Genomic DNA, 114,522 nt, shown 5'->3' on the forward strand with positions numbered 1-114,522 from the left:
CGACCGACAGGTCGATCTCGCCGAGCAGCAGGACGAACACGATGCCGACGGCGATCATGCCCGTGCCGACCATGGCGACGGAGATGTCGGAGAGGTTGCCCGCGGTGAGGAAGTTGGAGTTCAGGCTCTGGAAGATGATCCAGATGACCGCCAGGCCGATGACGACCGGGATGGAACCCAGGTCGCCGGCCTTCATCTTGCGCTTGAACTCGGAGACGTAGCCCGCGAGGCCCTGCTCACGCACCAGCAGACGGGGGTCGACGACGGTCACGGCCGCGGCCGCCGCCTCGGGGTTCTCCACCGCGTGGTCCTCGGGCGGTGTGGAGGTCTTGTCGATGCTCACTTCTTGATCTCCCCAGTGGAGCGCGCCGCACGACGGGTCACGGCGTTGTCCGTGGCGCCGGTGATGGCGGAGATGATCTCTTCTTGCGAGGTCGACTTGACCTCGAAGACGCCGTTGTTGCGCCCGAGGCGCAGGACGGCGACCTTGTCGGCCACCGCCTTCACATCCGCCATGTTGTGGCTGATGAGGATGACGGCGTGCCCGCGCTCGCGCAGCCGCTCCACCAGGTCGAGGACCTGGGCGGTCTGCTCGACGCCGAGGGCGGCGGTGGGCTCGTCGAGGATGACCAGCTTGGGCTCGCCCAGCATGGAGCGGGCGATGGCGACCGTCTGGCGCTGACCGCCGGAGAGCGAGGCGATCGGGATGCGGACGCTGGGGATGCGGATCGACAGCGTGTCCAGCAGCTCGCGGGAGCGGCGCTCCATCTCCACCTCGTCCAGGATGCCGCGCTTGCGGACTTCCCGGCCCAGGTAGAGGTTGCCGACGACATCGATGTTGTCGCACAGCGCGAGGTCCTGGTAGACCGTCGCGATGCCCAGGTTCTGGGCGTCGTGCGGCTTGTTGATCGTTACGGGCTTGCCGTCCCACTCGATGACGCCGTCATCGATGGGGTGCACGCCGGCGATCGTCTTGACCAGCGTGGACTTTCCGGCGCCGTTGTCGCCGACCAGGGCGACCACCTCACCGGCGTGGACCTCAAGCTCTACGTCGGTGAGCGCCTGAACGGCACCGAATCGCTTGGAGACCCCGCGCAACGCCAGCACGGGCGTAGCGGACACGTGAACCATCTCCTTCGCCGCCTGACCCGGCGGGAGGTTGTGCAAAGAATGAGGGGGAATTCCGTCCGGCGCCCCGCGCCGAGCTTGCGGGGCTGTCGAGTGCGCGGGGCGCCGGAGGAGCCTGGGGCATCAAGTCCCGTACCGGAACTCAAGGGGTTGAGTTCCCGTACGTGTGAAGGGACTCGGTGCTGTTTACTCGAGGCCGATCTTCTCGCAGGCCGCCTTGTACTTGGCGGTGCAGATCTCGGCGACGGTGTAGACGCCGTCCTTGACGACGGTGTCCTTGATGTTCTCCTTGGTCAGCGAGGTGACGTCGACCAGGACGGACGGGATGCCCTTGTTGGTGGGGCTGTCGACCTTGTCCTTGGCGATCGAGTCGAGCGACTTGCCCTGGGCGAGCGCGACGGCCATCTCGGCGGCGGCGTCGGCCTCAGGGGCGTACGGCTTGTAGACGCTCATGTACTGCTCACCGGAGACGATGCGCTGCACACCCGCGAGCTCGGCGTCCTGACCGGTCACCGGGACGTCGATGCCGGCGGCCTTGAGGGCGGTGATGATGCCGCCGGCCATGCCGTCATTGGCGGAGTAGACGCCGATGATCTTGTCCTTGCCGATCGCCGAGATCGCGCCCTCCATGTTGGCGTTGGCGTTCTCCGGCTTCCACTCCTTGGTGTCGTACTCCTTGCCGACGTTCACCTTGCCGTCGAGGACGGAGTGCGCGCCCTCCTTGAACTGGGCGGCGTTCGGGTCCGTGGAGGAACCGTTCATCATGACGATCTGGCCGTCCTTGGCCTTGTCGCCAAGGGCCTCCAGGAGGGCCTCGCCCTGGGTCTTGCCGACCGTCACGTTGTCGAAGGACGTGTAGGCGTCGATCGGGCCCTGCGCCAGGCGGTCGTAGGCGACGACCGGGATGTTCGCGTCCTTGGCCTTCTGCACCGAGCTCTTGATGGCCGCGGCGTCGACCGCGTCCAGGATGATCACGTCCACCTTGTTGGTGATCATCGACTCGACCTGCTGGGCCTGCTGGCTCGCGTCCTGCTTGGCGTTGGCGTAGACGACCTCGCCCTTGCCGTTCGTCAGCTCGCCGATCTTCTTCTCGATGAGCGGGCGGTCGAACTTCTCGTAGCGGGCGGTCTGGTTCTCCGGAAGGAGGAGACCGACCTTGATGTCGTCGCCCTTCGCGGCGGCCGACTTGGTGGAGTCACTGTCGCCCGCTTCATCGGCGCTGCCACAAGCGGCCAGCGAGACGGCCATTGCACCAGCGGCAACGGCGACGGCGGCACGACGCATACGCGTGTTCACTCTAGAAACCTCCCTGACGAGGCCGCGTCGTTGCGGCCGAGGTGGCTGGAAGTCAACTCGGCCACGCGTGCGACGTCAAGAAGTAAATCCTTAACGGGTTGGCAACGGTGCCATCCGTTCTCTAAGTGAAGGCGGGTGCCGCTGCGTGCAGGGTGCCGTCCAAAAGGGTCGAATCACCCATTTCACTGAGGGCCAGGGCGAGCGCCCCGAGCACCTCCGCGCGGCCCCCAAGGGCCCCTGGGAGAACGGAGAGTTGACGTGCCGCGCTGGGGATCGCGTACCGGCTCACGGACTCCCTGATGGGCCCGAGAACCAGCTCGCCGGCCTCGGCGAGATCACCGCCCAGGACCACCCGGCTCGGGTTCAGGAGATTGCAGAGATTGGCCACTCCACTGCCGATGTGTCGGCCGACGTCGGCGATCACCCGACGGCAGCCCGGATCTCCGTCCCTGGCCAGCCGTACGACGCCCTCCATGGTGAGATCCGTGCCGTGACTGGACTGGAGGAGCGGCAGCACATAGCGGGCGGCCGCGAAGGTCTCCAGGCAGCCGCGGTTTCCACAGCGGCAGACCGGGCCGGACTCGTCAAGTGTAATATGTCCGATTTCTCCTGCTGTGCCGCCCGGACCGCGGTAGATCTTGCCGCTGATCACCAGGCCCGCGCCGACACCGCTCGCGACCTTGATGTACGCCAGGTCCCGGACCCCCCGGCCGCTGCCCCAGACCAGTTCGCCGAGGGCGCCGAGGTTGGCGTCGTTGTCCACGTGCACCGGCACGCCGAGCCGGCCGCGCAGCTCCTCGGCGGGCTTGGTGCCGGTCCAGCCCGGCAGGATGGCGGTCGACCCGAGGGTCCCCGACTCCACGTCGATCGGTCCGGGCACGCCGAGGCCCACCCCCGCGATCTTCGACCGGTCCACCCCGGTCGCCGCGATCAGGCGGTTGACCAGCTCTTCGGCCCGGTCGAAGCCCTGGGTCGAGGAGGCGTCCACGTCCAGCGGCTCGGACTCCTCGGCCAGCACCTGGTGGGCGAGGTTGCCGACCGCGACGCGCAGATGGGTGTGCCCGAAGTCGACCCCGATCACGATGCCGGCGTCCCCGCTCAGGGAGACGCTGCGGGCCCGGCGGCCGCCCGCCGATGTGGGCGTGACCTCGACGGTCCCGCCGTCCTTCAGCTCCCGGACGATATTGGATACCGTCGCCGCCGACAGACCCGTCGTCCTGGCGATCTCCGCCTGGGTGAGCGAACCCGCCAGCCGCACGGCCCGGACGACCCGCTCCAGGTTGGCTCGGTGCAGCGACGACTGCGACCCCGGAGTCTCCACGACGACCTCCTGCGCGCGGGACCGCTTCAGTGAGGCCCCGTCTATGTCCAACTAGTGAACTCTAAGCTGAGCCGTTCGGGTTGCCTCCCGTCAAGAGGTTGAACAACATCCGGGGTCCAGGACACACCGACACACGCCGCTCCCTGGGGCGGGAACGGCGTGCGCACGAGTGAGTGCCGAGGGTTACTTCAAGGTCGCGGAGGTCAGCCCCGCCTGCACCTGACGCTGGAAGGACAGGTACACGACCAGCATGGGGATCATCGCGATGGTCACGCCCGCGAAGAGCACCGGGAGGTCGGAGGCGTACCCCTGCTGCTGCTGGAGCTGGATGAGCCCCTGGGTGAGCACATAGCGCTCGGGATCGTCACCGCTCTGCGGCTGCATCAGCACCGTCGGCAGGATGAACTGGTTCCACTGGCCGAGGGTGTTGAAGATGCCGACGCTGAGCAGTCCCGGCTTCGCCATCGGCATCATGACCTGGAAGAAGGCCCGGGTGTGCGAGGCGCCGTCCAGGATCGCCGCCTCGAACACCGCGCCGGGCAGGGTCCGGAAGAAGGCGTGCATGAAGAAGACCGTGAACGGCATCGAGTAGGCGACGTACACCAGGATCAGGCCCTGGTAGGTGTTGAGCATGTCCAGCCGTTTGACCATGAAGAACAGCGGGACCAGCGCCAGGAACACCGGGAACATGGCGCCCGCGACGAAGAAGTAGTAGAGGAACCGGTTGCCCCAGAACTGGTAACGGGCCAGCACGTACGCGGCCATGGAGCCGAGCAGCATGGTCAGCGGCACCGAGAAGACCAGCACGATGACCGTGTTGATGAAGTAGTCCCCGATGCCCTTGTCCCAGGCCCGGGAGAAGACGTCCAGGGACCAGTTCTCGGGCCAGCCGAAGGCCGAGGAGCCGATCTGTACGTCGGACTTGAAGGAACTGAGCACCAGCCACAGCAGCGGCAGCACGATCAGCAGCGCCCACAGGGCGAGGAAGCCGTGCGAGAAGACGTTCAGTACGACGCCTTCGCCGCGTTCGTCGCCGGGGCGTACCGGGGTCTTGTCCACGGGCCGCCCGGCGGGGGGCGCGGATTCCTTGATGGGTGCGCTCATGGGTCGTCGTCTCTCCCGCTCAGAACTCGATGCGCTCGCGGCGGGTGGCGCGCAGCGTGACCACGGACACGATCAGGGTGAGCAGCAGCATGATCACGCCCATGGCACAGGCGTAGCCGCTCTTGCCGTACAGCAGGAAGTTCCGCATCATCACCGTCGCCATGACCTCGCTGTGGTGATCGGGGCCGCCGCCGTAGTCACCGGAGGTCATGGTGGTGACCAGGATGAACATGTCCATCGCGGCGATGCCGAGGTAGACCCAGGCGGTCTGCACGGAGTCCCACAGCAGCGGCAGGGTGATGCGGAAGAAGGTGTGGGCCCGGCCCGCGCCGTCGATCAGGGCGGCCTCGTAGATGTCCCGGGGGATGGACTGCATGGCGGCCGAGAACAGCACCAGGTAGAAGCCGACGCCGTGCCAGACGACGACCGCCATCAGCGCCCACAGCACCATGTTCGGCTCGTTGAGCCACTCCACGGGGGTGTTCTCGTCGACCAGGCCGAGCTTGATCAGGGCGCCGTTGAGCATGCCGCCGCCGTCGCTGCGGTACACCGCGCCGAACAGCACGGCGAGGATCGCCAGCGACAGGACCTGCGGGAAGAAGTACACGACCTTGTAGAACCAGGAGCCGGTCACTCCCGAGACACCGCCGGACCGCCCGCGCCCGCCCGCGTTCAGCATGAACGCGAAGAACAGGGCCAGCAGGATCGTGATCGCCGGGATGAAGATCAGGAACAGGATGTTGTGCCAGATCGCCCCCGTGAAGATGTCGTCCTTGAACAACGCGGTGTAGTTGTCCAGGCCGACGAAGTTGAACGTCTGCGACTGCCCCTTCCAGTCGGTCAGCGAATAACCGAACGTCTGGATGTACGGCCAGATCACGAAGATCAGATAGAGCGCCACGGGGAAGAACAAAAACCCCGCGACGAACCGGTGCTGCCCTTTACGCATACGCGTTTTCCTGCCCCTGAAGTCCCGTTCCGGGCCGGTGACGTCCGGCCCGGAACGTGGTCGGTCGAGCGGGATCAGTCCCGACGGTTGTTCTTGGAAGCCGGGTCCTTGGCCTGCTTGTCGACCGCGGCCTGCGCCCGCTTCAGCCACTCCTTGGGCTGAATCCGCTTCGCCATCAGCTCGTTGGAGGCGTTCTCGATCTCCGTGTTCATCTCGCTGTACCACTCCGTGTACAGGAACCGGAAGGTGTTGTCGCCGGCGGACTTGGAGGCCTCCACCGTCGACTGGGTGCCGGGTCGCAGCTGGACGCTGGAGTCGACGCCGTCCTTGAGGATCGTCAGCGAGTTCGCCTCCTTGGCGAACAGCGTCGACCACTCCTTGGAGAGCATCATCCGCATGAACTCCTTGGCCGCGGGCAGGTTCTTCGCCTTGGCCGGGATGATGAACGGCTCGCCGGAGCCGGCCCGGATCGCCTCGAACGGCAGCTTGCTGTCCGGCAGCAGCGGCATCGGCAGGAACTTCATGTCGAAGTCCTCGGGGGTCTGCTTCAGCTGCTCGTTCTCCAGCCAGGAACCGCTGGTGATGAAGACCGCCTTGTACTGGTTCCACCGGGTCTGCGACTCGGTGTGGGTCAGACCGTTCGTACCGGGCATCAAGTAGCCCTTTTCGACCAGCTCGTAGACCGCCTCGATGGCGGCCGTCGCGGCGTCCGAGCCGACGAAGGCGTTGGGCTCCAGGTTGTCGATCGCCTTCATGGCGTCCAGACCGCCGGTCTTGGCGATCAGGTCCATGATGGCGACGTTGATGTAGTACGGGTACTTGCCCTGGTGGGCGAGGCCCCCGATGCCCTGGGACTTGGCGTCCTTGCAGATGGCGAGGAAGTCGTCCCAGGTCTTGGGCACCTCCCAGCCCTTCTCCTGGAAGAGCTTGCCGGAGTACCACAGGCCCCACACCGTGTAGATGTAGTTGAGCGCGACGACCTTGCCGCTCTGCATGCCCGCGTCCAGCGTGCCCGGGATCAGGGTGTCGCGGACCTTCTTGCTCGGGTCGTCGACCGACGGGGCGTCCAGGACCGCGGCGAGGTCGAGGAGCTGGCCGTTCTTGTGCAGGACGTCGATCGGGATCTGCTGGGCGCCCGAGTCGTCCACGATGTCCGGCGGGTTGCCCGCGTTGAACCGCGGCTGGAGCTTGCCGGTGATCTCCTGGGTGCCGGTGTGGGTGGAGGTGACCCCCCACTTCTTCTCGAAGGACGCCTCCCACGCCTTGGCGTAGTCGTCGCCGTAGCCGCCCTTGAAGACGACGACGTCGAGCTTGCTGCCCTTCTTCACGCCGAAGGGGTTCGACTCGGAGGTCTTGCCCTCGGTGTCGGTGCCGGACTCGTCATCGCCGCCGCCGCTCGCGCAGGCGGACAGGAAACTCATCGTGGGGACGGTGATCAGACCGAGTGCGGCGGACCGCTTGATCAGATCGCGGCGGTTTGTGCCCCCGGTGGTGCTGTTCGGGTCGGAAGTGGATCCCATGCTCAAGTCCTCGCCTTCTCCAGGACTCAGGCGGTGTACCGGATCCTCCGGGCACCGCGGTCAGGTCAAGCAGGGTCGTGCCGGAAGTACCGGGAATTGCCGACAGGTATAGTCCACTTCCCGCCAGCGGAGCAAGATCGAATGCAAGGTTGGCTGTCGGTCTTTTCCGAGTTGAGACCTCTCGGAAATATGAGCGGGCTGTGCCCCGCCCGACGGAAAAATCCCCGCCATCCCCCTCGAATGCCACAGTCAACACCCTTGACACCACAGACGACTTGAGCCACTACTAATCCTTGCGCACCCATGTTGACAACGTTGTCCAGAGCGCAGGGAGAGTGCTTGCCGATGAGGCACAGACGTGGCACGGCGGTCGTGTGGACGACCGCCTTCGCTTTGGCGGTGGGCTCGCAGGGCGTGGCGGTCGCCCTGCCCGAGGCCCCCAGCGCCGACCGGGAGTTCAGCTCCTCGTTCGAGAGCGGCGACCCCGCTCCGGACTGGCTCAACACGGTCGATGAGACACCGGACGGATCGAAGCGGGCCGCAGGCGTGGACGGCGGGTACAGCTCCGGCATTCCGGGCAATGTGACCGACCATGTCACGGACGTGCGGGCCAGTGGCGAGAACACCGGCGGCGGGGAGGTCAAGGAGAACCTCGCCGACGGCGAGCCCAGCACCAAGTGGCTGGTCTTCCAGCCCACCGGATGGGCCGAGTTCGACCTGGACAAGCCGGTCAGAGTGGCGAAATACGCGCTCACTTCGGCCAATGACTTCGCCGAGCGCGACCCGCGGGACTGGACCCTCAAGGGCTCCACCGACGGCACGACCTGGGCGACCCTCGACACCCGCTCCGGGGAGAGCTTCGCCGAGCGGTTCCAGACCAGGACGTACGACATCGCCGAGCCGGCCGAGTACCGGCACTTCCGGCTGGAGGTCACCCGGAACAACGGCGCCTCCGGCATACTCCAGCTCGCCGACGTCCAGTTCTCCACGGGCGGCGGCGACGGGCCGGTGCCCCAGGACATGCTCTCGCTGGTCGACCGGGGCCCCAGCGGCTCACCCACGGCCAAGGCGGGCGCGGGCTTCACCGGCAAGCGGGCGCTGCGCTACGCGGGGCGGCACACGGCGGACGGGCGGGCGTACTCGTACAACAAGATCTTCGACGTGGACGTGAAGGTCGGCCGGGACACCCGGCTGTCGTACCGGATCTTCCCCTCGATGGCCGACGGCGATCTCGACTACGACGCCACCAACGTCTCCGTCGACCTCGCCTTCACCGACGGCACCTACCTCAGCGACCTGAACGCCACCGACCAGCACGGGTTCGCGCTCACCCCGCTGGGGCAGGGTGCCGCCAAGATCCTCTACGTCAACCAGTGGAACAACGTCGCCTCGCGGATCGGGTCCGTCGCGGCCGGCAAGACGGTGGACCGGATCCTGGTCGCCTACGACTCCCCCAAGGGCCCCGCGAAGTTCCGCGGCTGGCTGGACGACGTGGCGCTGGGGAGGGTGCCGCGGGAGCGGCCCAAGGCGCATCTGTCGGACTACGCGGTGACGACCCGGGGCACGAACTCCAGCGGCGGGTTCTCGCGCGGCAACAACTTCCCGGCGACGGCAGTGCCGCACGGCTTCAACTTCTGGACGCCGGTGACCAACGCGGGCTCGCTGAGCTGGCTGTACGACTACGCGCGCGGGAACAACGCGGACAATCTGCCCACCATCCAGGCGTTCAGCGCCAGCCATGAGCCGAGCCCCTGGATGGGCGACCGGCAGACCTTCCAGGTGATGCCGTCCGCCGCGTCCGGCACCCCGGAGACAGGGCGGGAGGCCCGGGAGCTGGCCTTCCGGCACGAGAACGAGACGGCGCGGCCGTACTACTACGGCGTGCGGTTCGAGAACGGCCTGAAGGCGGAGATGGCGCCGACCGACCACGCGGCCGTGCTGCGCTTCACCTACCCCGGCGACGACACGAGCGTCCTGTTCGACAACGTCACCGACCAGGCGGGCCTGACCCTCGACAAGGACAGCGGGACCTTCACCGGGTACTCCGACGTGAAGTCGGGCCTGTCGACCGGCGCGACGCGGCTGTTCGTGTACGGCGAGTTCGACCGGCCGGTGACCGAGGGCGACTCCAGCGGCGTCAAGGGCTATCTGCGGTTCGACGCGGGCGCGGACCGGACCGTCACCCTGCGCCTGGCCACCTCCCTGATCAGCGTCGACCAGGCCAAGGCCAATCTGCGCCAGGAGGTCCCGGACGGCACCTCCTTCGACGCCGTCAAGCACCGCGCCCAGCGCCAGTGGGACCGCATCCTCGGCAAGGTGGAGGTCGAGGGCGCGACCCCGGACCAGCTGACCACGCTGTACTCCAGCCTGTACCGGCTGTACCTGTACCCCAACTCCGGTTTCGAGAAAGTCGGTTCGAAGTACCAGTACGCCTCGCCCTTCTCACCGATGCCGAATCCGGACACCCCGACGCACACCGGCGCGAAGATCGTGGACGGCAAGGTGTACGTCAACAACGGCTTCTGGGACACCTACCGCACCACCTGGCCCGCGTACTCGCTGCTGACGCCCTCTCAGGCGGGCGAGATGGTCGACGGGTTCGTCCAGCAGTACAAGGACGGCGGCTGGACATCGCGCTGGTCCTCGCCGGGATACGCGGACCTGATGACCGGCACCTCCTCCGACGTGGCGTTCGCGGACGCCTACGTCAAGGGCGTCGGCTTCGACGCGAAGGCGGCGTACGACGCGGCCGTGAAGAACGCCACCGTCGTCCCGCCGTCCTCGGGCGTGGGCCGCAAGGGCATGGCGACCTCGCCGTTCCTCGGCTACACCAGCACCGACACCCACGAGGGCCTGTCCTGGGCACTGGAGGGCTACCTCAACGACTACGGCATCGCGCGGATGGGCCAGGAACTGTTCAAGAAGACCGGCGAGAAGCGCTACCGGGAGGAGTCGGAGTACTTCCTCGACCGGGCCCAGGACTATGTGAACCTGTTCGATGCCAAGGCCGGGTTCTTCCAGGGCCGGGACGCGAAGGGCGACTGGCGCGTCGAGTCCTCGAAGTACGACCCGCGCGTCTGGGGTCACGACTACACCGAGACCAACGGCTGGGGGTACGCCTTCACCGCCCCCCAGGACTCACGCGGTCTCGCCAACCTCTACGGCGGCCGGAACAAGCTCGCCGACAAGCTCGACGAGTACTTCTCCACCCCGGAGACCGCCTCCCCCGACTTCGTCGGCTCCTACGGCGGTGTCATCCACGAGATGACGGAGGCGCGGGACGTACGGATGGGCATGTACGGGCATTCCAACCAGGTCGCCCACCACGCCATCTACATGTACGACGCGGCCGGGCAGCCGTGGAAGGCGCAGCGCAACGTCCGCGAGGTGCTGTCCCGCCTCTACACCGGCAGCGAGATCGGCCAGGGCTACCACGGTGACGAGGACAACGGCGAGCAGTCGGCGTGGTTCCTCTTCTCCGCGCTCGGCTTCTACCCGCTGGTGATGGGCAGCGGCGAATACGCCGTCGGCTCCCCGCTGTTCACCAAGGCGACCGTGCATCTGGAGAACGGTGCGGATCTCGTCGTCAAGGCGCCGCGGAACAGCGCCCGCAATGTCTATGTGCAGGGGCTGAAGGTCAACGGCAAGGCGTGGAACTCGACTTCGCTGCCGCACGAGTTGCTCGCCAAGGGCGGGGTGCTGGAGTTCGACATGGGCCCGCGGCCGTCCTCCTGGGGTACGGGCGAGCACGCGGCGCCCGTGTCGATCACCCGGGACGACAAGGTGCCGACGCCTCGGGCGGACGTGCTGAAGGGTGACGGCGCCCTGTTCGACAACACCTCGGCCACGCAGGCGACGGTGACCTCCGTGGACCTGCCGACGCCTCGGGCGGCCGAGGCCGTCCAGTACACGCTGACCTCCTCGGACCGGACCAAGGCGCCGACCGGCTGGACCCTCCAGGGCTCCTCGGAAGGGACCGAGTGGACGACCCTGGACCGGCGTACCGGTGAGTCCTTCACCTGGGACCGGCAGACCCGGGCGTTCTCGGTGGGGTCACCGGGCACGTACGAGAAGTACCGCCTGGTGCTGGACGCGGAGGCGGCTGTGGCGGAGGTGGAACTCCTGGCCAGGTAGCGGTAGTTGGGGTGTGAGTCCGGGGGCGGTGTCGCGTGCGGCGCCGCCCCCGGGCCGTGATAGCTGCTGACAGATCGTGATCGCGGTGCTTATGATGCCGCCGATGAAGAACTTCTCCTCTGGTGGATTGGGGGAATCGTCCGCGTCCGGTGAGTGCTGATGGCATCTCACTTCACGCCCACGATTCCGACCCGCCTGTCGATGTGGCAGCGCGTACGCGAGTACGCCGTGCCACTGTCCATGATCGAGACCGCCACCGCGCGACGTGCCGCCGGTGACTGGGCCGGGGCCTGCGCCGCCGCCCGGGTCGACGTCGACCTCGATCTGCGCGCCGTGCGCGACCGCCACGGCACCGAATTCGTCACCCGTCTGCGGGCGGACCTGCGTCGGCTGGCGCCGGATCTGCTCCGCTGGCACATGCCCCGGATCGCCCCCGACGGACGGCTCCGGCCCGGCCTCACCCTGTCCCTGGCCCGCTATCCGGCTTACGGCGGGGCCCTGGCACATCTGGTGGTGCGGACGTCGCCGGCCTGGGCGGACGCCGGGCAGCGGATGTCGCTGGCACTGTGGGAGGAGTCCGGGCCCGGCAATCCCGAACACCATCCGCATCCGTACCCCGACCGACGCTTCCGCCTCGACCTGCACCGCCACCTCTGGGACGCAGAGCGCAGCGGCGAACTGACGGGGCGCTGTGGGGTGGGGGCGGGCTCCTCGCCGACCAGCGCGAGTCGGGATGCCGGGGCGGCGGGCGATTTTCCTGCGGGCGCGGGGAGTTGGGGAACCGGGTCAACGTGCGATTCCTCGTCGGGCGCGGGAAGTCCGGCCACTGGGGCAACGCCCGTCTCCCCATCGGCCACGCCGATCCGACCCGCCTGGGCCAGGCAAGACTCCCTCTCGACCACCGCGCATGGGGCCGGTGAGGCCGCAGCCGTCACCCGGTCGGGCCCGGCGATCTGGGCCGCCGGAGCGGTGCAAGACTCCCCTTCGGCCACCGCGAGTTGGGGTACCGGGGCAGGGACCGGACGCTCGTCGGCGGGGGAGCATTTTCCCTCGGCCATGGCGAGTTGGGCCGGTGGGGCCGCGACCGATGCCGCCTCGGCCACCGAAAGGTGGGTCGCGGCGGCCGTGCCCTACTCCCCCTGGGCCACCGCCCGTTGGGCTGCCGAGGCCGAGCTGTTGCTGCGGGACGAGGGGTGTACTCGCGGGGCGTTCACCGTGCGGCTCGGTACGCGCAGGTGGGCCGTGTTCGAGCTCGTCGCACCCGACGACAGTCATGTTCCGACGATCCGGCCGGTGCGTCAGGAGCTGCCGCCGCAGGGAATCGCGGCGCTTCCCGTGCTGCCGGAGGCGGCCGCACGGGTCCTGCCGGATCTGGAGCTGCTGCGGGCCGGGCTGATCACGGCCGACCGGCTGCATCCGCTCGTCGCCGCCGCGCTGGCGTCGACGGCCCCGGCACCGGCACCGCTGGCAGGCCCCGCCGGTGAACCCAGCGCACCCAGCGATCCGCATCGTGTGGAGTGCCGGGGCGCAGTGCACCGGATCGCCTTGCGGGACGGGGCCCTGACGGCGGTCGACCACGACCCGGACGAGCTGCGCCGGGAGGAGCTGCTGGTGGCGCTCGGCGGGCCCGCGTTGCCGTGTCTGCGGGCGATCGACGCGGTGCACCGCACCCCGGAGGCACTGCCCGCGGTCCGGGAGCGGCTCGCCCACGGTGATGTCGCCGGGGCGCTGGCCGTGGTCGAGGGGCTGCTCGGTCCCGGTGCGCTGCTGCGCGACGGGCCGCTCCGCGAGGAGTTGGAGTCCGCCGCGGCCCGCCGCATCGAGCACGGGCTGTTCCGTTCGGGGCTGGTCGCCGTACACCCCGCCGCCGCCACCGCCGCGGCGGAACCCCGGCCCCGTCTCGACCGGCGTACACCGTCCGTCTGGCGCTCCAAGCGCAACAGCCCCGGCCGGCCCCGTACCGCCCTGCCCTTGTGACCGGGCGACCTCACTCGTCCCCTTCACCCACAGCTTCAGCCCGCGCGGCTGTCCCTTCTCTTCACACACCCAGGTGATATCCATGACGTCCAGCACCCTTGCGTCCACCGACGGCCAACTCGCCCTCGCCGAGGATCTGTTGATGCTTCTGCGGACGACCACCACCGAGCCCCGCCCCGACGAGCAGCTCGAAGCGCTCACCCTGGCCGTGGCCGCCGACCTTCCGGTGCTGCTCTGGGGCGAACCGGGCATCGGCAAGACCGCGGCCCTGACCCAGCTCGCCGCCTCCCTCGACCTGCCGCTGACCACCGTGATCGCCAGTGTCCACGAGCCGACCGACTTCTCCGGGCTGCCCATCGTGGGCGACGACCCCGCGGTGCAGGGCGTGCCGATGGCACCGCCGCAGTGGGCCGTGGAGCTGGTGCGGGCCGGGCGCGGACTGCTCTTCCTGGACGAACTGTCCACCGCCACCCCGGCCGTCCAGGCCGCGCTGCTCCGGGTCGTGCTGGAGCGGCGGGTCGGTGCCCTGCAACTGCCGCCCGGCGTACGGATCGTGGCCGCGGCCAATCCGCGCGCCTCGGCGGCGGACGGGTGGGAGCTGAGCCCGCCCCTGGCCAACCGGTTCGTGCATCTGTACTGGGTGCACGACCGGGACGTGGTGGTACGCGGCCTCGGCGGGGTCTGGCCCCGGGCCGAACTGCCCCGGCTCGAACCGGAGCGGCTGCCGGAGGCGGTGGCCCTCGCCCGGCGCGCGGTGTGCGGGTTCCTCGCCGCGCGGCCGACGCTGATCCACCGGCTGCCCAGCTCCGAGACACGGCGCGGCGGAGCCTGGCCCTCGCCCCGGAGCTGGGAGACCGCGCTGACCCTGCTGGCCTTCGGCACGGCGGCCTCCGTCTCCCGGGAGGTGCTGGCGCTGCTGGTACGGGGCGCGGTGGGCGACGGACCCGGGCTGGAACTCCTCGCCCACCTGGACCGGATGGACCTGCCGGACCCGGAGCTGCTGCTGGCCGACCCGGCCCGCGCCGAGCTGCCCGAGCGCGGTGACCTCCGGCAGGCCGCGCTGGAGGCGGTGGTGGCCGCCGTCGGGGCACGGCCGGAGCGAAGGCGCTGGGAGGCGGGGTGGGCGGTCCTGGTCCGGGCCCTGGAGACCGGCGCCCCGGACCTGCTGGTCGCCCCGGCCAAGGCGCTGGCCGCGGTGCGGCGCGACGACTGGGAGGTGCCGGCGGCGGTGGAACGGCTCGCCGCGATCGTCGGTCTCGCCGCCGGTGCGGACCGGTCGGTGGAACGGGCCGAGGCCGCCCTGGCGCGGGGGGCGCGCCGATGACGGGGGCCGTGCCGCGCCCGCGCGTGCTGCCGCGGCCGATGGGTCCGCCTCCGCCTCCGCGGCCGGTGCGGGCGACCGTGCCGGGCCCGCCCGCCACGGCGGGCGGGCGCGCGGCGGACCGCGCACTCCCGCTGGACATGGAGAAGTTGCTCACCGCCCGGCTGCACGCCGTCAAGGTCCGCCCCTATCTGGCCGTCGCGCTCTTCGCGCTGCGGGTGGTGGAGGACCGGTCGGTGCCGACGATGGCGGTCGACGCGCACTGGCGCTGCTACGTCTCCCCCGGCTTCGTGGCCCGCACCCCGGTGGAGGAGCTGGCGGGCGTCTGGGTGCACGAGGTCTCCCATCTGCTGCGGGACCATCACGGGCGCGGCGAGCGCTATGCGCGGGAGCACGAGGAGTACGGGCCGGGTGAGCGGCTGCGGCGGAACATCGCCGCCGACTTCGAGATCAACGACGACATCTACGGCGACGGACTGCCCCGGCCCACCGGGGTGGTGCTCCCGTCGCTGCTGCGGCTGCCCGACGGGCTGCTGATGGAGGAATACCTGGACAGGGCGTCGCTGTCCGGGCTCGTCGCCGATCTGGCCTGGCTGGACTGCGGCGGCGGCGCCGACGGCGAGGAGCGGCCGTGGGAGCTGGGAGCCGACGGTTCCCATGGGCTGAGCAAGCAGCAGCGGGACGCGGTGCGGTTCCGGGTCGCCGAGGGGATCAAGGGCCGGCCGGGCGACGCTCCGGAGGGGTGGCGCCGCTGGGCGGACGAGGCCTTCCATCCGCCGCAGCCGTGGCGGCGGTTGCTGGGGGCGGCGGTGCGCTCCGCGGCCGTGGCGCCGGGGGTGGGCGAGAACCACAGCTACCGGCGTCCGTCCCGGCGGTCGGCCGCTGTCCCGGGGGTGCTTCTGCCGAGTCTGCGGCGGATCCCTCCCCGGGTCTGCGTGGTGATCGACACCTCCGGTTCGGTGAGCGACGCCGAGCTGGGCAGTGCGCTGGTGGAGGTGGCGGCGATCTCCCGGGCGGTGGGCGGACGACGGGACCTGGTCTCGGTGATCTCCTGTGACGCGGCGGCGGGGATCGCGGGCCCGATCTGCCGTGCCGAGGACATCGAGCTGATCGGCGGCGGGGGGACGGACCTGCGCTCCGGCTTCGCGCTGGCGCTGCGCTCGCGGCCCCGTCCGGACGTGATCGTCGCGCTGACGGACGGCCAGACCCCCTGGCCGTCCTCGCCGCCGCCCTGCCGTACCGTCGTCGGCCTCTTCCCGCGCCCGGGACGCCCCGCGGACGAGGACGACCCGCACTACGTTCCGGACACCCCGCCGCCCTGGGCACGGGTCGTCACCATCGGCTGAACGGACGGGCGCGCCGGGGGGAGGTGTGGGGTGGGGGCGCTCCTGGGGGCGGGTTCCGGTCCACCTTGCATGGGAGCGCTCCCACCCCACTGGGTCGGAACGTAGCGTTGCGGGGCGTGCTTGTAAACGCCTGGCACACGCACAGTTTCCCCCAAGTGCGCAGGGCCGCACCCCCGGTGCCAGGGGTGCGGCCCTCAACAGCCGTGCGGTTCCGCTTACTTGCGGATCAGGCTGCGCAGCACGTACTGCATGATGCCGCCGTTGCGGTAGTAGTCCGCCTCGCCGGGGGTGTCGATGCGGACGACCGCGTCGAACTCGACGCCGGTGTCGGTGGTGACCTTCACCGTGCGCGGGGTGGTGCCGTTGTTGAGCTCCTCGACGCCGGTGAAGGAGAAGGTCTCCTCGCCGGTCAGGCCGAGGGACGCGGCCGAGGCGCCCTCCGGGAACTGCAGCGGCAGCACGCCCATGCCGATGAGGTTCGAGCGGTGGATGCGCTCGTAGGACTCGGCGATGACGGCCTTGACGCCGAGCAGCGCGGTGCCCTTGGCGGCCCAGTCGCGGGACGAGCCGGAGCCGTACTCCTTGCCGGCCAGGACGACCAGCGGGATGCCCTGCTCGATGTAGTTGCGCGAGGCGTCGTAGATGAACGACACCGGACCGTCGGGCTGGGTGAAGTCGCGGGTGTAGCCGCCCTCGGTGCCCGGCGCGATCTGGTTGCGCAGGCGGATGTTGGCGAACGTGCCGCGGATCATGACCTCGTGGTTGCCGCGGCGCGAGCCGTAGCTGTTGAAGTCGCGGCGCTCGACGCCGTGCTCCGTGAGGTACTTGCCGGCCGGGGTGTCGGCCTTGATGGCACCGGCCGGTGAGATGTGGTCGGTGGTGACCGAGTCGCCCAGCTTGGCCAGGACGCGCGCGCCCGTGATGTCCGAGACGGGAGTGGTCTCCATCGTCATGCCCTCGAAGTACGGGGGCTTGCGGACGTAGGTGGACTGCGGGTCCCACTCGAAGGTGTTGCCGGTCGGGATGGGCAGCGCCTGCCACTGGGCGTCGCCCGCGAAGACGTCCTGGTAGGACTTGGAGAACATGTCCTCGCCGATGGCGTTGGCGACGACGTCGTTGACCTCGGCCTCGGAGGGCCAGATGTCCTTGAGGTAGACCGGGTTGCCGTCCTGGTCGGTGCCCAGGGCGTCCTTGGTGATGTCGACCTTCATGGAGCCGGCGAGGGCGTACGCGACGACCAGCGGCGGGGACGCCAGGTAGTTCATCTTGACGTCGGGGTTGATCCGGCCCTCGAAGTTGCGGTTGCCGGAGAGGACCGAAGTGACCGCGAGATCGTGGTCGTTGACGGCCTTGGAGACCTCCTCCGGCAGTGGGCCGGAGTTGCCGATGCAGGTGGTGCAGCCGTAACCGACCAGGTTGAAGCCGACCTTGTCCAGGTACGGGGTCAGACCGGCCTTGTCGAAGTAGTCCGTGACGACCTTCGAACCCGGGGCGAGGGTGGTCTTGACCCACGGCTTGCGGGTCAGGCCCTTCTCCACGGCCTTCTTCGCGACGAGGGCCGCGGCGACCATGACGTACGGGTTGGAGGTGTTGGTGCAGGACGTGATCGCGGCGACCGTCACGGCACCGTGGTCGATCTCGTACGTCGAGCCGTCGGGGGCGGTCACGGGGACCGGCTTCGACGGGGCGCCGTTGGGGGTGTTCGCCGGGGCGTCGGAGGCCGGGAAGGACTCCTTGCCCGCCTCGTCCACGTCGTCCACGTAGTTGCGCACGTCCTGCGCGAACTGCTGGGCGGCGTTCGCGAGGACGATGCGGTCCTGCGGGCGCTTCGGGCCGGCGATCGACGGGACGACCGTCGACAGGTCCAGCTCCAGCTTCTCGGAGAAGTCCGGCTCGGCGGCCGGGTCCAGCCAGAGGCCCTGCTCCTTGGCGTACGCCTCGACCAGCGCGAGCTGCTGCTCGGAACGCCCGGTCAGCTTCAGGTACTTGATGGTCTCGTCGTCGATCGGGAAGATCGCGGCGGTGGAGCCGAACTCCGGCGACATGTTGCCGATGGTGGCGCGGTTCGCGAGCGAGGTGGCGGAGACGCCCTCGCCGTAGAACTCGACGAACTTGCCGACCACGCCGTGCTTGCGCAGCATCTCGGTGATGGTCAGCACCAGGTCGGTGGCGGTGGTGCCGGGGGTGAGCTCACCGGTCAGCTTGAAGCCGACGACACGCGGGATGAGCATGGAGACCGGCTGGCCGAGCATCGCGGCCTCGGCCTCGATGCCGCCGACGCCCCAGCCGAGCACGCCGAGGCCGTTGACCATGGTGGTGTGCGAGTCGGTGCCGACCAGGGTGTCGGGGTAGGCCTGGCCGTTGCGGACCATGACCGTACGAGCGAGGTGCTCGATGTTGACCTGGTGGACGATGCCGGTGCCCGGCGGGACGACCTTGAAGTCGTCGAAGGCGGTCTGGCCCCAGCGCAGGAACTGGTAGCGCTCCTTGTTGCGGCCGTACTCCAGCTCGACGTTCTGCGCGAACGCTTCGTTCGTGCCGAACTTGTCGGCGATGACGGAGTGGTCGATGACCAGCTCGGCCGGGGAGAGCGGGTTGACCTTCGCCGGGTCGCCGCCGAGCTCCTTGACGGCCTCACGCATGGTGGCGAGGTCCACGACACAGGGCACGCCGGTGAAGTCCTGCATGATCACGCGGGCGGGCGTGAACTGGATCTCCTGCGACGGCTGGGCGCTCGAGTCCCACCCGCCGAGCGCGCGGATGTGGTCGGCGGTGATGTTCGCGCCGTCCTCCGTGCGGAGCAGGTTCTCCAGCAGGACCTTGAGGCTGTACGGAAGGCGGGCCGAGCCTTCCACCTTGTCCAGCCGGAAGATCTCGTACGACTCGTCGCCCACCTGCAGCGTGCTGCGGGCGTCGAAGCTGTTCGCCGACACGACAGTCTCCTTCTTTGATGTGCGCGTTCCCACCGCATCCTGCCGCCACGACGACCTGGCCGATCCGCTAAGGTAAGGCTAAGTTAGGCCACCCTTACTGCCCGACCGATGATCGCGTGCGGCTGCGGTACGCCTCGGCAGATATCTCGATGTCGAGATAACTCTAGTACATGGGGCCGGGATGGTCATGCCCGGCCTCCGTGTGATGTCCTCCTTCCACCATGAAGCGAGGCGATTTCCACCGGCATGCGGGCGGCTGGACGAAGTGGGTACCGCTGCCGACGACCGCATGGACGCGGCTGCGTCCCGGGCGCGCCCCGCTGCGCTGCCCCCTGCTGACCGACGACGACCTGGCGCGCGCCGCCTGGACGGCCACCCATCTGCCCGACCTCTTCACCGCGCTCCGGCACGCCGTCTGCGCCCACTACGAGGGCTTTCCCGAGGGACTCGACGTGCGCGCCGTCCACCTCCACCCGGTCGCCCGGGACGGCATCCCCTACGTCGGCGTCGAGTTCCGCGACCTCGGCGTCGCCGTGCACGGCACCCGCGTGGTGGACGTCGGCGGACCCGAGATCGCCACCGACCGCCGGATCGCGGAGGAGGACGCCGCGAACCCGCGCACCGGCCTGGACGAGGCGCTCATCGGCTACTGGAGCAGCATCCCGTTCGACTACGGCGTGATGGAGTGCTCGGAGTTCGAGTTGCGCGCCAACGGCCAGGGGTGGAGCAATCTGGCCAACGCCCTCGGCGAGTGCGTCACCCGGCTCACCTGGCGGTGCCCCGAGCCCGGCCTGCTGGAGCTGCGGACGGAGCAGGGGCGGGTGTCACGGCACGCGTACGTCGTCACCGGCGCGCCCATAGCCGCCGTCACCTTCGACGAACCCGTGGAATTCTGCCATCAGTTCGCCAAGCCGGGGTAGCCGAAAGGGGTCCGAACCACTTCGACGGGAGGCCTCCATGCCGCTCACCTTTCGCAAGAGCTTCCGCATCCTGCCCGGGGTCCGGCTGAACATCAACCGGCGTTCCTGGTCCATCACCACCGGTGGGGCGAACGGTCCCCGGCACACCCACAGCAGCACCGGACGTCGTACGACATCGATGGATTTGCCCGGACCTTTCGGGTGGCGCCGCACCCGTACCGCCAGGCGGCGTTGACGCCCCGTCACCCGTACGGGCCCCCCAGGAGGCGCCATCTCATATCTGAGATAACCTCAATCCCATGGCAGACGACTACCTCGTACGCATCGGCAAGCTCATCCGTGACGCCCGGCAACACCGTGGCTGGACACAGACGCAGCTGGCCGAGGCGCTCGGCACCAGTCAGAGCGCCGTCAACCGGATCGAGCGCGGCAATCAAAACATCAGCCTTGAGATGATCGCCCGTATCGGTGAAGCCCTGGACAGCGAAATCGTCTCTCTGGGCTACGCGGGCCCGATGCATCTGCGGGTGGTGGGCGGCCGGCGGCTGTCCGGCGCGATCGATGTGAAGACGAGCAAGAACGCGTGCGTGGCCCTGCTGTGCGCCTCCCTGCTCAACAAGGGGCGCACGGTGCTGCGCCGGGTGGCCCGCATCGAGGAGGTCTACCGGCTGCTGGAGGTGCTCCAGTCCATCGGTGTGCGGACGCGCTGGATCAACGGCGGGGTCGACCTGGAGCTGGTGCCCCCGGCCGAGCTGGACATGGGCGCCATCGACGCCGAGGCGGCCGTCCGCACCCGCTCCATCATCATGTTCCTGGGCCCGCTGCTGCACCGGATGGACGCCTTCAAGCTGCCCTACGCGGGCGGCTGCGACCTCGGTACGCGCACCATCGAGCCGCACATGATCGCGCTGCGCCGGTTCGGCCTGGACATCGCGGCCACCGAGGGCCTGTACCACGCCCGGGTGGACCGGTCGATCTCCCCCGACCGCCCGATCGTGCTGACCGAGCGCGGGGACACGGTCACCGAGAACGCGCTGCTGGCCGCCGCCCGCCACGACGGCGTGACCACGATCCGCAACGCCTCCTCCAACTACATGGTCCAGGACCTGTGCTTCTTCCTGGAGGCGCTCGGCGTCAAGGTCGAGGGCATCGGCACCACCACGCTCACCGTGCACGGCGTGCCGACCATCGACGTCGACGTCGACTACTCCCCCTCCGAGGACCCGGTCGAGGCGATGAGCCTGCTGGCCGCCGCGGTGGTGACCGAGTCGGAGCTGACGGTCCGCCGGGTGCCCATCGAGTTCCTGGAGATCGAGCTCGCGGTCCTGGAGGAGATGGGCCTCGACCACGACCGCACCCCCGAGTACGTCGCGGACAACGGCCGTACGCGCCTGGTGGACCTGACCGTGCGGCCCTCCAAGCTGGAGGCGCCGATCGACAAGATCCACCCGATGCCGTTCCCGGGCCTGAACATCGACAACGTCCCCTTCTTCGCGGCCATCGCGGCCGTCGCCTCGGGCAAGACCCTCATCCACGACTGGGTCTACGACAACCGCGCGATCTACCTCACCGACCTCAACCGCCTGGGCGGCCGCCTGCAGTTGCTGGACCCGCACCGCGTCCTGGTCGAGGGCCCCACCCGCTGGCGCGCCGCCGAGATGATGTGCCCGCCGGCCCTGCGCCCCGCGGTGGTCGTCCTGCTGGCGATGATGGCGGCGGAGGGCACGTCGGTGCTCCGCAACGTCTACGTCATCAACCGCGGTTACGAGGACCTCGCCGAGCGCCTCAACTCGATCGGTGCGCAGATCGAGACGTTCCGGGACATCTGAGCACGCAGGCTCGGACCGTGCGGGTTCCGGGATGCGGGCCTCCTCCCACGCGGCGCCCATGGACCGTCCGGTGGCGGAGGTGGCGGACGGGTCGTCCACGCACGACCCGTCGTGCCGATGGATCCGATGTCGCTGTGTGTCGTGGTGCTCTTCGGTGCCTTGGTGCTCGCCGCCTTGCCGAAGGCGGCGAGCACCCGTGCCCGGGACCGGGCGGCCCGGCTCCTCACCCAGGTCGCCGCCGTGGAGCGGCCCCGTCCCCCGCCGCGCGGCCCTGATCTCACGACTGCGATCAAGCGCGGCCTCGCCGCGGCGGGTCTCGTCGCCGGCGGCGCCCTGTTCCTCGCGGCCTGCGGGGGCGACGGCATGGAGCACGGCGGCTCGGCGTCGCAGCCCGCCGGGACCGCGGCCGGCCTTCAACGACTCGGAGGTCAAGGAACTCGCGGGGCGGATCGAGCGGGCCCAGGGCCCGGAGATCACGACGATGAAGGGCCGGCTGGAGTCCTGGAAGCAGCCGACCGCGGATCCGCGGACTTGGCGGTGCTGAAGGCCCTGAAGGGCACCGAGTTCGACCGGGCCTTCGCCGAGATGATGATCGAGCACCACGACGGCGCGATCGCCATGGCCGAGGACGAGCGGAAGAACGGCGAGAACCCCGACGCCCGGAAGATGGCGGCGGCGGTCGTCAAGAGCCAGTCCGCGGAGGTCGAGCAGCTCCAGGCCGTCGTCGACCGGCTCTCGTAACGCGGAGGCCGGACTCCGCGGCGGCCTTTCACCGACCGCGGAGCCCGGCCCGAGTCGTATCCGGTTGGCCTCTGGCCGCGGGGTCCGGCCCGAGTCGTCGCCCGTTGCCCGTCGGCCTCTGGCCGCGGGGTCAGTTCGCGACGAGGGTCACGTCCTCCTGGTGGGCCGCGTGGAAGACGGGCAGCGGCAGGCCGCCCTTGGTGTCCAGCTCCATAACGGTCGCCTCCACGTGGGCCGGGCCCGCTTCGAGCGAACTGCGGGACGGCTTGCCGGTGTTCTGCCAGCGGCGCTCCACGCCGTCGCAGACCGCGCGGGTGCCGCCGATGCCGTGGCGCAGACCCGACGAGGGCTTGCCCACGGAGGAGCTGACGAAGACCGGGCCCGTGCCGCCGGTGCAGCGGTAGGTGCCGGAGAGGGTGACCGTGCCGTCGGCGGCGATGGTGCCGGTCGGGTCGACGGTCACCGTCTCACCGGGGGCGGCGGGCGCGGCGGGGGCCGTGACCAGGAGCAGGGTGGCAGCGGCGGCGGTGCCGAGGGCGGCGCGTACGGGCATGGGAAGACCTTCCGGGTGAGCGGAGTTCGGGGGCCTCCACCAGTACCGGGCGCGCACGCCCACGCGCGTGATCGTCACCCCTTCGGTGGCGAGTCCGCGCCGGGGGTCCCCAGACCGTCCGGGAGTTGTCCCCGTGGTGTCACGCTTGCGGCCGGCCCGTGGCGATGAGGGCACGCCGGGAGGATGGTCTGTCCATAGGAAGTGTCCGACCCATGTGGAGGCGCACCATGAGTGCTCACCAGACGTCGTGTTCCGTGACCGGTTCGCATGCTCCGCTCGTCGTCGCCGCCCATCCCGAGCAGGGGTGGAGCCTGCTGTGCGACGGCACGATCGTCTTCGACGACTCCGGCGAGCTGCTGCCGGACGGGCGGGTCGTGTCGCCTCAGCGCGTGCCGGTGGGCCGGCTGGTGGCGGCCGCCTGAGCGGCTCGCTACGGGAGCACCGCGAAGCCGTCCAGTTCCACCAGCGCCTGCCGGTCCCACAGGCGTACGACCTCCACCACGGCCATCGCCGGGTAGTCCCGGCCCGCCAGCCGCCGCCAGGTCAGGCCCAGTTCACGGGCGTGCGCGCGGTAGGTCTCGATGTCCGTGGCGTACACCGTGACCCGCGCCAGGTCCGCCGGGGTGCCGCCCGCCGCGCGCAGGGCCGTCAGCAGGTTGCCCAGCGCCTTCTCGAACTGCTCCGGGAGCGTGTCGCCCTCGATCCTGCCGTCGGCGTCCAGGGCTGTCTGGCCCGCCAGGAACACCAGCCGGGAGCCCGTCGCCACCACCGCGTGGGTGAACCCGGTGGGCGGGGACAGCTCGGGCGGGTCGACTCGTCGCGCTGTCATGCTCGGGCCTCCAGGTCGGCGTACAACTCCCTGGCGATGATGCCGCGTTGCACCTCGCTGGCGCCCTCGTAGATCCGCGGGGCCCGGACTTCGCGGTACAGATGCTCCAGGAGATGGCCCCGGCGCAGGGCCCGGGCGCCGTGCAGCTGGACGGCCCGGTCGACCACGTACTGCGCCGTCTCGGTCGCCAGCAGCTTCGCCATCGCGGCGCGCCTCGGGACGTCCGGGGCGCCTTCGTCGTACGCCGTGGCCGCCGCGTACACCATCAGGCGGGCCGCCTCGGTGCGCAGGGCCAGCTCGGCGACCTGGTGGGCGACCGTCTGGAGGTCGCTCAACGTGCCGCCGAACGCGTCCCGCCGGGCGGTGTGGGCGAGCGTCGCGTCCAGGGCCGCCTGTGCCATGCCGACCGCGAAGGCGCCGACGCTGGGGCGGAAGAGGTTCAGGGTGCCCATCGCCACCCGGAAGCCCCGGTCGGGCTCGCCCAGGAGGTCGTCGGCCGTCACCGGGACCGCGTCGAAGGCCAGCGTCCCGATGGGGTGCGGGGAGAGCATGTCGAGGGGGGTGCCGGTCAGGCCCGGGCGGTCGGCCGGTACCAGGAACGCGGTCACGCCCCGGGATCCCGCGCCCGGGGTGGTGCGGGCGAACACCGTGTAGAAGTCGGCGTCGGGGGCGTTGGAGATCCAGCACTTCTCGCCGGTGAGGCGCCAGGCGGACGGGCCGTCGGGGTGGGCGGTGAGGGAGAGGGCCGCCGCGTCCGAGCCCGCGCCCGGCTCGCTGAGCGCGAACGCGGCCACCGCCGTGCCCGCGCCGACCCTCGGCAGCCAGTGCTCGCGCTGGGCCGGGGTGCCGTGGGCGTGGATGGGGTGGGCGCCCAGGCCCTGGAGGGCAAGCGCGGTCTCCGCCTCCGTGCAGGCGTAGGCCAGGGACTCGCGCATCAGGCACAGGTCCAGGGCGCCGGAGGTGAACAGGCGGGGCAGCAGGCCGAGGGCGCCCAGTTCGGCGACGAGCGGGCGGTTGACCTGGCCGGGTTCACCCTTCTCGGCGAGCGGGCGCAGGCGCTCCGCGGCCAGCAGACGCAGTTCGGCACACCAGGCGGCCTGTTCCGGTTCGAGTGAGAATGCGGACATCGCCGTCCTCTCCGCCCGCGGCCGGTCGACGGGACCGCGGGGCCACTCCCCCGACGGTATCGCGCGCAGTTGACTGCCGTCACCAACGCGATACGCTCCTCGAGCGAGCCCACCAGGCAACCAGGGAGCCCACCAGGCAAGGGGGCGCACCGCCATGAACGTCTCGGCGCATCTCGACACCTTCGCGCGCGACCATCTCCCGCCGGCCGACCAGTGGCCCGAGCTCACCTTCGATCTGCCCGAGCTGCGTTACCCCGAACGGCTGAACTGCGCCGCCGAGCTGCTGCACGGCCCCCCGGACGACCGTCCGGCGTTCCACACCGCCGACGGTCCCAGCTGGACCTACGGCGAGCTGCGGGCCCGGGTCGACCGCCTCGCGCACCTGCTGACCGGCGACCTCGGGGTCGTCCCGGGCAACCGGGTGCTGCTGCGCGGCCCCACCAGCCCCTGGCTCGCGGCCTGCTGGCTCGCGGTGCTGAAGGCGGGCGCGGTCGCCGTGACCGTCCTGGCCCAGCAGCGCCCGCAGGAGCTGCGCACGATGTGCGGGATGGCCGAGGTGAGCCACGCGCTGTGCGACATCCGGGCCGTCGACGACCTCGCCAAGGCGGAGATACCCGGGCTGCGGATCGCCACGTACGGCGGTGACGCCCCGGACGACCTGCTCGAGCGGCCGGCGCCGCACGCCCCGTACACGCCCGTGGACACCGCCTGCGACGACGTGGCGCTGATCGCCTTCACCTCCGGCACCACCGGCCGGCCCAAGGGCTGCATGCACTTCCACCGGGATGTGCTGGCGACGGCGGACACCTTCTCCCAGCATGTGCTCCAGCCCCGTACGGGCGATGTCTTCACCGGCAGTCCCCCGCTCGGCTTCACCTTCGGGCTCGGCGGGCTCGTGGTCTTCCCGCTGCGGGCCGGGGCGAGCGCGCTGCTGCTCGAACAGGCCGGTCCCCGGCAGCTGCTGTCCGCCGTCGCCGAGCACCGGGTGACGGTGCTGTTCACCGCACCGACCGCCTACCGCGTGATGCTGGATGAACTGGACGGGCACGACGTCTCCAGCCTGCGCCGCTGTGTATCGGCCGGCGAGAACCTGCCCGCGGCCACCTGGCGGGCCTGGCACGAGCGGACCGGGCTGCGCATCATCAACGGCATCGGCGCCACCGAACTGCTGCACATCTTCGTCTCCGCCGCCGACGAGGACATCAGGCCCGGCACCACCGGGCTGCCGGTGCCCGGCTGGCAGGCGCGCGTGGTGGACGCCGACGGCCGGGAGAAGCCCGACGGGGAGCCGGGACTGCTCGCGGTGCGCGGGCCGGTCGGCTGCCGCTATCTCGCCGACCCCCGCCAGCGCGAGTACGTACGGCACGGCTGGAACATCACCGGCGACACCTACGTCCGGGAGAGTGACGGCTACTTCCGTTACGTCGCCCGCGCGGACGACATGATCATCTCGGCCGGGTACAACATCGCGGGCCCGGAGGTCGAGGAGGCGCTGCTGCGCCACCCGGACGTACTGGAGACGGCGGTGGTGGGCCGGCCCGATGCCGCGCGCGGACAGGTCGTGATGGCGTTCGCGGTGCTCAGGCCGGGCGCGCCCCGGGACGCGGCGGCGCTGCGCGCCTTCGTCAAGGCGGAACTCGCGCCGTACAAGTGCCCGCGCGAGATCGTCTTCCTGGACGCCCTGCCGCGCACGGCGACCGGCAAGCTCCAGCGGTTCAGGCTGCGTCTCGCGGCCGACGCCGCGGGTGACCGGCAGTGATACCGACGACCTAAGATGATCAACGTGTCCGACCAGCATGCACCACGGTCCTTGATCGTCACGCTCTACGGCGCCTACGGCCGCTTCGTGCCCGGCCCGGTGCCCGTCGCCGAACTGATCCGGCTGCTGGCCGCGGTGGGCGTGGACGCTCCCTCGGTGCGCTCGTCGGTGTCCCGCCTCAAACGGCGCGGGCTGCTCGTCCCCGCCCGTACCGCCGAGGGCGCGGCCGGTTACGAACTCTCCCCGGACGCGCGCCAGTTGCTCGACGACGGCGACCGGCGCGTGTACGCCACCGCGCCGCCCGACGAGGAGGGCTGGGTCCTGGCGGTCTTCTCCGTACCGGAGTCGGAGCGCCAGAAGCGGCACGTGCTGCGCTCCCGGCTGGCGGGCCTCGGCTTCGGCAGCGCCGCCCCCGGTGTGTGGATCGCGCCCGCGCGGCTGTACGAGGAGACCCGGCACACCCTGGCGCGGCTGCGCCTGGAGGCGTACGTCGACTTCTTCCGCGGTGAGCACCTCGGCTTCGCGCCCACCGTCGAGGCGGTCACCCGCTGGTGGGACCTGGCGGCCGTCGCCAAGGAGCACGAGGCGTTCCTCGACCGCCACGCGCGCGTGCTGCACGCCTGGGAGCAGCGCTCCGACACCCCGCCCGAGGAGGCGTACCGCGACTATCTCCTCGCCCTGGACTCCTGGCGGCATCTGCCGTACGTCGATCCCGGGCTGCCCGCCCGGCTGCTGCCCGAGGACTGGCCCGGGGTGCGGTCGGCGGAGGTGTTCCGTGCGCTGCACGCGCGGCTGCGGGACGCGGGGGCCGTCTTCGCCGGGCTGTGACACCGGCCGTACCTTCGGTCACTCAGGGAACCCTTGCAACAAGGATGTACGCCCTCATGTCCCCAGCGTCAGGCGGGGCTTGGGGGCGTCCGTGCGGCCCGTCCGGGGGTGGCGGCTGCCCGCCCGGTACTGGTCCGGCCAGACGACGCCCGGTCCCTCGTACGACTGCTCCGCCGCCGCGTGCAGCGTCCAGTTGGGGTCGTAGAGGTGGGGGCGGGCCAGGGCGCACAGGTCGGCGCGGCCCGCCAGGAGCAGGGAGTTGACGTCGTCCCAGGAGGAGATCGCGCCCACCGCGATCACCGGGACGCCGGTGCTGTTGCGGATGCGGTCGGCGTACGGCGTCTGGTACGAGCGCCCGAACTCCGGTTGCTCCTCGGCCACCACCTGCCCGGTCGAGACGTCGATCGCGTCGGCGCCGTGCGCGGCGAAGGCGCGGGCGATCTCGACGGCGTCCTCGGCACCGGTGCCGCCCTCGGCCCAGTCCGTGGCGGAGATACGGACGGTCATGGGCCGTTCCTGCGGCCATACGCCCCGGACCGCGTCGAAGACCTCCAGCGGGAAACGCAGCCGCTTGTCCAGGGAGCCGCCGTAGGCGTCGGTACGGCGGTTGGTCAGCGGGGAGAGGAAGCCGGAGAGCAGATAGCCGTGCGCGCAGTGGAGTTCGAGGAGGTCGAAGCCCGCGCGGGCGGCACGCCAGGCCGCCGCCGTGAACTGCTCGCGCAGATCGGTGAGCTGGGCGCGGGAGAGCTCGCGCGGGGTCTGGCTCCCGGGCTTGTACGGGAGCGCGGAGGCGGCCACCAGCGGCCAGTTGCCGTCGGGCAGCGGCTCGTCCATGCCCTCCCACATCAGCCGGGTGGAGCCCTTGCGCCCGCTGTGGCCGAGCTGCACGCCGATCGCGCTGCCGGGCGCCCGGGTGTGCACGAAGTCGGTGATCCGGCGCCAGGCCTCGGCCTGCTTGCCGTGGTAGAGGCCGGTGCAGCCGGGGGTGATCCGGCCCTCGGGGCTGATGCACACCATCTCGGTCATCACCAGGCCGGCCCCGCCGAGGGCCCGGGCGCCCAGGTGGACGAGGTGGAAGTCGCCGGGGAGTCCGTCCACGGCCGAGTACATGTCCATCGGCGAGACGACGATCCGGTTGCGCAGGGTCAGCCCGCGCAGCCGGAACGGGGTGAACATCGGCGGCGTACCGGACGGGCAGCCGAAGGCGCGTTCCACCGATTCCGTGAAGCGGGCGTCGCGCAGGCGGAGGTTGTCGTGGGTGACCCGGCGGCTGCGGGTGAGCAGGTTGAAGGCGAACTGGCGCGGGGGCTGGCCGAGGTAGCGGGCGATGTCCTCGAACCACTCCAGGCTGGCGCGGGCGGCGCGCTGGGTGGAGGCGACGACGGGTTTGCGTTCCTCCTCGTACGCGCTGAGCGCGCTGGGGATGCCGGGCTGTTCCTGGAGGCACGCGGCGAGTGCGAGGGCGTCCTCCACCGCCAGCTTCGTGCCCGAGCCGATGGAGAAGTGGGCCGTGTGCGCGGCGTCGCCCAGCAGCACGATGTTCTCGTGCGACCAGCGTTCGTTGACGACCGTGCGGAAGGTCGTCCACGCGGACTTGTTGGAGTGCAGGGGGCGGCCGCGCATGGCTTCCGCGAAGATCTTGGCGCAGCTCTCGATGGATTCCTGCGGGTCGGGCCCGTCGAATCCGGCGGCGCGCCACACCTCTTCGCGCATCTCGATGATGACGGTGGAGGCGGCGCGGGCATAGGGGTAGCCGTGCAGTTGCATCACGCCGTGTTCGGTCTCGGCGATGTCGAAGCGGAAGGCGTCGAAGGCGAAGTCGGTGGCCAGCCAGATGTAACGGCAGTGGTGGGTGGCCACATGGGGGCGGAACACAGGGGCGTAGGCCGCACGGGTGGTGCTGTGCACACCGTCGGCGGCGATGACCAGGTCGTGGGTCTCCGCCAGCCGGGCGGGGTCGGGGGCCTCGGTGTGGAAGCGCAGGTCCACGCCGAGGGCGCGGCAGCGGTCGTGCAGGATCTCCAGGAGGCGTTTGCGGCCGAGGGCGGCGAAACCGTGTCCTCCGGAGGTGTGGCGGGAGTCGCCGTGGACGATGTCGATGTCGTCCCAGCGGATGAAGTCCTGTTGCAGGGCCGCGTAGACCTCGGGGTCGGCGTGTTCTATGCCGCCCAGGGTTTCGTCGGAGAGGACCACGCCGAAGCCGAAGGTGTCGTCGGGGGCGTTGCGTTCCCAGACGGTGATCTCGCGGGCGGGGTCGAGGCGTTTGAGGAGGGCGGCGGCGTAGAGGCCGCCGGGGCCGCCGCCGATGATCGCCACCTGGAGGGGGTGGCTGGTGGTGGTCGGCGGCTGCGGGTGGGTGGGGGCTGGTCGCGCGGTTCCCCGCGCCCCTGGGGTCGGAACAGTCACCGTCCCCTCCATTTGGGAGGTCGCTTCGCGGTGAAGGCCGCGTGGAACTCCGCGTAGTCCTCGCCCGTCATCAGCAGGGCCTGTGTCGAGGCGTCCAGTTCCACCGCTGCCGCCAGGGGCATGTCCAGTTCCGCCGTCAGGAGCGCCTTGGTCTGGGCGTACGCCAGAGCCGGGCCCTCGGACAGGCGGCGGGCCAGGGACCGTGCCGCCTCGTCCGCCCGGCCCTCCTCCGTCAGCTCGCTGATCAGGCCGATGCGCTCGGCCTCCGGCGCCCGTACCGGGTCGCCCAGCATCAGCAGGCGGGTGGCGTGGCCGAGGCCGACGACCCTGGGCAGCAGGTACGCCGCTCCCATGTCGCCGCCGGACAGGCCGACCCGGGTGAACAGGAACGCGAAGCGGGCCGAGGGGTCGGCGACGCGGAAGTCGCAGGCCAGGGCCAGCACCGCGCCTGCGCCCGCCGCCACGCCGTGGATCGCCGCGATCACCGGGAACGGGCACTCGCGGACCGCCCGCACCACCTGGCCGGTCATCCGGTTGAAGTCCAGCAGCTGGGCCGTGTCCATGGACAGCGTCTCGCCGATGATCTCGTCCACGTCCCCGCCGGAGCAGAAGCCGCGCCCCTCCCCGGCCAGCACCAGGGCTCGTACCGCCCGCTCCCGGGACAGCTCGGCGAGGAGGTCGCGCAGGTCGGCGTAGGCGCCGAAGGTGAGGGCGTTGAGCTTCTCGGGGCGGGCGAGGGTGACGGTGGCGACGCCGTCGGTGAGGTCCACCCGCAGATGGCGCCAGCGCTCGGTCCGGGCGGCGGAGCCGGTGAAGGGACTCATGGCGGGCGGCCTCCTCGGGCGGACTGCGGGCGGCGCTGTTCCACTGAGGTCTACCCGACGAAGTTATCACCCATCCGTGACTGTCGTCAGGACAGCGCGATACGTCACGGCGGCGACCCGGGTGTCACGGGTCGTCGACGCCCGGGTAACGACGGGAGCAACGGCGCGAGGCGCGCCGCTCACCTGGGTAGGCCGCTGGTCACCGGGGTGAAGGGCCCCGGGCGGTGCCCGCCGGACGCCTTCGGCGAGGGCCCCGTACCATTCCTCTGGTCGAGAGCAGGACTGCCTGCTTGATGAACGGATCCGCCGTGCACGATCGCCTCCCCGCCTCCGCCTCCTGGCGCATCGCGCTGCCGCACACCACCGCGGCGGTGCCGGTCGCGCGCGCCCTGATCCGTACCGCCCTGGCCGAGCTGGAGCATTGTGCCGACAGCGACACCGCGGAGCTGCTGACCGCGGAGCTGGTGGCCAACGCCGTGGAGCACACGGCGGGCGAGGGGCCGATAGAGCTGGTGGTCCGGCTGCTGCCGGGCGGCTGCCAGGTCGAGGTGCACGACCCGGACCCGGCGCCGCCGGGGAACCTCACCCGCCCCTGCGAGGGGGAGCCGGATCCCTGGCAGGAGCACGGCCGGGGGCTGCTGCTGATCCGCACGCTGAGCTCGTCGTGCGGTCACCGGCCGACGCCGTCGGGGAAGGCTGTGTGGTTCAGGTTGCCGGCGATACCGGCGCAGCGGCGGCCCGGGTAGGCGGTCTCAGGCCAGCGTGGCGACCAGGACCGCCTTGATCGTGTGCATGCGGTTCTCCGCCTCGTCGAAGACCACCGAGTGCGGCGACTCGAAGACCTCGTCGGTGACTTCCAGGGAGTCCAGGCCGTGGGCCTCGAAGATCTCCCGGCCGACCTTCGTGCCCAGGTCGTGGAAGGCCGGGAGGCAGTGCAGGAACTTCACGTCCGGGTTGCCGGTGGCCCGCAGCACGTCCATCGTGACCGCGTACGGGACCAGCGCCTTGATCCGCTCGTCCCAGACGTCCTTGGGCTCACCCATCGAGACCCAGACGTCCGTGGCGACGAAGTCGGCGCCCAGGACGCCCTCGGCCACGGACTCGGTGAGCAGGACGGCTGCCCCGCTGGTCTCGGCGAGCCGGCGCGCCTCGGCGACGATGTCCTCGTGCGGCCAGTACGCCTTGGGCGCGACGATCCGCACGTCCATGCCGAGCAGCGCGCCGGTGATCAGATAGCTGTTGCCCATGTTGAAGCGGGCGTCGCCGAGGTAGGCGAAGGCGATGGAGTCGTCCAGGGTCTTCGGGGTGTGCTCCAGCATGGTGAGGACGTCGGCGAGCATCTGGGTGGGGTGCCAGTCGTCGGTGAGGCCGTTGTAGACCGGCACCCCGGCGTGCGCGGCCAGCTCCTCGACCTTCTCCTGGCTGTCCCCGCGGTACTCGATGGCGTCGAACATCCGCCCGAGCACCCGCGCGGTGTCCTTGACCGACTCCTTGTGCCCGATCTGCGAGCCGGAGGGGTCCAGGTAGGTCGTCGAGGCGCCCTGGTCGGCGGCGGCGACCTCGAAGGCGCAGCGGGTGCGGGTGGACGTCTTCTCGAAGATCAGCGCGATGTTCCTGCCGCGCAGGTGCTGCGGCTCGGTCCCGGCCTTCTTGGCCGCCTTCAGCTCGGCGGCCAGCTCGATCAGCCCGCGGAACTCCTCCTCGGTGAAGTCGAGCTCCTTGAGGAAGTGGCGGCCGGCGAGGGCGGTCGGGACTGTCGCCATGGGGGCGCTCCAGAGATACGTGAACAATGACCCTGGAAGTCTATACGATGTTCCACATTTATATACAGGGCGGCTTGGGCTACACGGCCCCTCGCTCGACCGGGCAGCTCATGCAGCGCGGACCGCCCCTCCCCCGGCCCAGTTCGCTGCCCGGGATCTCGATGACCTCGATGCCCTGCTTGCGCAGATGCGTGTTGGTGGTGGAGTTCCGCTCGTAGGCCACGACGACGCCCGGCTCGACCGCGAGGACGTTGCAGCCGTCGTCCCACTGCTCCCGCTCGGCCGCGTGCACGTCCTGGGTCGCGGTCAGGACCCGGATCTCGCTCAGCCCGAGGGCGGCGGCGATGGCGCGGTGCATGTGCTCCGGCGGATGGTCGGTGACCTTCAGCTCCTTGCCGTCGACGCCCGGCTCGATGGTGTACGAGCGGAGCATGCCGAGCCCGGCGTACTGGGTGAAGGTGTCGCCGTCGACCATCGTCATCACGGTGTCGAGGTGCATGAAGGCACGCCGCTTGGGCATGTCCAGGGCCACGATCGACTGGGCGGAACCCGCGGCGAACAGCTTGTACGCCAGCATCTCCACGGCCTGCGGGGTGGTGCGCTCGCTCATGCCGATCAGCACGGCGCCGTTGCCGATCACCAGGACGTCGCCGCCCTCGATGGTGGACGGGTAGTCGGCCTGCCCCTCGGACCAGAAGGGGAACGTCTCCGCACGGAACAGCGGGTGGTGCCGGTAGATCGCCTCGAAGTGCACGGTCTCGCGCTGACGGGCCGGCCAGCGCATGGCGTTGACGGAGACGCCGTCGTAGATCCAGGCGGAGGTGTCGCGGGTGAAGAGGTGGTTAGGCAGGGGCGCGAGGAGGAAGTCGTCGAGCTCCATGGCGTGGAAGCGCACGGAGGTCGGCTCCGGGTGGGCGTCCAGGTACTCGCGCTTGGTCATGCCGCCGACGAGGGCCTCGGCCAGTTCGGGGGCGGGCAGGTTCTCGAAGGCGGCGCGCAGATGGTCGGTGGCGAGGACGCCGTATTCCTTCTCGTCGAAGACGCGGTCCAGTACGAGGGTGCGGGCCGCCGGGATCGCCAGGGCCTCGGTGAGCAGGTCGCCGAAGAGGTGGACGGTGACCCCGCGGTCGCGCAGGACGTCGGCGAAGCCGTCGTGCTCGGCGCGCGCCCGGCGCACCCAGAGCACGTCGTCGAAGAGCAGCGCGTCCTTATTGCTGGGGGTGAGCCTTTTGAGCTCGAGATCCGGCCGGTGCAGGATGACGCGGCTGAGCCGCCCGGCCTCGGAGTCGACATGGAATCCCATGACTCCATCCTGACCACCGGGGGCGCCCTTCACCCCCTTCTTGACCACTTCCGGTTCTCGTCCCCTTGACGATAAACGGGCTCCCCGCTTATCGTCGTCATGACGAAAACCAGTGAGGGGGGTCATTCCATGGCCGACATCACCCGGCGCCTCGGGTGGCGCCATCTGCGCGGGGCGCCGACGGCGCACATCCGGCACCACCGCTCGGGCCGCCTGGTGCACAACGAACCCGGGATCAGCTTCTGGTTCCGGCCGCTCAGCGCGGCGATCTCCGAAGTGCCGGTCGACGACCGGGAGCTGGCGATGACGTTCCACGCCCGTACGGCCGACTTCCAGGACGTGGCCGTGCAGGCGACGGTCACCTACCGCATCAGCGACCCGGCCCTCGCCTCGGCCCGGCTGGACTTCTCGGTCGACCCCGACACCGGGGCCTGGCGCGGCGCTCCCCTGGAACAGCTCGGCACCCTGCTCACCGAGACGGCCCAGCAGCACGCCCTCGCCGTCCTCGCCCGTACGCCGCTCGCGTCGGCCCTGGTGGACGGGGTGAGCGCGGTGCGCGAACGGGTCGCCGCCGGGCTCGCCGCCGAACCCCGGCTGCCCGCCACCGGCATCGAGATCGTCGCCGTGCGGGTGGTGGCGCTGCGCCCGGAGCCGGAGGTGGAGCGGGCGCTGCGGACCCCGGCGCGCGAGCTGATCCAGCAGGAGGCCGACCGGGCCACGTACGAGCGACGGGCGGTGGCCGTCGAGCGGGAACGCGCGATCGCCGAGAACGAGCTGGCCAGCCAGATCGAACTCGCCCGCCGCGAGGAGCAGTTGGTCGATCAGCGGGGCACCAACGCGCGCCGGGAGGCGGAGGAGGCCGCCGCGGCCGACGCGGTACGGGCCGAGGCGGAGGCGGCTCGCTCGGTGCGGCTGGCCGACGCCGAGGCGCGGCGCACCGAACGGCTCGCGGAGGCCGAGGCCGCGCGTTCCGTACGGCTCGCCCGCGCCGAGGCCGAGGGCACCCGGGAGGTCGGTGACGCGAAGGCCGCGGCCCAGGCCGCCTGGCTGCGGGTGCACGCCGAGGTGGACGTCGCCGTCCTGCACGCCCTCACCGGCACCCGGCTCGCCGAGAACCTGCCCCGCATCGACAGCGTCACCGTCTCGCCGGACGTGCTCACCGGACTGCTCGCCCGGCTCGGCGACGGGGAGCGGACGTGAGTCTCGCGCCCCGGGCCGTGCTGGTCCACCGCACCACGGAGTACGAGGAGTTGGTGGCCCGGCACGGCACCCACGGCCAGGCCGCCTACTTCCTGCGCTCCCGCGGCCGGGACATCGAGGAGATCGCGGCCCGGCACCGCCGCACCCGCCGGGCGCTCGCCGAGGTGGCCGCGGCGATCCCGCTGACCTGGCGGCAGGCCCGGGTCGAGCGGGCCGACGTGGACCGCTTCCTGTTCGCGCCGCAGGACGTGGTCGTGGTGGTCGGCCAGGACGGACTGGTGGCGAACGTCGCCAAGTACCTGTCGGGGCAACCGGTGATCGGCATCGACGCCGAACCCGGACGCAACCCCGGGGTCCTGGTACGGCACCGGCCCGGGGACGCGGCGAAGCTGCTGGCGTCGGCCGGCACCTCGGCCGTGGACGAGCTCACGATGGTCGAGGCCGTCGCCGACGACACCCAGCGGCTGGTCGCGCTGAACGAGATCTATCTGGGCGCCGCCGGACACCAGACGGCACGGTACCGCCTGGGCCTGGAGGACGACGGGGGTGTCGTCGAGGCCCAGGCCTCGTCCGGGGTGCTGATCGGCACCGGGACGGGGGCGACCGGATGGCTCCGGTCGGTGTGGCAGGACCGGGGAGGGCGGCTGCGGCTGCCCTCCCCGGCGGAGGAACGGCTGGTGTGGTTCGTCCGCGAGGCCTGGCCCTCACCGGCCACCGGGACCTCCCTGGTGGCCGGTGAGCTGGCCGGCCCGGCCCGGCTGACCCTCACCGTCGAGTCCGAACGCCTGGTCGCCTTCGGGGACGGCATGGAGACCGACGCCCTGGAACTGACCTGGGGCCAGTCGGTCCGGATCGGCGTGTGCCGGGAGCGGCTGCGGCTCGCGGGGTAGAGCCGCCGGTCACAGCCGCGGGTCGACCGGCTCCGACTCCAGCGCCAGCACCCCGAACACCGCCTCGTGCACCCGCCACAGCGGCTCGCCCCCGGCCAGCCGGTCCAGGGCCTCCAGACCGAGCGCGTACTCGCGGATCGCGAGCGAGCGCTTGTGGTTGAGGAAGCGCCGGCGCAGCCGGGTCAGGTTGTCCGGGCGCGTGTACTCGGGGCCGTAGATGATCCGCAGGTACTCGCGGCCACGGCACTTGATGCCCGGCTGCACCAGCCGGCCCTGCGGGCTGCGCACCAGGGCGCCGGCCGGTTTGACGACCATGCCCTCGCCGCCGCGGCCGGTCATCTCCAGCCACCAGTCGACGCCCGCCCGCACCGACTCCGGGTCGGTGGTGTCGACGTGCAGGCGACGCGTCGTCTGCAGCAGGCCCGTGCCGTCGTGCTCCACCAGCCGGTCCAGCAGCGCGAGCTGTTCGTCGTGCGGGAGCGCGGCGAGGCTGCGGCCCTGGACCGCCAGGATCTGGAACGGCGCCAGGCGGACGCCGTCCAGGCCCTCGGTGGGCCAGCAGTAGCGGCGGTAGGCCTCGGTGAACGCCGAGGCGTCCGCGGCCCGTTCGCGCTGGCGGACCAGCAGCCCCGACACGTCGACACCCCGCGCGGCGGTGCCCTCCAGCGCGGCGAGCGCACCCGGGAACACCGCCCCGGAGGCGGCGCCCACGGCCGCGTACTGCGAGCGCAGCAGCCCGGACGCCTTCAGCGACCAGGGCATCAGCTCGGCGTCCAGCAGCAGCCAGTCGGTGGCGAGTTCGTCCCACAGTCCGGCCGCGCCGACGGCCGCGCGCAGGTGACCGAGGATCGTCTCCGTCACCGACTCGTCGTCGAAGAAGGGACGCCCGGTCCGCGTGTACAGCGACCCGGTCGGCCCGTCGACCCCGAACCGCCCGCGCGCCGCGTCCGCGTCCCGGCACACCAGGACCACGGCGCGCGAGCCCATGTGCTTCTCCTCGCACACGACCCGCTCGACCCCGTCCTCCCGGTACTGCGCGAACGCCTCCTGCGGGTGCTCCAGGTACCCGTCCACCTGCGAGGTCGCCGTCGGCGCCATGGTCGGCGGGAGGTACGGAAGCAGCCGCGGGTCGATCGCGAAGCGGCTCATCACCTCCAGGGCCGCTGCCGCGTTCTCCTCCCGGACGGCGACCCGTCCCGCGTGCCGTGTCTCCACGGCCCGGCGCCCGTGCACGTCCGCCAGGTCCAGCGGCCGCCCGTCGTGCCCGCCGGGCGCCTCCGTGCGCAGCGGCCTGGCCGGTTCGTACCAGACCTGCTCGGCGGGTACGTCGACCAGTTCCCGCTCCGGCCAGCGCAGCGCGGTCAGCTTGCCGCCGAAGACGGCACCGGTGTCCAGGCAGATGGTGTTGTTGAGCCAGGTGGCCTCCGGGACGGGGGTGTGGCCGTACACCACGGCCGCCCGGCCCCGGTAGTCCTCGGCCCACGGGTAGCGCACCGGCAGCCCGAACTCGTCGGTCTCGCCGGTGGTGTCGCCGTACAGGGCGTGCGAGCGGACCCGGCCCGAGGTGCGGCCGTGGTACTTCTCGGGCAGACCGGCGTGGCAGACGACCAGTTTGCCGCCGTCGAGAACGTAGTGGCTGACCAGGCCGTCGATGAACTCCCGTACCTCGCGCACGAACTCCTCGCTCTGCCCCGCCATCTGCTCGATGGTCTCGGCGAGTCCGTGCGTGTGCTGGACCGCGCGGCCCTTGAGGTGGCGGCCGAATTTGTTCTCGTGGTTGCCCGGCACGCACAGCGCGTGACCCGACTTCACCATCGACATCACCCGGCGCAGCACACCCGGGCTGTCCGGGCCGCGGTCGACGAGGTCGCCGACGAAGACGGCGGTCCGGCCGTCCGGGTGGACGCCGCCGGCGTAACCGAGCTTGCCGAGCAGCGACTCCAGTTCGGCGGAGCAGCCGTGGATGTCGCCGATGATGTCGAAGGGGCCGGTGAGGTGGGTCAGGTCGTTGTAGCGCTTCTCGGTGACGACGGTGGCCTGCTCCACCTCCTGGACTCCGCGCAGGACGTGCACCTTGCGGAAGCCCTCGCGCTCCAACTGCCGGACTGAGCGGCGCAGTTCGCGGATGTGCCGCTGGATCACCCGGCGGGGCATGTCGGCGCGGTCGGTGCGGGCCGCGTTGCGCTCGGCGCACACCTCCTCCGGCACGTCCAGCACGATGGCTATCGGCAGCACGTCATAGCGCTTGGCCAATTCGATGAGCTGGCGCCGGGAATCCTGCTGGACGCTGGTGGCGTCGACGACCGTACGGCGGCCGGCCGCGAGCCGCTTGCCCGCGATGTAGTGCAGGACGTCGAAGGCGTCCTTGCTGACGCTCTGGTCGTTCTCGTCGTCGGCGACCAGGCCCCGGCAGAAGTCCGAGGAGATCACCTCGGTGGGCTTGAAGTGCTGGCGCGCGAAGGTGGACTTGCCGGAGCCGGAGGCGCCGACGAGCACCACGAGGGAGAGGTCGGTGACGGGCAGGGTACGCCCCTGGTTCTCGGTCATGCGGCCTTCGCCTCCTTGTCGGTCAGCCGGAAGACGGCCATCTGGGTGGGCGGACCCACCTCGGGGTCCTCGGGTCCCACGGGGGTGAACTCCCAGGCGTAGCCGTGCCGTTCGGCGACCTTCCGCGCCCAGGCGCGGAACTCCTCGCGGGTCCACTCGAAGCGGTGGTCGCCGTGCCGGACGTGTCCGGCCGGGAGGGACTCCCAGCGGACGTTGTACTCGACGTTCGGGGTGGTCACCAGGACCGTCCGCGGGCGGGCGGCGCCGAAGACCGCGTACTCCAGGGCGGGCAGCCGCGGCAGGTCGAGGTGCTCGATGACCTCGCTGAGCACGGCGGCGTCGTAGCCCTTGAGCCGGTTGTCGGTGTAGGCGAGCGAGCCCTGGAAGAGCTTCACCCGGGACGCCTGCCGCTCGCCCATGCGGTCCAGCTTGAGCCGGCGGGCGGCGATGGTCAGCGCCCGCATCGAGACATCGGTGCCGACGATCTCGGTGAAGCGGACGTCCTTGAGCAGCGCCTGCACCAACTGGCCCTGGCCGCAGCCGAGGTCGAGGACGCGTGCGGCACCGGACTCCCGCAGCGCGGCGAGGATCGCGTCCCGGCGCTGCACGGCGAGCGGGGTGGGGCGCTCCTCTTCCTCCGCGTCGGCCTCCACGGCGTTGTCGATGTCCTCGACCTCGCTGTCATCGGCCTCGGCGAGCCGCACCAGCTCAAGACGCTCCATGGCCTGGCGCGTCAGCGACCAGCGGCGGGAGAGATAGCGGCTGGTGATCAGCTTCTGCTCGGGATGCTCCGGCAGCCAGCCCTCACCGGCGCGCAGCAGCTTGTCGACCTCGTCCGGCGCGACCCAGTAGTGCTTGGCGTCGTCCAGGACGGGCAGCAGGACGTACAGGTGGCGCAACGCCTCGGCGAGGGTGAGCGCATCCGACTCCAGGACGAGCCGGACGTAGCGCGAATCGCCCCACTGCGGGAACCGCTCGTCGAGGGCCACCGGTTCGGCGGTGACCGTCCAGCCGAGCGGCTCGAACAGTCGCCGCACCAGGTCCGGGCCGCCGCGGGCGGGCAGCGCGGGCACCTCGACGCGCAGCGGGCGGGCCTGTCCCGGGAGGTCCGGCCTGGCCGCGCAGACGCCCTTCATCGCGCTGGAGAACACCCCGCTCAGGGCCACCGCGAGCAACGAGGAGGCGGCGTAGGGGCGGTCGTTGACGTACTGCGCGAGCGCCGCGTCGGGGGCGCCGCCGCGGCCCTTGCCCTTGCCGCGCCGGACCAGCGCCACCGCGTCGACCTCCAGCAGCAGCGCCGCCGTGCAGCGTTCGGCGTCCGCCTCGGGGTAGAGGACATGGGCCGTGCCGTAGGACGTGGAGAACGCCTGCGCCTTCTCGGGATGCTTGTGCAGCAGGTAGCCGAGGTCGGTGGCGGGGCGCTGTGGGGTGCCGGTGGTACTGATCGTCAGGAACATGGGCAGGGCCTTTGAGGCTCGGTGGACGGATGCGCCGCCGTACGACGAAGGCCCCCAGGAGGGTGATCCTGGGGGCCTTCAGGACGACGGTCACACCTTCGCACACCGGGCCCGACCGGCGCCTTTGTTTATTCCTGCGGCCTTACGAGAGCTGCGACTGCACCTGGGAGGAGATGAGGTCCAGGTGGTCGAGGTCGGAGAGGTCCAAGAGCTGGAGGTAGATCCGGCTGGAGCCGGTCTCGGCGTAGCGGCCGATCTTGTCGACGACCTCGGCCGGGGAGCCGGTCAGGCCGTTGGCCTTCAGTTCGTCCACCTCACGGCCGATGGCGGCGGCCCGGCGGGCTACCTCCGCGTCGTCCTTGCCGACGCAGACCACCAGGGTGTTGGAGTAGGTGAGCGCGTCGGCGGGGCGGCCGGCCGCCTCGGCGGCGGCCCGGACCCGGCCGAACTGCCGGACGGTGTCCTCGATGCTGCCGAAGGGCATGTTGAACTCGTCCGCGTACCGGCCCGCCAGACGCGGGGTGCGGCTGGCGCCGTGGCCGCCGATCAGCACCGGGATCCTCGCCTGGGCGGGCTTGGGCAGCGCGGGCGAGCCGGTGAGGTCGTAGTAGGTGCCGTGGAAGTCGAAGGTCTTGCCGGTCTCGGTGGCCCACAGACCGGTGACGATCGCCAGCTGCTCCTCCAGGCGCCCGAACTTCTCCTTCGGGAAGGGGATGCCGTACGCCTTGTGCTCCTCCTCGAACCAGCCCGCGCCGAGGCCGAGTTCGATCCGGCCGCCCGACATCTGGTCGACCTGCGCGACCTGGATGGCGAGCACGCCGGGCAGCCGGAAGGTGCCCGCGGTCATGAGGGTGCCGAGGCGGACGCGCTTGGTCTCGCGGGCGAGACCGGCGAGGGTGATCCAGGCGTCGGTGGGGCCGGGCAGGCCGTCCCCGGAGCCCATGCTCAGATAGTGGTCGGACCGGAAGAAGGCATCGAATCCAAGGTCCTCGGTGGCCTTCGCCACGGTGAGCAAGGTGTCGTAGGTGGCCCCCTGCTGGGGCTCGGTGAAGATGCGCAGATCCATGCCTCCATCCTGCATGGTGGGGCGGTGGTCAACCCCGGCGGTCCCACCGGCCGCGCTCCCCCACGGTCGGGTGAAAAACGTCGACGGCGTGGGCCGGGGCGGGGCCGGGCCAGTGACCCGGTTCGGTGATGATCGTTGGCTCGGGCGGAGCCGGACCGCCCGGCTCCCGCACCGGCCTGTTCGCCGCCGGGCGACACCCGCATCGGTCTCCGCAACCCGGGGCCGGGGGCCGAGGAGGCCGTCATGTCCGAAGAATCCGTGCCGCAGCAGGGCGGGGCCGGAGGCGCCGGGAGCGCCGCCGGTCAGCCGAAGGGGCTGTTGCAGCAGATGGAGGAGCTGATGGCGGCGCTGAACGCGGATCTGTCCGCGCTGGACGCGGAGTTCCAGTCGGCCGGAGGGCCGGGGCGGGGTGCGGCGGCGGGGGTCGTGGAGGACGGCGACTAGGAAGGTTCTCGCCGGGGGGCTTTCCTCGTGGGGGCTGAGGTCGGTGGGCCGGTCAGCCGGCTTCTCTCTGCGCCTCCTGCAACAGCAGTTCCCTGTCCCGGTCGGCCAGTCTGCGGAGCATCTCCAGGACGCGGTCGCGGGACTCGTCGGCCGCGTCGATGGCCTCCATGCACTGCCAGTACGTGGCCTCGTCGTCCGCCGCGCTCGCCAGACCGACGAGGGCGATGCCGACCTCACCGAGCAGCCCGCCCAGGTACATCAGCGCCTGGCGGGCGTCGCCCAGGTCGCCGAGCTGGGCGGCGCGCAGGTCCTTGAGGTCGAGTACGGGGGTGTCGAGCACCCCGCAGCCCCTTCCCGCGAGTTCGGTCAACCCCAGTGCCTCGCCGCGCAGTTCGGGCGGGCCGAAGACCGCGAGCCGGCTGCCTATCGCCTGGGCCAGCGCCTGTGCCTGCCACACCTCGGTCATGATCTCCGGCGTGCGGTCGCTCGCCGCCAGGGCACGCCTGCTCGTCACGATGAGCCGCACCGCGTCCATGCGCTGCCCCCGTCTGCTCCGACGCGCCTCTGGCACGTCTTCCTGAACTCCCTTGTTCACTACCCAGAGTGAGGGGGTGTGAGACGAAAAGCCAGAGGAAGACGGAAATCTGCGGACAACAAATCGGTTTCGGGCGGGTGATTGGTGACTGAGAGTGATATAGGGCTGATCAGCTCCCAGGTGCACGACCGGCCTTACGGCGCCGGGAACCGGCGTTCGTTCCGGTCGATCTTCGCGGCCAGGGCCGCCAGGGGGTCGATGCCGAGCACCTCGCACAGTTGCAGCAGATACGCCAGCACGTCGGCGACCTCGTCCGTGACGCGGTGCGCGGTGTCGGGGTCGGACATCACCCGGGCCGACTCCTCGGGCGTCAGCCACTGGAAGATCTCGACCAGTTCGGAGGCCTCCACGCTGAGCGCGGCGACGAGGTTCTTGGGGGTGTGGTACGGCTGCCAGTCGCGGGCGGCGGCGAACTCGGCCAGCCTGCGCTGGAGCTTCGCCACGTCGAGGGGTTCGGTCACGGGGTCAGGTGTACCACCGTGACGCCGGGCGTTCCGTCGGCCCAGGCCGGGTCGCTGACCGTCCCGACGAGGCGGATGTGGCCGCGGGCGCACATCCGGGCGGCGAGCCGCAGGAGTTCGGTGCGCTGGTGTGGGTCCAGGGCGCGTTCGAGGCCGTCCGTCAGGACGGTGAGCGTCCGCATGGCCGGGGGCACCTCGCCGGGGGCGTCCAGGTCCAGCACGCCGGGGCCGGTGAGCAGGACGAGGGCGAGCGCGAGATGGCGGAGTTCGCCGTCACCGAGGCGGGCGAAGTCGGTGCGGGTGCCGTCGCCGCGGTCCAGCACGCCGCGGACGGTGCCGTCGCCGGGCTGTTCGGCCAGGACGTCCTGGACGGGGCCGGCGCATCCGGCGCGTACCGCGGCGATCAGTTGCTGGTGGCGGCGGGCGCACTCGACGCGGGTGCGCCACAGGACGTCGGCGAGGTTGTCGCAGCCGCCGAGGAGGCGTCCGGAGCCGGTGGGGACGGGGGCGCGCATCCGGTCCGGGTGCGGATCGCAGGGGAAGACCGAGCGCAGGGCGACGACCATCTGCTCGGCGGCGGCCAGGACGCGGCGCTGGCCGTCCGTCTTGCCGGCCACGCGCAGGGGCAGCAGCGCGGTGCCGAGCAGGTCGTCGGGGAGCGGGGCGCGGGTCACGGGCGCGGATCCGGCGGTGTGCCAGGCGGCCTGGACCGTGCGCCGGCCGGGGTCGCGCAGGGCGGTCTCCAGCAGGGTGACGCCGTCGGCCGTCAGCCGCTCGCCGACGATCCGCAGGGCGGGTTCGGCCTGTACGGCGAGGTCGAGCCGGACCGGGCCCTCGGGGCCGTCGGCGGTGCAGCCGATGCGGAAGCCCCGGCGGCGCTGGGCGTCGGGGCGGGCGCCGTCCGGCACGCAGGCGAGGGGATCGGGGAACACGTCCCGCAGTGCGGCGCCCCCGCCGAGCCGGGCCAGCGCCTCGTACGCCCGCAGCGCACTCGTCTTCCCGCACCCACTGACCCCAGCAAGCAAGGTGCACGCCCCTAACGGCACCCGAACCCCCCGATGCCCGGCAAACGCGGAAAGCCGCAACTCGGTGACCTGCGGCCGCTGAGGACGCCGGACCTCCCCGGAGACAGCGCTCGGCCCACCCGAGGGGGACGCGGACGCGCGGGATGTCCGGGGGGCGGTCGGGGTCGGGGGTGGGGTGGACGTGCTGGAGCCGGGTGCGTGGGAAGGGCTCGGGGGCTCCGTCGGCGCGGGCACGCGAGGCGCCGGTGGCTTCGGCGTGCGGGCGGACGCCGGAGAACCCGGCGCGCGGGACAGGCTCGGCGGCTCGCCGTCGGCCACCGTCGAGACGGAGGCAGCGGGGTCTGGCGCGCTCGCGGACTCCTGGGACGCGGTCGCGCGGGATGTCCGGGGGGCGGTCGGGGTCGGGGGTGGGGTGGACGTGCTGGAGCCGGGTGCGTGGGAAGGGCTCGGGGGCTCCGTCGGCGCGGGCACGCGAGGCGCCGGTGGCTTCGGCGTGCGGGCGGACGTCGGAGAACCCGGCGCGCGGGACAGGCTCGGCGGCTCGCCGTCGGCCCGCGTGGAGACGGCGGGGTCCGGCACGCGCAAGTCGGTCGGCTTCGGGGGCGTGGGGGGTGGGGTCATATGCGGACCGTAGGAGGGTGGGGGCGGGGGAATCGTTTCGGTGGTGGGGGGTTCCTACGATCGGGGGACCGGGCGGGTCAGGAGTCGGGGACCGTCGCTCCCTCCATCAGGCCGCTCACCTCGGTGCCGTGCGGGGTCAGCAGGAACACGTTCCGGTCGACCCGGTGCATCCCGCTCGACAGGCCGAAGACGACGCCGGTGCTGAAGTCGAGGACGCGCTTGGCGACCTCCGTCTCCGCGCCGGTGAGGTCGAGGAGGACCGGGATGCCGGCCATCAGCGTCTCCGCGACCTCACGGGCGTCGCCGAAGACGTTGACCCGCAGGACCACGAAGCGGCGGCGCGGCTCGGTCGCCGCCTCGGGAAGCGAGCGGTGGTCCACCGCGGACGGCCATGCGTCCCGGCCGCGCAGGGGTACGACCTGGGCGAGCCCTTCCCACTGTTCATCGGTGACGTCGTAGCGGTTCACCGGCTCCCCCCGAACTGACTGGTACTCAATGCCTGCACCAGCCAATTCTTACGCCAAGTCACCCGTTCGGCCCAACACCGACACGGGCCGGAGTGGTGCGGCCTGTGTCGGTGCCTGTGTCGGTGCCCCGTCAGGCGTGGCAGGTGGGGAGGGCGCCGCCGTTGTAGGTGATCATTTCGCCGAACGCCTCGGCCACGTCCACCGTCCGGCCGGAGGCGATCGCCTCGCGCTCGTCGAGTTCCGCGTAGGCGCGGTGCAGGTTGCCCACGATGCGCTCGAACTCGGTGAGATGGCCGAAGGCGCCCTTGCCCGCCTCCCTGGCCGCCACCAGGGGGGTCAGGCGCTGGGCCCGGCCCTCCGCCGCCACCCGCTGGATCCAGCGCAGGTACTCCGCCGTCTCGTCCAGCACCTCCGGCCCCCGTACCGGGCCGTGGCCGCAGACCACCGTGCGGGGCCTGAGGGCGCGCAGCCGGGCCAGGGTCGCCAGGGAGCCCGACACCGAGCCCATGAGGACGAACGGCGAGCAGCCCGCCATCGCGACGTCCCCGGCGAACAGGACCCGTTCCTCGGGGAGCCACGCCACCACGTCGTCGTTGGTGTGCGCCGGGCCCAGATGGAGCAGGCGGATCTCGCGGTCGCCCTGGTAGAGGCTCAGCTGGTCGGTGAAGGTGAGGTCCGGCAGCCGTACCGACAGCTCTCCCCACGCCACGTCCGGCCAGACCCCCGTGAGGGCCAGGCCGTTGCGCTCCATCTCCGCCCGGGTCCGGGCGTGCGCCACCACCGTCGCGCCCGCGAACGCGCCGTTGCCGTGGGTGTGGTCGCCGTGGTGGTGGGTGTTGACCAGGACCCGGACCGGGCCGCGGCCGAGCCCTCCCACCGCCTCCCGCAAAGCCGCCGCCCGCGCGGCCGTGGCCGCCGTGTCGACGAGGAGCAGGCCCTCGGGACCGGCGACCACACCCGCGTTGCTGAGGCACCAGCCCCCGTCGGGCTGGAGGTGGGCGTAGACCCCGTCGGCGACCTCGGTGAGCTCGGTCCGCAGCCGCGTCGCGGATCCGCTCATGTCACCGCCGTCCAGTACGGGTATCCCGGCGCCGCCCAACTCGTTCCCCCTCCGCCCGTCTGCGTCCAGGCCACCGCCGGCGGCTGGACCGGCAGGGGTTCCACCTCCGCCGGCGCCTCCCGGCGGCCGGACATCGCCAGCAGCACCGTGAGCAGGGCGGAGAGTTCCTCCGGTGTCGGTTCGCCTCGTAGCACTCGTATCACCCGGTCCTCGGTCACTGGGGCTGGTTCCCGTGCTTGCGGGAGGGGCGGTCGGCGTGCTTGCGGCGCAGCGTGCGCAGCGCGTCGATGAGCCGGGCGCGGGTCTCCGCGGGGTCGATGACATCGTCCACCAGGCCGCGTTCGGCCGCGTAGTACGGGTGCATCAGCTCCGAGCGGTACTCCTTCACCAGTTGCTCGCGCGTCGCCTGCGGATCGTCCGAGGCCGCGATCTCGCGCCGGAAGACGACGTTCGCCGCGCCCTCCGCGCCCATCACCGCGATCTCGTTGACCGGCCAGGCCAGGGAGACGTCGCAGCCGATGGAACGGGAGTCCATGACGATGTACGCGCCGCCGTACGCCTTGCGCATGATCAGCTGGACCCGGGGCACGGTCGCGTCGCAGTACGCGTACAGCAGCTTCGCGCCGTGCCGGATGATGCCGCCGTGCTCCTGGCCGACGCCGGGCAGGAACCCGGGCACGTCCACCAGCGTGACCAGCGGGATGTTGAAGGAGTCGCAGAACCGCACGAACCGCGCCGCCTTCTCGGAGGCCGCGATGTCCAGCGCACCGGCCTGCACCATGGGCTGGTTGGCGACGATGCCGGTGACGTCGCCGCCCATCCGGACCAGCGCGCAGACCACGTTGCGGGCCCAGTTCTCGTGGACCTCGAAGAGGAAGCCGTCGTCGACGATCTCCTCGATGACGTCCCGGACGTCGTAGGAGGCGCGCGGGTCGGCCGGGACCATGTCCAGCAGCGCCTCGGTGCGCCGGTCGACCGGGTCGGACTCGGCGACGGACGGGGCGAGTTCGCGGTTGTTGGCGGGCAGCAGGGAGAGCAGGAAGCGGACGTTCTCCAGGCACTCCTCCTCGTCGTCGAAGACCGCGTGGGCCACGCCGGAGGCGGTGGAGTGCGGGTCGGCGCCGCCGAGCCCGTCCATGGTGATCTCCTCGCCGGTCACCGCCTGGACGACGTCGGGGCCGGTGATGAACATCTGCGAGGTGCCGCGCACCATGAACACGAAGTCGGTGAGCGCCGGCGAGTAGGCCGCGCCGCCCGCGCACGGGCCCATGATGACGCTGATCTGGGGGATGACCCCGGAGTTGCGTACATTGCGGGAGAAGATGCCGCCGTACCCGGCGAGCGCGGTGACGCCCTCCTGGATCCGGGCGCCGGCGCCGTCGCACAGGCCGATCACCGGGGCGCCGGCCGCCGTGGCCAGATCCATCAGCTTGTGGATCTTCTGGGCGTGCGCCTCGCCTAGCGCGCCACCGAAGATCCGGAAGTCATGGGCGTACACGAAGGCGGTGCGGCCGTTGATCCGGCCCCAGCCGGTGATCACGCCGTCGGTGTGCGGTCGGCGGGCCTCCAGGCCGAAGCCGGTCGCCCGGTGCCGTCGTAGGCCCTCGGTCTCGGTGAACGTGCCCTTGTCGAAGAGCAGATCGATCCGTTCGCGTGCGGTCAGCTTCCCCTTGGCGTGCTGTGCCTGGGTCGCCCGCTCCGAGGGACCGCGGTGCACCGACTCGCGCAGTTCGTGGAGTTCGGCAGTCCGTTCCCGGAGTGGAGGTGGAAAGCGGTCCATTGACGCTCCTCACAGGTCGTCAAGAGGCTGGTTCAGCCCGTTTTCGGAACGCGTGGGCGACAGAGTGCGTCGCTGAGCTGGAGAGCCGGTGGAGTGGGGCTTAAATGCCACCGCGCGTACCTGGGCGCGAAGACTGGCAGCGCTTGCTCATTCGGGCGTCGAGCCGCACTCGACGACCGGGGCGGACCATGCAGGCGGCCCGGCGGGAGCCGGGGGAACCTGGCGGAAAGGTGTGCCATGACACATGCGTCCGAGGATGGGCACGGCAGAGCCGGTCAGCGGGGAGGGGCGCCGGTCGCCCTGGTGACGGGAGGGACGGCGGGGACCGGGGCGGCGGTGGCGCGCCGGCTCGCGGCCGCGGGCATGCGGGTGGTGGTGAACGTGGCGCACGGCCGGGCGGCGGGCGAGGTGCCGGCGGCCGGGCTGCCCGACGCGCTGTACGTGGCCGCCGACATCGCGGTGCGCGCGGAGGCCGAGGCGCTGGTCGCGGCGGCCGTGCGGCGCTACGGCCGGCTGGATGTGCTGGTGAACTCCCTGGGCGTGCCCCGGCGGGGGCCGCGCCAGGACGCCGAGGTGTGGCGGGAGTTCTTCGACGTGGACGTCGTCGGGACCTGGCAGATGTGTCTGGCCGCGCTGCCGCAGCTGCGGGCGGGCGGGGCCGGGCGGGTGGTCAACGTGGGGCCGGTGGCCGACGGGCGGCCGTCCGGGGGCCGGGGGCCGCGCGCCGTGAGCCAGGCGGCGGCCCTGACCGACCTGACGCGGCTGCTGGCGGCGGTGACCGGTCCGCAGGTCCGCGTCGACGCCGTCGTCCCGGGCCTGACGGCCCCGGTCCGGGCGGAGACCTGCGAGGAGGTCGCGGAGGCGGTGTACGCCCTGCTCGGGCGCCGGCCGGACGCGACGACAGGCCCGACCGGCGCACGGCGCCCCGCGCCCGCGCTGACCGCACCCCGTGCCGCGGGGGCGCGGTCCACCGGTGGCAACAGGGCCTAGGCGCGGCGGGTTTCCGCGAACTCCTTGGCGCGGCGCAGGGTCGCCCTGCTGTTCGTCCCCAGCGCGGCCCGCACCGCCTCGCGTGCCTTGGGGTCCGCCAGGATCACGCTGTGCCGGGACGTGGCCAGCGTCGTGCCGTCCGGCAGCGGGTCGAGGCGCCACTGCCCGGTGTGGGCCACCAGGACCGTGGGGGTGCGGATCTGCTTGTAGACGATGCTGCCGGTGCCGGGCCTGCACACCCGTACCGACTCACTGTGGTGCAGCGTGCCGTCGGGGCTCCGGGTCTCCATCGCCATCCGCTGGATGCCCGGCGTCTCCTCGGTGAGGTCCAGCGAGGCCACGTGCGGCAGCCGGTCCGGCCAGTGGCCTGCGTCGTACAGGAAGCCGTAGACGGCCTCCGGGGGCGCGGCGATGCGCAGGCTGTCCTCGAAGGTGTACGGCGTCCTCGGATTCTCCGCGGCGATCCGCACCCCGGCCAGCTCGGCCGGGCTGTTGTGGTGGAGGGCGTGCAGCACGAAGTGCTCGTCGGTGAACGCCTGGAACTCGTGGTGCAGTTCGAGCAGCGTCTCACCGCCGCCGATGTCCTTGGCCACCCAGCGCCCGCTCATCGACGTCAGCGGCGTGGCCGGGTCCTGCTGGCGGAAGCCGACGGTCAGCGCGTGCGGGTCGAGGGTCCGCTCGGAGGTCCAGCTGCGGATCTGCTCGCCCGCGAACGCCCAGATGCGGATGCGTTCGCTGCCCTCCGTGCGCGGCGAGCCCTCGACGTACTCGGTGTGGATGTTCGGCTCGAACATCAGCGGCCAGACGGTCACATCGGCGACGAGCGCGTGGACGGCCTGCGCGGGCGCCGCGATCCGGGTGGTGTGGACGGTGTTCGGCATGCCGGTTCCCTCGGTGTCGGAGACGGTCAGTGGCTTACCAGGCCGCCGCAGACATTGATCGCCTGGGCCGTGATGGCCGCGGCGTCGTCGCCGACCAGGTGGCCGACCAGGCCGGCGACCTCCTCCGTGGTGGTGTGACGGCCCAGCGGGATCGTGGCGTCGGCGCGGTCCCGCAAGAACCCTTCGGCCGACGGGGTGCGGACGTAGCCGGGGCACACCGCGTTGACGGTGACGCCGGTCGTGGCGAGCTCCAGGCCGAGGGCCTTGGTGAAGCCGACCACGGCGTGCTCGGCGGCGGAGCAGGGGGCGCCGCGGATCACGCCCTGTTTCCCGGCGGTGGAGGCGATGGTGACGATCCTCCCCCAGCCGCGGTCGACGGCGCCGCCCCGGCGGAGCATCTCGCGGGTGAGGCGGAAGACGCTGTTGAGGTTGGTCTCGATGATGTCGAGCCAGAGCTCGTCGGTGAGTTCGGCGGTGACTCCCCCGCCGTCGCGGCCCGAGTTGTTGACGAGGACGTCGAGCCGGCCGTGGCAGGCGACGGCGGCCTCGGCCAGTTCGGCGGCGGCCCGGGGGTCGCGGACGTCGGCGGCCATGCCGTCCGCCTTCACGCCCTTGGCGCGCAGCGCGGCGACGGTCCCGGCGACCGCGTCCGCGTCGCGCGCGCAGACGTACAGGTCGAAGTCGTCCTCGGCGAGGCGTTCGGCGACGGCCCGTCCGATACCGCCGGTCGCGCCGGTCACCAGCGCGGTGCGGTGCGGCCGGTCGCGGCCCCGCGGGCCGCCGCCCAGGGCGCCCGCCCAGGAGCCGGGCACGGCCCTGCCCATCGTCATCGCACCACCACCGCGGCCGAGTTGAATCCGCCGTATCCCCGGGCCAGCACCAGCGCGGCGCGCAGCTCGACCGGGCGGGGGGCACCGGTGACCAGGTCGAGGTGCCAGACGTCCTTGGGCCGGTCCACGTGCACCGCCGGCGGCAGCACCCCCTCGCGCAGCGCCAGCAGCGCCGCCACCAGGTCGAGCGCGGAGCCGCCGGCGCCGATCCGTCCGGTCATCGTCTTCGGCACCGCGACCGGGACGCCGTACGGCCCGAAGAGCGCTTCGATCACCTCGGCCTCGGCCGCGTCCAGCGCGGGCACCCCGGAGGCGTCGGCGAAGACGGCGTCGATGTCGTCCGGGGTCAGTCCGGCGTCGGCGAGCGCGAGCCGGGCGGCGAGGCCGAGGTTGCCGGGCCCGGTCGGCGGATCGAAGGCGGCGGCGTACCCGGCGACCTCGCCGAGCACCTGCGCGCCCCGCCGCTCGGCGGCCTGCCGCTCCTCCAGTACGACGTAGGCGGCGCCCTCGCCGGGGACGTAACCGGAGGCATCGGGGTGGAAGGGCAGGTAGGCACGGGCCGGGTGGGTGTGCGGGCTGACCTGTCCGGTGGCGAGGTGGCCCGCCCAGCCCAGCGGGCACAGTCCCGCGTCGGAGCCGCCGGCCAGCAGCACCTGGGTGCCGTCGCCGAGCCGCCGCCGGGCCTGGCCCACCGCGTCCAGTCCCCCGCACTGTTCGGTGACCAGGGTGCCGCTCGGGCCGCGCATCCCGTGCCGGATGGAGACCTGGCCGGTGCAGGCGGCGTAGAACCAGGCGAAGGACTGGTAGGCGCTGACGCTGTCGCTGCCGGTGCGCCACAGGGCGCCCATCTCGTGCTGCCCGAACTCGTAGCCGCCGGCCGAGCTGGCGGTGAACACGCCGGCGCCGGACTCCTCCAGCGCGGCGGGGTCGACGTCGGCGTCGTACAGGGCCTCGGCGGCGGCGGCGAGCGCGAGCCGGGTGAAGCGGGCGGTCTGCGGCAACAGCCTGCTGGGCACGTGCTGTTCGGCCACGAAGGAGGTGACCTCACCGGCGACCGGGACGCGGTTGACGGGGGCGTCGCGGGCCGGGCGCAGGGCGCTGACCCCGCGCAGGGTCGCCTCCCACCAGGCGCGGGTGCCGACGCCGTTGGGGGCGACGACACCGAGTCCGGTGACGGCCGCGCGCACCCGGGCGGGCGGGGCCGGGACGGGTTCGGGGGTCATTCGGGCTTCCTCAGGACGAGGGCGCTCTGCAGGCCGCCGAAGCCGCTGCCCACGCTGAGGACGGTCTTGAGGGGCTGAGCCCGCGCGGTCAAGGGCACGTAGTCGAGATCGCATTCCGGGTCCGGGGTGTGAAGGTTCGCGGTCGGCGGGATGGCGCCGTGCTCCAGGGCCAGGGCGCAGGCGGCCGCCTCCAGGGAACCGATGGCGCCCAGCGAGTGGCCGATCATCGACTTGATGGAGCTGACCGGTACGTCGTAGGCGTGCGGGCCGAGGCCGATCTTCAGCGCGTTGGTCTCGTGGACGTCGTTCTGCCGGGTCCCGGAGCCATGGGCGTTGACGTAGTCGACGGCGTCGGCGGGCAGCCGGGCCTCGTCCAGGGCGGCGGCGACGGCGGCGGCGAGTTCGGTGCCGTCCGGGCGCAGTCCGGTCATGTGGTAGGCGTTGCCGCGGGTGGCGAACCCGGCGACCTCGGCGTAGACGTGCGCGCCGCGGCGGCGGGCGTGCTCCTTCTCCTCCAGGACGAGGACGGCGCCGCCCTCGCCGAGCACGAATCCGTCGCGGTTCAGGTCGAAGGGCCGGGACGCCTCGGCGGGTTCGTCGCCCTGGTACGGCGTGGTGGCCTTGATGGCGTCGAAGGAGGCCGCGGTGATGGCGCACACGGGCGCCTCGGCCGCCCCGGCGAGCATCACGTCGGCCGATCCCTCCGCGATGATCCCGGCGGCGTGGCCGAGGGCGTCGAGCCCCGAGGTGCAGCCGGTGGAGACCATCGCGACCGGACCCTGCGCGGCGACGGTCCAGGCGACCTCGCGGGCGAGCGCGCTCGGCACCATGTAGTCGTACAGCTGCGGGACGGCATAGCGGGTGTCGGTGCGCCAGTCGCGGCCCTCGTCGCTGAGCAGCGGGTAGGCCGCGTCCAGGCTGGTGGCCGCGCCGACCGCGCAGCCGATGCTGACGCCGGTGCGCAGCGGGTCCAGACCGCCGAGCGCGAGGCCGCTGTCGGCGACCGCCTCCCAGGCACTGACCACGGCGAACTGCGCCGAGCGGTCCATGCGGTGGATCTCCCGGACCCCGAGTCCGGCGGCCGCGGGGTCGAAGTCGACCTCGGCGGCGACCCGGGAGCGGTAGCCGGAGGCGTCGAAGAAGGTGATGTGCCGGGTCGCGGCCCGGCCGCCGGTGAGCAGCGCCCAGTAGTCCTTGGTGCCGATGCCACCGGGGGCGACCACACCCAGCCCGGTGATCACTGCGCGTCGGGTCATGCGGCGATGGTCGAGGCGCAGGCTCAAGGGGTGGTGGAGGGGTGCCCGACCTGGCCGACGGGCGTACGTCGGCACACCCTCCCCCGGTGCACCGCTTCTTGACCACCCCTCTAGGCGACCTACCGACACTGCAACCGCCGTGGGCACCCCACGAGAGAGAGGTAGAGGCTCGGTGACTGCAGCTCCTCACCCCAGCATCCATCCACCGGCGGCCTCGGACGCTTCCTCGCGGACCGAGCGACTGTCCCGTGTGGTCATCCGGTTCGCAGGCGACTCCGGAGACGGCATGCAGCTGACGGGTGACCGATTCACGTCGGAGACCGCCTCGTTCGGCAACGACCTGTCGACCCTGCCGAACTTCCCCGCCGAGATCCGTGCCCCCGCCGGCACCCTGGGCGGCGTCTCCTCCTTCCAGCTGCACTTCGCGGACCACGACATCCTCACGCCCGGCGACGCCGTGGACGTGCTGGTGGCCATGAACCCGGCGGCCCTGAAGACCAACCTGGGCGACCTGCGCCCCGGCGGCGAACTCCTCGTCAACAGCGACGAGTTCGACTCCCGGGCGCTGGCCAAGGCCGGGTACGACACCTCCCCCCTGGACGACGACTCGCTCCAGGGCTACCGCCTGCACCCGGTGCCGCTGACCAGCCTCACCGTCGAGGCGCTGAAGCAGTTCGGGCTGACCCGCAAGGAGGCCCAGCGCGCCAAGAACATGTTCGCGCTCGGTCTGCTGTCCTGGATGTACCACCGGCCCACCGAGGGCACCGAGCGGTTCCTGCGGACGAAGTTCGCCAAGAAGCCGGAGATCGCGGCCGCCAACGTGGCCGCGTTCAAGGCCGGCTGGAACTTCGGCGAGACGACGGAGGACTTCGCGGTCTCCTACGAGATCGCCCCGGCGGCGAACACGTTCCCGTCCGGCACCTACCGCAACATCTCCGGCAACCTCGCCCTGTCCTACGGTCTGCTCACCGCGGCCCGGCAGGCGGACCTGCCGCTCTTCCTGGGCTCGTACCCCATCACTCCGGCCTCCGACATCCTGCACGAGCTGAGCCGGCACAAGAACTTCGGGGTGCGGACCTTCCAGGCGGAGGACGAGATCGCGGCGGCCGGCGCGGCGCTCGGCGCGGCGTTCGGCGGTTCGCTGGCGGTGACCTCCAACTCGGGCCCCGGGATGGCGCTCAAGAGCGAGACGATCGGTCTGGCCGTCGCCCTCGAACTGCCCATGGTCATCGTCGACATCCAGCGCGGCGGCCCCTCAACGGGCCTGCCGACCAAGACCGAGCAGGCCGACCTGCTCCAGACGATGTACGGGCGCAACGGCGAGGCTCCGGTGCCGATCGTGGCGCCGCAGACACCCGCCGACTGTTTCGACGCGGCGCTGGAGGCGGTCCGCATCGCCGTGACCTACCGCACCCCGGTCTATCTGCTCAGCGACGGCTACCTGGCCAACGGCACCGAGCCGTGGCGGATCCCCGAGCTGCACGAACTGCCGGACCTGCGGGTGAACTTCGCCGACGGGCCCAACCACACGTTGGGGGACGGCACCGAGGTCTTCTGGCCGTACAAGCGCGACCCGCTGACCCTGGCCCGCCCCTGGGCGATCCCGGGCACCCCGGGTCTGGAGCACCGCGTCGGCGGCATCGAGAAGCAGGACGGCACGGGCGACATCTCCTACGACCCGGCCAACCACGACTTCATGGTGCGCACCCGGCAGCGGAAGATCGACGGCGTCTGGGTGCCCGACCTGGAGGCCGACGACCCGCACGGCGCCGACACCCTGGTGCTGGGCTGGGGTTCGACCTACGGCCCGGTCACCGCGGCCGTGCGCCGGCTGCGCACCGCCGGGGAGCGGATCGCGCAGGCGCATCTGCGCCATCTCAGCCCCTTCCCGCGCAACCTCGGCGAGGTCCTCGGGCGTTACCGGCGGGTCGTGGTCCCCGAGATGAACCTCGGCCAGCTCGCGGCCCTGCTGCGTGCCCGGTACCTGGTCGACGTACGCAGCCACACCCAGGTGAGCGGCATGCCCTTCAAGGCGGAGCAGCTCGCCGCGGTCCTGAAGGAGGAGATCCATGCCGGCTGACCTGCTCGCCCGTGACTTCAAGTCCGACCAGGAGGTGCGCTGGTGTCCCGGGTGCGGTGACTACGCGATCCTCGCGGCCGTGCAGGGCTTCATGCCCGAGCTCGGGGTGGCACGGGAGAACATCGTCTTCATCTCCGGGATCGGCTGCTCCTCGCGCTTCCCGTACTACATGAACACCTACGGCATGCACTCCATCCACGGCCGTGCCCCGGCGATCGCCACCGGCCTGTCCGTGACCCGGCCGGACCTGAGCGTGTGGGTGGTGACCGGCGACGGCGACGCGCTGTCCATCGGCGGCAACCATCTGATCCACGCCCTGCGCCGCAATGTGAACCTCAAGATCCTGCTGTTCAACAACCGCATCTACGGCCTGACCAAGGGCCAGTACAGCCCGACCAGCGAACTGGGGAAGATCACCAAGTCGACGCCGATGGGCTCGCTCGACGCGCCCTTCAACCCGGTGTCGCTGGCGCTCGGCGCCGAGGCCACCTTCGTGGCCCGGACCGTCGACTCCGACCGCAAGCACCTCACCGAGGTGCTGCGCGCGGCCCATCAGCACCCGGGCACCGCGCTGGTGGAGATCTACCAGAACTGCAACATCTTCAACGACGGCGCCTTCGAGGTCCTCAAGGACAAGCAGCAGGCGCAGGAGTCGGTGATCCGGCTGGAGCACGGCCGGCCCGTCCGCTTCGGTGCGGACGGCGCCAAGGGTGTCGTGCGCGACCCGGCCACCGGCGATCTGGAGGTGGTCGAGGTGACCGGCGAGAACGAGGACCGCGTCCTCGTCCACGACGCCCACGCGGCCTCTCCCACCACCGCCTTCGCGCTGTCCCGGCTCGCGGATCCGCAGACCCTGCACCACACGCCGATCGGTGTCTTCAGGGACATCGAACGGCCGGTCTACGACCGGCAGTTGGCCGACCAGCTGGAAGCCGCGGTCGAACAGCACGGCAAGGGCGACCTCGCGGCCGTCCTGGCAGGCAGCGACACATGGAGCCGCTGATCCGTTCCCGCCCCACCCGTATGTAAGGAGACCCAGTGAGCTTCGCAGCTGCCGCCAACTCCGAGTGGCTGACCACGACAGTGATCGGCGGCGTCGCGCTGACGCTGCTGGTGGGTGTGGCCTTCGCGGTCTGCGCCCGGCGCTTCGGCCAGCCGGCCGTGGTCGGTGAGATCGCCGCGGGCATCTGCCTGGGCCCCAGTCTGCTCGGTCTGCTGCCCGGCGATCTCCCGAACCAGTTCTTTCCGCCCGAGGCACGCGCCCATCTGGGCACCGCCGCCCAGATCGGCCTGATCCTCTTCATGTTCGTCATCGGCTGGGAGTTCGACGGCACCAGCTTCAGCGGACGCCGCAAGTCCACCGGCATCATCTGGCTGAGCTCGATCGCCTGCCCGCTCGCCCTCGGCATGGGCCTCGCCGCGCTGATCTACGGCACCTACGGCACGGTGAACGGCAAACAGGTGGGGATGTTCGAGTTCACCCTCTACCTCGGCGTGGCCATGTCGATCACGGCCTTCCCGGTGCTGGCCCGCATCGTCGCCGACCAGGGCCTGCAGTTCAGCCGGGCCGGAGCGCTCTCGCTGGCGCTGGCCGCGGCCGACGACGTCCTGGCGTGGTGCATGCTCGCCCTGGTCGTGGCGCTGGTGACGGCCACCGGCACGGGCGCGTTCATCACGATGCTGCTGTGGTCGCTGGTGTACGTGGCCGGCATGCTGTGGATCGTCAAGCCGCTGCTGCGCAAGGCCACCGCGAAGATGCGGGACTCGGCGATGCAGTACGTCATGGTGATCGCCGCCTGCGGTGCCTTCGGCTCCGCCTGGCTCACCTCCGAGATCGGCATCCACGCCATCTTCGGCGCGTTCTTCTTCGGCCTGGTCATGCCCCGGGACCGCAGGCTGATGCAGTCGGCCTTCGGCCCGACCGAGAAGGCCAGCAAGCTGCTGCTGCCCCTGTTCTTCGTGGTGACCGGCCTGTCCGTCGACCTCACCACGATCACCGGCGGCGGCCTGATGGTGATGCTCGCCGTGATCGCGGTGGCCTGCATCGGCAAGCTCGGCGGTGTGGCGATCCCGGCCAAGCTGACCGGGATGAACTGGCGCGACGCCACCGTGCTCGGGCTGCTGATGAACACCCGTGGCCTGACCGAGCTGGTGATCCTCAACGTCGGTCTCCAACTCGGCCTGCTCTCCGTCGAGTTGTTCAGCGCCATGGTGATCATGGCCCTGGTCACCACCGCGATGGCCGCGCCGCTGCTGACCCGGCTGCTGGCCAGGCCCAACGAGCGCGCCCATGAGGAGCTGCTGAGGTCCCGTCCCGCGGTTTCCGCGCTCTCCTCCCCAAAGTGACTGAAAGGCAGGCACGCACCATGGACTTCGCCTGGACCGAGGAACAGAGGCAGGCGTACGACCGCACCCTGGCCGCCGTGCGCGAGGCGTTCCCCGCCAGTGACGGCACGGCCGAGTACTACGACCGCGGCGACTGGACGCAGCTCGGCAAGCTGGGCCTGCTGGGGCTCTCCGTGCCCGCCGAGTACGGCGGTGGCGGGCTCGGCGCCCTGGACACCGCACGTCAGGTGGAGGCCCTCGGCCGCGGCTGCGACCGCACCGGGCTGGTCTTCGGCGCCTCGGCGCACCTGTTCGCCTGCGCCATGCCGATCGTCGACTTCGGCAGCCCGGCCCTCAAGTCCCGGATCCTGCCCGGGATGTGCTCGGGCGAGCTGATCGCCGGCAACGCCATGACGGAGGACGAGGCGGGTTCCGACGTCTCCCGTCTCGCCACGGTCGGCGAACGCACCGACGGCGGTTGGATCCTCAACGGCGAGAAGAGCTTCGTCACCAACGGTCCGGCCGCGGACGTCTTCACGACGTACGCGACGACCGACCCCAAGGCGGGCTATCTCGGCGTCACCGGGTTCGTGGTGGAGCGCGGCGCTCCCGGTCTGACGATCGGGGAGCCCTTCGAGAAGATGGGCATGGCCCATGTCCCGGCCGGACGGCTGACGTTCGAGAACTGCTTCGTGCCCGACGAGCAGGTCCTCGGTGAGGAGGGCCAGGGCGGCTTCATCTTCCAGCACTCGATGGGCTGGGAGCGGTGCTGTCTGTTCGCCGGCTTCCTCGGCCTCGCGGACCATCTGCTGGACCGGGCCGTCGAGCACGCCCGCACCCGCCGGCAGTCGGGGCGCCGGATCTCCCAGTTCCAGGCCGTGTCGCACCGGATCGCGGACATGAAGCTGCGCACCGAGAGCGCCCGGCTGCTGCTGTACCGCGCCGCCTGGGAGATGGACCGCGGCGGCCCGGCCACCCTGTGGATCGCCCTGTCCAAGCTGGCGGTCTCCGAGAGTGTGGTCGCCACGGCGCTGGACGCCATCCGGCTCTTCGGCGGTCGCGGCTACCAGCGCGCCGAGGGCATCGAGGCCGCCCTGCGGGACGCGGTGCCCTCCGTCATCTTCTCCGGCACATCGGACATCCAGCGCGACATCATCTCCAGGGAGCTGGGACTATGAGCACCAACGTCAGCCTGCACCGCCTGCTGTACGACTCCGCCCGGCGCAACCCGTACGCCGTGGCGGTGCACGGGGCGGACGGCCCCGTCGACTACCGGACGCTGGACCGCCGCGCGGACCGGTATGCCGCGGCCCTGCTGGAGAGCGGGGTGGGCGTCGGCGACCGGGTGATCATCTGGAGCCACAAGAGCGTCGACGCGATCGCCGTGATGCAGGCCGCGTTGCGCATCGGCGCCCTGTACGTGCCGGTCACCGGCTCCAACCCGCCCGCCCGGGTGGCCCGGATCGCGGCCGGCTGCGAGCCGAAGCTGGTCGTGGCCGACGCGGGCGGGGTGGAGCGGGCCCGGTCCACGGAGTTCGACGCGGCACCGCTGGCCGGCTTCGAGGAGCTGTTCGGCCGGGCCGAGGACGGGGTGCGCCCGCCGCAGTTCCGCAACGAGCCGGACGACCCGGCGTACATCCTCTACACCTCGGGCTCCACCGGTGAGCCCAAGGGCGTGATGATCAGCCACCACAACGCGCTGGCCTTCGTGGACTGGGCGGTGGAGGAGCTCCAGCTCACCGTCTCCGACCGGCTGTCCAACCACGCGCCGTTCAACTTCGACCTCTCGGTCTTCGACCTGTACGGCGCCTTCGCCTCCGGCGCCTCGGTGCATCTGGTCCCCGAGGAGCTGGCCTACGCCCCGCTGCAGCTGGCCGAGTTCATGCGGCAGCGGCTGATCACCGTCTGGTACTCGGTGCCGTCCGCGATCAGCCTGATGATGCGGGAGGGCGGTCTGCTGGACGGGCCTCCCCCGTCGTCGCTGCGGGTCTGTCTGTTCGCCGGCGAGCCGTTCGCCATCCACCACGTCCAGGAGCTGCGCAAGGCCTGGCCCGGGGTGCGGCTGCTGAACTGGTACGGGCCGACCGAGACCAACGTCTGCACCTCCTACGAGGTCACCGAGGCCGACCTGAAGCGGGACACCCCGCTGCCGATCGGCACGGCCTGCTCCGGTGACACCGTCACCCTGGACGGCCCCGAGGGCGGTGAGGGCGAGGTCGTGGTGACCGGCCCGACGGTGATGCTCGGCTACTGGGGGCGCGGCCCCCACGAGGGCGCCTACCGCACCGGTGACATCGCCCGGCTCGGGGCGGACGGGAACCTGGAGTACGTCGGACGCCGCGACCACATGGTGAAGGTGCGCGGCAACCGGATCGAGCTGGGCGAGATCGAGGCGGCCATCGGCACCCTCGAGTCCGTCGCCGAGGTGACGGTCCTGGTGATCGGCACCGGCCTCACGTCCCAACTGCACGCGGTCGTCGTCCCCTCGCCGGGACAGCGGCCCTCCCTGCTCGCCATCAAACGCCGCTGTGCGGAAAGGTTGCCCACCTATATGAACATCGATCGTTTGCACATCGCCGAGGATCTGCCGAGGACACCCAACGGCAAGCTGCACCGGGCCGCGCTCGTCACGGCCGTAGAGGCGGGTGAGCTGTGATGCAGACCGCCATGCCCACGATGGCCTCGTCCGTCGACATCCAGCTGTTCCGTACCGTCATGGCGTCGCTGGCCAGCGGCGTCTCCATCGTGACCACCCTGGACAAGGAGGACGAGCCGCGCGGTCTGACCTGCTCCGCGGTGTGCAGCGTCTCCGTGGACCCGCCGCTGGTGCTGGCGAGCGTCAGCAACCGCAGCGGCACGCTGCGCGCGGTGCTGGACCGGGCCCAGTTCTCGGTCAACATCCTGGGCTCGCAGGGCCAGATGGCCTCGCAGCTGTTCGCCTCCGGCGCGACCGACAAGTTCGAGCGTGTCCGCTGGACCCCGGGTCCGGCCACCGGCACTCCCCTGCTGGCGGTCAACGTGGGCCACGCGGAGTGCGAACTGCACGACGCGGTGGAGGCCGGCGACCACACCCTCCTGATAGGCCGGGTGGTGGGCGGCGGCACGGCGGAGGACCGCTTCCCGCTGACCTACTGGCGCGGTGCCTACGCCCGCCTCCTGCCCAACGCGGGCTGATCAGCCCCCGCCCGGCCTCCCCCCGAAGCCCGCCACCGACTCGGTGGCGGGCTTCGGGGTGCACGCCCCGGCACCCGGTGCCGGACTGCCCCGTACGCCGGCACGCCGCCCCCTTGGTGAGGGAGCGGCGTGCCGGGTCGGGATCGGTCGGGTCAGCGGGATGCCGCCGACGTCACCGAGGTCACGTTGTCGCGGGTCAGCAGCCGGCGGAAGTCCGCGGGGGCCGCGGTCTTGACCCACCAGAGCATCCTCAGGCGCTTGGGGATCGTGAAGTGGTAGACCTTGGCCGCCGGGTCACCGAAGGCGTACAGCGGGGGGATGAACTTCTCCCGGCGCAGGTCGGCGAAAATGCTGTCCGCCACCGGGGCCGGGGAGACCTCGCCGTCGCCGACGCGTTCGATGGCCCGCAGCGAGCGGTCGATGACGCCCCGCAGGCCCTCGGGCACATGGAACCAGATGCCGCCCAGCTCGAACCGCTCCACCGGCGTCCAGTCCCGGCCGCCGGCGCTCGACTCGCAGTCCAGCCGGGCCCGCTTGAGCGACAGGTCCGCGAGGATCTGCCACAGCAGCCACACCCGGGAGAAGGCGTTGAACAGCTCGAAGTCCCGGCTCGCGATGCGCGCGCAGCGCAGCCAGCGGTCGTTGAAGGTGTTCAGGTCGTCCTGGAAGGCCGCCACCCGGGCGAACGGCGCCGTGCCGAAGTCGTCGCGCCGCACGGCCGGGACGAGGGCGCTCGCCAGGGCGTGCACCACTTCCGTGGCCATCGTGACGTCCCGGGACAGGAACAGGTCGTTGCGCGCGGCCGTCCGCTCCAGCGCGAACCAGCGGTCCCCGTACGTCCGCGAGGCCGTCCGCTGCCACAGGGGGGCCGTGGTCCACGGCCGGACCGCGGTGGCGTCGGTGAACTGCTTCTCCAGGTCGGGGAACTGCTCGACGACCGTCCGGAACGCCTTCTCGGGGTCCTCCGGCAGATGCGCCCAGCGCTCGGGGTCGAGGCTAAGCGTGACGCCGGTGGCCGGGTTGGCGCCCTGGGCGTGGTTGTCGAACCGGACGAGCTGGACCCAGCCGCCGTCGAACAGATGGTGGACGGTGCCCTCGGACCAGGCGGTGGCCTTCGGGTAGTCCGCGGTGGGCCGCACGTCCTCGTACGGCGTCACCCCGGTCATGTGGGTGGCGATGACCCGTGAGCGCAGTCCGAGCCGCGGCTCGGGGTCGTCGCCGCCGTTCTTGGCGACCAGGAAGGAGCCGGGACCGCTGACGTCGACCAGGTAGCGGGCCTTCCAGACATGCCCGTCGGTGGTCTCGATCCGCGCCCCGTCGTCCTCGGTCCACGCGTCGGTCGCCTGCACCCCGTGCGAGAGCACCGCGGCGCCGTACCGGTGCGCGATGCGCTGGGTGTACGCGTCGACCGTGCGCCGCTCCAGATGCCACTCGGCGTGCTCGCCGGGCACGTTGAACTGGACGCTCTCCTCGGGGTTCTGCCGCCGGCCGGGCCGGTGGTAGAGGAAGCCGAGGCTCTTCTTGACGCCGCTGTCCCGCCGTACCTCCGCGGGCAGGTCCGGGAAGAGCCCGAACGCGGCGATCTCCGGGATGTCGAAACGCTTGGCCAGCAGCAGGAACACCTCGGCCGTGTAGGGCACGGTGGTCTCGCCGGAGGGCTCGCTGCGGTCCTCGGCGCTCGGCACCACCAGCACCCGTACACCCTGGCGGGCCAGCACCGCGGCGAGCAGGCCGCCCGCCATGGTGCCGCCCAGGACGGCCACGTCGTACCTCTCCCGGGGATCCGCGGGAGGAGCCGCGCGCTCGCCGGCGGGGGCGGTTCGGTTGATCTTCATGGGTTCAACTCCCCTCATTCGCTCCCTGGACGCGCGTGGGCGCCGGTCCCACCGGGACCGGCGCCGAACGCGTCATCAGAAGATGCGCTTGCCGCGCAGCTTCGCCTTGACGGCCTCCCGCCCGTTGCCCGTCATCATCCGCTTGACGACCGGGTCGGCCTCGGTGTGCAGCCAGCGCGCGGTCTTCAGGATCGTCTTGGGCCCGGGGATCATGAAGCGCAGCTTGCGCTCCGAGAAGCCGAAGTTCTTCGGCACGAAGTTCACGGTCTCAAGCTGCTCGTAGATCGTGTCCGCGGCCTCGCGCGCGGTGGTCCGGCCGGCCTCGTAGTCGAGCACCTGGTTGATCATGAGGTCGTACAGTTCCTTGAAGCCGTCGTGGTCCGGCCAGTACAGGCCGAGGTGCGGGGCCTTCTCCAGGTCCTTGAAGTGCTGCTCGCTGCCGTCCTTGAAGTACTTGAACAGGCCCTCGGAGAGCCGGTAGGTACCGGCGTTGGCGCCCCAGGCCCACATCCGGTAGACGGCCGTCCACAGGTCGTAGTCGCTCCAGGAGATGAAGGAGGCGTTGACCAGCGAGTCGTTGTAGTCGAACAGGCCCTGCTGCATCTTGTCGACGTAGTCGAAGCGCTCGCGGGAATAGTCGCCGTCCTTGACGGCCTCCAGCAGCCGCCAGGTGAGGCTGTTGATGGCCTCGGCGGTGTTGGACAGACCGCGCGAGTACAGCGGGTCGAGGAAGCCGGCCGCGTGCGACAGCAGGAACCAGCGGTCGCCCGCGCACTGCCGCGAGGAGTACTGGAGCCGGTCGGTGGAGACCCAGTTGCGCACCGCGCGGGCGCCCTCGTACTGGCGGGCGATGTCCGGGAAGCGCTCGGCGTAGGAGAAGAACTCCTCCTCCGGCGTCATGTCCGCGGACTTGGGGTACTTGCGCGGGTCGAGGGTGAGGCCGACGCTGCACAGCGGGTTGCGGGACATCTCGTGGTTGTCGAAGCCGATCACCCAGAACCAGCCGCGCTCGAACATGTGGTGCACCGTGCCCTGGTACCAGGGCGAGGGCGGGGTGTCCGCGGCGCTGCGGTGGGTGAACAGGTCGTCCGTCTTGCGGACGTTGGTCATGTGGTTCCACATGGACCGGGAGTGGTGGGCGAACCGGCAGGGGTCCTCGCGTAGGTTGAACTTGTCCGCGAGCGGCGAGCGGTAACCACTGGCGTCGACGACGTACTTGGCGCGGTACTGCTCGCCCTCGGCCGTGCTGAGCGTGACCCCGCTGTCGTCGAAGTCGACGTCGGCGACCCGGAAGTTCTGCCGGGAGTCGGCGCCGTACTTCAGGGCCACATGGAACATGTACGCGTCGGTGTCCTGGCGGTACAGGTGGCTCGCCTCGTGCAGCAGGCCCGGGGTGCCGAACTGGTTGACCTCCTGCGGGTCCTGGTCCTGGCCCTCGTGGTGCAGCAGGAAGCTGAAGTGCTTCTTCACACCGAACTTGGGGCCGAGCAGCTTGGTGCTGTTGGTGAAGGTGGCCAGCGTCTTGATCTCCGGCACGTCGTAGCGCTCGGCGATGGTGCGCAGGCACACCAGGGTGTACGGGATGGTCGACTCGCCGATGGCGAAGCGCGGGTGGGCCGCGGCGTCCAGGAGCAGGACCTTGACGCCGTTGCGGGCCAGCACGGCGGCGAGCATGGAGCCGGCGATGCCGGACCCCAGGATCGCCACGTCGTAGACCGGCGCCGGGCCACTGACCAGGGCGGGACTGTCGGACACGGGGAACTCCTCTGGCTTGTCGGGCTGCTGGTCTTCGGGATCCGGTTCGGGTGCGGTCACTCGGGCTCGGGCACCCGGAAGGCCCGTCCGATCACCGGCCAGCCCGCGGCCATGTGCTTGAGCTCCTCGGCGAGCTGGAACTCGTCGCGGTCGAAGCGCTTCTTCATGAAGAGCGTGAGCCCTTCCCAGGTCAGGTCACCGATCTCCTTGGGGGCCTTGGTCCGCGCCCAGCGCAGCGTCTTCGCCAGCTTGAGCGGGTTCACCTCGGTCCAGTGGACGTCGGGGTCGTCCAGGCCGAACACCGGCGGAATGAAGTCGGCCTTGCCGAGCAGCCCCATGATGTGGTCGGAGGCTTCCCGGTGCTCGCGGCGGCCGTTCTGGACGTCCTGGATCGTCTCGCTCATGGCCTTGAGCAGCTCGCGCGCCGGCGCGTAGTCGGGGATGGCCCCGTTGGGCGCCTGGCGCTCCAGGCGTTCCAGGACCTTCGGGTCGTGGTTCTCCAGGAAGCGGGCGTAGCCGCGGTTGATCTCGAAGGTGGCCAGCGCCTGGCTGAGCACCCAGGAGCGGTAGTAGGCGTTCCAGAGGAACCAGCTCTTGGTGCCGGTGTAGGCGTTGGCGACCAGGTCGTCGTTGAAGTCGAGCAGGCCCTGCTCCAGCTCCTGGACGTACTCGAACCGCTCGACGGCGAAGTCGTCCTCCTTGATGGCGTCCAGCAGGCGCCAGGTCAGGGCGTGGATGATCTCCATGGTGTTGGACAGGCCGCGCGAGAAGAGCGCGTCCACGAACCCGGCCGCGTGCGAGGTCAGGCACCAGCGGTAGCCGACGGTCTGCTTGGAGGAGTACTGCAGCCGGTCGGTGCGCACCCAGTCCCGGACCGTGATGGCGTCCGCGAACTGCGGTGCGATGTCGGGGTACTTGGCGATGAAGTTGCGGAACTCCTCCTCGGGGGAGCAGTCCGGCGTCGGGTGGATCCGCGGGTCGAGGTTGAGGCCCACGCTGCACAGCGGGTTGGTGGCGCGCGGGTGGTTGTCGAAGGGGATGACCCACATCCAGCCACCCTCGAACATGTGGTGCAGGGTGCCCTGGCTCCACGGGCTCGGGTTCTTGTGGCTGCCCTTGGGGACGGTGTCCTCCCAGGGCTTCACATTGATCATGTGGGTGAACAGCGAGCGCGACTGGTGGCGCAGCCGACTGGGCTCCTCGCGCAGGCCGAACTTCTCAGCCAGCGGGGAGCGGTGTCCGCTCGCGTCGACGACGAACTTCACCCGCACCGGGTCCCCGGCCGTCGGTATGACGGTCACGCCGTCGTCGTCGAACTCCGCGTCGACGATCTTCGTCTGCTGGCGGACGTCGGCGCCGTACTTGATGGCCACGGCCAGCATCCAGGCGTCGACGTCCTGGCGGAAGAAGTGGTTCTCGGTGTGGGTGATCTTCGGGATCGGGAACATGCTGGTTTCCAGCGGGTTCTGCCGGGCGCCCTCGCGGTGGTAGAGGAAGCCGAAGTTGCGCTTCACACCGCAGTTGGTGGAGATCTTCGACTGCACGGACTCGAAGGTGGTGAGCCACTTGATCTCGGGCACGTCATAGCGCTCGCTGACGAGGCGCATCAGCATCGAGGTGTACGGGATGGTCGACTCGCCGACGGCGAAACGGGGGTGGGTGCCCGCGTCGAGGACGAGCACCTTGGCGCCGTTGCGGGCGAGGCAGGCGGCCAGTGTGGTACCCGCCAGACCCGACCCCAGGATGGCCACATCGTACTGCGGCGACGTGGGGTGCTTCGAGCGAGTCGGCATGAGCCTCTCCTTGGTCGATCCGGGCATCCGTTTCGGGCAAGTTAGGGCCACCGACTCAAGCCCCACTCAGCCACCGCTCAGGGCCCCTGGGCATCGGCCCGGCGGCGTCCGCGGGGTGCCGCCGCCGCGGCCGGGCGGCGGCACCCCGAAACGGGTCTCAGTGCCTGGTCAGCCTTGGATCCAGCGGAAATAGGCGTTGGTCAGTTCGTGCCGGGCGCGCGTACGCGAACCCGCCCAGACGCAGTAGCCGTCGGGGCGGATCAGGACGACTTCGACTCCTCGCCACGGCCCGGGACCCGCGACGATTCGGCCATTGAGGCGCAGGAGATTGCGGTCCGTCTCGGGGACCGAGGGCAGCAGCGGCCCGCCGGTACCGCCGTCGACGAGGACGAACCCGCCGTGGCGCAGCGCCTCGTGGAGCCGGAGCGGGGCGCCGTGCCCGCTGATCTCCAGGTCGGGGACCCGGGTGCCGGCCAGCGGCGACGCCCCGACGGCGGCGGCCATCGACGGGTACCGCGTGGCGATGCCGGACAGATGTCCGACCGCGAGCTGGTGGGCCGGCCGGACCCGGCTGGCCACGGACATCACGGCCTTGCGGGCGATCCGCTCGGGCAGCCGGTCGGAGGTCATCATGCGGGTGGCCAGGTCCGTCACCTTGATCACGCCCTGGGACACCCGGCGCCGCTCGAGCGCGTAGGTGTCCAGCAGGTCGTCGGCGGCCCGCCCGTTGACCACGGCGCCCAGCTTCCAGCCGAGGTTCATGGCGTCCTGGATACCGAGGTTGAGCCCCTGTCCGCCGAGCGGGGAGTGGACGTGGGCGGCGTCACCGGCGATGAGCATGCGCCCCTTGCGGTAGAACGACGCCTGCCGCTCCTGGATGTGGAAGCGCGAGGTCCACAGCGGCTCGCTGGGCCGCATGTCCTTGCCGAACAGCTTGGCCAGGGTCTGGTCGACCTCCTGGAGCGTGACGGGCTCGTCCGACCAGGGCTTCTCCCGGTCGATCACGCCCATGCGGTACCAGCCGTTGCCGAAGTCGGTCGCCACCACCAGCCCGGCCCGGCCGACCCGGATCAGCAGCTGGTCGTCGAGCGGGGTGCCCAGCTTCACATCGGCGACGATGATCGTGTACGGGTAGGTCGCGCCGGTGAACTCGGCGCCCATGGCCTCCCGCACCCGGCTGCGCGAGCCGTCGCAGCCGACCAGCCAGGAGGCGCTCTCCTCCCATACCCGGCCGTCCTGCTCCAGCGTGCAGCGGACGACGGTGCCTTCTTGCCGGCAGTCGGTCAGGGCGACCCCGCGGTCCACGACCACCCCGAGCTCCGTGGCGCGCTTCTCCAGGATCTCCTCGGTCTCCCCTTGCGGGATGATGGTCAACTGGCCGTAGTCCGTGGCGAGTCGGCCCATGTCGAAGAGGGAGCCGCCGAGGGACACCCTCACCTGCGGAATCGGATTGGCGCGGGCCAGCACCTCATCGGCGACCCCGCGCATGTTGAGGACCTCCATGGTCCGTCCGTGGAGTCCGAGGGCCCGGGACTCCCGGGTGCGGTCTTCCCGCCGTTCGACGACCCGGCAGCGCACGCCGGCCATGGCGAGTTCACCCGCCAGCATCAGACCGGTGGGGCCCGCGCCGGCGACGATCACGTCGAATGCGGTGGTCTTCTCGTCCAAAGCAATGACCTTTCTCGACCGTTCTCCGAGCACTGCCTCGCATCATGCGACCGGCCGGCGGACCGGTCGGCGGGACGCGCGGTCCCGCCGACCGTGGCCGAGCCCGTGGAGGGGCTCAGAAGATTCGTTTGCCTTTCACGAAGTGCTTGATCGCCTCGACGGCGGTGCCCACCATGTACGGCCGCATGTCCGCGGGCGCCTTGGTGCGGGACCAGAGCAGCATCTTGCGCAGCCGTGCCGGGTTCGGGTCGATGAACCGGACGTCGCGCTGGGCGATCTGCAGGGACGGCGGGATCCAGTCCGCCTGGCGCATCTTGGCGAACAGCTGGTCGGCCGCGTCCTGGGAACTCATCTCACCGGCTTCGACGGCCTCGCAGAAGTCGGCCATCTCGTCGAAGATCTGCCGGTACTCCGGCTTGTCCGGCCACCACAGACCGGGGTTCGGCACGTCCTCCATGCCCCGCCAGATGTCCGGGTCGTGCTGCCGGCGTGCCTTGAGGTCCTCGTGGATGACGCGGAAGGCACCGGGCAGGGAGCCGTAGCTCCAGATCCGGAAGACCGCGTTCCACAGGTCGTAGTCGGAGAAGCTGATGAAGGCCGAGTTGACCAGGCGGTCGTTGAAGTGGAGCAGGTTCTGCTCCAGCTGCTCGACGTAGGCGAACTGGGCCGGGTCGAAGTCGTCCCGCTTCAGCGCCTTGATCAGCCGCCAGGCCAGCACGTTGAGGATCTCGGCCGTGTTGGACAGCCCGCGGGAGAACAGCGGGTCGACGAAGCCCGCCGCGTGCGGCAGCAGGACCCAGCGCTCGCCGACGACCTGCTTCGAGGAGTACTGCAGCCGCCCGGTGCTGACCCAGGGACGGACGCTGCGCGCCCTGGCCAGCTGCCGCTTCACCAGCGGGAACCGGTCGACGTGGTGCCAGAACTCCTCCTCGGCCGTCATGTCGCTGGGCTTGGGGTAGCGACGCGGGTCGAGCTGGAGGCCGACGCTGCACAGCGGGTTGGTGCTCTTCGGGTGGTTGTCGAACGGGATGATCCAGAACCAGCCGCGGTCGAACATGTGGTGCATCGTGCCCTCGTGCCAGGGCCGCGGCGGCACGTCGTCCGGGCCCATGCGGACATGGTCGTCGACCCGGTCCACGTTGAGCATGTGGGTGAAGATCGACCGGGCGTGGTGCTTGAGCCGGGTCGGCTCCTCCCGCAGGCCCAGCTGCTCCGCGAGCGGGGAACGGAAGCCGCTGCCGTCGACGACGAAGCGGGCCCGGTGGGTGGTGCCGTCCACGCCGATGACCGTGACGCCGCTCTCGTCGAAGTCCACCTTCTCGACACGGTAGTTCTGCCGCGCCTGGCAGCCGTACTTCAGCGCCACGTGGAACAGGTACTGGTCGATGTCCTGGCGGAAGTAGTGGCTGGCCAGGTGCAGGACCTTCGGCAGCCGGAACTGGTTGATCTCCCGCGGGTCCGGCTCCTCGCCGTCCCGGTGGATCATGAAGCCGAAGTGCCGCTTCAGCCCGGAGGTCGTGCTGATGTACTGATTGCACTCCTCCAGGCTGCCGAGGTGACCGATCTCGGGCACGCCGTAGCGGTGGGCGAGCATCCGCAGGTGGACCAGTGTGTAGCCGACGGTCGACTCACCGATCGCGAACCGCGGGTGGGACCCGGCATCCAGGAGCAGGACCTTGTTTCCGGCCTTGGCAAGGATCGCGCCAAGGACGGAGCCGGCTAAGCCCGTGCCCAGGATGACGACATCGTAGGTGTCGCTCGACTGCTTCATTTCACTCCCCGTGTGGTCAGCTCGCGCTGGCGTTCCGGTGCTTGATGACTCGTCCGATCACAGGCCAGTACGCGGCCATGTGCTTGAGCTCCTCGGTGACCTTGAACTCCTCCTTGTCGAACCGCTTGCGCAGGAACAGGGTGAGACCGTCGTAGACCAGGTCGCCGATCTCGTCCGGGGCGTTCTTCTTCGCCCACTGCAAGGTCTGCAGGACCTTGACCGTGGAGGCGTCCGTCCAGTGGTTGTCGGGGTCGGCGAGACCGAAGGCGGGCGGGACGAAGTCGGCGGCGCGCAGCTGCGCGAGGATCTCCTCCGAGGCCTGCCGCGGGTCCGCGTTCCCCTTCTGCACCTCCTGCACGAGCGTGCTGACGTTCTTCAGCAGCCGGCGGACGGGGGCGTAGTCGGGGATCGCGCCGTCCGGGGCCTGGCGCTCGAGACGGGCGAGTCCGGCCGGGTCCCGGTCGTTCAGGAAGGTGGCGTAGGCGCGGTTGATCTCGAACGTGGCGAGGATCTGGCCGAGCGACCACACCCTGAACCAGGCGTTCCACAGGAACCAGCTGCCGAACGAGGTGTAGGCGTTGGCGACCAGGTCGTCGTTGAAGTCGAGCAGGCCCTGCTCCAGCTCCTGGACGTAGGAGAACCGCTCCTCGGCGAAGTCGTCCTCCTTGATGGCGTCCAGCAGGCGCCAGCCGAGGGCGTGGATGATCTCCATGGTGTTGGACAGACCGCGCGAGAAGAGCGCGTCCACGAAACCGGCCGCGTGCGAGGTCAGGCACCAGCGGTAGCCGACGGTCTGCTTGGAGGAGTACTGCAGACGCCCGGTGCGCACCCAGTCCCGGGTGGCGACCGCGCCCTCGAACTGCGGTGCGATGTCGGGGTACTTGGCGATGAAGTTGCGGAACTCCTCCTCCGGGGAGCAGTCCGGCGTGGGGTGGATGCGCGGGTCGAGGTTGAGGCCCACGCTGCACTGGGGGCTGGTGGCCAGCGGGTGGTTGTCGAAGGGGATGACCCACATCCAGCCGCCCTCGAACATGTGGTGGAGGGTGCCCTCGCTCCACGGGCTGGGGTTGTGGTGCGTGCCCTTCGGCAGGGTGTCCTCGTACGGCTTCACACCGATCATGTGGGTGAACAGCGAGCGCGACTGGTGGCGCAGCCGGCTGGGCTCCTCGCGCAGGCCGAACTTCTGCGCCAGCGGGGAGCGGTGGCCGCTGGCGTCCACGATGAACTTCACGCGCACCGGGTCGCCGTGGTCCGGGATGACGGTGACGCCGGTGTCGTCGATGTCGACGTCGACGATCTTCGTCTGCTGGCGGACCTCGGCGCCGTACTTGATGGCCACGTTCAGCATCCAGGCGTCGGTGTCCTGGCGGAAGAAGTGGTTCTCGGTGTGGGTGATCTTCGGGATCGGGAACATGCTGGTTTCCAGCGGGTTCTGGCGGGCGCCCTCGCGGTGGTAGAGGAAGCCGAAGTTGCGCTTCACACCGCAGTTGGTGGAGATCTTCGACTGCACGGCCTCGAAGGTCGTGAGCCATTTGACCTCGGGCACGCCGTACCGCTCGCTGACCAGCCTCATCATCATCGACGTGTACGGGATGGTGGACTCGCCGATGGCGAAGCGCGGGTGGGTGCCCGCGTCGAGGACGAGCACCTTCGCACCGTTGTTGGCGAGGCAGGCGGCCAGCGTGGTGCCGGCCAGGCCGGACCCCAGGATGGCCACGTCGTACTGCGGTGAGGTGGGGCTTTTGGGACGGAGGGCGTCAGTTGACATAAGCCTCTCCTTGGTCGATTGCGCCGTCTGGCTTCTGATGCGGCCAAGGTAGAAGCGTGACCTCGAAGTCTGGTCACATACAGGTCATGTTAACCATTAATGCATGCAACTGCATTGACGATGACAAATCGCCCATATTAAACCTTCACCCCGCGCCCACAAAGGGCGCACACGGCATACAAAAAACGGCCGGCCTCCCCCGAGGGGGAGGCCGGCCGCCGAGGCCGTACGGGAACGTCAGCCCATGTGCGCCACCGGCGCCGAGGCCTCACCGGGCCGCGGCTTCGGCGTGTTCATCAGCACGGCGATGACCACCGCACCGCAGGCCATGATCGCGCCGGCCCAGGTGAACGCGGTGGTGAAGCCCTCGGTCATCGCCTCGTGCACCACCGCGGGGTTCTTGCCCCCCGAGGAGTGATCCGCGAGGTACTCCGCCGCCGCGTCCGCGGCCAGCGTGCTGAGCAGCGCCGTACCGATCGAACCACCGATCTGCTGAGCGGTGTTGACGGTGCCGGAGGCCACGCCCGCGTGCTCGTCGGCGATCCGGTAGGTGGCGTAGTTCATCGCGGTGGCGATCACCAGACCCATGCCCGCGCCCTGGACGTACAGGGCGGGCGCGACCATCGTCCAGTAGCCGGAGCCCGGGTCCAGCGCGGCCAGCCAGAACAGTGCGCAGGCCGCGATGACCATGCCGGGCACCACGAGGGCGCGCGGCGGGGCCTTGGGGATCAGCTTGGTGGAGACACCGCCGGCGAACATGCCGACGCCGACCGGCAGCGGCAGGAAGGCCAGACCGGTCTCCACCGGGGAGTACCCCTTGACCAGCTGGAGGTAGAACGTCAGGAAGAACAGCGCGCCGAGCATGGCGATCATCGCGATGCCCACCGCGAGGTAGGAGCTGCCCCGGGTACGGTCGCTGATCACCCCGAGCGGCAGCAGCGGATGCGAGGAACGGGCCTCCACCGCGACGAACGCCAGCAGCAGCACCGCGCCGGCGGCGAACAGGCCGAGCACCAGGCCGGAGCCCCAGCCCTCGGACTCGGCCTCGCTGCACGCGTACACGATGGCGACGAGACCGGTGGTGACCAGCAGCACGCCGGGAATGTCCATCCGCGCGCGCACCGCTGCCCGCTGCTCCGGACCGAGGTACAGCACACCGAGCGCGGCGATCACGGCGATCGGCGCGTTGACGTACATGCACCAGGTCCAGTCCATGTACTCGGTGAGGAAGCCACCGAGCAGCAGACCGATGACGGCACCACTGGCGACGATGCCGCCGAAGATGCTGAACGCCTTGGCGCGTTCCTTCTGGTCGGTGAAGTTCACCGAGATCAGCGACAGCGCGGTGGGGGCGAGCAGGGCGCCGAAGACACCCTGCAGCACACGCGCCGTGAGCAGCATCTCGACGTTGGGCGCCGCGCCGCCGAGGCAGGAGGCGATCGCGAAGCCCGCCAGGGCGATCAGGAAGGCCCGCTTGCGGCCGGTGTAGTCGGCGATCCGGCCGCCGAGCAGCAGGAGGCTGCCGAAGGCGAGGGTGTATGAGGTGACGACCCACTGCCGGTTCTCATTGGAGAAGCCCAGGTCGGACTGCATCTCCGGCAGCGCGATGTTCACGATCGTGATGTCGAGAACCACCATCAGCTGGGCCAGGCAGATGAAGACGAGAGCCGTCCAGCGCTTGGGGTTCGCTAACGGGGCCGCTCCGACGGCGCCACCGCCGGGGACCCGGTCTTCGGATGTGGTCATGGGGGGAGATGCCTTTCTCCGTCGTTATATTCCGCAGACCCTGAATATAGGGCAAGGGACTGTGGCTCGGCCGGGCGGGTATCGGCCTGCTCCTGGAGCGTGACCTCACCGCGTCATGAATTCACCCGTTGATGGATTCATCCTGCCATGAATTATTCTCCCTGCTCGACGGTGCAGGCAAGTACCCCGTTCGGACCATCCACTCGAAGTAGAGCGACAGCAGTGACTCATCGAGCGGAGGACAAGCGATTCCCGAGCCCACCAGGGCCTGGACGGTGTTCGTGGCGTCGTAGTCGATGGCCTCCTCGCCGCCGACGACGAACTCCTCGACCACCCCCATGACGGGGTGCAGCTCGTTGTCGTTGACGCCGAACGACTCCTGCAGCCCCCGCCACCACTGCTCCACCGGCACCGTGCGGAACTCCCAGCCGTGCCGCTCCATCGCGGACAGCAGCTCCTTGAAGGCCGCCTTGCGCCGGTTGACCAGGTGGTACGTCAGCCCCCACGCGTGCGCTCCGCGGGAGATCCGCACCAGCGCCGAGGTGACGTAGTCGACCGGGGTCATCTCGATCTCCAGATCGAGATCCGGAGCCATCCCGAGCTGCACACAGCCCTTGATCACCCGGGTGGTGAAGTGGGTGGTCAGGCAGGCTCCGGTGCGCGAGTCGCCGAGCACCCGGCCGGGCCGGTGCATGTCGACGGGGATACCGCGCTCCTGCGCCTGGCGGACCAGCAGCTCGGCCGCCCACTTGGTCTGCACGTACCCGGTCACCAGCTTGCCGGCGCCGAGGATGTCGTCCCCCTCGCCGATCACGGTCCGGCCGTCGGCGGGGATGCCCCAGATGCCGTACGTCGACACGTACGAGACCGGGATCTGCTCCGGGCCGGCGCAGGCGAGCCGCAGGATCTCCTGGGTGCCGATCAGGTTCGCGGGCCGCAACTGCTCATAGGTGTAGGAGAAGTTGACCCAGGCGCCGTTGTGGTAGATCGCGTCCAGGGTGCCGGCGAGCCGGGTGAACTCCGCGTCCGCCAGGCCGAGCCGGGGCTTGGCCAGATCGCCGGGGACGACCTTGACGCGGTCCGCGGCATCCTCCCGCCAGGGCAGGTACTGCTCCAGGTTCCGCCGGATCCGGGCCAGGCCCGACTCCGGGGCGTCGCAGCGGACCAGGCAGTGGACGGTGGCGTCGGTGGTGGACAGCAGTTCGTCGAGGAGGTAGGCCCCGAGGAAGCCGGTGGCGCCGGTGAGCAGCACGTCGGTCGGGTCGGTGTAGCCCTCGCCGACCGGTCCGGCCGGCACGATCGCCGGGTCCAGGACGACGTCGGCCGCGATCAGCGCCGGCTCCGTCCAGTCCGCGGTCGGCTGCGGCGTGGCCTCGCCCTCGCCGCCGAGCTCGGTGTCCAGCAGCCGCACCCAGTCCTCCAGCGCGGTCCGCTCGAAGAACTGGCTCGGACGCACGCTGATGCCCAGATCGCCCTTGCAGCGCTTGACGACCTCCATGACCATCAGCGAGTCCAGGCCGTGCGACATCACGTCCGCCTCCGGCAGCACCGACTCCGGCTCCACCGCCAGCACCTCACCGAGCACCTGCTGGAGATAACCGGTCAGCACGGCCGTACGGCCTGCCGCGTCGGCCCCCTGCACGGCCTCCAGCACCGCCGTGGACGTGCCCCCGCCGGTGCCCTCGTCGATCTCGACCGTGCGCAGCACCGGGCGGTCGGCACGGGCCTCCATGACCGGCTTGTACACCGACCAGTCGGCGGAGCAGACCACCGCCTGCGGCGCGTCACCGGCCAGCAGCGCGTCCAGCAGCCGCAGACACTGCGGTGCGGAGAGCATGCGCAGACCGGTGGAGGTCAGGAACTCCACGACGTCGGCGCCGAACAGATTGGACGTCAGCTCCCACGGGCCCCAGCTCACGGTGAGCGCGGTCAGGCCCTGGGCGCGCCGGTACTCGGCGAGCGCGTCGAGGAAGGAGTTGGCGGCGGCGTAGCTGGTGACGTGCTGGGAGCCCCAGGTCGCGGCGATCGAGGAGAAGCCCAGGAAGAAGTCGAGCTCCAGTCCCTCGGTCAGCTGGTGCAGCAGCCAGCCGCCGACCACCTTGGGCCGCCACACGGCGTCGTAGTCGCTCGGGTCCGACACCGGTATGTCCCGCAGGAACTGCGGGACCGAGGTGCCGGCCGCGTGCACCACACCGCGCAGCGGCATCAGGCCGGTCGCCAGGCCCTGGATCACCGGCAGCATGTCCTCGATGTCGTTGACGTCGGCCGCGACCACGTCGACCAGCACCCCGGTCTCCTCCAGCGCGGACACGAAGTCGACGCGTTCCCGGACGGATCCGGTCAGCTCGGGGTCGTTCCACGTGGTGCGGGGCGGCAGCGGGGTGCGGCCGAGCAGGACGAGCTTGCCCGCGCCGCTGTCGGCGAGCCGACGGGCGAGGGCCTGGCCGATGCCGCCGAACGCGCCGGTGATCAGATAGGTGCCCTGCCGGTCGATGCGCGGCCGGCGCCCGAGCTCCTCGGCGGTCAGCGGGAACTTCACCAGCCGCGCCACCCGGCGGCTCTCGCCGCGCAGCGCCTGCTGGTCCTCGGCAGCCGTGTCGGCGAGCGCCGCGACCAGCGCAGCGCCCTCGTCGCTCTCCCCCGGCCCCGGGTCGAGGTCGACGGCGCCGGCCCAGTGCTCGGGGTGCTCCAGCGCGATCGCCCGGCCGAGACCCCAGAGCGTCCCGGCGAAGGGCGAGGTGACGCCCTGTTCCGCCAGGGCGGGCACGGCACCCCGGGTGACCAGGCTGAGCCCGGTCTTCGTGCAGGCCGCGCGGGCCGTCAGGCCCTGGATGAGGGCGACGGCGGCCAGTTCGGCGCGGTCCCGGAAGGCGGTGAGCGAGTCCGCGTCGGCGGCGTCCGGGCGCGGCGCGTCCAGGCCGGTCAGCAGCACCACCCGGTGCGGGGCGACCCCGTCGGGCAGCTCGCGCAGCCAGTCGTCCAGGTCGGGGGCGCCGGACTCCTCGATCCGGCAGTGCGCGCCCCGGGCCCGCAGCGCGGTGGCCAGCCGGCGGGCGGTTCCGGTGCGGTCGGGCACCAGCAGCCAGCCCTGGCCGGACAGGTCCGGTGCGGCGGCGGCCGGTTCGATCTCGTGCCATTCCAGCCGGGTGAGCAGTTCCTCCGGGTCCCGCCAGGGCGCCGGGGCGGGCGCCGCGGCGGACGCCGTCCGGCTGACGACCGTCAGATCGCGGATGCCGCCCAGGTAGGCGCCGTCCTCGGCGAACAGGTCGACGCTGCCGCAGACCGTGCCGGGCTCCTTGCCGCTCTGGGCGATGGCCCGTACGTAGCGGGCGCGGTCCAGCGATTCGAGGGTGGCCTCGGTGATCCGCCCGGCGAAGCCCGCCTCGCTCAGCCCCGCGTCCCAGGACACGGCCGCCACGGCCGCGTCGAAGACCTGCACGGCGTGGTCGGCGGTCTCCCCGCTGTCCAGACCGAGGGCCACCAGCACACCCTCGTCACCGCGGTGCGCCGAGACGACGGCACCGATCAGGGCGTCCGACAACGAGGCCGTCTCGTAGTGGAGTTCGTCCCGGTACTCCTGCCCGGCCAGCGTCGGCGCCGAGCTGCCGGAGTGCCGCGAGCGGGTGCTCGCCCGGCGCCGCAGAACGGCGTGGGCGTGCCGCGTCCAGGGTGCTCCGGCGGCCGCCTCGGCCGGGGTCTGGCTGTGCAGTTCCACGATCGCGCAGCCGTCGTCGTCCTTGTTGACGGTGATCTGCAGCACCCGCCCGGCCCGGTCCATCGGCGGCGGCTGGAACACGTCGAGCTGCTCGATGCAGGACCACACCCCGCCGAGCGCGTCCGCGGCCGCCGCCCGCGCCGCCCGGCCCAGCGAGCCGACGGGCAGGAACCTGAGGCCGTCGGAGTCGGTGCGCGCGTAGCGGTCCCACTCCGGCTCGTCCAGCTGGAGCTCATAGGTCGGTACGGCGCTGTGCAGCCGGATCCCGGCCTGCGGCACCGGAGTGCCGGCGGCGGCAGCCCGGGGCGCCGCACGGCGCTCCTCGAACCAGTAGCGCTCGCCGTGCCAGGGGGTGACCGGCAGGGCCACCCGGCGCGGAGTGCGTCCCGAACCCGAGTGCACCGCCGTCCAGTCCACGGTCTCGCCGCGCAGGTGCAGCAGACCCAGCGCCCGCTGGACGGCGGTGCGGTCCTCGGGTGCGCCGGCCCTCGGCTTGTACAGGGACGGCACGTACAGGCAGTCGCCGTCCAGGCCGGTGCGCTCCCCGATGCCGCTGAGCACCGGGGCGGGGCCGATCTCCAGGAAGGTGCGGGCCCCTTCCGCGTGCAGCGCGGTGAGGCCGTCGTGGAAGCGGACCGTGCCGGCCGCGTGCCGCACCCAGTACTCCGGGCCGCAGTCCTCGGCGGTCCAGGCGCGTCCGGTGTGGTCGGAGACCAGCGGCAGGTCCGGCATCCGGTAGGTCAGCGACTCGGCGACCGCGCGGAACTGAGCCAGCATCGGCGCCAGCAGCGGGGAGTGGAAGGCGTGGCTGACGGTGAGCCGGGTGGTGCGCATCCCGCGCCGCTCCAGCGCCGTGCGCACCGCGTCCACGTCGGCGGCGGCACCCGAGATCACCACGCTGGAGGGGCCGTTGACCCCGGCCAGCGACACCGTGTCGCGGTATCCGGCGATGGCCGTGCGGGCCGTGGCCTCGTCGCAGTCCAGGGCGGCCATGGCGCCGCCCGCGGGCAGCTCGGCCATCAGGGCGGCGCGCGCCGCGACCAGCCGGACGGCGTCCGGCAGTTCGAAGACGCCCGCGATGCAGGCGGCGACGATGCCGCCGATGCTGTGCCCGAGCAGCCCGCTGGGCTTCAGACCCCAGGACTGCCACATCCGGGCCAGCGCGTACTCGACGGCGAACAGCGCGGGCTGGGTGTAGCGGGTGTCGTCGACCGGCGACTCCTGGCCGGGCTCGGGCCACACCACGGACGCCAGCGGGCGGTCCAGATGGACGTCGAACAGGTCCGCGGCCTCGTCGAAGGGGGTGCGGAAGGCGGGCTCGTCGGCCAGGCCGCGGGCCATTCCGGCGTACTGCGAGCCCTGGCCGGTGAACAGCCAGGCCGTCTTGCGGTGCTTGTGGACGGGCAGTTCGGCGGTCGCGGTGCCGGAGGCCCGCTCGCCGCGCGCGAACGCCTCCAGCGCGGCGGCGAGTTCGCCCGCCGCGGCGCCGGTGACGGCAAGTCCGTGCCGCTGCCGGGACCGGCCGACCTGGCTGGTCCAGCTGATGTCGGCGAGCGGGATCCCGGGGTTGTCGCGGAGGTGGCCGGCGTAGCGCCCGGCCAGTTCGGCGAGGCCCTCGGCGGAGTGCGCGGACAGGGTCAGCACCTGGGGCCCGGCGGACGCCGGCGGCTCGGCCTTGACGGGCGCCGCGCTGATGACGGCGTGCGCGTTGGTGCCGCTCGCGCCGAAGCTGCTGATGCCGCCGACGCGGGGCCGGCCGCCCTCCGCGTCCCAGGGCCCGCCGTCCTTGGTGACCTCGACGTTCAGCTTGCCCCAGTCGACGTTGGGGTTGGGGTCGTTGAAGTGCAGGTGCGGCGGGATGTGACCGTGCTGCAGGGCCAGGACCAGCTTCAGCACCCCGGCGATGCCGGCCGCCGACTCCAGGTGGCCGATGTTGGTCTTGATCGAGCCGACCTTCAGCGGGTTGTCCGCCGGGCGGTTGCGGCCGATCACGGCCTGGAGGGCGCGCAGTTCGATCGGGTCGCCGAGCGCGGTGCCGGTGCCGTGCGCCTCGATGTAGTCGACGTCGCCGGGCGCGATGCCCGCCTGCTCCAGGGCACCGCGGATGACGCCCTGCTGGGCGGCCGGGTTGGGCACCGTGAGCCCGCTGCTGCGTCCGTCGTGGTTGACGGCCGAGCCGCGGACCAGCGCCAGCACCGGGTCGCCGTCGCGCAGCGCGTCGGAGTAGCGCTTGAGGACGACCACACCGGCGCCCTCACCGCGCACATAGCCGTTCGCACCCGCGTCGAAGGTCTTGCAGCGGCCGTCCGGGGAGAGCCCGCCGAACTTGCTCATCATGACGAAGCCGTACGGCGACAGCATCAGGTTGACACCGCCGGCGAGTGCCATGTCGCACTCGCCGGTGCGCAGGTCCTGGCAGGCCTCGTGCAGGGCGACCAGGGAGGAGGAGCAGGTCGTGTCGACGACCTTGCTCGGTCCCATCAGGCCGAGGGTGTAGGAGATCCGGCCCGCGACGAAGCTGGGCTCGCCGACCAGCTGGTAGGCGTCGACGTCCCGGATGTCGCCCTCGCTCTGGCGCATCCGGGCGTAGTCGGTGGTGGAGACGCCGAAGTAGACGCCGGTGGGGCTGCCGGTGAGCCGGTCCGGGGCGTACCCGGCCCGCTCCAGCGCCTCCCAGGCCACCTCCAGCACCAGCCGCTGCTGCGGGTCCATGCCGACGGCCTCGCGCGGCGAGATGCCGAAGACGCCGGGCTCGAACAGGTCCACGCGCTCGTCGAGGAAGCCGCCCTGGGTGACGTACGCCTTGCCGGGCTGGTCGGGGTCGTCGTCGAACACCGCCTGCGCGTCGCCGCGTTCGGCCGGGAAGTCCCGGATGGTGTCGGTGCCCGCCACCAGCATCCGCCACAGCGAGTCGGGGTCCTTGGCGCCGCCCGGCAGCCGGCAGCCGAGCCCGATGACGGCGATGGGCTCGTCCAGCGGGCGGCTGCGGTTCTTCGCCAGCTCGCCCTGGAGCTTCTCGATCGTGCGGACGGCTTCGACGAGTTTGGCCCGGTAGTCCGGGGTCGTCATGGTCAGTCTCCCTCGGTCAACAGGGCTTCGGACGACGCCAGCGCGTCGTCGAGACGGCTCAGCAGGGAGTCGTCGTCGAGGTCATCCAGGTCCTCGGCCGGCTCCTGCGGGGCGGCTGCCTCGACGGGTTCGGCCTGGTCCTGCGGTTCGGTGAGCACCTCGTCGAGGACGAAGCGGGCGAAGGACGTGACATTGGGGCACTCGAACATGACGGTGCCGGGCAGTTCGAGGCCCAGCTCGCGTTCGGCGCGCTGCTTGAGGTCCTGGGAGAGCACCGAGTCCATACCGAGGTCGAAGAAGCCCTGGTCGGGCGAGACATCGGCCTCCTCGCCGAGCACCTGCGCGACCAGCTTGAGCAGCAGGTCGACCAGTCGCTCCTCCCGCCGGTCGGGCGGCAGCGCGAGCAGTTCGGCGGCGAGATCACCGGCGGGTCCCGGCGCGGCCGGGGCCGCGGGCTGCGGCTCGGCCTGCGGCCGGGCTTCCACCGCGTAGGGAGTGTCCACCCAATAGGGCTTGCGCTGCCAGGGGTAGGCGGGCAGCGGTACCGGGCGGTGCGCTCCGGGAACCAGCCGGTCCCAGTCGACGCCCGCCCCGTGGGCGTGCAGCGCCCCCGCCAGTTCCAGCAGCTCGACCGGGCCGAGGTAGGCCTTCTCGATGCCGCTGGGCTGGCGCCGGCGCGGCGCGGTGAGCTGGACCGGGACGGTCTCCCCCGGCTCCGCCGCCGCGTCCAGGGCGGCACCCAGCATGCGGATGGCGCGGCTTCCGGTGCCGATGTCGAGCAGCACGTCGAGGCCGGCCATGATGACCTCGTTGGCCAGCGCGTTCCAGCCGTCGGCGGCGGAGTGGCGGGCCACCCGCGCCCCGTCGGACTGCGCGGGGACGGGCACACCGGCCGCGAGCAGCCGTACGGCGTTGACGAGCGTGAGGTCGCCCGCTGCCACGGCGGCCGCGTACTCGCCGATGTCCCAGCCGACCACCGCGTCGGGCTCGACGCCGAGCACCTTCCACAGGGCGGTCGTCGCGAGCTGGCCCGCGAACACCTCGCCGGCGTGCTCCACGCTGCCCGGGTGCGCCGGGCCCTCGGGTTCGCCCAGTTCGGCGCGGAGCGCCTCGCGGGCCTCGGCGAGGGTGGTGCGGTAGGCCTCGATGGCCTCCGGGTCCCCGGCCAGTGCCTCCTCGTGACCCGTCAGGTCGGCGGGGGTGCGGCCGTAGACGAACAGCACCGATGCCTCGTCGCGGGCCTGCACCGGGCGGGCCCGGTCCAGGGCGGCGAGGAGTTCGTCGCGGCTGCGTCCGACGGCCGTGATCCGGTGCGCGAGGTGGGCTCGGCGGGCGCCCGACGTCCAGCACAGGTCGGCGAGTTCGCCGGCGTCGGCGGTGGCGACGCGCTCGCGCATCAGGGCCGTGGCGTCGGTCAGGGCGTCCGGGGTCGCGGCGGACACGGTCAGCACACAGGGCCGTACCGGCCGGGGCGCGGCCGGGGGCTCCGGCCGGACCGGGGCCTCCTGGACCAGGACGTGGGCGTTGGTGCCGGTGAAGCCGAACGCGCTGATGCCCGCGATCCTGGGCCGTTCGCCGCGCGGCCACGGCACGGGGTCCCCGGCCACGTCCAACGGCAGCTTCGCCCAGTCCAGCTGGCGGGTCGGCTCGGACAGGTGGAGCTGGGCGGGGATGCGCTCCCGGCCGAGCGCCAGCACCGTCTTGATCAGTCCGGTGACTCCGGCGGCGGCCTCCAGATGGCCGACGTTGGTCTTCACCGAGCCCACCACCAGCGGGCGGTCGGCGGGTCGGCCGGTACCCAACGCCCCTGCCAGGGCGCGCAGTTCGACGGCGTCGCCGAGCCGGGTGCCGGTGCCGTGCGCCTCGACGTAGGACACCTCGTGCGGTTCGATTCCGGCCTGGTCGAGCGCGGTGAGGATGACCTCTTCCTGGGCGGTGCCGCTGGGCACGGTGAATCCGCCGCTGGCCCCGTCCTGGTTGACCGCGCTGCCGCGGATGATCGCGTACACCCGGTCACCGTCGCGCAGGGCGGTCGAGAGTTTCTTGAGGATGACCACACCCGCGCCCTCGCCGCGGCCGTAACCGTCGGCGGAGTCGTCGAAGGTCTTGCACCGTCCGTCGGGGGCGAGCGCCCCGGCCGCGCCCATGGAGAGGAACACCGTCGGGGTCGCCATGACGTTGACCCCGCCGGCCAGCGCCAGCCGGCTCTCCCCCGCGCGCAGGCTCTGGCAGGCCAGGTGCACGGCGGTGAGGGAGGAGGAGCAGGCGGTGTCCACGGCGAGGCTCGGGCCGCGCAGTCCCAGGAAGTAGGAGATGCGGCCCGCGGTGGCGCTGAAGGAGTTGCCGGTGCCGTAGTACAGGTCGACGTCGGCCTCGCGGCGGGTCACCAGCTGCTGGTAGTCGGTCGTGTTGAGGCCGACGAACACCCCGGTACGGGTGCCGCCGATCCGGTCGGCGCGAACCCCGGCGTCCTCCAGCGCCTCCCAGGCCACCTCCAGGAACAGCCGCTGCTGCGGGTCCATGGTGCGGGCCTCGCGGGGCGAGATCCGGAAGAAGGAGTTGTCGAACCCGTCGACCTCACCGAGGAAGGAGCCGCGGGCCGGTACGCCGTCGAGGGCCGCGGCGTCCCACCGCTGGGCGGGCACGTCACCGCTGGCGTCGACGCGCTGTTCGAGCAGCCGCCAGAAGTCCTCGGGCCCTCCGACACCGCCGGGGAGGCGGCAGCCGATACCGACGACGGCGATGGGCTCGACGGCGTCGTCGCCGTCGAAGGCGGGGGCGGGCTCGGGTACGGCGACAGAATCGGCCTCGGCAGACCCCGAGCCCGAGAACTCGGCAGCGGAGGCGACAGTCACCGCTTCCTTGGAATCACCGGGTTCACCAGCACCGCCAAGGGGCGCGGGGAACTGCGCGACCGGCCCGGACGGCGCAGCAGCCGCCCCACCACCCGACTCGGCACTCACAGCGGAGCGCTCCGGCTCCGGAACCAACGTCATGATGTAGTCCGTAAAACCGTCAATCGTGCCGTGCGCCAGCGCATCCGCACCGTCCACCGGCACCCGCAGTTCCTCCGCCACCCGGCGGGCGAACTCCGCGACCGAGATCGAGTCGATGCCCAGCTCGAAGAACCCCCGGGTACGCGGCAGCCGCTTGCGCGGCCCGTGGCCGAGGACCTTGACCAGCTGGGCGTGGACCGTGGACGCCACGTGCTCCCGGCCATGGGCGACCGGCGCGGACGGCGGCGCCTCGGCGGGCTCCCCCGCGGAGAGCGTGGCCACGGCGGCCGGAGCGGGAGCGGCGGCAGCCGGGACGGTGGCCGGAGCGGCAGCCGCAGGCGCCGCGGTCGCGGCCCCCGCGTCCGCCCCGAGCTCCGCGACCACGCGTCCCTTCGCGTCCACCAGCCGCACCTCGGCCCGCAGGCCGTTCAAGTCGGCCGGGCCCGAGCCCTGTTCGCCGCGCTCCACGCCGTCCAGCCAGAACCGCTCGTCGGCCCAGCGGTGCGGCGGCAGGGTCACCGGGCGCACCGGCGCGCCGTGCGCCTCCGCCCAGTCGATCTCGACGCCGGCCTCGTGCAGCTTGGCCCGGGAACGGGCCAGCATGGTCGGGCCGTCCTGGCCCCGGACCAGCGAGGAGACGACCGGTCCGCGCCGCTCGCGGTGCGCGAGGGAGGCCTGGAGCGGACGGGAGAGGACGGGGTGCGCCCCGATCTCGACGAACGCCGTCTCGCCCTCGGCGAGCAGCGTGTCGACGACGGGCCACAGCCGCACCGGCTCCCGCAGGTTGGCGCTCCAGTAGGCCGCGTCGAGCGGGACCTCCTGGCCCGGCAGGGCCGTGGACAGGAACGGCACGGTCGGCGCCTTCGGCGTCAAGTCGCTGAGCAGGTCGGCGAGTTCGTCGGCGTAAGGCTGCATCAGCGGGGAGTGGAAGGCGTAGTCGACCGGGAGCGCGACCACGTTGACGCCGTCGTCGGCGAGCTCGCGGACCGCGCTCTCCACGGCCTCCTTGGGCCCGGCGACGACGACGGAGGCGGGTCCGTTCTCGGTGGCGACGACGACCTCGGGGTGGCGGGCGGCGAGCCGCTCGCGGACCTGGTCGGCGCCGAGTTCGACGTTGGCCATCCGGCCGGTGCCGGCGGCCCGGTGCATCAGCCGTCCGCGGTGCGCCACGAGCCGTACGGCGTCCTCGAGTTCGATCGCGCCGGACATGTGCGCGGCGGCGACCTCGCCCATGCTGTGGCCGATCACCGCGTCGGGGCGCACGCCCCAGGACTGCCAGAGCCGGGCGAGCGCAACCTGGACCGCGAACACCGCGGGCTGGGCGACGTCCGTGGCCTTGACCCGGGCCGGGTCGGCGTCGCGCAGGACGTCGTACAGGGACCAGCCGGCCTCGGCGCGCAGCAGTTCGTCGCAGTCGTCGAGGACGTCGCGGACCACGGGCTCGCTCTCGGCGAGGTCCAGGCCCATGCGCGGCCACTGCGAGCCCTGCCCGGAGAAGACATGGATCAGCTTCGGCGGGTTCTCGGCGGCCCGGGTGCCCTCGGCGTCGGCGAGCGCGGCGGTGATCTCGGCCGCGTCCTTGCCGACGACGGCGATCCGGTGCTTGAGATGGGTGCGCCGTACGGCGGAGGCGGCCGCGGCCGGTCCGACCGGGTCGGCGAGCCGGGCGCCGTAGTCGGCGGCCAGCCGGCGCAGCCCCTCGGCGGTGGTCGCCGAGATGAGCAGGGTGTGCGGTCCGTCCGGGAGGTCGGTGGCCGCGGGCTGCGGGGCGCTGCCGAGCACGATGTGCGCGTTGGTGCCGGAGAGCCCGAAGGCGCTCACGCCCGCGGTCAGCGGCAGGTCCTCGCCGGGCAGCCGGACGTGCTCGACCGGGACCAGCGTCCCGGAGGACTCCCAGTCGATCATCGGGGCCGGATAGACATGGTGGATCTGCCCCGGGACCGTGCGGTGCCGGAGCACCAGCATCGTCTTGAGCAGGCCCGCGATGCCCGCGGCGGAGTCCATGTGCCCGAAGTGCGCCTTGTGGGAGCCGACCAGCAGGGGCTCCTCGGGCGGCCGGGTGCGGCCGAGCACCTCGGTGAGCGCGGAGATCTCCAGCGGGTCCCCGAGCGGGGTGCCGGTGCCGTGCGCCTCGACGAACACCGGCTCCTCGGGGGCAACCGACGCCGAGGCCAGCGCCGAGCGCAGCAGGGCCTGCTGCGCGAGGGCGTTGGGGGCGGTCAGTCCGGCGCTGCGGCCGTCCTGGTTGACGGCCGAGCCACGGATCAGCCCGTGGACGCGGTCGTGGTCGCGTACGGCGTCGGCGTACCGCTTGAGGACGACGACGCCGCAGCCCTCGCCGCGGACGATGCCGTCGGCGCGGGCGTCGAAGGGGCGGCACCGTCCGGTCGGGGACAGCGCTTGCACCTTGCCCATGAAGACGGACAGCTCGGGCGCGACGATCACGTTCACGCCGCCCGCGAGCGCGGTGTCGGCCTCGCCGTTGCGCAGTGCCTGGCAAGCCAGGTGGACGGCGACCAGCGACGAGGAGCAGGCGGTGTTGACGGTCATCGCGGGACCGTGCAGCCCGAAGGTGTAGGCGATGCGTCCGGCGGCGAAGCTGAACTCCTTGCCGGAGGCGAAGTAGGGGTCGATGGCCTGGATCCCGGAGGTCCGGGCGTGCAGGAGCAGGTAGTCGGAGCCGAGGATGCCCATGTGGACCGAGGTCCGGGTGCCCTCCCAGCCGCCGCGCGGCAGCCCGGCGTCCTCCATGGCCTCCGAGCACACCTCCAGCAGCAGCCGCTGCTGGGGGTCCATGCCGCGGGCCTCGCGCGGGGAGACGCCGAAGTAGTCGGCGTCGAACCGGTCGATCTCGTCGAGGAAGCCGCCCTCCCGGCAGTAGGTGGTGCCGGGGTTGTGCCGGTCGGGGTGGTGGAAGTCGTCGCTCCAGCGGTCGGCGGGTACCGGCGTGATGACGTCCACGCCGTCCATCAGCACCCGCCACAGCCCGTCGAGGTCGCGTACGCCGCCGGGGAAGCGGCAACCGGCCCCGACGACTGCGATGTCGTCGGGGCGCGGCTCGTACCGTCGGTTCTCAGCCATGGACCGGTGTACCTCCCGTTGTGACCTGGCTCCGTCGACCGGCCAGGTATCCGGCGAGCGACCGGATCGTCGGATGACGTACCAGTGCACGCGGGTCAACCTCGTCGCCGAGCCAGTCCGCCAGGGCCGTGGTGATCACCAGGCTGTCCGCGGAGTCGATGTCGAACTCGTCGAAGCACAGGTGGACCGACACCATCGCCGGTGGAAGCAGGGTCCTTTGTGCAATCTGCTCCACCAGCCAGTTCTCCACCGCTTCGGGGGTGATCTCCCTCGCAGGTCCGCTCACCGTGGCACCTCTCATCCTCAAGTGCGGCCGAAAGCGACGGTAGGCAGACGGACTCAAGACGCCCTTGAGAGTGCGCGGGAGTGGCCGGTCCTCGCTCTTGCCGAGGGCGCCCGCAGGCCCCACACCTCTCGAAGCCGTGTCGACGGCGGCTTGAGCGGCGGCTGGTGCGATCCCCGTCGAACAAGTCCCGCCGGTTTCTCAGAGCGCGGAAGGAAACCCTCCCTTGGCCACCGACCACCGACTCCCCCTGTTCTGCCTGGCCCACGCGGGCGGCAGCGCGCATCCGTACCTCCGGCTCGCCGCCGATCTGCCCGACCACGTCACCGTGGTCCCCCTCGAACTGCCCGGGCACGGAACCCGGGTACGCGAACCCCTGCTGCACGGCCTGTCCGCGCTGACCGAGGAGGCGGTACGGCTGATCGGCGAGCGCCGGCACGAGCCGTACGCACTGTTCGGGCACAGCTTCGGCTCGCTCGTCGGCTACGAGACCGCCCGGGCGCTGACCGCCCGGGGCACCCCGCCGGAGCTGCTGCTGGTCTCCGGGCGCAACGGACCGACCGAGCCGCTGTCGCACCGCCCCTTCGCCCATCTGCCCGACGACGGCTTCGTCCAGGGGCTGCAGCGGATCGGCGGGCTGCCCGAGGCGCTGCTCGCCGAGCCGGAGCTGCTGAAGTTCTATCTGCCGGCCATCCGCACCGACCTGAAGGTCGTCGAGACCTACGCCCATGCCCCGGGCCCCCGGCTGACCGTTCCGGTGACCGCGTTCGCCGGGCGCAAGGACGTCCTGACCGATGCCTCGTCGATGGCCGCGTGGTCGCGGATCACCACCGGGGTCTTCGATCTGACGCTGGTCTCCGGCGGTCACTTCTTCCTCCAGGAACCGGAGTTCAGGGCCGCGCTGAGCGCCCGGCTGACCCGGTTCGCGGCCACCGCGAACCGTGTTCCGGCGGCCCGTGGGGCGGTCGCCCGAGCGGTTGCCGAGTGAACCTCAACCGCGAACACCCAGCATCACCGGCTGTACGGCTCTCCCCCCACGCCGAAGCCCGAGACCAACAGGAGGCCCCAGTGGCGGCGCTGTCCCATGAAGAGATCCGTCAGAGGATCAGCGAGTACATCGAGCAGCAGTTCCTCGGCGAGAGCGAGGTTTCGGAGCTGACGGACGAGACCCCGCTGCTGGAGTGGAGCGTCCTCACCTCCATGAACACCTCCCTGCTGCTCTCGTTCATCCGCACCGAGCTGGGGGTCGTCGTGCCCCCGACCCACATCACCGGCCGGAACTTCGCGAACCTGGCGGCCATCACGGACATGGTCCACTCCCTGGCCCCGCAGCCCGCTGCCTGAACCGACCGAAGGAAGAGAGAGCATCGTGGACGCACAATTCGACGTCGCAGTCATCGGCGGCGGCCCCGCGGGATCGACCGTGGCCTCGTACCTGGCCAAGGCCGGTCTGTCCGTGGCCGTGTTCGAGGCGGAGAACTTTCCTCGTGAGCACGTCGGCGAGTCCCTGGTCCCGGCCACCACCCCGGTGCTCCTGGAGATCGGGGCCATGGACAAGGTCGAGGCCGCCGGCTTCCCGAAGAAGTTCGGTGCCGCCTGGACCTCCGCCGAGGAACGCGACATCAACCACAACGGTTTCCGCGGCCTGAACCACGACTTCCGCGCCGCCGAGGTCCTGTTCAGCGAGCGTGACCAGGACGGCGTGGACCGGGACCACACCTTCCACGTCGACCGCAGCAAGTTCGACCACATCCTCCTCAAGCACGCCGAGGAGCTGGGCGCCAAGGTCTTCCAGGGCGTCCGGGTCGGCAAGGTCGACTTCGACGGCGAACTGCCGGTCGTGGAGGTGAAGGTCGGCTCCTCGTCGACGCACATCCCGGTCAAGATGGTCGTCGACGCCAGTGGCCGGCAGACCCGTCTGGGCAACCAGCTCAAGACCAAGATCCCGGACCCGGTCTTCAACCAGTACGCCGTGCACACGTGGTTCGACGGCCTGGACCGCAAGGCCCTCGCCGTCAACAAGGACCAGGCCGACTACATCTTCATCCACTTCCTCCCGGTGATCGACACCTGGGTGTGGCAGATCCCGATCACCGACACCATCACCTCGATCGGTGTCGTCAGCCAGAAGAAGCGGTTCCAGGAGTACGGCGGCGACCGCGAGAAGTACTTCTGGGAGACCGTGGCCTCCCGCCCCGAGCTGCTCGACGTGCTGAAGAACTGCGAGCAGGTCAAGCCCATGAAGACCGAGGGCGACTACAGCTACGGCATGAAGCAGATCGCCGGCGACAACTACGTCCTCATCGGGGACGCGGCCCGCTTCGTCGACCCGATCTTCTCCTCCGGCGTCTCCGTCGCGCTCAACAGCGCCCGGCTCGCGGCGAAGGACATCATCGCCGCCCACGAGGCCGGGGACTTCAAGCACGAGCGCTTCGCCGCCTACGAGGGCAAGCTCCGCAAGGCGGTGGGCTACTGGCACCGCTTCATCGAGGCCTACTACCGCCTCAACATCCTGTTCACCGCCTTCGTCCAGGACGACCGCTACCGGCTGGACATCCTCAAGATGCTCCAGGGCGACGTCTACGACGACGAGGAGCCGAAGGCGCTCTCCGCGATGTGGGAGATCATCGAGGCGGTCGAGAGCGACCCGACCCACCTGTGGCACCCGTACCTGGGTCAGCTGAGGTCCCCCACCGCCGCGCCCAGCTTCTGATCCACCCGGCCCTCCCCCAGCCGGGGGAGCAAGGAGCTGGAGCGCACAACCGGCCGCGTACCTTCTCCGGAGAAATCCGGGAAGGTACGCGGCCGGCACCGTTTTCGGCGCGAGCCGCGCGGGACGTCAGGCGGCACGCGCGTGCGCGATGACGGTGAGCAGGGCCCGGGGGGTCGGGGCGTCGGCGACGATCGTGTCGGGCAGCATCAGGCCGTACTCCCGCTTGAGCCGGCCGGTGACCTGGAGCAGGGCCAGCGAGTCGTAGCCGAGCCGGTAGAAGGGCGTGTCGACGACGTCCTCGGCCTCCAGGTCGATGCCCTCGGGGACGCCGGCGCTCTCGCTGAGCAGCCGGATCAGATCGGCGAGGGTGAAGCGGTCGGGGGATTCGGACATGGCCATGGGTGCCTCCTTGAGTGGGGGAACAGGTGTCGGGAGAAGAAGGGACGGAAGAAGAGGGCGGCGCGCGGGGGCCGACGGTTCAGAGCCGGCCGAGCAGCACGCCGAGCAGGCTCTGGTCCAGCGTGGTGTCGACGGCCGTGTCGGCCGCGGCGCCGAAGCCCTCGTCGCGCAGGGCGGCGCTCACCACGTAGTCGGACTCCAGGGCGTAGGTGCCGAAGCTCCACTCCGGGCCGGTGCCCGGGGAGCCGTCCGGCCGCTGGAGGCTGATGCGCGCGTCGTCGAGCGTGAAGCCGAACTCGGTGAACCGGAAGCGCAGCCCCTGGCCGATGGCCTTGCTGTACGCCTCCTTGAGCGTCCACAGCCGGACCAGGGCGCTGTTGCGGGTCTGTTCGGGCAGCGATTCCAGCAGCTCGCGCTCGTGCGGCGTGCACGCCTGGAACTCCACACCGGTGCCCACCATGGGGCGCTCGGCGCGCTCCACGTCCACGCCGAGCAGGCCGCGCCGGGTGACCCCGACGACCATGACCTCCTCGGTGTGGCTGAGGCTGATGTCGATCTGGTCGCAGCCGCGCAAGTACGGCCGGCCGCCCGGCTTGTACGCCAGGTCCACCGCCTCGGGGCTGCTGGCCAGCACCCGGGCCGCGGTGTGCTTGAGCAGCAGCCGGGAGGCGAGGAAGCCCTCCCGCACCCGGCGGTGGCTCAGCCGTTGGAAGCGGCCCCAGTCGCGGGGGCCGAGCAGCGGGCGCAGAACCCTTTCTCCAGTTTCCTCGGGAAGCCAGTCGGCGACCCTGCCGTAGGTCACCACGGTGCCGCGGGTGGCCAGGGGGCCGAGCACGTCGTCCCACTGGCCGTCGGGACCGGTCACGAGCACGGGGGCTCCGGCGCTGGGAGGGGCCATCAGACGGCCGCCTTCACCAGGCGGTCGCGCAGGTAGCCGACCAGGGAGCCCACGGACGTCATGCTGTCGACCATGTCGGGCAGGGAGAGTTCGCCGAGCTCCGGGACCGCCTGTTCGACGCGGTACTTCAGCTGCATGATGAGGACCGAGTCGAAGCCCAGGTCCTCCCTCAGCAGGGAGTCCGTGCCGACCTCGGCCACCGGATCGTCGATCACCCGCCGCACCGCCTGGACCACCGCGGAGATCAGATCGCCGGACGTGTCGTCGGCGTGTGTGTCGTCGGCGTGTGCGCGCATGGGCGGTTTCCTTCCGGTCAGGACTCTGCGAGGTTCGTCTCGTACAGGTCGTAGGAGCGCTTGAGCTCGTAGCGTTCGAGGACGGCCTCGAAGAGACGCCGTTCGACGGCCTCCTGAGGAGCCTTGGGGATGTCGAGCCCCAGCAGGGCGCCCAGCCGGTGCAGTGCGCCGGTGATCCACGCCGGGTCCGCGAGGAAGGTCCCGGGGCGGGCGTCGCGGTGCTCCCGCCAGACGCCGAGGCTCGCCGCCGCGGCGCAGACCAGGGCGTACCGGTCGGTGAGGGCCAGGGTGTCCGGCGTGGAGAGTCCTTCGCCGGGGGTCATCCTGGCGAACCGCCCGCGCAGCTTGCGGAGTTCGCCGAGGAAGGCGGTGACCAGCTCGCCGAGCTCGTCGCCGAGGCCGGCGCAGGCGCTCAGGACCGGGACGATGGGGTCGGCGATGCCCGCGGGTGCCAGGATGCCGAGATCGGCGGGCGGCAGGTCCTCCCAGGGCCGCAGCAGCGCGGCCGGCGGTTCGTCGTCCACCAGCCAGGAGGTGCGGGCCAGGTGCGGGAGCTGGGCGACCAGCATCGCCTGGCGGGCGGCGGTGCCCGCGTGGCCCTGGGCCAGCAGCGGCAGGTCGCGCGCCATGCGGCCGAAGGCGCCGTAGGGGCCCTTGCCGTCGAAGTAGGCCTCGCCCAGCACCGTGGACAGATCGTGCGCGGAGTCCTGCAGCAGCTTGGGCACGGTGTAGGCGGCGGCCGCGGCGCAGGCGCTCACCCGGTCGGGCAGCAGATGGATGCCGCGGGCGGCCGCCAGGGCGATGCTGTCGCTGATCAGCAGGTCCAGCAGGGCGCCGGTCAGCACCTCGCGCCCGTACGTCGACTTGAGCGGGCCGTAGGGGTCGTCGCCGCGGTTCTCCACGGCGAACCGGATGGCCGTGCGCAGCACGGTGTCGGCGGCGGCGATGAGCACCGAGGGCAGCAGGGCGCGGGTGACGACCGAGCAGCGGACGGCCAGCGCCATGCCCTGGCCGGGCTCACCGATCACGGCCTCCTCCGGCACCGGGCAGTCGGTGAACTCCAGGCCGCCGAACTCGCAGCCGTCCAGCCCGACGGTGCGGTACCGGTACCGGGTGCGCAGGGCGCCCGCGGGCAGGATCTCGCGGTCGATCAGCAGCGCCTCGTGGCTGCCGTCCCCGGTGCCGGCGATGACGGTGAGACCGCGGGCGCGGGAGTAGTTGAGTACGGCGGTCTTGGCGCCGTCCAGGCGTCGCCGGCCTTTCCTGGTGACGAGCGCGAACTCGTCGCGCACGAAGTCGTTGGCGTGTGCCACGGCGGGCCGGGCAACGGCGATCCTGCCCCCGCCGAGCAACAGGGCGGCGGTCCATTCACGCTGCGCCAGGTCACCGGCGGCCCACACGGGGGTGGAGGCGAAGTAGCAGTTGAGCCCGTAGCCGAAGCCGAGCGAGAGATCGCGCCTGCACGCGGGCCGCACCACCCGGCCGAGCCCGTCGATCCGCTCCAGCCGGCCGCCGGACTCCACCGGCACGAACTCCGCGCCGAACTCGCAGTCGTCCAGCATCCGTTCGGCCCGGGCGAGCGCCTCGCCGCCGAGCGCGGCCGTCCCCAAGGGAGCCAGCGTGCGCTCCAGTTCGTCCGTGCGGCTCCGGAGCCGCGCCTCGGCCGTGGTCGCACGCACAGATCGCTCCACCGGGTGTCACTCCTCGCGGTCCGTAGGGTCCGGTCAGTCCCCGTACGTCCGGCTACCACAACCACCCGCACGAGAACGGACCAAGCGTCCGCCGCACCGCTCAAGCCCTGGTGGACCGCCCCGCAGGCGCGCGGGGCGGCATATGCCCAGTTCAGGTTCCCGATTCCGGTTGCGATTCGGGGGGCGTCCGTAACCACGCCACCCTCGCGTCCGTCGGCGGGCCCGACCGCTCCTCGGGATCCCCGAGCGCCAGACAGTCCAGCGCCTGCCGCAACCGCTCCCGCTCCTCGTGCGGCGCCCCGACCCGCCCGTCGAGCAGCGACACCGCCCGGTGACCGTGCCGCCGGGCCTGTACCGCGAGCCCATGGCCGGGACCCACCTCAGCGCACAACAGCGCGCCGGTCGAGGTGAGTTGGCCGAGCGCCGCGTCCAGCAGCACCGGCTGGGACGGCTGCAGGGCCCAGAACTCGGGATCGACCGCCCGCTCGTTGCCGGGCAGGCCGCCCGCGCTCCCGGACAGCAGGGGCGTGTGCGGAGCCGCGTACACGGAGGCCTGGAACGCCGGCAACGTCTCCCGGCACGCCTGAGCCACCAGCGGTCCGTGCAGCCCCGCGGGCACCTGCACCCGCATCCAGGTCAGCCCGGCGACCTCCAGTGCCCGTCGCGTGGCCGCCAGCCCGAACTCCGAGCCGGACACCAGGGTCTGCCCGGGCCCGTTGGACGCGGCCACCACCGTGCCGCCCCGCAGGAAGGGCGCCACCGCGGGCGGTGCGGCGGCGACCGCGAGCGCTCCGCCCGCCGGTGCCCCGGCGAGCGCGTCCGCCTGCACGGCGACCAGGCGTACCGCGTCCGTCAGCGGCAGCACGCCGGTCTGGACGGCGGCCACCAGCTCGCCGACACTCTGACCGAGGACCGCGCCGGGGCGCAGGCCTCGGTCCCGCACCGTCTCGCTGAGCGCGTGGCAGACCGCGAACAGCAGCGGATGCACCTCGGCCACGGTGCGCAGCCGCTCACCGGAGGACCACAGTCGGTACAACCGTTCCCCGGCCGGGCCCAGCAGTTCCAACACGGTGTCCATCGCCGTGGTGAAGGCGGGCTCGTACCGGTACAGGCCGTAGGCCATGGCGGGGTACTGAGCTCCCGCACCGGGCAGGAGCAACGCGACCGGCGGCACCGGTACGTCAGTACCGGCCCGGCGCCCGCACCCGGAAGAGCGAGAGCGGCTGGTCCAGCCGTAGTTCGGAGGAGGAGTCGAGCAACGCCCCCTGGAGCGACTGCAGTTCGTAGCTCGGGTCGAGCCCGAGCTCCCCGGCGAGCACGTCCCGCAGCCGCTGGTAGACCTCCAGCGCGGTGGTGCGCCGCCCGGCCCGGTACAGCGCGAGCATCAGCTGGAGATGGATGCCCTCGTGCAGCGGGTGCCGTGCCGCGAGCCCGAACAGCTCGCCGATGATCTCGTGGTGGCGCCCGAGCAGCAGGTCCGCCTCGATGCGGCGGCACAGGATGCCCATCCGGGACTCCTCCAGGCGGGTCACCTCGACGTCCAGCACCCGCCCGCACTCCACGTCGGCGAGGGCCGGCCCGCGCCACAGCGACAGGGCCTTGCGGAACAGGTCCGCCGCCGCCTCGTAGTCCCCCTTCTCCAGGGCCCGGTGACCGCCGCCGGAGAGCCGCTCGTACTCCCGGACGTCGACGGAACCGCCCTGGGTGTCGAGCAGATAGCCGCCGGGCTGGGTCACGAGGACGCTCTTCGCGCCCAGCGGCATGTCCAGCGATGGGCCTCCGATGGCGGAGGTGATAAGGTTCCGAAGTTGAAGTATGTACGTCTGCAGGGTTGTTGCGACGCTGGGTGGTGGGGTCTCGCCCCAGACCTCCTCCACCAGCATCCCTACGGAGACGGGACGGTCAGGGTTGAGGGCCAGTACCGCGAGAACCTTGCGTGGCTTGACCGCGGAAGGCACCACAGACTTGCCGGTCTGCATCAATCTGCATGCGCCGAGCACTTCGATGTCCATCGGCATCCTCTCTGTAGCCTGCACTCCGCTGCTGAGGTTCCGCAGCATGGATTCGCTCGGTGATGTGATGGTTACGTGATGGTCCGGTGAGCGTCTGGAGAAGGACTCAACTCGGACTCAAGTCGGCCTGGAACGCCGGTACGCGCGGATACAGCGGCCGGATTCCGCCGCTCCGCAGCAGCCCGCGCATGGCCGAGCGCTGGAGCTTCCCACTGGTGGTACGCCGTACCACGCCCGGCCGGACGAGCAGGATCACCGCGTCGGGGATGCCGAACTCCCCGTCGAGATGGGTCTGTACGGACTCGGCGAGCGACGGCAGTTCGCCGTCGAGGACGCCGTTCTCGCGCACCTCCTGGATCACGATGAGCCGGTCGCGTTCCGGCCCCGTGGTGACGGCCGCGGTCACCCCGAACAAGGGGTGCAGGCCCTGGACCGAGGTCTCGATGTCCTCCGGCGCGACATCCACCCCGTTGACGACGACGCCTTCCTTGAGCCGTCCGATCACGAACAGCTCGCCGTGTTCGTCCACGGCTCCCAGGTCGCCGCTACGCAAAAACGATCCGTCATGAGCGGACGTGACCGCCCCGAAACTCTCCTCGGTCTCGGCTCGGCGCCGCCAGTAGCCCGGCGCGACGCTCTCGCCGCGGACCCAGATCTCGCCCACCCGCCCCGGCTCCAGTACCTGCCGGGTCTCCGGGTCGACGATCCGTATCTCCACCCCGCGCGGCCGTCCGACCCCGACCAGGGTCCGGCTGCGGGAGCCGTTCACCGGTGCGGCCATCCGGCCGGCGGCGAGCGCGGCGGGATCCACCGCGCGCTCCACCGGACGCCGTCCCGGGATGCCGCCCGACACCAGCAGGGTCGCCTCGGCGAGCCCGTACGCCGGGTAGAACGCCTGGGGCCGGAACCCGGCCGGGGCGAACCGTTCCCCGAAGGCGGCCATGGTGGCCTCCCGCACGGGCTCGGCGCCGTTGACGGCGACCTGCCAGGAGGACAGGTCGAGCCGTGCGACCTCCTCGTCCGTCGCCGCCCGCACACACATGTCGTACGCGTAGTCGGGGCCGCCGGACAGGGTGATGCCGTACGTCTGGATCATCCGCAGCCAGCTGAGCGGCCGTGCGGCGAAGGTGGTGGCGGGCATGAGCACGCCTCGGGCGCCGACGTGGAGCGGGTGCAGCAACTGCCCCACCAGGCCCATGTCGTGGTACGGCGGCAGCCAGCCGCCGATCACCGCGTGCTCGTCCGTGCCGAGCGCCCGGGCGATGGCCTCCTGTCCGGCCAGCAGGTTCCGCTGGCTGATCACGACGCCCTTCACCTGGGTCACGGACCCGGACGTGTACTGGATGAGGGCGATGTCGTCGTCGGACGACACCGTCGGCCGCCAGTCCTCGGGGTCCGGCAGGGCCGCCCGGTCCGCCGCGAGGCAGACCAGGTCGCTGCCCGCGAAGAGCCGGGACAGCTCCGCCGCCACCGCGGAGTCGGCGAGGGCCAGGCCCACGTCGGCGTCCTTGGCGACGGCTGTCAGCCGGCGCACATTGCGCCCGCCGTCCAGCGGGGACGGACAGGGCACCGCGGTGGCTCCGGCGTAGAAACAGCCGAGCAGCGCGGCGATCTGCAGCGGGCCCTCGCTGTGCGGCAGCAGGACGCGCTGTCCCGCCCCGCCCCGCGACTGGACCCAGGCCGCCAACTGCCGTGCCTGGCGGTCGAGTTCACCGTAGGTCAGAGTCCGGGCCGGTGATCCCGGCCCACGGTGGGCGGGCGGCTCGGCGCCGACGAAGCTGAAGGCCTCGCGGCTGGGATCCGCCGCCTCCAGGCGACGCCGTAATGCGCCAAGAAAACCACCCATTTCGAACCGCCCCCGTTCGACTCAATGGCGCGAAGCTAACGGCCGATGCTCGAGAAACGCATGACCTCACCTCGACACCCAGACGGGTGTCGGCCGTCTGAGACCGCATCATAACGAGGGAAGATGCCGTCGCGGTACGGGTAATTCATGACGTGTTGAGGAACCGATCCGGTCGGATCCTGTCCTCGATTCCTGACCGCACCCGTGCTGAACTTGGCAAGTATCGCTCGGAGTCCGGCCGTCCGGATCCGAACGGAGCGCCGAAACTCGCGACTTCGCCGCGATTGAGGCCGTCTTCGATCTCCACCGGGGGGCCGGAGGGGTTCAAGAACCTGCTGAGCCGCGCTGCAGCGCGGGCGACGGCCCTCGCCCGGGACCCCGGACCGCGTTCGGGATATGGATCATTGCCCGTTCAACTGACTTGAAACACAGTGGAGTTGAGGCGCACGGGAAGTGACGGCCCGGTCTCACCGGCAGCCGATCCACCGGGTCTCCAGGCATCCCCCAACCCTCCTCAAGACCGTTCGACCAGGTTGAGTGGCGGCACGCCAACGTCCCGTGGCGAGGAGGCAGCGCCCATGTCCGGCTCGTTACCCAGCCCCACCGGCCCGTCCGGCGACGTGCGCAAGGCCGCCGACCTCGCCGCCCAGCACGCGACCGACGCCGATCTCGCCCGGCGGCTGCCCGGCGAGGTGGTGGACGCCCTGGTCGCGGCGGGTTTCGCGCGGCACTTCGTGCCGGTCCGCTGGGGCGGGCGGGCCGGTGGTTTCGAGGAACTGCTGGACACCGTGGCCCTGGTGGGCGAGGGCTGCACCTCGGCCGCCTGGATCGCCACCGTCACCTCCGGCGCCGCCCGGATGGGCGCCTGTCTGCCCGAGGAAGGACAGAGCGAACTCTGGTCCGGCGGCGCCGACACGCTCGTCGTGGGAGCGCTCAACCCCACCGGACGGGCGACCGCCGTCCCCGGCGGCTGGCGCCTCACCGGACAGTGGCCGCTGGTCAGCGGCGTGGACTTCGCCGACTGGACCCTGGTGTGCGCACTGGCCCCCGCCGGCGAGCGGGAGACCGCCCTGTTCCTCGCCGTGCCGCGCCGCGACTACCGGGTCGCGGACACCTGGTTCAACGTCGGCATGCGGGCGACGGGCAGCAACACGCTGATCGCGGACGAGGTCTTCGTCCCCGCGCACCGCTCCGTCCCGCGCGACGACATCTGGCAGGGCCGTGCCGTCGGCTCCGCCGCGCGGTGCCACACCGCCCCGCTGCGGGCGGTCAGCGGACCGCTGTTCGCCGCCCCGGCGCTCGGCGCGGCGCGCGCGGCCGTGCGGGCCTGGTCGGCACGGGCGTCGGCCCGGCCCGGACCTGCGGCGCAGGGCGTACTGGCCCGCGCCGAGGGCGACATCGAGGGCGCGGCCCTGCTGCTGCGCCGGGTGGCGCGCACGGCCGACGAGGGCTGCTTCGGCGAGGACGAGCGGACCAGGGCGCCGCGGGACTGCGCGCTCGCCGCGGACCACCTCGTCGACGCGGTGGAACGCCTCTTCCGCTCGGCCGGCTCCGGCGCGCAGGCGCAGGACGACCCGCTCCAGCGCGTCTGGCGCGATGTGCACTGCGTGGCGAGCCACGCCGCCCTGCGCCTGGACACCGCGGGCCACGCCCACGGCGGCCGGCTGCTGGGGACCGCGTGAAGCGGCACCCCGGCCCCCTCCCACACCGAGAAAGGGTGACCGAGTTGCACTCAGAGACCGCCCCGCCCCCGACCGGGTCGTCGGCCCGTCCGTTCGCCGACCCCGGCCTCTACGCGGAGATCACCCAGTTCTACGCCTGGCACATGGCGCTGATGGACGACCGCGAGCCGGACGCCTGGGCCGACGCCTACACCGAGGATGCGGTGTTCGAGGAACCGGGACGCACCGACGTGCTCCGCGGCCGGGAGGCCATCCGGGCCTCGATCACCCGGCGCGCGGCGGAACTCGCCGAGGCGGGCGTCGTCATGCGGCACTGGATGAGCAACCTGATGGTCACCCCGTTGCCGGACGGCACGCTGCGCGCCCAGTACTACTCGCTGGCGATGCGGGCGCCGCGTGGACAGCGGCCGGACATCTTCGCGCACGTGGTCTGCCGGGACGTGCTGGTACGGGAGGGCGGCCAGTGGTTCATCCGCCACCGGCACATCGGCATCGACGCCTTAGAGCACTGAATCCGGCCCCGGCCCCGCCCCGGCCGGTCCCATGCGACAGGAGTGGACCTTGCGTATCGGAATCGTCTTCTTTCCCACGGTGGGTCCGGCCGACAGGCCGGCCGACCAGTATTTCGACGAATGCCTGCGGCTCGTCGACCTGGCGGAGGAACTGGGCTACGACCACGTCAAGATAGTCGAGCACTACTTCTTCACCTACGGCGGATACAGCCCCGACGCCACCACATTCCTCGCCGCGGCGGCGGGCCGGACCCGGCGTATCCGGCTCGGCACCAGCGCCACCATTCCGGCGTTCCAGCACCCGGTGAAACTGGCCGGGAAACTCGCCATGCTGGACAACCTCTCCCAGGGACGTCTCGACGCGGCTTTCGGCCGGGCTTTTCTGCCCGACGAGTTCGAGGCGTTCGGCATTCCGATCGACGAAAGCCGCAGGCGCTTCACCGAGAACGTGGCGGCCATTCAGAAGCTGTGGTCGGAGGAGAACGTGGTGTGGGACGGGGAGTTCCACCGGTTCGGCCCCGTGACCCTGCTGCCGCGGCCGGTGCAGCAGCCGCACCCGCCGGTGTTCGTGACCACCGCGCAGAGCCTGGACTCCGTCGCCGACGCCGCCCGCCGCGGCCACCATCTCCAGACGGTCCCCAACGCCATGTCCCGGGAGGGACTCGAGGAGCGGCTGCGGCTCTTCCGCGCGGAGTGGGCGGGGACCGGCGCACCGCGCATCCACCTCAGCTATCCGACCGTGGTGAGCGAGGACGCGGAGCGGGCGCGCGCGGCGGGGCGGGCGGACGACGAGGCCAACACGGTGTCGTTCCGGGCCGCGGTCGAGTCCTGGCGGAAGGTGTCGAGCACGGCGTATCCCGGTTACGGCAAGCTCGCCGAGAAGCTGTCCCGGGGCTCGGACTTCGAGGCCAAGGTGGACGCGAACAAGCTGCTGGTCGGCACGCCGGACGCGGTGCGGGGCCAGCTGGAGACCATCGCCGGGTGGTACGGCGACGACATCACCCTCAGCCTGGGCGTCCACTCGGGCCATCTGTCCTACGAGGACGCGGCCGGCACGCTGCGTCTGCTGGCCGAGAAGGTGCTGCCCGGGCTGTCCTCGCTCCAGGCCGCCTGAACAAGGCGGTGCCGTCCCGGGGCGGGTTTGCCCGGGACGGCACGGCCGTGCCCGACGGTCCGCTCACACGCCGAGCGCCGCGCGGTCGAGCAGCGGCTCCCACCAGGACGGATTGTCCCGGTACCAGGCCACGGTGGCGGCCAGTCCCCGCTCGAAGGGGATCGCGGGCCGGTAGCCCAGCTCGTGGCGGATCTTGTCGATGGCCAGTGAGTACCGGCGGTCGTGCCCTTTGCGGTCCTCGACCGGGCGCACCCGCTCCCAGCCCGCGCCACAGGCCTCCAGCAGCAGGCCGGTCAGCTCACGGTTGGTCAGCTCGGTGCCGCCGCCGATGTGGTAGACCTCCCCCGCGCGGCCGCCGCGCAGCACCAGCTCGATACCGGCGCAGTGGTCGTCGACGTGCAGCCAGTCGCGTACGTTGCCGCCGTCGCCGTAGAGCGGAACGTCCTGTCCGGCCAGCAGCCGGGTCACGAACAGGGGGATGACCTTCTCCGGGAACTGGTGCGGCCCGTAGTTGTTGGAGCACCGGGTCACCACCACGTCCAGCCCGTGGGTGCGGTGATGGGCGAGGGCCAGCAGATCGGAGCCGGCCTTGCTCGCGGCGTAGGGCGAGTTGGGCGCGAGCGGCTGGTCCTCGCGCCAGGACCCGGCCGGGATAGAGCCGTACACCTCGTCGGTGGAGACGTGCACGAAGCGGCCGAGCCGGTGGGCGCGCGCGGCGTCGAGCAGGACGGCCGTGCCGGTGACGTTGGTCGTGACGAAGGGCAGCGCCCCGTGGATCGAGCGGTCGACGTGGGACTCGGCGGCGAAGTGCACCACCGCGTCATGGCCGGGCAGGACCGAGTGGACCAGTTCCACGTCCCGGATGTCCCCCTGGACGAAGGTGAATCCGGGATGCTCCGCCACCGCCCGCAGATTGGTGAGCGTGCCCGAGTAGGTGAGCGCGTCCAGTACGGTGACTTTCGGATCCGGGATCTTCGGATATCGTCCGGAGAGTAAATTGCGCACGAAATGGGAGCCGATGAAACCGGCGCCGCCGGTCACGAGAATCCTCATGTCCGGAGACTGGGGTCCGGTACTCGATGTGCGGTGGTGCTGCGCTCGGACAGCACTGGATCTCGGCTGTTTCCGTGTGTACTGCGGGAGTTCCCTGTGCCTATGCTGCCGGATATGCGCGGCATACTTCTCGCCGGTGGCACGGGGTCGCGTTTACGGCCCCTCACCCAGGCGGTTTCCAAGCAGCTCATGCCAGTGTTCAACAAACCGATGATCTATTACCCGTTGACCACCCTCATCAATGCGGGTGTCCAGGACATCCTGATCATCACGACGCCCCATGAGAAGGAACAGTTCCAGCGGCTTCTGGGCGATGGCTCGCAATGGGGGCTCCGGCTGGAGTACGCCACTCAGGACCGCCCCGAGGGGATCGCGCAGGCCTTTCTGATCGGGGCCGGGTTCATCGGCGACGATCCGGTCGCGCTGATCCTGGGCGACAACATCTTCCACGGCGTCGGGCTGGGCACCCAGTTGCGCGCCAGGCGGGACATCACGGGCGGCCATGTCTTCGCCCACCAGGTGAAGGACCCCACCGCCTACGGCGTGATCGAGTTCGACGACCGGGGCAGGGCGACGTCGATCGAGGAGAAGCCGGCCGTCCCCAAGTCCCCCTACGCGGTGCCGGGCCTGTACTTCTACGACAACGACGTCCTCGGCATCGCCCGCGCGCTGCGCCCCTCCGCCCGGGGTGAGCTGGAGATCTCCGACGTGAACGCGGAGTACATCCGGCGCGGGCAGCTGCACGTCACCGTGCTGGAGCGGGGCACGGCCTGGCTCGACACCGGCACCTTCACCTCGCTCATGCAGGCCGGCGAGTTCGTCCGGGTCCTGGAGGCGCGGCAACGGCTGATGATCGGCTGTGTGGAGGAGGCCGCCTGGCGCGCCGGACTCATCGACGACGACCGGCTCGCACAGCTCGCCGAGCCGCTCCTGCCGAGCGGATACGGCACGTACCTGCTCGAACTCCTGCAGCCCAGCGGGGCGTTCAGCGCGACTCCGACTGCCGCAGCCGACCTCTAGGAGGCACCGTGCAGATCAGAGCTCTGTCGATCGAGGGGCTGTGGGAGGTGACTCCCCAGCAGCACCAGGACGCCCGGGGCCGCTTCATGGAGTGGTACCGCTTCGACCGGCTCGCCGAGGCGGTCGGGCATCCGCTGGAGCTGCGGCAGGCGAACCTCGCGGTCTCCTCGCTCGGTGTGGTGCGCGGGATCCACTTCGCCGATGTGCCGCCCGGCCAGGCCAAGTTCGTGACCTGCCCGGCCGGTGCGGTCCTCGACGTGATCGTCGACATGCGGGAGGGCTCCCCGACGTTCGGGCGCTGGGAGGCGGTACGGCTGGACGGGGACACCCGCAAGGCGGTGTACATCGCGGAGGGCCTGGGGCACGGCTACTGCGCGCTGACCGACTCGGCCACCGTCGCCTACCTCTGCTCGTCGGTCTACGCCCCCGAGCGGGAACGGGCCGTGCACCCCATGGACCCCGACCTGGACATCGACTGGCCGGCGCTCGGCGAGCCACTGCTGTCCGAGCGCGACGCGGGCGCGCCCACCCTCAAACAGCTCGCCGAGGAAGGGCTGTTGCCCGACTACGACGCCTGCCGGCGTTTCACCGCGAGCCTGGACGCCGGCGCCGCGGCCGCCGGGAAGGGAGCACCCTCATGAGCGCGCCCGCAGGAACGGCACCCGGCGAGGTGCACGAGGTGGAGCACCGGGCCGAGGTCGCCGCGCCGGCCGCTCTGGTGTACCGGCTGCTCGCCGACGTCGCCCACTGGCCGCGGCTCTTCCCGAACATCGCGCACATGGAGCGGTTCTCCGGCGACGGCACCCGCGAACGCGTCGGTGTCTGGCTGATCTCGGGCGACCGGGTCTTCCCGTGGGTGGCCCTGCGAACCCTGCGCCCCGGGGAACTGCGGGTCGACTACCGGCAGGAGACGACCCAGGCGCCGGTGGCGGACATGGGCGGCTCCTGGATCGTGGAACCGCTGTCGGAGCGCACCTGCCGGGTGCGGCTGCTGCACGACTGCCGGCCGGCCTCGGACGAGGCGGCAGTCCTGGAGTTCATCGCCGACACCCTGGACCGCAACAGCACCGCCGAGCTGGCCGCGTTCAAGGAGGCGGCCGAGCGGGAGGCCGCCGACGAGCGGCTGGTCGTCGAGATCGAGGACACCGCGCGGATCGACGGCTCGGTCGCGGACGTGTACGAGTTCCTGGCGGACGCGGCGGCCTGGCCCGGCCGCATCCCGCACATCGTGTCCGTGGACGCGCGCGACGGCGGCGAGAACGTGCAGTTGCTGGACTGGGTCACGCACACCGAACGCGGGGTGGACCACCCCTCCAAGGTCGTCCGCGTGTGCTTCCCGCCCGAGCGGATCGCGTACCGGCATCTGCTGATCCCGCCGCTCGCCGCGGTGCACACCGGCTGCTACACCGTGACGGCGGACGGGGACGGGACGCTCGTCTCCTCCCGGCACACCGTGGTCCTGGCCCAGGGCGGCGTCCCCGATGTGGCGGAGGCCGGTGCCTTCACCCGCCGGGCGCTGAGCACCAGCAGCCGCCAAGTGCTGGCCCGTGCGCGGGAGTTCGCGGAGCGGCGACGGCACGGCGGGTGAGGACGCGGGAGCGGTCAGCCGACGGTGAGCACCACCTTGCCGCGCACATGGCCGCCCTCGACCTCGCGATGCGCCTCGGCGGCGGCCGTCAGCGCATGCGCGGAGCTGACCGGCAGCACCAGGTCGCCCGCCGCCGCCAGCTCCGCAAGTTCGGCGAGGATCCCGGCCGAACGGGCGCCCCGCAGCCGTACGATGCCGTGCTCGTCGGCCGCCTTCTGGTCCACGGTCGTACCGATCCGGGACCGGTCGGGGACCAGTTCCAGGGACGCCTGCACCGCCTCCCCGCCGACCGCGTCGAGCACCACGTCCACGCCCTCGGGGGCGAGGGCCCGTACCCGCTCGGCGAGCCCGTCGCCGTACACGGCCGGTTCCGCGCCCAGGGACCGCAGGTAGGCGTGGTTGCGCTCGCTCGCCGTGCCGATGACCCGCGCGCCGAGGCGCCGGGCGAGCTGGACCGCGACGGTGCCCACTCCCCCGGCCGCGGCGTGCACCAGCAGGGTGTCGCCGGGCCCGACCTTCAGCTCCCGCAGCGCGTTGTACGCGGTCTGCCCCACGGCGGACAGGGCGCCGGCCACCTCCCAGGACAGCGCGCCGGGCTTGGCGGTGACCGAGCCGGCGGGGACCGTGAGGACCTCGGCGTAGGCGGCCATCGCGGTGAAGCCCAGCACCTCGTCGCCCACGGCGAGGCCGGTGACGTCCGTGCCGACCTGGTCGACCACCCCCGCGAACTCGTTGCCGAGCCGCTGCGGGAAGGTCACCGGGACCATGCCCGCGAAGTCACCGCGCCGCAGCTTCACATCGACCGGATTGACCCCGGCGGCGCGGACCCGGACCCGCACCTCCCCGGGTCCCGCGACCGGTTCCTCCAACTCCAGGGGGCGCAGCACCTCGGGACCTCCGTACGCGGCGAACGCCATTGCCGTGGCCATGCGGTCTTCCTCCCGTTGGACTTCCGGTCAGTCTCTTCCCAACCACCCTACGATGCTTGGCAGTTGAGACACTTGAGGGCGTCTCGGAAACGGGGGAAGGCCATGGCCGAGCAGGACACCGGCGACAAGCTGGACGCGCGTCTGGTGCGACTCGGGGCGGTCATCGTCTGCGGCGCGTTCCTCTCGGCGATGGACGCCACCATCGTCTCGGTGTCGCTGGACAGCGTCGGCCGGGACTTCTCCGCCCCGCTCTCCTCGCTCCAGTGGGTGGCGGCCGGGTATCTGCTCGCGCTCGCCATGGTCGTCCCGGTCACCGGCTGGGCGGCGGAGCGCTTCGGCGCCCGGCGCATGTGGCTGTCCGCGCTCGCGCTGTTCGTCGCGGCCTCCGCCCTGTGCGGCGCGGCCTGGTCGGTGGAGAGCCTGATCGCCTTCCGGCTGTTGCAGGGCCTGGGCGGCGGGCTCATCCCGCCGCTCGCCCAGATCCTGCTGGTACGGGCCGCCGGGCCGCGGCGGATCGGCCGGGTGATGACGCTGGTGAGCGTGCCCACGCAGCTCGCGCCGATCGTCGGGCCGAGCGTGGGCGGACTGCTGGTCCACGACCTGGGCTGGCGCTGGATCTACTGGATCAACCTGCCGCTCGGCGCCGTCGCCCTGGCGTTCGCCTGGCGCGCCCTGGAGAAGGACACCCCCGCTCCCGGTGAACGGCCCCGCCTCGATGTGCTCGGGCTGCTGCTGCTCTCCCCCGGTCTGACCGCGCTGCTGTACGGGCTGTCCGTGCTGGAGGAGTCCGAGGGCGGCTTCGGCTCCGGGCGGGTGCTGGCCTGCGTCGGCGGCGGGGCGGCGCTGATGGCGGTGTTCGTCGTCCGGGCGCTGCGGCAGCGGGCCCGGCCCCCGGTCGTCGACCTCCGGCTGTTCGGCAACCGGGCGTTCGCGCTCTCGTCCGGGCTGCTGTTCCTGCTCGGCGCCACCCTGTTCGGCGCCATGTTCCTGCTGCCCCTGTACTACCAGCAGGTGCAGGGCCACGACGCGCTGCGGGCCGGGCTGCTGCTGGCCCCCCAGGGCGCCGGCACGGTGATCGCGCTCGCCCTCGCCGGAGCGCTGGTGGACCGTTTCGGGCCGCGCTGGATCGTGCTCACGGGCATCGCGCTGACCGTCCTGGGCACCCTCGCCTTCACCGGGGCCGGACCCGGCAGCGGCGACGCCGTGCTGACCGGCTCACTGGTCCTGCGCGGGCTCGGCCTGGGCGCCGTGGCCACGCCGCTGACCGCCTGCGCCTACCGCTCGCTGACCAAGGAGGCCGTGCCCCGGGCCGCCCCCGCGCTGGTCATCGTGCAGCGCACCGGCGGCTCCCTCGGTACGGCCGCCCTGGCCGTCCTGCTCCAGGGGCGGCTCGGCCGGGCGGAGGGCGCGGGCGAGCCGTCCGCCGCGGCCGTCGCCGACGCGTTCGGCACCACGTTCTGGTGGACCGCCGGGCTCAGTGCGGTGGCCCTCGTCCCGGCGCTGTTCCTGCCCGGCCGGCCCCGCGACGCCGGGGAGCCGGGCGCCCCGGGGACGGACGACGGCTCCAGCCCCGCGTCAGCGGATTTCGAGCGGCGGCCGTAAGGCTGCGCACCCGCGTCATTCCGGAGCGGGGCCCCACCCGCGTCCTTCCGACCGAGGAGCCGCCATGTCCGCCGTATCCGCCCCGTCCCGCCGCCCCCGCCGCTTCCTGCGGACGCTGGCCGTCACCGTGCTGACCGTCCCGTCGCTGCTCGCGATCGGCGGCGCCGCGGAGGCCGACACGGTCCAGGCGGCCAGGCACTACTCCCCGGTGGGCACGTGGAGCGCGCAGGTGCAGACCTCGATCCCGAGCGCCGGGACGACCAGCTTCACGTTCCTCGCCGACGGATCCATGGGCAACGACACCGACACCTGGTACCGCACGGGCCGGACCACGTTCTCGTACGACATCAAGCACCCGCACAAGGACGCGACCGGCGCGGTCGACGGGTCGGTCGTGGGGCACCAGGACGCCGTCATGAGCGACCGGGACCACTGGACCTCGCACGGCGTGTCCAAGGTCCTCGACCTCCAGGGCAACGTCGTGAGCAGCTTCACCGTGGACGTCGTCGCCACCCGGACCTCGTAACCGCCTCGACGAACGGAGTCCCCACCATGCGCGTGCTGTTCACCTCCCCACCCGCCCTGGGCCACCTCTTCCCGGTCATCCCGCTGGCCTGGGCGCTGCGCTCCGCGGGCCACGAGGTGCTCGTCGCCTCGTCCGACACGGCGGTGGACGCGGCGGTGAAGGCGGGCCTGCCCGTCGTCGACGTGTCCCCCGGCACCGACTTCGACCGGGTCTTCGGCGGCGGCCCGCAGCTCTCGCCCGCCGAGCTGGCGCAGCAGATGAAGGTGCGCGGCCAGGCGATCGTCAAGGCGGGCGGCGCCACCACCCCGGCCATGCTGGAGCGGTTCGCGACGGTGAGCGACCTGATGGCGGACGGCACGCTGCGGGTCGCCGAGGAGTGGCGGCCCGATCTGGTCGTGCACGGACGGCTCCAGGGCGCGGGGCTGCTCGCCGCGCGGCGGCTCGGGGTGCCGGCGGTGGAGCACGGGTTCGGGATGCTGCGCGAGGGCGGCTTCGCGCAGGGCTTCCTGCCCTACCTCGCCCCGTCCTTCGAACGCCACGGCGTGCCCGTGGAACTGCCCGCCCACGCGGTCCTGCACGTCGGCCCGCCGAGCCTGATGCGGGGCGAGGGCGCGGGCTGGACCATGCGGTACGTCCCCTACAACGCCGGGGGCGAACTGCCCGGCTGGCTCACCGCTCCCCGTCCGCGCGCCCGGGTCGCGGTCTCCCTGGGCACCATCGTGCCGAGGATGCTGGGCACCGGCGGTCTGGAGAAGCTGCTGGGGGCGGCCGCCGAGACCGACGCGGACTTCGTCGTCACGGGGATGAGCGAGCAGGACCTGCCCCGGCTGCCGGAGAACGTGCGCGTGGTGCGCTGGCTGCCGCTGAACGCGCTGCTGGAGCGGTGCGACGCCACCGTGCACCACGGTGGCTCCGGCTCCACCCTGACCGCGCTCACCTTCGGTCTGCCCCAGCTGCTGCTGCCCCACGGCGCGGACAACTTCGTCAACGCGGACGTCATCGACCGGGCGGGGCCGGGGCTGTCCGTGGACCCGCACGAGGTGACCACCGGCACGCTGGAGCGGCTGCTGACGGACCGGGCGCTGCGGGCGGCGGCCGAGCGGGTGGCCGAGGAGGTCAGGGCGCAGCCGGCACCGGCCCACATGGTCGGTGAGCTGGAGGCGTTCGCGGGCGCCTGAGCCGCCTCGGCGGCACGACCGCGGGACGGGGTGAGGGCTCCCTCATCCTGTCCCGCGGTCGTGCCGTACCGCTCAGAGGTTGTGGATACCGCCGTCCACCAGCAGCACCACACCGGTGGAGTACGCGGCCTCGGCCAGCGTCAGCACCGCCTGGGCGACGTCCTCGGGGGTGCCGATCCGGCGCAGCGGGGCGCCCGCGGTGACGGCCTCGCGCGGGCCGGTGAAGCCGGCGGTCCAGGGGGTGTCGATGAGGCCGGGGGCCACCGCGTTGACCCGGACGTCGGGACCGGCGACGTTGGCCAGCAGGCGCGTCAGATGGTTGATCGCCGCCTTGCTGACGGCGTACGGGATCGAGCTGCCGGTCGGCTTGACCCCGGCGATCGACGAGATGTTGACGATGGCTCCGCCGCCGTCGGCCTTCAGGTGCGGCATGGCCGCCACGCTCATCTGCCAGGTGCCGACCACGTTGACGTCCAGGATCTCCCGCCAGACGGCCGGTGAGGCGGCGGCGAGGTCGGCGTGCGGGATGAGCCGGGTGGCGCCCGCGTTGTTGACCAGCAGGTCGAGCCGGCCGAGCCGCTCCACCACCGTGTCCACGATCCGCGCCGCCTGCTCCTCCACCGCGATGTCGCCCTGCACATAGACGGCACCGGGCAGCGAGTCGGCGAGTTCCTTGCCCTCCTTGGGCGAGTTGCGGGAGTTGACCGCGACCCGGTAGCCCGCGGCTGCCAGGGTTTTCGCGGTCGCCTCGCCGATCCCGGACGTCGAACCGGTCACCAGGGCGACCCGCTGCGTTGACATGGGTGTGCCTCCTTGGGGCGTACGGATCAGGGCGGGCGGATCAGGTGGTGCCGTCGTGGGTGACGCGCCGGTACCGGACGAGCCAGCCGCCCTCGTGGCGGACCAGGGTGTCCTCGGCATAGGTGTTCGCCGTGATCTGCGGCCGGCCGCCGCGCTCGGTGGCCATGGAGAAGGCGTAGTAACGGGTCTGTACGACGCCCTGCTCGTCCGGCGGATCCACTTCGAGCATGCCGAGCCAGTGGCGGCGCGTGATGCCCTCGGCGACGATCTGGTCCACCCTCTTCTGCGAGGCCGCGGCGATGTTCACGCGGCCGGTCAGCGGTTCGGCGACGTTCTGGTCGAAGACGCCGTCCTCGGTGAACGTGTCCGCCCACTCCTCGGCGGCGCCGTGGTCGAGCAGCCTCATCTGCCGGGCGTAGAACTGCTGGATCTGCTGGAAGAGGCTGCCGTCGCCGGCCTGGCCGGGCACGGCCGCGGCTTCGGTCATCGAGTTCTTCTCCTCGTTCTCGGCTGCGCGCGGAGGCCCCTCCGCGTCCCGGGCCGAGGGTGCCAGCGCGCTCTCAAGGTGAACTCGATTCATCGCACAGCGAGTGCGACGACCCTTCCCCACGACGTGAGCAGACAACCCACCTCGGAGGGAGACACGCATGAGGCTCGACGGAAGGGTCGCGGTCGTCACGGGCGGCACCAAGGGGCTCGGCCGGCGGATCGTCGAGGCGTTCGCGCGCGAGGGCTGCAAGGTCGTCGCCGCGGGCCGGGACAAGAGCGCCGGCGCGGACCTGGTGGGGAGCGGCGGCGACATCGTCGTGCACGAGGCGGACGTACGGGACCCCGAGTCGGTGGACGAGCTGATGCGGGCGGCCGCCGAGTACTTCGGGCACCTGGACGTGGTGGTGGCCAACGCCGGGGTCAGCCGGCCGGGACCGGCGGCCCAGCTCGACCCCGCGGCCTTCGCGGACACCATGGCCACGAACCTCGGCGGGGTCTTCCACTGCACCCGTTCCGCGGTTCCCTACCTGGAGCGCAGTGAGTACGGCGGACGGATCGTCAACCTGTCCTCGGCGCTCGCCACCCGCGTCGCCCCGGGCGCGTCCGCCTACGCGGCGACCAAGGCTGCGGTGGAGATGTTCACCCGGGTGACGGCGGTGGAGCTCGCACCGAAGGGGATCACCGTCAACGCGCTGTGCCCGGGCCTGATCGACGAGGGCATGACCCGCTCGATCAAGGACAACGCGCGGGTCTGGGCGGTGTACGAGCCGAAGCTGGCGATGGGCCGCCTGGGCTCCCCCGACGAGGTCACCGCCGCGGCGCTGTTCCTCGCGGGGGCGGAGAGCTCGTACGTGAACGGGCATGTGCTGGAGGTGAACGGGGGCCTCAACTGGTAGCCGGGCCCCGGGTCGTCGCGACGGCCGGCGCTGACCGCGCCGGCCGTCGTGCGCTCAGGCGGTCGCCGCGCCGTTCGCGGCGAACGCGGCGTTGACCGCGGCCAGGTACGCGCGGGGGGTCTCCGCGACCGCCACCGCGTCCTCGTCGACGTCGATGCCGTGCTCGTTCTCGATCTTGCCGGTGATCTGGAGCACGGCCAGGGAGTCGTAGTTCAGATCGGTGAACGTCTTGTCGAGGATGTCGCCGTCCAGGTTGACCGTCTCGTCCGTTCCGGCGCAATCACGCAGCAGCGTGGTCAGGTCGTCGAGAGTGAATTCAGTCGGCATGGTGTCTCCGTCTCCTGCGTCGGGTTCTCATGTGGGGTCGCGGGTCCGGCGGGACGGGCTCAGTCCGCTGCCCGCACCACCATCGCCGCGTTGAAGCCGCCCCGGCCGCGGGCCAGCACCAGTGCGGTGCGCAGCGCCGCGGGGCGGGGCTTCCCGGTGACCAGGTCGAGGGTGAGACCCGGGCCGGGACCGTCGACGTTGACGGTCGGTGGGATCACCTGGTCGCGCAACGAGAGCAGGGCCGCGGCCAGGTCGAGTGAGGCGCCGCCCGAGGACAGCCGGCCGGTCATCGTCTTGGGTACGGTGACCGGAACGCCGTTCGGGCCGAAGAGCCCGGAAATGGCCTCCGCCTCCGCACGGTCCGCGGCGGTGCCGCCCGCGGCGTCCGCGAACACGACGTCCACGTCAGCGGGGGTCAGCCGTGCGTCGCGCAGCGCGAGTTCGGCGGCGTCCCGCAGGCGCGAGCCGCCCTCGCCCGGCGCCGGGTCGAAGGTGGCCGCGTACCCGGCGATCGTGCCGTACGTCTCGGCCCCCCGTTCCCGGGCGGCCGCCGCGTCCTCCGCGACGAGCAGGGCGCCCCCCTCGCCGGCGACATGCCCCGAGGCGTCGGCGGAGAACGGGAGATAGGCGCGGTCCGGATCGGTGACCGTGCTCAGCCGGCCGTCGGCGAGCTGGGCGACCCAGCCCCAGGGGCACAGCGCGGACTCGACCCCGCCGGTGACCACCAGGCGGATCCCCTTGCGCAGCTGCCGACGGGCCTGGGCGACCGCGTCGAGTCCGCCCGCCTGCTCGGTGACCAGCACCCCGCTGGGGCCGCGCAGCCCGTGCCGGATGGAGATCTGGCCGGTGTTGACGGCGTAGAACCAGGCGAACGACTGGTACGCGCTGACGTACCGTCCGCCCTTGCTCCACAGCGCCTCGAGCTCGCGCTGGCCGAACTCGAAGCCGCCCGCGGAGCTGGCGGTGACCACGCCCGCGGCGTAGTCGGGCAGTGCGGCGGGGTCGACGGCGGCGTCGGCGAGGGCCTCGTCCGCGACGGCGAGCGCCAGCCGGGTGACCTGGTCCGTCTGCGGCAGCAGCCGGCCGGGGGTGTGCTGGGCGGGGTCGAAGTCCCGGATCTCCCCGGCGAGGCGGGCCGGGTAGCGGGCGGCGTCGAAGCGGCTGATCTCCCGGATCCCGCTCTCCCCGGCGAGGGTCGCGCGCCACCACTCCTCCCGCCCGAAGCCGTTGGGCGCGGCCACTCCGATACCGGTGACGACCGGGGGCGCGGGGGCGGGGGCGGTCATCGTGCGTCTCCCTTCTCGGGGCGGATGAGGACCATCGCGCTCTGGAAGCCGCCGAATCCGCTGCCCACGCTGAGCACGACGTCGGTGCGCTGCTCCCGCGCGGTCAGCGGGGTGTAGTCCAGGTCGCAGGCCGGGTCGGCGGTGTGCAGGTTGGCGGTGGGCGGGATGACACCGTGCTCGATGACCAGGGCGCTGGCCGCGACCTCCAGGGAGCCGATCGCGCCGAGCGAGTGACCGATCATCGACTTGATGGAGCTGACCGGTATGTCGTGGGCGTGACTGCCCAGGCTGCGCTTGAAGGCGGCCGTCTCGTGCCGGTCGTTCTGCTTGGTGCCCGAGCCGTGCGCGTTGACGTACTGGACGTCGGTGGGGTCGAGCCGCGCCTCGTCCAGGGCGACCCGGATCGCCTCGGCCATCTCCCGGCCGTCATTGGTGAGACCAGTCATGTGGTAGGCGTTGCAGCGGGTGGCGAACCCGGCGATCTCGGCATAGATGTGCGCGCCCCGCCGGCGGGCCCGGTCCAGCTCCTCCAGGACCAGGACGGCGGAGCCCTCGCCGAGCACGAAGCCGTTGCGGGTGGCGTCGAACGGCCGGGAGGCGGTCGCCGGGTCGTCGTTGCGCGGCGAGGTGGCCTTGATGGCGTCGAAGCAGGCGATGGTGATCGGCGAGATGGGCGCCTCGGTGGCACCCGCGATCATGACGTCCGCGCTGCCCTCCCGGATCAGTTCGACGGCGTGGCCGAGCGAGTCCAGACCGGAGGTGCAGCCCGTGGACACCATGGACACCGGCCCCTGGGCGCCGGCGCGCCAGGCGACCTCGGCGGCCATGGAACTGGGCACGAAGTAGTCGAAGAGATGCGGTACGGCGAGGGTGTGGTCCACCTCCCACGCGCTGCCGCCCTGGCTGACGACGTTGTACTCGGCGTCCAGGCCCATCGTGCAGCCGACCGCGCTGCCGAGGGTGACGCCCGTGCGCAGCGGGTCGAGATCCTGGTCGGCGCCGCTGTCACGGACCGCCTCCCGGGCGCTGACGAGGGCGAACTGGGCGGCGCGGTCCAGGCGTTCGGCCTCGGCGGCGCTGAAGCCGTGCTCCAGCGGGTCGAAGTCGGCCTCGGCGGCGATCCGCGACCTGAACTGGGAGGCGTCGAACGAGGTGATGGACCGGGTGGCGGTCCGGCCGGAGGTGAGCAGGGACCAGAACTCCTTCGTTCCCACCCCTCCTGGAGCGACCACACCGATTCCGGTGATGGCGACACGACGGTTCATCGGCTGCCCTTCATGAGTAACGGCTGCCCTTCATCAGTGGCTGCGCTCGCGGACGGATGGCGCGGCAGGTCCCGGCAGACCTGGCCCAGCAGTTCGGGCAGGGCCCGGCCCCGGACGAAGTGATGGTCGCCGGCGACGAGGTGCTGCCCGTGGAAGTCGTCGGCCCACGCCCGCCAGCCGTCCATCACCTCGGGACCGGCCAGCGGGTCGTCGGTGCCCGCGACCGTCAGCAGGGGGGTGGTGAGGGGGGCGTCGGCGACCCGGCGCAGCTCGCGGGCGAGCCGCAGGTCGTCACGGATCACACCCAGCGCCGTGCGCTGCCAGATGCCGCCGCGCGGGGTGCCCGGCTCGACCGCGCCGAAGGTCTCCAGCAGGTCGATCAGCAGGTCGTCGGGGAGTTCGGGGGCGTCCCCGAGTGCGGTGCGGGCGTCGGGCGGCGGACAGGCGCCCACCACCACGAGCGCCGGCCCGCGCCTGCCCGCCCGCTCCAGGGCACGGGTCACCGAGTACGCGATCAGCCCGCCCAGGCTGTGCCCGTAGAGGACGTACGGCTCCCCGGGCGGCGGTCCGTGCTGCCGCAGCAGGTCGGCGAAGAGTCCGCGGACCGAGGTGACGCGGGGCTCGCGGCGTCTGCGGTCGCGGCCGGGCAGCAGGACGGGTACCGGCCGTGCCGCCGTGCCCAGCACCGCGGGCCAGCCGCCGAACGCGGAGGTGCCGGCGCCCGCGTGCGGGAAACAGAAGAGCTTTGGGCCCGCTCCCACGGTCCCCGGGGGTGCCGCCGTGCGTGTCGTGATCCGAGCAGTACGGGTCATCGCCGCCTCTTGAGTCGTCACGGTGGCGGTCAGTCTGGGAAGGCCACCTCGACCACAGATGGAGCGGCAGTGGTGCCGCGTCGCGGGAGCGAACGGCCCGACGGGCCGTCGTCCGGGCCCTGAGGTCCCTTCAAGTGCCCTTCCAGAGCGGGCTGTGAGCATCCCCGCGTCGTTCGGACCTTCCGGAGCACCGTCAGGAGGATGTATGTCGGAGCAGGAGTCACGGACCGCCGTGGTGACCGGCGCGACCAGCGGGATCGGTCTCGCCACCACCCGGCTGCTGGCACAGCGGGGATACCGGGTCTTCATCTGCGCCCGTACCGAGGACAGTGTGCTGCGAACGGTCAAGGAACTGCGCGAGGAGGGACTCGACGTCGACGGCACGCCGTGCGACGTGCGGTCCACCGAGGACATCCGGCGTTTCGTCGGTGCCGCCGTCGACCGGTACGGCACGGTCGACGTCCTGGTCAACAACGCCGGCCGCAGCGGCGGCGGGGTCACCGCCGACATCACCGACGAGCTGTGGCTGGACGTCATCGGCACCAACCTCAACAGCGTGTTCCTGATGACCCGTGAGGTGCTGAACACGGGCGGGCTGCGGCACAAGGACTGGGGCCGCATCGTCAACATCGCCTCCACCGCCGGGAAGCAGGGCGTGGTGCTGGGCGCCCCCTACTCGGCCTCCAAGCACGGGGTGGTCGGCTTCACCAAGGCCCTCGGCAACGAGCTGGCGCCGACCGGGATCACCGTCAACGCGGTCTGCCCCGGCTATGTGGAGACGCCGATGGCGCAGCGGGTGCGCTCGGGATACGCGGCCGCGTACGACACCAGCGAGGAGCGGATCCTGGAGAAGTTCCAGGCGAAGATCCCGCTCGGCCGGTACTCCACCCCCGAGGAGGTCGCCGGGCTCGTCGGTTATCTGGTCACCGACGCCGCCTCCTCCATCACCGCGCAGGCGCTCAACGTCTGCGGCGGACTCGGCAACTTCTGACCCCTCCGGCGTCTTCGGACCCGTCGAAAGAGGTGACACCGATCATGACCGTACGCGAGGTCGAGCACGAGATCACCGTCGAGGCTCCGGCAGCGGAGGTGTACCGGCTGATCGCCGAGGTGGAGAACTGGCCGCTGATCTTCCCGCCGTCCGTGCTCGTGGAGCGGGTGGAGCAGACGGGGAACGAGGAGCGGATCCGGATCTGGGCCACCGCCAACGGCACCGCGAAGAACTGGACCTCCCGCCGGGTCCTGGACCCCGGGGCGCTGACGATCACCTTCCGTCAGGAGGTGTCGGCGCCGCCCGTGGCCGCGATGGGCGGCACCTGGATCGCCGAGGCCCTGGCGCCGGAGCGCACCCGGCTGCGGCTGCTGCACGACTACCGGGCCGTGGACGACGACCCCAAGGGCCTGGAGTGGATCGATGAGGCCGTGGACCGCAACAGCCGCTCGGAGCTGGCCGCGCTGAAGACCAATGTGGAGCTGGCCACCGGCGCGCCCGACCTGAGGCTGTCCTTCGAGGACAGCGTCGAGATCGACGGCTCGGCCAAGGACGTGTACGACTTCATCAACGAGGCCGACCGGTGGCGCGAGCGGCTGCCGCACGTCGCCGCGGTGGATCTGCGCGAGGAGACCCCGGGCCTTCAGGTGCTGCGGATGGACACCCTGACCAAGGACGGCTCGTCCCACACCACCGAGTCCGTCCGCGTGTGCTTCCCGCACCACCGCATCGTCTACAAGCAGACCACGCTGCCCGCGCTGATGGCCCTGCACACCGGGTACTGGCAGCTCACCGAGGACGACCGGGGCGTCACCACCGCCACCTCCCAGCAC

Annotated in this window: 91 protein-coding genes and 1 pseudogene (2 of these 92 running past the window's edge); 38 read left to right on the plus strand and 54 right to left on the minus strand. The window is 71.5% G+C overall.

Features of this window, described 5'->3' with window-relative positions:
- From ACFYW5_RS28365 to ngcE, 7 genes are all read right to left on the minus strand, one after another.
- A protein-coding gene (locus ACFYW5_RS28365; protein WP_389419932.1) for a sugar ABC transporter permease crosses the window boundary here: on the minus strand, positions 1-343 show its start. It extends 950 nt beyond the left edge of the window; the window shows 343 of its 1,293 coding nt (coding positions 1-343); it begins with the start codon at positions 341-343; the stop codon falls past the left edge of the window.
- Positions 340-1,131: an ATP-binding cassette domain-containing protein gene (locus ACFYW5_RS28370; RefSeq protein ID WP_383314236.1), complete on the minus strand. Its 792-nt coding sequence runs from the start codon at positions 1,129-1,131 to the stop codon at positions 340-342. Before ACFYW5_RS28370 ends, ACFYW5_RS28365 begins: the two co-directional genes overlap by 4 nt.
- A 183-nt stretch (positions 1,132-1,314) precedes the next feature.
- Positions 1,315-2,412 (minus strand): substrate-binding domain-containing protein, encoded by a 1,098-nt coding sequence (locus ACFYW5_RS28375; RefSeq protein WP_389420082.1) that lies wholly within the window; start codon positions 2,410-2,412, stop codon positions 1,315-1,317.
- Positions 2,413-2,545: 133 nt separating this feature from the next.
- The gene (locus ACFYW5_RS28380) at positions 2,546-3,745 is read right to left on the minus strand and encodes an ROK family protein (RefSeq protein ID WP_389420083.1); all 1,200 of its coding nucleotides are present in this window, start codon (positions 3,743-3,745) and stop codon (positions 2,546-2,548) included.
- 183 nt (positions 3,746-3,928) lie between these two features.
- Complete coding sequence (locus tag ACFYW5_RS28385) at positions 3,929-4,849, minus strand: carbohydrate ABC transporter permease (protein WP_389419933.1); 921 nt, start codon at positions 4,847-4,849, stop codon at positions 3,929-3,931.
- Positions 4,850-4,868: 19 nt separating this feature from the next.
- Positions 4,869-5,798, minus strand: coding sequence for a carbohydrate ABC transporter permease (locus tag ACFYW5_RS28390; protein WP_389419934.1), 930 nt, complete (start codon positions 5,796-5,798; stop codon positions 4,869-4,871).
- 74 nt (positions 5,799-5,872) lie between these two features.
- Complete coding sequence (gene ngcE, locus ACFYW5_RS28395) at positions 5,873-7,318, minus strand: N-acetylglucosamine/diacetylchitobiose ABC transporter substrate-binding protein (protein ID WP_389419935.1); 1,446 nt, start codon at positions 7,316-7,318, stop codon at positions 5,873-5,875.
- Between the two features lie 345 nt (positions 7,319-7,663).
- Between ngcE and ACFYW5_RS28400 the strand changes: the two genes are divergently transcribed.
- The 4 genes from ACFYW5_RS28400 to ACFYW5_RS28415 all read left to right on the plus strand — a co-directional run bounded on the left by ACFYW5_RS28400 (position 7,664) and on the right by ACFYW5_RS28415 (position 16,096).
- A complete protein-coding gene (locus ACFYW5_RS28400) occupies positions 7,664-11,452 on the plus strand; it encodes a GH92 family glycosyl hydrolase (RefSeq protein WP_389419936.1) in 3,789 nt (1,262 codons plus the stop codon).
- A gap of 159 nt (positions 11,453-11,611) precedes the next feature.
- Positions 11,612-13,429, plus strand: a complete 1,818-nt coding sequence (locus ACFYW5_RS28405; protein WP_389419937.1) for a hypothetical protein — start codon at positions 11,612-11,614, stop codon at positions 13,427-13,429.
- A gap of 82 nt (positions 13,430-13,511) precedes the next feature.
- Complete coding sequence (locus ACFYW5_RS28410) at positions 13,512-14,753, plus strand: AAA family ATPase (protein WP_389419938.1); 1,242 nt, start codon at positions 13,512-13,514, stop codon at positions 14,751-14,753.
- A 137-nt stretch (positions 14,754-14,890) separates the two neighbouring features.
- The gene (locus tag ACFYW5_RS28415) at positions 14,891-16,096 is read left to right on the plus strand and encodes a VWA-like domain-containing protein (RefSeq protein WP_389420084.1); all 1,206 of its coding nucleotides are present in this window, start codon (positions 14,891-14,893) and stop codon (positions 16,094-16,096) included.
- Positions 16,097-16,311: 215 nt separating this feature from the next.
- On the opposite strand, the gene acnA is transcribed toward ACFYW5_RS28415, so the two are convergent.
- Entirely contained in the window at positions 16,312-19,029 is a 2,718-nt protein-coding gene (gene acnA / locus ACFYW5_RS28420; RefSeq protein ID WP_389419939.1) for an aconitate hydratase AcnA, read from the minus strand.
- A 221-nt stretch (positions 19,030-19,250) separates the two neighbouring features.
- Here acnA and ACFYW5_RS28425 point away from each other — a divergent pair, with 221 nt between their 5' ends.
- The 4 genes and pseudogenes from ACFYW5_RS28425 (at position 19,251) to ACFYW5_RS28440 (ending at position 22,519) form a co-directional block, all read left to right on the plus strand.
- Complete coding sequence (locus ACFYW5_RS28425) at positions 19,251-19,949, plus strand: hypothetical protein (protein WP_389419940.1); 699 nt, start codon at positions 19,251-19,253, stop codon at positions 19,947-19,949.
- A gap of 37 nt (positions 19,950-19,986) precedes the next feature.
- Entirely contained in the window at positions 19,987-20,184 is a 198-nt protein-coding gene (locus ACFYW5_RS28430; protein ID WP_190194188.1) for a DUF4236 domain-containing protein, read from the plus strand.
- Positions 20,185-20,248: 64 nt separating this feature from the next.
- Entirely contained in the window at positions 20,249-21,778 is a 1,530-nt protein-coding gene (locus ACFYW5_RS28435; protein ID WP_389419941.1) for a helix-turn-helix domain-containing protein, read from the plus strand.
- A gap of 58 nt (positions 21,779-21,836) precedes the next feature.
- A pseudogene (locus tag ACFYW5_RS28440) lies at positions 21,837-22,519 on the plus strand (DUF305 domain-containing protein).
- Between the two features lie 130 nt (positions 22,520-22,649).
- Here the strand turns inward: ACFYW5_RS28440 and ACFYW5_RS28445 are convergent.
- Positions 22,650-23,072 (minus strand): DUF6299 family protein, encoded by a 423-nt coding sequence (locus ACFYW5_RS28445; RefSeq protein ID WP_389419942.1) that lies wholly within the window; start codon positions 23,070-23,072, stop codon positions 22,650-22,652.
- Between the two features lie 227 nt (positions 23,073-23,299).
- On the opposite strand from ACFYW5_RS28445, the gene ACFYW5_RS28450 reads away from it, so the two are divergent.
- Positions 23,300-23,494 carry a DUF5999 family protein gene (locus ACFYW5_RS28450; RefSeq protein WP_389419943.1) on the plus strand — a complete coding sequence of 65 codons (195 nt, stop codon included), beginning with the start codon at positions 23,300-23,302 and terminating at the stop codon, positions 23,492-23,494.
- An 8-nt stretch (positions 23,495-23,502) separates the two neighbouring features.
- Here the strand turns inward: ACFYW5_RS28450 and ACFYW5_RS28455 are convergent, their stop codons facing one another.
- Both ACFYW5_RS28455 and ACFYW5_RS28460 read right to left on the minus strand, forming a co-directional pair.
- Positions 23,503-23,901 carry a RidA family protein gene (locus ACFYW5_RS28455; RefSeq protein ID WP_389419944.1) on the minus strand — a complete coding sequence of 133 codons (399 nt, stop codon included), beginning with the start codon at positions 23,899-23,901 and terminating at the stop codon, positions 23,503-23,505.
- On the minus strand, positions 23,898-25,028 hold the full coding sequence (locus ACFYW5_RS28460; protein WP_389419945.1) for an acyl-CoA dehydrogenase family protein: 1,131 nt from the start codon (positions 25,026-25,028) through the stop codon (positions 23,898-23,900). Before ACFYW5_RS28460 ends, ACFYW5_RS28455 begins: the two co-directional genes overlap by 4 nt.
- A 154-nt stretch (positions 25,029-25,182) precedes the next feature.
- On the opposite strand from ACFYW5_RS28460, the gene ACFYW5_RS28465 reads away from it, so the two are divergent.
- Positions 25,183-26,787 (plus strand): AMP-binding protein, encoded by a 1,605-nt coding sequence (locus tag ACFYW5_RS28465; protein WP_389419946.1) that lies wholly within the window; start codon positions 25,183-25,185, stop codon positions 26,785-26,787.
- A gap of 15 nt (positions 26,788-26,802) precedes the next feature.
- Positions 26,803-27,615 carry a PaaX family transcriptional regulator C-terminal domain-containing protein gene (locus ACFYW5_RS28470; protein WP_389419947.1) on the plus strand — a complete coding sequence of 271 codons (813 nt, stop codon included), beginning with the start codon at positions 26,803-26,805 and terminating at the stop codon, positions 27,613-27,615.
- Between the two features lie 54 nt (positions 27,616-27,669).
- On the opposite strand, the gene ACFYW5_RS28475 is transcribed toward ACFYW5_RS28470, so the two are convergent.
- Together ACFYW5_RS28475 and ACFYW5_RS28480 are read right to left on the minus strand one after the other, a co-directional pair.
- The gene (locus ACFYW5_RS28475) at positions 27,670-30,033 is read right to left on the minus strand and encodes a bifunctional salicylyl-CoA 5-hydroxylase/oxidoreductase (protein ID WP_389419948.1); all 2,364 of its coding nucleotides are present in this window, start codon (positions 30,031-30,033) and stop codon (positions 27,670-27,672) included.
- Complete coding sequence (locus ACFYW5_RS28480) at positions 30,018-30,845, minus strand: enoyl-CoA hydratase family protein (protein WP_389419949.1); 828 nt, start codon at positions 30,843-30,845, stop codon at positions 30,018-30,020. The genes ACFYW5_RS28475 and ACFYW5_RS28480 overlap by 16 nt, the downstream gene beginning before the upstream one ends.
- 293 nt (positions 30,846-31,138) lie before the next feature.
- Here ACFYW5_RS28480 and ACFYW5_RS28485 point away from each other — a divergent pair, with 293 nt between their 5' ends.
- Positions 31,139-31,591, plus strand: a complete 453-nt coding sequence (locus ACFYW5_RS28485) for an ATP-binding protein (protein WP_389419950.1) — start codon at positions 31,139-31,141, stop codon at positions 31,589-31,591.
- A gap of 6 nt (positions 31,592-31,597) precedes the next feature.
- Here the strand turns inward: ACFYW5_RS28485 and argF are convergent, their stop codons facing one another.
- Both argF and ACFYW5_RS28495 read right to left on the minus strand, forming a co-directional pair.
- Positions 31,598-32,608: an ornithine carbamoyltransferase gene (gene argF, locus ACFYW5_RS28490; RefSeq protein ID WP_389419951.1), complete on the minus strand. Its 1,011-nt coding sequence runs from the start codon at positions 32,606-32,608 to the stop codon at positions 31,598-31,600.
- A 79-nt stretch (positions 32,609-32,687) separates the two neighbouring features.
- Positions 32,688-33,911 (minus strand): arginine deiminase, encoded by a 1,224-nt coding sequence (locus ACFYW5_RS28495; RefSeq protein WP_389419952.1) that lies wholly within the window; start codon positions 33,909-33,911, stop codon positions 32,688-32,690.
- 129 nt (positions 33,912-34,040) lie between these two features.
- On the opposite strand from ACFYW5_RS28495, the gene ACFYW5_RS28500 reads away from it, so the two are divergent.
- A complete protein-coding gene (locus tag ACFYW5_RS28500) occupies positions 34,041-35,111 on the plus strand; it encodes an SPFH domain-containing protein (RefSeq protein ID WP_389419953.1) in 1,071 nt (356 codons plus the stop codon).
- Complete coding sequence (locus ACFYW5_RS28505; RefSeq protein ID WP_389419954.1) at positions 35,108-36,001, plus strand: hypothetical protein; 894 nt, start codon at positions 35,108-35,110, stop codon at positions 35,999-36,001. The genes ACFYW5_RS28500 and ACFYW5_RS28505 overlap by 4 nt, the downstream gene beginning before the upstream one ends.
- Positions 36,002-36,010: 9 nt before the next feature.
- Here ACFYW5_RS28505 and ACFYW5_RS28510 read toward each other — a convergent pair whose 3' ends face one another.
- The 3 genes from ACFYW5_RS28510 to ACFYW5_RS28520 all read right to left on the minus strand — a co-directional run bounded on the left by ACFYW5_RS28510 (position 36,011) and on the right by ACFYW5_RS28520 (position 41,071).
- Entirely contained in the window at positions 36,011-38,548 is a 2,538-nt protein-coding gene (locus ACFYW5_RS28510) for a polynucleotide kinase-phosphatase (RefSeq protein ID WP_389419955.1), read from the minus strand.
- A complete protein-coding gene (locus tag ACFYW5_RS28515; protein WP_389419956.1) occupies positions 38,545-40,005 on the minus strand; it encodes a 3' terminal RNA ribose 2'-O-methyltransferase Hen1 in 1,461 nt (486 codons plus the stop codon). The genes ACFYW5_RS28510 and ACFYW5_RS28515 overlap by 4 nt, the downstream gene beginning before the upstream one ends.
- Positions 40,006-40,147: 142 nt before the next feature.
- Positions 40,148-41,071, minus strand: coding sequence for an LLM class F420-dependent oxidoreductase (locus tag ACFYW5_RS28520; RefSeq protein ID WP_389419957.1), 924 nt, complete (start codon positions 41,069-41,071; stop codon positions 40,148-40,150).
- 243 nt (positions 41,072-41,314) lie between these two features.
- Between ACFYW5_RS28520 and ACFYW5_RS28525 the strand changes: the two genes are divergently transcribed.
- Positions 41,315-41,515, plus strand: a complete 201-nt coding sequence (locus tag ACFYW5_RS28525; protein ID WP_389419958.1) for a hypothetical protein — start codon at positions 41,315-41,317, stop codon at positions 41,513-41,515.
- 52 nt (positions 41,516-41,567) lie between these two features.
- Here ACFYW5_RS28525 and ACFYW5_RS28530 read toward each other — a convergent pair whose 3' ends face one another.
- The 3 genes from ACFYW5_RS28530 to ACFYW5_RS28540 all read right to left on the minus strand — a co-directional run bounded on the left by ACFYW5_RS28530 (position 41,568) and on the right by ACFYW5_RS28540 (position 43,830).
- The gene (locus ACFYW5_RS28530; RefSeq protein ID WP_389420085.1) at positions 41,568-42,050 is read right to left on the minus strand and encodes a DUF6099 family protein; all 483 of its coding nucleotides are present in this window, start codon (positions 42,048-42,050) and stop codon (positions 41,568-41,570) included.
- Positions 42,051-42,244: 194 nt separating this feature from the next.
- Positions 42,245-42,571, minus strand: a complete 327-nt coding sequence (locus ACFYW5_RS28535; RefSeq protein ID WP_389419959.1) for a nucleotide pyrophosphohydrolase — start codon at positions 42,569-42,571, stop codon at positions 42,245-42,247.
- Positions 42,568-43,830 (minus strand): ATP-binding protein, encoded by a 1,263-nt coding sequence (locus tag ACFYW5_RS28540; protein WP_389419960.1) that lies wholly within the window; start codon positions 43,828-43,830, stop codon positions 42,568-42,570. Before ACFYW5_RS28540 ends, ACFYW5_RS28535 begins: the two co-directional genes overlap by 4 nt.
- Here ACFYW5_RS28540 and ACFYW5_RS28545 point away from each other — a divergent pair.
- Entirely contained in the window at positions 43,778-44,230 is a 453-nt protein-coding gene (locus ACFYW5_RS28545; RefSeq protein ID WP_389420090.1) for a hypothetical protein, read from the plus strand. The two genes, ACFYW5_RS28540 and ACFYW5_RS28545, sit on opposite strands and share 53 nt — an antisense overlap.
- A gap of 64 nt (positions 44,231-44,294) precedes the next feature.
- Here the strand turns inward: ACFYW5_RS28545 and ACFYW5_RS28550 are convergent, their stop codons facing one another.
- From ACFYW5_RS28550 to ACFYW5_RS28565, 4 genes are all read right to left on the minus strand, one after another.
- Positions 44,295-44,684, minus strand: a complete 390-nt coding sequence (locus ACFYW5_RS28550) for a cell division protein SepF (RefSeq protein ID WP_389419961.1) — start codon at positions 44,682-44,684, stop codon at positions 44,295-44,297.
- A gap of 130 nt (positions 44,685-44,814) precedes the next feature.
- Positions 44,815-45,744 (minus strand): MBL fold metallo-hydrolase, encoded by a 930-nt coding sequence (locus ACFYW5_RS28555; RefSeq protein WP_389419962.1) that lies wholly within the window; start codon positions 45,742-45,744, stop codon positions 44,815-44,817.
- Positions 45,741-45,938: an acyl-CoA carboxylase subunit epsilon gene (locus ACFYW5_RS28560; protein ID WP_389419963.1), complete on the minus strand. Its 198-nt coding sequence runs from the start codon at positions 45,936-45,938 to the stop codon at positions 45,741-45,743. Before ACFYW5_RS28560 ends, ACFYW5_RS28555 begins: the two co-directional genes overlap by 4 nt.
- 20 nt (positions 45,939-45,958) lie before the next feature.
- Entirely contained in the window at positions 45,959-47,524 is a 1,566-nt protein-coding gene (locus ACFYW5_RS28565; protein WP_389419964.1) for an acyl-CoA carboxylase subunit beta, read from the minus strand.
- A gap of 237 nt (positions 47,525-47,761) precedes the next feature.
- Here ACFYW5_RS28565 and ACFYW5_RS28570 point away from each other — a divergent pair, with 237 nt between their 5' ends.
- Positions 47,762-48,514 (plus strand): SDR family oxidoreductase, encoded by a 753-nt coding sequence (locus tag ACFYW5_RS28570; protein WP_389419965.1) that lies wholly within the window; start codon positions 47,762-47,764, stop codon positions 48,512-48,514.
- Here the strand turns inward: ACFYW5_RS28570 and ACFYW5_RS28575 are convergent.
- From ACFYW5_RS28575 to ACFYW5_RS28590, 4 genes are read right to left on the minus strand one after another with little or no spacing between them, the layout of a single operon-like run.
- The gene (locus ACFYW5_RS28575; protein WP_389419966.1) at positions 48,511-49,395 is read right to left on the minus strand and encodes an aromatase/cyclase; all 885 of its coding nucleotides are present in this window, start codon (positions 49,393-49,395) and stop codon (positions 48,511-48,513) included. The two genes, ACFYW5_RS28570 and ACFYW5_RS28575, sit on opposite strands and share 4 nt — an antisense overlap.
- A gap of 26 nt (positions 49,396-49,421) precedes the next feature.
- The gene (locus tag ACFYW5_RS28580; protein ID WP_389420086.1) at positions 49,422-50,219 is read right to left on the minus strand and encodes an SDR family NAD(P)-dependent oxidoreductase; all 798 of its coding nucleotides are present in this window, start codon (positions 50,217-50,219) and stop codon (positions 49,422-49,424) included.
- Positions 50,220-50,221: 2 nt separating this feature from the next.
- The gene (locus tag ACFYW5_RS28585) at positions 50,222-51,448 is read right to left on the minus strand and encodes a beta-ketoacyl synthase N-terminal-like domain-containing protein (protein WP_389419967.1); all 1,227 of its coding nucleotides are present in this window, start codon (positions 51,446-51,448) and stop codon (positions 50,222-50,224) included.
- The gene (locus ACFYW5_RS28590) at positions 51,445-52,704 is read right to left on the minus strand and encodes a beta-ketoacyl-[acyl-carrier-protein] synthase family protein (RefSeq protein ID WP_389419968.1); all 1,260 of its coding nucleotides are present in this window, start codon (positions 52,702-52,704) and stop codon (positions 51,445-51,447) included. Before ACFYW5_RS28590 ends, ACFYW5_RS28585 begins: the two co-directional genes overlap by 4 nt.
- A 196-nt stretch (positions 52,705-52,900) precedes the next feature.
- Between ACFYW5_RS28590 and ACFYW5_RS28595 the strand changes: the two genes are divergently transcribed.
- Genes ACFYW5_RS28595 through ACFYW5_RS28620 form a run of 6 tightly spaced genes read left to right on the plus strand, consistent with a single transcriptional unit; the run spans position 52,901 to position 60,283 of the window.
- Positions 52,901-54,784 (plus strand): 2-oxoacid:acceptor oxidoreductase subunit alpha, encoded by a 1,884-nt coding sequence (locus ACFYW5_RS28595; protein ID WP_389420087.1) that lies wholly within the window; start codon positions 52,901-52,903, stop codon positions 54,782-54,784.
- Positions 54,774-55,787 (plus strand): 2-oxoacid:ferredoxin oxidoreductase subunit beta, encoded by a 1,014-nt coding sequence (locus ACFYW5_RS28600; protein WP_389419969.1) that lies wholly within the window; start codon positions 54,774-54,776, stop codon positions 55,785-55,787. Before ACFYW5_RS28595 ends, ACFYW5_RS28600 begins: the two co-directional genes overlap by 11 nt.
- Positions 55,788-55,822: 35 nt before the next feature.
- Positions 55,823-57,130 (plus strand): cation:proton antiporter, encoded by a 1,308-nt coding sequence (locus tag ACFYW5_RS28605; protein WP_389419970.1) that lies wholly within the window; start codon positions 55,823-55,825, stop codon positions 57,128-57,130.
- A gap of 20 nt (positions 57,131-57,150) precedes the next feature.
- The gene (locus ACFYW5_RS28610) at positions 57,151-58,287 is read left to right on the plus strand and encodes an acyl-CoA dehydrogenase family protein (protein ID WP_389420088.1); all 1,137 of its coding nucleotides are present in this window, start codon (positions 57,151-57,153) and stop codon (positions 58,285-58,287) included.
- Positions 58,284-59,765: an amino acid adenylation domain-containing protein gene (locus ACFYW5_RS28615; protein WP_389419971.1), complete on the plus strand. Its 1,482-nt coding sequence runs from the start codon at positions 58,284-58,286 to the stop codon at positions 59,763-59,765. The genes ACFYW5_RS28610 and ACFYW5_RS28615 overlap by 4 nt, the downstream gene beginning before the upstream one ends.
- Entirely contained in the window at positions 59,765-60,283 is a 519-nt protein-coding gene (locus tag ACFYW5_RS28620; protein ID WP_389419972.1) for a flavin reductase family protein, read from the plus strand. Before ACFYW5_RS28615 ends, ACFYW5_RS28620 begins: the two co-directional genes overlap by 1 nt.
- A gap of 152 nt (positions 60,284-60,435) precedes the next feature.
- Here ACFYW5_RS28620 and ACFYW5_RS28625 read toward each other — a convergent pair whose 3' ends face one another.
- From ACFYW5_RS28625 to ACFYW5_RS28670, 10 genes are all read right to left on the minus strand, one after another.
- The gene (locus ACFYW5_RS28625; RefSeq protein WP_389419973.1) at positions 60,436-62,118 is read right to left on the minus strand and encodes a hypothetical protein; all 1,683 of its coding nucleotides are present in this window, start codon (positions 62,116-62,118) and stop codon (positions 60,436-60,438) included.
- Positions 62,119-62,193: 75 nt separating this feature from the next.
- The gene (locus ACFYW5_RS28630) at positions 62,194-63,873 is read right to left on the minus strand and encodes an NAD(P)/FAD-dependent oxidoreductase (RefSeq protein ID WP_389419974.1); all 1,680 of its coding nucleotides are present in this window, start codon (positions 63,871-63,873) and stop codon (positions 62,194-62,196) included.
- Positions 63,874-63,929: 56 nt separating this feature from the next.
- Positions 63,930-65,666, minus strand: a complete 1,737-nt coding sequence (locus ACFYW5_RS28635) for an NAD(P)/FAD-dependent oxidoreductase (protein WP_389419975.1) — start codon at positions 65,664-65,666, stop codon at positions 63,930-63,932.
- 168 nt (positions 65,667-65,834) lie between these two features.
- Positions 65,835-67,334 (minus strand): FAD-dependent monooxygenase, encoded by a 1,500-nt coding sequence (locus tag ACFYW5_RS28640; protein WP_389419976.1) that lies wholly within the window; start codon positions 67,332-67,334, stop codon positions 65,835-65,837.
- A 115-nt stretch (positions 67,335-67,449) separates the two neighbouring features.
- On the minus strand, positions 67,450-69,105 hold the full coding sequence (locus ACFYW5_RS28645) for an NAD(P)/FAD-dependent oxidoreductase (protein ID WP_389419977.1): 1,656 nt from the start codon (positions 69,103-69,105) through the stop codon (positions 67,450-67,452).
- Between the two features lie 16 nt (positions 69,106-69,121).
- Positions 69,122-70,873, minus strand: a complete 1,752-nt coding sequence (locus tag ACFYW5_RS28650; RefSeq protein ID WP_389419978.1) for an NAD(P)/FAD-dependent oxidoreductase — start codon at positions 70,871-70,873, stop codon at positions 69,122-69,124.
- Between the two features lie 237 nt (positions 70,874-71,110).
- Positions 71,111-72,619 (minus strand): MFS transporter, encoded by a 1,509-nt coding sequence (locus ACFYW5_RS28655; protein ID WP_389419979.1) that lies wholly within the window; start codon positions 72,617-72,619, stop codon positions 71,111-71,113.
- Between the two features lie 121 nt (positions 72,620-72,740).
- Entirely contained in the window at positions 72,741-79,403 is a 6,663-nt protein-coding gene (locus ACFYW5_RS28660) for a thioester reductase domain-containing protein (RefSeq protein WP_389419980.1), read from the minus strand.
- Positions 79,404-79,405: 2 nt separating this feature from the next.
- Entirely contained in the window at positions 79,406-85,480 is a 6,075-nt protein-coding gene (locus ACFYW5_RS28665; RefSeq protein WP_389419981.1) for a type I polyketide synthase, read from the minus strand.
- Entirely contained in the window at positions 85,473-85,766 is a 294-nt protein-coding gene (locus tag ACFYW5_RS28670; RefSeq protein ID WP_389419982.1) for an acyl carrier protein, read from the minus strand. The genes ACFYW5_RS28665 and ACFYW5_RS28670 overlap by 8 nt, the downstream gene beginning before the upstream one ends.
- Before the next feature lie 223 nt (positions 85,767-85,989).
- Here ACFYW5_RS28670 and ACFYW5_RS28675 point away from each other — a divergent pair, with 223 nt between their 5' ends.
- The 3 genes from ACFYW5_RS28675 to ACFYW5_RS28685 all read left to right on the plus strand — a co-directional run bounded on the left by ACFYW5_RS28675 (position 85,990) and on the right by ACFYW5_RS28685 (position 88,476).
- Positions 85,990-86,751, plus strand: a complete 762-nt coding sequence (locus ACFYW5_RS28675; protein ID WP_389419983.1) for a thioesterase II family protein — start codon at positions 85,990-85,992, stop codon at positions 86,749-86,751.
- Positions 86,752-86,831: 80 nt separating this feature from the next.
- A complete protein-coding gene (locus ACFYW5_RS28680) occupies positions 86,832-87,107 on the plus strand; it encodes an acyl carrier protein (protein WP_250071219.1) in 276 nt (91 codons plus the stop codon).
- Positions 87,108-87,132: 25 nt separating this feature from the next.
- A complete protein-coding gene (locus ACFYW5_RS28685) occupies positions 87,133-88,476 on the plus strand; it encodes an NAD(P)/FAD-dependent oxidoreductase (protein ID WP_389419984.1) in 1,344 nt (447 codons plus the stop codon).
- Between the two features lie 126 nt (positions 88,477-88,602).
- Here ACFYW5_RS28685 and ACFYW5_RS28690 read toward each other — a convergent pair whose 3' ends face one another.
- From ACFYW5_RS28690 to ACFYW5_RS28720, 7 genes are all read right to left on the minus strand, one after another.
- Positions 88,603-88,875, minus strand: coding sequence for an acyl carrier protein (locus ACFYW5_RS28690; RefSeq protein ID WP_389419985.1), 273 nt, complete (start codon positions 88,873-88,875; stop codon positions 88,603-88,605).
- A gap of 79 nt (positions 88,876-88,954) precedes the next feature.
- Positions 88,955-89,773 (minus strand): 4'-phosphopantetheinyl transferase family protein, encoded by an 819-nt coding sequence (locus tag ACFYW5_RS28695; RefSeq protein WP_389419986.1) that lies wholly within the window; start codon positions 89,771-89,773, stop codon positions 88,955-88,957.
- Positions 89,773-90,069, minus strand: coding sequence for an acyl carrier protein (locus tag ACFYW5_RS28700; protein WP_389419987.1), 297 nt, complete (start codon positions 90,067-90,069; stop codon positions 89,773-89,775). The genes ACFYW5_RS28695 and ACFYW5_RS28700 overlap by 1 nt, the downstream gene beginning before the upstream one ends.
- Positions 90,070-90,086: 17 nt before the next feature.
- Positions 90,087-91,748, minus strand: a complete 1,662-nt coding sequence (locus ACFYW5_RS28705; protein WP_389419988.1) for an acyl-CoA dehydrogenase — start codon at positions 91,746-91,748, stop codon at positions 90,087-90,089.
- Positions 91,749-91,911: 163 nt separating this feature from the next.
- Positions 91,912-92,934, minus strand: coding sequence for an acyltransferase domain-containing protein (locus ACFYW5_RS28710; protein ID WP_389419989.1), 1,023 nt, complete (start codon positions 92,932-92,934; stop codon positions 91,912-91,914).
- Positions 92,935-92,941: 7 nt separating this feature from the next.
- A complete protein-coding gene (locus ACFYW5_RS28715) occupies positions 92,942-93,772 on the minus strand; it encodes a BTAD domain-containing putative transcriptional regulator (RefSeq protein WP_389419990.1) in 831 nt (276 codons plus the stop codon).
- A gap of 106 nt (positions 93,773-93,878) precedes the next feature.
- On the minus strand, positions 93,879-95,618 hold the full coding sequence (locus tag ACFYW5_RS28720; protein WP_389419991.1) for a fatty acyl-AMP ligase: 1,740 nt from the start codon (positions 95,616-95,618) through the stop codon (positions 93,879-93,881).
- A gap of 578 nt (positions 95,619-96,196) precedes the next feature.
- Between ACFYW5_RS28720 and ACFYW5_RS28725 the strand changes: the two genes are divergently transcribed.
- Genes ACFYW5_RS28725 through ACFYW5_RS28735 form a run of 3 tightly spaced genes read left to right on the plus strand, consistent with a single transcriptional unit; the run spans position 96,197 to position 98,926 of the window.
- On the plus strand, positions 96,197-97,300 hold the full coding sequence (locus tag ACFYW5_RS28725; RefSeq protein ID WP_389419992.1) for a hydrolase: 1,104 nt from the start codon (positions 96,197-96,199) through the stop codon (positions 97,298-97,300).
- A gap of 35 nt (positions 97,301-97,335) precedes the next feature.
- Positions 97,336-97,812 carry a nuclear transport factor 2 family protein gene (locus ACFYW5_RS28730; RefSeq protein WP_389419993.1) on the plus strand — a complete coding sequence of 159 codons (477 nt, stop codon included), beginning with the start codon at positions 97,336-97,338 and terminating at the stop codon, positions 97,810-97,812.
- Between the two features lie 49 nt (positions 97,813-97,861).
- A complete protein-coding gene (locus ACFYW5_RS28735; RefSeq protein ID WP_389419994.1) occupies positions 97,862-98,926 on the plus strand; it encodes an LLM class flavin-dependent oxidoreductase in 1,065 nt (354 codons plus the stop codon).
- 63 nt (positions 98,927-98,989) lie between these two features.
- Here ACFYW5_RS28735 and rfbB read toward each other — a convergent pair whose 3' ends face one another.
- The gene (gene rfbB / locus ACFYW5_RS28740) at positions 98,990-99,979 is read right to left on the minus strand and encodes a dTDP-glucose 4,6-dehydratase (protein ID WP_389419995.1); all 990 of its coding nucleotides are present in this window, start codon (positions 99,977-99,979) and stop codon (positions 98,990-98,992) included.
- Positions 99,980-100,093: 114 nt separating this feature from the next.
- Here rfbB and rfbA point away from each other — a divergent pair, with 114 nt between their 5' ends.
- Genes rfbA through ACFYW5_RS28755 form a run of 3 tightly spaced genes read left to right on the plus strand, consistent with a single transcriptional unit; the run spans position 100,094 to position 102,587 of the window.
- On the plus strand, positions 100,094-100,999 hold the full coding sequence (rfbA, locus tag ACFYW5_RS28745; protein WP_389419996.1) for a glucose-1-phosphate thymidylyltransferase RfbA: 906 nt from the start codon (positions 100,094-100,096) through the stop codon (positions 100,997-100,999).
- A 14-nt stretch (positions 101,000-101,013) separates the two neighbouring features.
- Complete coding sequence (locus tag ACFYW5_RS28750; protein ID WP_389420089.1) at positions 101,014-101,640, plus strand: dTDP-4-dehydrorhamnose 3,5-epimerase family protein; 627 nt, start codon at positions 101,014-101,016, stop codon at positions 101,638-101,640.
- Complete coding sequence (locus ACFYW5_RS28755) at positions 101,637-102,587, plus strand: SRPBCC family protein (RefSeq protein ID WP_389419997.1); 951 nt, start codon at positions 101,637-101,639, stop codon at positions 102,585-102,587. The genes ACFYW5_RS28750 and ACFYW5_RS28755 overlap by 4 nt, the downstream gene beginning before the upstream one ends.
- A gap of 14 nt (positions 102,588-102,601) precedes the next feature.
- On the opposite strand, the gene ACFYW5_RS28760 is transcribed toward ACFYW5_RS28755, so the two are convergent.
- Positions 102,602-103,516: an NADP-dependent oxidoreductase gene (locus ACFYW5_RS28760; RefSeq protein WP_389419998.1), complete on the minus strand. Its 915-nt coding sequence runs from the start codon at positions 103,514-103,516 to the stop codon at positions 102,602-102,604.
- Positions 103,517-103,618: 102 nt separating this feature from the next.
- Between ACFYW5_RS28760 and ACFYW5_RS28765 the strand changes: the two genes are divergently transcribed.
- The 3 genes from ACFYW5_RS28765 to ACFYW5_RS28775 all read left to right on the plus strand — a co-directional run bounded on the left by ACFYW5_RS28765 (position 103,619) and on the right by ACFYW5_RS28775 (position 106,822).
- Positions 103,619-105,118, plus strand: a complete 1,500-nt coding sequence (locus ACFYW5_RS28765; RefSeq protein WP_389419999.1) for an MDR family MFS transporter — start codon at positions 103,619-103,621, stop codon at positions 105,116-105,118.
- A gap of 64 nt (positions 105,119-105,182) precedes the next feature.
- Positions 105,183-105,644 carry a hypothetical protein gene (locus ACFYW5_RS28770; RefSeq protein WP_389420000.1) on the plus strand — a complete coding sequence of 154 codons (462 nt, stop codon included), beginning with the start codon at positions 105,183-105,185 and terminating at the stop codon, positions 105,642-105,644.
- 26 nt (positions 105,645-105,670) lie between these two features.
- Positions 105,671-106,822: a nucleotide disphospho-sugar-binding domain-containing protein gene (locus ACFYW5_RS28775; protein WP_389420001.1), complete on the plus strand. Its 1,152-nt coding sequence runs from the start codon at positions 105,671-105,673 to the stop codon at positions 106,820-106,822.
- Between the two features lie 72 nt (positions 106,823-106,894).
- On the opposite strand, the gene ACFYW5_RS28780 is transcribed toward ACFYW5_RS28775, so the two are convergent.
- Both ACFYW5_RS28780 and ACFYW5_RS28785 read right to left on the minus strand, forming a co-directional pair.
- Positions 106,895-107,623 (minus strand): SDR family NAD(P)-dependent oxidoreductase, encoded by a 729-nt coding sequence (locus ACFYW5_RS28780; RefSeq protein WP_389420002.1) that lies wholly within the window; start codon positions 107,621-107,623, stop codon positions 106,895-106,897.
- A gap of 40 nt (positions 107,624-107,663) precedes the next feature.
- Positions 107,664-108,110, minus strand: a complete 447-nt coding sequence (locus ACFYW5_RS28785; RefSeq protein WP_389420003.1) for a nuclear transport factor 2 family protein — start codon at positions 108,108-108,110, stop codon at positions 107,664-107,666.
- Between the two features lie 160 nt (positions 108,111-108,270).
- On the opposite strand from ACFYW5_RS28785, the gene ACFYW5_RS28790 reads away from it, so the two are divergent.
- Positions 108,271-109,008, plus strand: a complete 738-nt coding sequence (locus tag ACFYW5_RS28790) for an SDR family NAD(P)-dependent oxidoreductase (RefSeq protein ID WP_389420004.1) — start codon at positions 108,271-108,273, stop codon at positions 109,006-109,008.
- 54 nt (positions 109,009-109,062) lie between these two features.
- Here the strand turns inward: ACFYW5_RS28790 and ACFYW5_RS28795 are convergent, their stop codons facing one another.
- The 4 genes from ACFYW5_RS28795 to ACFYW5_RS28810 are packed head-to-tail and all read right to left on the minus strand — an operon-like array spanning position 109,063 to position 112,698.
- Positions 109,063-109,335, minus strand: coding sequence for a phosphopantetheine-binding protein (locus ACFYW5_RS28795; protein WP_389420005.1), 273 nt, complete (start codon positions 109,333-109,335; stop codon positions 109,063-109,065).
- Positions 109,336-109,394: 59 nt separating this feature from the next.
- Positions 109,395-110,621, minus strand: coding sequence for a ketosynthase chain-length factor (locus ACFYW5_RS28800; RefSeq protein ID WP_389420006.1), 1,227 nt, complete (start codon positions 110,619-110,621; stop codon positions 109,395-109,397).
- Entirely contained in the window at positions 110,618-111,886 is a 1,269-nt protein-coding gene (locus ACFYW5_RS28805; protein WP_389420007.1) for a beta-ketoacyl-[acyl-carrier-protein] synthase family protein, read from the minus strand. The genes ACFYW5_RS28800 and ACFYW5_RS28805 overlap by 4 nt, the downstream gene beginning before the upstream one ends.
- Positions 111,883-112,698: a thioesterase II family protein gene (locus tag ACFYW5_RS28810; RefSeq protein ID WP_389420008.1), complete on the minus strand. Its 816-nt coding sequence runs from the start codon at positions 112,696-112,698 to the stop codon at positions 111,883-111,885. The genes ACFYW5_RS28805 and ACFYW5_RS28810 overlap by 4 nt, the downstream gene beginning before the upstream one ends.
- A 205-nt stretch (positions 112,699-112,903) precedes the next feature.
- Between ACFYW5_RS28810 and fabG the strand changes: the two genes are divergently transcribed.
- Positions 112,904-113,689, plus strand: a complete 786-nt coding sequence (gene fabG, locus ACFYW5_RS28815; RefSeq protein WP_389420009.1) for a 3-oxoacyl-ACP reductase FabG — start codon at positions 112,904-112,906, stop codon at positions 113,687-113,689.
- Positions 113,690-113,733: 44 nt separating this feature from the next.
- On the plus strand, positions 113,734-114,522 hold the 5' portion of the coding sequence (locus ACFYW5_RS28820; RefSeq protein WP_389420010.1) for an aromatase/cyclase. 156 nt of this gene lie beyond the right edge of the window; the window shows 789 of its 945 coding nt (coding positions 1-789); its start codon is at positions 113,734-113,736; its stop codon lies off the right edge, out of view.

The organism is Streptomyces sp. NPDC002779 (assembly GCF_042888685.1).
Classification (GTDB): Bacteria; Actinomycetota; Actinomycetes; order Streptomycetales; family Streptomycetaceae; genus Streptomyces.

Bases quoted from the DNA above. Each gene is read 5' to 3' on its own strand.
- ACFYW5_RS28530 (WP_389420085.1), bottom strand. From the start codon at position 42,050: ATGGACGCGGTGCGGCTCATCGTGACGAGCAGGCGTGCCCTGGCGGCG.
- ACFYW5_RS28690 (WP_389419985.1), bottom strand. From the start codon at position 88,875: ATGGCCATGTCCGAATCCCCCGACCGCTTCACCCTCGCCGATCTGATC.
- ACFYW5_RS28790 (WP_389420004.1), top strand. From the start codon at position 108,271: ATGAGGCTCGACGGAAGGGTCGCGGTCGTCACGGGCGGCACCAAGGGG.
- rfbA (WP_389419996.1), top strand. From the start codon at position 100,094: ATGCGCGGCATACTTCTCGCCGGTGGCACGGGGTCGCGTTTACGGCCC.
- ACFYW5_RS28600 (WP_389419969.1), top strand. From the start codon at position 54,774: ATGCCGGCTGACCTGCTCGCCCGTGACTTCAAGTCCGACCAGGAGGTG.
- ACFYW5_RS28760 (WP_389419998.1), bottom strand. From the start codon at position 103,516: ATGGCCACGGCAATGGCGTTCGCCGCGTACGGAGGTCCCGAGGTGCTG.
- ACFYW5_RS28455 (WP_389419944.1), bottom strand. From the start codon at position 23,901: ATGACAGCGCGACGAGTCGACCCGCCCGAGCTGTCCCCGCCCACCGGG.
- ACFYW5_RS28765 (WP_389419999.1), top strand. From the start codon at position 103,619: ATGGCCGAGCAGGACACCGGCGACAAGCTGGACGCGCGTCTGGTGCGA.
- ACFYW5_RS28635 (WP_389419975.1), bottom strand. From the start codon at position 65,666: ATGCCGACTCGCTCGAAGCACCCCACGTCGCCGCAGTACGATGTGGCC.
- ACFYW5_RS28780 (WP_389420002.1), bottom strand. From the start codon at position 107,623: ATGTCAACGCAGCGGGTCGCCCTGGTGACCGGTTCGACGTCCGGGATC.
- ACFYW5_RS28695 (WP_389419986.1), bottom strand. From the start codon at position 89,773: ATGGCCCCTCCCAGCGCCGGAGCCCCCGTGCTCGTGACCGGTCCCGAC.
- ACFYW5_RS28805 (WP_389420007.1), bottom strand. From the start codon at position 111,886: ATGAACCGTCGTGTCGCCATCACCGGAATCGGTGTGGTCGCTCCAGGA.
- ngcE (WP_389419935.1), bottom strand. From the start codon at position 7,318: ATGGGATCCACTTCCGACCCGAACAGCACCACCGGGGGCACAAACCGC.
- ACFYW5_RS28755 (WP_389419997.1), top strand. From the start codon at position 101,637: ATGAGCGCGCCCGCAGGAACGGCACCCGGCGAGGTGCACGAGGTGGAG.
- ACFYW5_RS28715 (WP_389419990.1), bottom strand. From the start codon at position 93,772: ATGGACATCGAAGTGCTCGGCGCATGCAGATTGATGCAGACCGGCAAG.
- ACFYW5_RS28620 (WP_389419972.1), top strand. From the start codon at position 59,765: ATGCAGACCGCCATGCCCACGATGGCCTCGTCCGTCGACATCCAGCTG.
- ACFYW5_RS28770 (WP_389420000.1), top strand. From the start codon at position 105,183: ATGTCCGCCGTATCCGCCCCGTCCCGCCGCCCCCGCCGCTTCCTGCGG.
- ACFYW5_RS28585 (WP_389419967.1), bottom strand. From the start codon at position 51,448: ATGACCCCCGAACCCGTCCCGGCCCCGCCCGCCCGGGTGCGCGCGGCC.
- argF (WP_389419951.1), bottom strand. From the start codon at position 32,608: ATGGCGACAGTCCCGACCGCCCTCGCCGGCCGCCACTTCCTCAAGGAG.
- ACFYW5_RS28480 (WP_389419949.1), bottom strand. From the start codon at position 30,845: ATGAGTCCCTTCACCGGCTCCGCCGCCCGGACCGAGCGCTGGCGCCAT.
- ACFYW5_RS28650 (WP_389419978.1), bottom strand. From the start codon at position 70,873: ATGTCAACTGACGCCCTCCGTCCCAAAAGCCCCACCTCACCGCAGTAC.
- ACFYW5_RS28575 (WP_389419966.1), bottom strand. From the start codon at position 49,395: ATGCCGAACACCGTCCACACCACCCGGATCGCGGCGCCCGCGCAGGCC.
- ACFYW5_RS28515 (WP_389419956.1), bottom strand. From the start codon at position 40,005: ATGTTCCTGACGATCAGTACCACCGGCACCCCACAGCGCCCCGCCACC.
- ACFYW5_RS28665 (WP_389419981.1), bottom strand. From the start codon at position 85,480: ATGGCTGAGAACCGACGGTACGAGCCGCGCCCCGACGACATCGCAGTC.
- ACFYW5_RS28660 (WP_389419980.1), bottom strand. From the start codon at position 79,403: ATGACGACCCCGGACTACCGGGCCAAACTCGTCGAAGCCGTCCGCACG.
- ACFYW5_RS28570 (WP_389419965.1), top strand. From the start codon at position 47,762: ATGACACATGCGTCCGAGGATGGGCACGGCAGAGCCGGTCAGCGGGGA.
- ACFYW5_RS28405 (WP_389419937.1), top strand. From the start codon at position 11,612: ATGGCATCTCACTTCACGCCCACGATTCCGACCCGCCTGTCGATGTGG.
- ACFYW5_RS28450 (WP_389419943.1), top strand. From the start codon at position 23,300: ATGAGTGCTCACCAGACGTCGTGTTCCGTGACCGGTTCGCATGCTCCG.
- ACFYW5_RS28645 (WP_389419977.1), bottom strand. From the start codon at position 69,105: ATGAAGCAGTCGAGCGACACCTACGATGTCGTCATCCTGGGCACGGGC.
- ACFYW5_RS28430 (WP_190194188.1), top strand. From the start codon at position 19,987: ATGCCGCTCACCTTTCGCAAGAGCTTCCGCATCCTGCCCGGGGTCCGG.
- ACFYW5_RS28510 (WP_389419955.1), bottom strand. From the start codon at position 38,548: ATGACCGAGAACCAGGGGCGTACCCTGCCCGTCACCGACCTCTCCCTC.
- ACFYW5_RS28470 (WP_389419947.1), top strand. From the start codon at position 26,803: ATGATCAACGTGTCCGACCAGCATGCACCACGGTCCTTGATCGTCACG.
- ACFYW5_RS28370 (WP_383314236.1), bottom strand. From the start codon at position 1,131: ATGGTTCACGTGTCCGCTACGCCCGTGCTGGCGTTGCGCGGGGTCTCC.
- ACFYW5_RS28495 (WP_389419952.1), bottom strand. From the start codon at position 33,911: ATGGGATTCCATGTCGACTCCGAGGCCGGGCGGCTCAGCCGCGTCATC.
- ACFYW5_RS28655 (WP_389419979.1), bottom strand. From the start codon at position 72,619: ATGACCACATCCGAAGACCGGGTCCCCGGCGGTGGCGCCGTCGGAGCG.
- ACFYW5_RS28775 (WP_389420001.1), top strand. From the start codon at position 105,671: ATGCGCGTGCTGTTCACCTCCCCACCCGCCCTGGGCCACCTCTTCCCG.
- ACFYW5_RS28375 (WP_389420082.1), bottom strand. From the start codon at position 2,412: ATGCGTCGTGCCGCCGTCGCCGTTGCCGCTGGTGCAATGGCCGTCTCG.
- ACFYW5_RS28580 (WP_389420086.1), bottom strand. From the start codon at position 50,219: ATGGGCAGGGCCGTGCCCGGCTCCTGGGCGGGCGCCCTGGGCGGCGGC.
- ACFYW5_RS28525 (WP_389419958.1), top strand. From the start codon at position 41,315: ATGTCCGAAGAATCCGTGCCGCAGCAGGGCGGGGCCGGAGGCGCCGGG.
- rfbB (WP_389419995.1), bottom strand. From the start codon at position 99,979: ATGAGGATTCTCGTGACCGGCGGCGCCGGTTTCATCGGCTCCCATTTC.
- ACFYW5_RS28400 (WP_389419936.1), top strand. From the start codon at position 7,664: ATGAGGCACAGACGTGGCACGGCGGTCGTGTGGACGACCGCCTTCGCT.
- ACFYW5_RS28435 (WP_389419941.1), top strand. From the start codon at position 20,249: ATGGCAGACGACTACCTCGTACGCATCGGCAAGCTCATCCGTGACGCC.
- ACFYW5_RS28555 (WP_389419962.1), bottom strand. From the start codon at position 45,744: ATGAGCGGATCCGCGACGCGGCTGCGGACCGAGCTCACCGAGGTCGCC.
- ACFYW5_RS28465 (WP_389419946.1), top strand. From the start codon at position 25,183: ATGAACGTCTCGGCGCATCTCGACACCTTCGCGCGCGACCATCTCCCG.
- ACFYW5_RS28700 (WP_389419987.1), bottom strand. From the start codon at position 90,069: ATGCGCGCACACGCCGACGACACACACGCCGACGACACGTCCGGCGAT.
- ACFYW5_RS28410 (WP_389419938.1), top strand. From the start codon at position 13,512: ATGACGTCCAGCACCCTTGCGTCCACCGACGGCCAACTCGCCCTCGCC.
- ACFYW5_RS28390 (WP_389419934.1), bottom strand. From the start codon at position 5,798: ATGCGTAAAGGGCAGCACCGGTTCGTCGCGGGGTTTTTGTTCTTCCCC.
- ACFYW5_RS28385 (WP_389419933.1), bottom strand. From the start codon at position 4,849: ATGAGCGCACCCATCAAGGAATCCGCGCCCCCCGCCGGGCGGCCCGTG.
- ACFYW5_RS28565 (WP_389419964.1), bottom strand. From the start codon at position 47,524: ATGGACCGCTTTCCACCTCCACTCCGGGAACGGACTGCCGAACTCCAC.
- ACFYW5_RS28625 (WP_389419973.1), bottom strand. From the start codon at position 62,118: ATGAAGATCAACCGAACCGCCCCCGCCGGCGAGCGCGCGGCTCCTCCC.
- fabG (WP_389420009.1), top strand. From the start codon at position 112,904: ATGTCGGAGCAGGAGTCACGGACCGCCGTGGTGACCGGCGCGACCAGC.
- ACFYW5_RS28720 (WP_389419991.1), bottom strand. From the start codon at position 95,618: ATGGGTGGTTTTCTTGGCGCATTACGGCGTCGCCTGGAGGCGGCGGAT.
- ACFYW5_RS28810 (WP_389420008.1), bottom strand. From the start codon at position 112,698: ATGACCCGTACTGCTCGGATCACGACACGCACGGCGGCACCCCCGGGG.
- ACFYW5_RS28500 (WP_389419953.1), top strand. From the start codon at position 34,041: ATGGCCGACATCACCCGGCGCCTCGGGTGGCGCCATCTGCGCGGGGCG.
- ACFYW5_RS28415 (WP_389420084.1), top strand. From the start codon at position 14,891: ATGGAGAAGTTGCTCACCGCCCGGCTGCACGCCGTCAAGGTCCGCCCC.
- ACFYW5_RS28475 (WP_389419948.1), bottom strand. From the start codon at position 30,033: ATGGAGGGGACGGTGACTGTTCCGACCCCAGGGGCGCGGGGAACCGCG.
- ACFYW5_RS28460 (WP_389419945.1), bottom strand. From the start codon at position 25,028: ATGTCCGCATTCTCACTCGAACCGGAACAGGCCGCCTGGTGTGCCGAA.
- ACFYW5_RS28520 (WP_389419957.1), bottom strand. From the start codon at position 41,071: ATGGATCTGCGCATCTTCACCGAGCCCCAGCAGGGGGCCACCTACGAC.
- ACFYW5_RS28725 (WP_389419992.1), top strand. From the start codon at position 96,197: ATGTCCGGCTCGTTACCCAGCCCCACCGGCCCGTCCGGCGACGTGCGC.
- ACFYW5_RS28445 (WP_389419942.1), bottom strand. From the start codon at position 23,072: ATGCCCGTACGCGCCGCCCTCGGCACCGCCGCCGCTGCCACCCTGCTC.
- ACFYW5_RS28795 (WP_389420005.1), bottom strand. From the start codon at position 109,335: ATGCCGACTGAATTCACTCTCGACGACCTGACCACGCTGCTGCGTGAT.
- ACFYW5_RS28610 (WP_389420088.1), top strand. From the start codon at position 57,151: ATGGACTTCGCCTGGACCGAGGAACAGAGGCAGGCGTACGACCGCACC.
- ACFYW5_RS28590 (WP_389419968.1), bottom strand. From the start codon at position 52,704: ATGACCCGACGCGCAGTGATCACCGGGCTGGGTGTGGTCGCCCCCGGT.
- ACFYW5_RS28800 (WP_389420006.1), bottom strand. From the start codon at position 110,621: ATGACCGCCCCCGCCCCCGCGCCCCCGGTCGTCACCGGTATCGGAGTG.
- ACFYW5_RS28615 (WP_389419971.1), top strand. From the start codon at position 58,284: ATGAGCACCAACGTCAGCCTGCACCGCCTGCTGTACGACTCCGCCCGG.
- ACFYW5_RS28785 (WP_389420003.1), bottom strand. From the start codon at position 108,110: ATGACCGAAGCCGCGGCCGTGCCCGGCCAGGCCGGCGACGGCAGCCTC.
- ACFYW5_RS28425 (WP_389419940.1), top strand. From the start codon at position 19,251: ATGAAGCGAGGCGATTTCCACCGGCATGCGGGCGGCTGGACGAAGTGG.
- ACFYW5_RS28485 (WP_389419950.1), top strand. From the start codon at position 31,139: ATGAACGGATCCGCCGTGCACGATCGCCTCCCCGCCTCCGCCTCCTGG.